The organism is Pseudocitrobacter sp. CD920760 (assembly GCF_057782505.1).
Genome location: NZ_CM173490.1, coordinates 1,268,774 through 1,383,717 on the forward strand (window position 1 = coordinate 1,268,774; position 114,944 = coordinate 1,383,717).

The 114,944-nt window shown below is 54.5% G+C and carries 105 protein-coding genes, 1 other RNA gene, 1 pseudogene and 1 other annotated feature (2 of these 108 running past the window's edge); of the genes and pseudogenes, 54 read left to right on the forward strand and 53 right to left on the reverse strand.

Going from position 1 to position 114,944, the window contains the following annotated elements; translation table 11 throughout:
* Positions 1-54: the beginning of a muropeptide MFS transporter AmpG gene (gene ampG, locus AC1MKH_RS05655; RefSeq protein ID WP_276222294.1), read on the reverse strand. The gene continues 1,422 nt to the left of window position 1, outside the view; only the first 54 of its 1,476 coding nucleotides appear in the window; the start codon lies at positions 52-54; the stop codon falls past the left edge of the window.
* 47 nt (positions 55-101) lie between these two features.
* Positions 102-680 carry a lipoprotein gene (locus AC1MKH_RS05660; protein WP_276222296.1) on the reverse strand — a complete coding sequence of 193 codons (579 nt, stop codon included), beginning with the start codon at positions 678-680 and terminating at the stop codon, positions 102-104.
* 298 nt (positions 681-978) lie between these two features.
* Between AC1MKH_RS05660 and bolA the strand changes: the two genes are divergently transcribed.
* From bolA to AC1MKH_RS05705, 9 genes are all read left to right on the forward strand, one after another.
* Positions 979-1,296, forward strand: coding sequence for a transcriptional regulator BolA (gene bolA, locus AC1MKH_RS05665; protein ID WP_041686300.1), 318 nt, complete (start codon positions 979-981; stop codon positions 1,294-1,296).
* A gap of 337 nt (positions 1,297-1,633) precedes the next feature.
* Positions 1,634-2,932, forward strand: a complete 1,299-nt coding sequence (tig, locus tag AC1MKH_RS05670; RefSeq protein WP_015965570.1) for a trigger factor — start codon at positions 1,634-1,636, stop codon at positions 2,930-2,932.
* 271 nt (positions 2,933-3,203) lie between these two features.
* Positions 3,204-3,827 (forward strand): ATP-dependent Clp endopeptidase proteolytic subunit ClpP, encoded by a 624-nt coding sequence (gene clpP, locus AC1MKH_RS05675; RefSeq protein WP_003021624.1) that lies wholly within the window; start codon positions 3,204-3,206, stop codon positions 3,825-3,827.
* 128 nt (positions 3,828-3,955) lie between these two features.
* Complete coding sequence (gene clpX / locus AC1MKH_RS05680; protein ID WP_015965568.1) at positions 3,956-5,230, forward strand: ATP-dependent protease ATP-binding subunit ClpX; 1,275 nt, start codon at positions 3,956-3,958, stop codon at positions 5,228-5,230.
* Between the two features lie 184 nt (positions 5,231-5,414).
* On the forward strand, positions 5,415-7,769 hold the full coding sequence (gene lon / locus AC1MKH_RS05685) for an endopeptidase La (protein WP_276222301.1): 2,355 nt from the start codon (positions 5,415-5,417) through the stop codon (positions 7,767-7,769).
* A 208-nt stretch (positions 7,770-7,977) separates the two neighbouring features.
* A complete protein-coding gene (gene hupB, locus AC1MKH_RS05690) occupies positions 7,978-8,250 on the forward strand; it encodes a nucleoid-associated protein HU-beta (protein WP_015965566.1) in 273 nt (90 codons plus the stop codon).
* A 262-nt stretch (positions 8,251-8,512) separates the two neighbouring features.
* Positions 8,513-10,387, forward strand: a complete 1,875-nt coding sequence (gene ppiD, locus AC1MKH_RS05695; protein ID WP_276222303.1) for a peptidylprolyl isomerase — start codon at positions 8,513-8,515, stop codon at positions 10,385-10,387.
* Between the two features lie 148 nt (positions 10,388-10,535).
* On the forward strand, positions 10,536-10,907 hold the full coding sequence (locus AC1MKH_RS05700; protein WP_276222305.1) for a helix-hairpin-helix domain-containing protein: 372 nt from the start codon (positions 10,536-10,538) through the stop codon (positions 10,905-10,907).
* Positions 10,908-11,011: 104 nt separating this feature from the next.
* Positions 11,012-11,410, forward strand: a complete 399-nt coding sequence (locus AC1MKH_RS05705) for a YbgC/FadM family acyl-CoA thioesterase (RefSeq protein WP_015965563.1) — start codon at positions 11,012-11,014, stop codon at positions 11,408-11,410.
* A gap of 110 nt (positions 11,411-11,520) precedes the next feature.
* Here the strand turns inward: AC1MKH_RS05705 and queC are convergent, their stop codons facing one another.
* Entirely contained in the window at positions 11,521-12,216 is a 696-nt protein-coding gene (queC, locus tag AC1MKH_RS05710) for a 7-cyano-7-deazaguanine synthase QueC (RefSeq protein WP_276222309.1), read from the reverse strand.
* A 66-nt stretch (positions 12,217-12,282) separates the two neighbouring features.
* Positions 12,283-13,980 carry an SgrR family transcriptional regulator gene (locus AC1MKH_RS05715; protein ID WP_276222310.1) on the reverse strand — a complete coding sequence of 566 codons (1,698 nt, stop codon included), beginning with the start codon at positions 13,978-13,980 and terminating at the stop codon, positions 12,283-12,285.
* A 98-nt stretch (positions 13,981-14,078) separates the two neighbouring features.
* On the opposite strand from AC1MKH_RS05715, the gene cof reads away from it, so the two are divergent.
* Positions 14,079-14,897 (forward strand): HMP-PP phosphatase, encoded by an 819-nt coding sequence (cof, locus tag AC1MKH_RS05720; RefSeq protein WP_276222312.1) that lies wholly within the window; start codon positions 14,079-14,081, stop codon positions 14,895-14,897.
* Between the two features lie 46 nt (positions 14,898-14,943).
* Here cof and AC1MKH_RS05725 read toward each other — a convergent pair whose 3' ends face one another.
* Positions 14,944-15,993, reverse strand: coding sequence for a PLP-dependent cysteine synthase family protein (locus tag AC1MKH_RS05725; RefSeq protein ID WP_276222315.1), 1,050 nt, complete (start codon positions 15,991-15,993; stop codon positions 14,944-14,946).
* 115 nt (positions 15,994-16,108) lie between these two features.
* On the opposite strand from AC1MKH_RS05725, the gene AC1MKH_RS05730 reads away from it, so the two are divergent.
* From AC1MKH_RS05730 to amtB, 5 genes are all read left to right on the forward strand, one after another.
* The gene (locus AC1MKH_RS05730) at positions 16,109-16,567 is read left to right on the forward strand and encodes an Lrp/AsnC family transcriptional regulator (RefSeq protein WP_015965558.1); all 459 of its coding nucleotides are present in this window, start codon (positions 16,109-16,111) and stop codon (positions 16,565-16,567) included.
* A 23-nt stretch (positions 16,568-16,590) separates the two neighbouring features.
* Positions 16,591-18,354 (forward strand): SmdA family multidrug ABC transporter permease/ATP-binding protein, encoded by a 1,764-nt coding sequence (locus tag AC1MKH_RS05735; RefSeq protein WP_276222318.1) that lies wholly within the window; start codon positions 16,591-16,593, stop codon positions 18,352-18,354.
* A complete protein-coding gene (locus AC1MKH_RS05740; protein ID WP_276222319.1) occupies positions 18,347-20,125 on the forward strand; it encodes a SmdB family multidrug efflux ABC transporter permease/ATP-binding protein in 1,779 nt (592 codons plus the stop codon). Before AC1MKH_RS05735 ends, AC1MKH_RS05740 begins: the two co-directional genes overlap by 8 nt.
* A 721-nt stretch (positions 20,126-20,846) precedes the next feature.
* Entirely contained in the window at positions 20,847-21,185 is a 339-nt protein-coding gene (gene glnK / locus AC1MKH_RS05745) for a P-II family nitrogen regulator (RefSeq protein WP_015965555.1), read from the forward strand.
* 31 nt (positions 21,186-21,216) lie between these two features.
* Positions 21,217-22,503 (forward strand): ammonium transporter AmtB, encoded by a 1,287-nt coding sequence (gene amtB, locus AC1MKH_RS05750; RefSeq protein WP_276222320.1) that lies wholly within the window; start codon positions 21,217-21,219, stop codon positions 22,501-22,503.
* Positions 22,504-22,561: 58 nt separating this feature from the next.
* Here amtB and tesB read toward each other — a convergent pair whose 3' ends face one another.
* Complete coding sequence (tesB, locus tag AC1MKH_RS05755; protein WP_015965553.1) at positions 22,562-23,422, reverse strand: acyl-CoA thioesterase II; 861 nt, start codon at positions 23,420-23,422, stop codon at positions 22,562-22,564.
* A gap of 217 nt (positions 23,423-23,639) precedes the next feature.
* Here tesB and AC1MKH_RS05760 point away from each other — a divergent pair, with 217 nt between their 5' ends.
* Complete coding sequence (locus AC1MKH_RS05760; protein WP_276222321.1) at positions 23,640-24,209, forward strand: YbaY family lipoprotein; 570 nt, start codon at positions 23,640-23,642, stop codon at positions 24,207-24,209.
* A 33-nt stretch (positions 24,210-24,242) separates the two neighbouring features.
* Here the strand turns inward: AC1MKH_RS05760 and AC1MKH_RS05765 are convergent, their stop codons facing one another.
* On the reverse strand, positions 24,243-24,554 hold the full coding sequence (locus AC1MKH_RS05765) for an MGMT family protein (protein WP_149462111.1): 312 nt from the start codon (positions 24,552-24,554) through the stop codon (positions 24,243-24,245).
* Between the two features lie 166 nt (positions 24,555-24,720).
* Between AC1MKH_RS05765 and ffs the strand changes: the two genes are divergently transcribed.
* The 3 genes from ffs (at position 24,721) to AC1MKH_RS05780 (ending at position 25,508) form a co-directional block, all read left to right on the forward strand.
* Positions 24,721-24,817: signal recognition particle sRNA small type (gene ffs / locus AC1MKH_RS05770), an RNA gene on the forward strand.
* Positions 24,818-25,050: 233 nt separating this feature from the next.
* Positions 25,051-25,296 carry a hypothetical protein gene (locus AC1MKH_RS05775; RefSeq protein WP_276222322.1) on the forward strand — a complete coding sequence of 82 codons (246 nt, stop codon included), beginning with the start codon at positions 25,051-25,053 and terminating at the stop codon, positions 25,294-25,296.
* Entirely contained in the window at positions 25,293-25,508 is a 216-nt protein-coding gene (locus tag AC1MKH_RS05780) for a hypothetical protein (RefSeq protein WP_015965549.1), read from the forward strand. Before AC1MKH_RS05775 ends, AC1MKH_RS05780 begins: the two co-directional genes overlap by 4 nt.
* 24 nt (positions 25,509-25,532) lie before the next feature.
* Here AC1MKH_RS05780 and yczR read toward each other — a convergent pair whose 3' ends face one another.
* Entirely contained in the window at positions 25,533-26,960 is a 1,428-nt protein-coding gene (gene yczR, locus AC1MKH_RS05785; protein WP_327621888.1) for a MocR-like transcription factor YczR, read from the reverse strand.
* Between the two features lie 88 nt (positions 26,961-27,048).
* Between yczR and yczE the strand changes: the two genes are divergently transcribed.
* The 3 genes from yczE (at position 27,049) to AC1MKH_RS05800 (ending at position 31,303) form a co-directional block, all read left to right on the forward strand.
* Positions 27,049-27,651 (forward strand): membrane protein YczE, encoded by a 603-nt coding sequence (yczE, locus tag AC1MKH_RS05790; protein WP_015965547.1) that lies wholly within the window; start codon positions 27,049-27,051, stop codon positions 27,649-27,651.
* A gap of 161 nt (positions 27,652-27,812) precedes the next feature.
* On the forward strand, positions 27,813-30,890 hold the full coding sequence (locus AC1MKH_RS05795) for a beta-galactosidase (RefSeq protein ID WP_276222325.1): 3,078 nt from the start codon (positions 27,813-27,815) through the stop codon (positions 30,888-30,890).
* A 59-nt stretch (positions 30,891-30,949) separates the two neighbouring features.
* Positions 30,950-31,303, forward strand: a complete 354-nt coding sequence (locus AC1MKH_RS05800; RefSeq protein ID WP_113858798.1) for a DUF1428 domain-containing protein — start codon at positions 30,950-30,952, stop codon at positions 31,301-31,303.
* 39 nt (positions 31,304-31,342) lie between these two features.
* Here the strand turns inward: AC1MKH_RS05800 and AC1MKH_RS05805 are convergent, their stop codons facing one another.
* From AC1MKH_RS05805 to AC1MKH_RS05830, 6 genes and pseudogenes are all read right to left on the reverse strand, one after another.
* Positions 31,343-31,888: a flavin reductase family protein gene (locus tag AC1MKH_RS05805; protein WP_276222326.1), complete on the reverse strand. Its 546-nt coding sequence runs from the start codon at positions 31,886-31,888 to the stop codon at positions 31,343-31,345.
* A 40-nt stretch (positions 31,889-31,928) separates the two neighbouring features.
* Positions 31,929-33,439, reverse strand: a pseudogene (locus tag AC1MKH_RS05810) (EAL domain-containing protein).
* A gap of 96 nt (positions 33,440-33,535) precedes the next feature.
* Positions 33,536-34,195 carry a methionine ABC transporter permease gene (locus AC1MKH_RS05815; protein ID WP_231828370.1) on the reverse strand — a complete coding sequence of 220 codons (660 nt, stop codon included), beginning with the start codon at positions 34,193-34,195 and terminating at the stop codon, positions 33,536-33,538.
* Positions 34,192-34,983 (reverse strand): methionine ABC transporter ATP-binding protein, encoded by a 792-nt coding sequence (locus tag AC1MKH_RS05820; RefSeq protein WP_276222328.1) that lies wholly within the window; start codon positions 34,981-34,983, stop codon positions 34,192-34,194. Before AC1MKH_RS05820 ends, AC1MKH_RS05815 begins: the two co-directional genes overlap by 4 nt.
* Entirely contained in the window at positions 34,980-35,786 is an 807-nt protein-coding gene (locus AC1MKH_RS05825) for a MetQ/NlpA family ABC transporter substrate-binding protein (RefSeq protein WP_276222329.1), read from the reverse strand. Before AC1MKH_RS05825 ends, AC1MKH_RS05820 begins: the two co-directional genes overlap by 4 nt.
* A gap of 24 nt (positions 35,787-35,810) precedes the next feature.
* Positions 35,811-36,842: an isopenicillin N synthase family dioxygenase gene (locus AC1MKH_RS05830; protein WP_276222330.1), complete on the reverse strand. Its 1,032-nt coding sequence runs from the start codon at positions 36,840-36,842 to the stop codon at positions 35,811-35,813.
* Positions 36,843-37,119: 277 nt separating this feature from the next.
* On the opposite strand from AC1MKH_RS05830, the gene AC1MKH_RS05835 reads away from it, so the two are divergent.
* Both AC1MKH_RS05835 and ykgO read left to right on the forward strand, forming a co-directional pair.
* A complete protein-coding gene (locus tag AC1MKH_RS05835) occupies positions 37,120-37,380 on the forward strand; it encodes a type B 50S ribosomal protein L31 (RefSeq protein WP_015965539.1) in 261 nt (86 codons plus the stop codon).
* Positions 37,380-37,520, forward strand: a complete 141-nt coding sequence (ykgO, locus tag AC1MKH_RS05840) for a type B 50S ribosomal protein L36 (RefSeq protein ID WP_005125190.1) — start codon at positions 37,380-37,382, stop codon at positions 37,518-37,520. Before AC1MKH_RS05835 ends, ykgO begins: the two co-directional genes overlap by 1 nt.
* On the opposite strand, the gene AC1MKH_RS05845 is transcribed toward ykgO, so the two are convergent.
* Positions 37,517-38,230 (reverse strand): GNAT family N-acetyltransferase, encoded by a 714-nt coding sequence (locus AC1MKH_RS05845; RefSeq protein WP_276222331.1) that lies wholly within the window; start codon positions 38,228-38,230, stop codon positions 37,517-37,519. The two genes, ykgO and AC1MKH_RS05845, sit on opposite strands and share 4 nt — an antisense overlap.
* A gap of 101 nt (positions 38,231-38,331) precedes the next feature.
* Here AC1MKH_RS05845 and pdxR point away from each other — a divergent pair, with 101 nt between their 5' ends.
* Positions 38,332-39,789 (forward strand): MocR-like pyridoxine biosynthesis transcription factor PdxR, encoded by a 1,458-nt coding sequence (pdxR, locus tag AC1MKH_RS05850; RefSeq protein WP_276222332.1) that lies wholly within the window; start codon positions 38,332-38,334, stop codon positions 39,787-39,789.
* Here the strand turns inward: pdxR and AC1MKH_RS05855 are convergent.
* From AC1MKH_RS05855 to acrA, 6 genes are all read right to left on the reverse strand, one after another.
* Positions 39,758-40,228, reverse strand: coding sequence for a YlaC family protein (locus AC1MKH_RS05855; protein WP_149462176.1), 471 nt, complete (start codon positions 40,226-40,228; stop codon positions 39,758-39,760). The two genes, pdxR and AC1MKH_RS05855, sit on opposite strands and share 32 nt — an antisense overlap.
* A 98-nt stretch (positions 40,229-40,326) precedes the next feature.
* Entirely contained in the window at positions 40,327-40,881 is a 555-nt protein-coding gene (maa, locus tag AC1MKH_RS05860) for a maltose O-acetyltransferase (RefSeq protein WP_253898061.1), read from the reverse strand.
* Positions 40,882-41,050: 169 nt separating this feature from the next.
* Positions 41,051-41,269, reverse strand: a complete 219-nt coding sequence (locus tag AC1MKH_RS05865; RefSeq protein ID WP_015965534.1) for an HHA domain-containing protein — start codon at positions 41,267-41,269, stop codon at positions 41,051-41,053.
* Between the two features lie 26 nt (positions 41,270-41,295).
* Complete coding sequence (tomB, locus tag AC1MKH_RS05870; protein WP_015965533.1) at positions 41,296-41,670, reverse strand: Hha toxicity modulator TomB; 375 nt, start codon at positions 41,668-41,670, stop codon at positions 41,296-41,298.
* 549 nt (positions 41,671-42,219) lie between these two features.
* Positions 42,220-45,369, reverse strand: a complete 3,150-nt coding sequence (acrB, locus tag AC1MKH_RS05875; RefSeq protein WP_276222335.1) for a multidrug efflux RND transporter permease subunit AcrB — start codon at positions 45,367-45,369, stop codon at positions 42,220-42,222.
* A 22-nt stretch (positions 45,370-45,391) separates the two neighbouring features.
* Complete coding sequence (acrA, locus tag AC1MKH_RS05880; RefSeq protein WP_149462103.1) at positions 45,392-46,585, reverse strand: multidrug efflux RND transporter periplasmic adaptor subunit AcrA; 1,194 nt, start codon at positions 46,583-46,585, stop codon at positions 45,392-45,394.
* Between the two features lie 141 nt (positions 46,586-46,726).
* On the opposite strand from acrA, the gene acrR reads away from it, so the two are divergent.
* Both acrR and mscK read left to right on the forward strand, forming a co-directional pair.
* Positions 46,727-47,368, forward strand: a complete 642-nt coding sequence (acrR, locus tag AC1MKH_RS05885) for a multidrug efflux transporter transcriptional repressor AcrR (protein WP_276222338.1) — start codon at positions 46,727-46,729, stop codon at positions 47,366-47,368.
* A 130-nt stretch (positions 47,369-47,498) separates the two neighbouring features.
* On the forward strand, positions 47,499-50,852 hold the full coding sequence (gene mscK / locus AC1MKH_RS05890; RefSeq protein WP_276222340.1) for a mechanosensitive channel MscK: 3,354 nt from the start codon (positions 47,499-47,501) through the stop codon (positions 50,850-50,852).
* Positions 50,853-50,989: 137 nt separating this feature from the next.
* On the opposite strand, the gene rsmS is transcribed toward mscK, so the two are convergent.
* On the reverse strand, positions 50,990-51,154 hold the full coding sequence (rsmS, locus tag AC1MKH_RS05895; RefSeq protein ID WP_276222342.1) for a pleiotropic regulatory protein RsmS: 165 nt from the start codon (positions 51,152-51,154) through the stop codon (positions 50,990-50,992).
* A 10-nt stretch (positions 51,155-51,164) separates the two neighbouring features.
* Positions 51,165-51,692: a primosomal replication protein N'' gene (gene priC, locus AC1MKH_RS05900; protein WP_276222344.1), complete on the reverse strand. Its 528-nt coding sequence runs from the start codon at positions 51,690-51,692 to the stop codon at positions 51,165-51,167.
* Positions 51,693-51,760: 68 nt separating this feature from the next.
* Here priC and AC1MKH_RS05905 point away from each other — a divergent pair, with 68 nt between their 5' ends.
* From AC1MKH_RS05905 to hemH, 8 genes are all read left to right on the forward strand, one after another.
* Positions 51,761-52,138 carry a DUF454 family protein gene (locus AC1MKH_RS05905; RefSeq protein ID WP_276222347.1) on the forward strand — a complete coding sequence of 126 codons (378 nt, stop codon included), beginning with the start codon at positions 51,761-51,763 and terminating at the stop codon, positions 52,136-52,138.
* Between the two features lie 147 nt (positions 52,139-52,285).
* Complete coding sequence (apt, locus tag AC1MKH_RS05910; RefSeq protein WP_015965525.1) at positions 52,286-52,837, forward strand: adenine phosphoribosyltransferase; 552 nt, start codon at positions 52,286-52,288, stop codon at positions 52,835-52,837.
* 93 nt (positions 52,838-52,930) lie between these two features.
* Entirely contained in the window at positions 52,931-54,862 is a 1,932-nt protein-coding gene (dnaX, locus tag AC1MKH_RS05915) for a DNA polymerase III subunit gamma/tau (protein WP_276222349.1), read from the forward strand.
* Positions 54,196-54,259, forward strand: a sequence feature (DnaX frameshifting element). Its footprint overlaps the gene before it by 64 nt.
* A 49-nt stretch (positions 54,863-54,911) precedes the next feature.
* Positions 54,912-55,241, forward strand: a complete 330-nt coding sequence (locus AC1MKH_RS05920; RefSeq protein ID WP_015965523.1) for a YbaB/EbfC family nucleoid-associated protein — start codon at positions 54,912-54,914, stop codon at positions 55,239-55,241.
* The gene (recR, locus tag AC1MKH_RS05925; protein ID WP_276222352.1) at positions 55,241-55,846 is read left to right on the forward strand and encodes a recombination mediator RecR; all 606 of its coding nucleotides are present in this window, start codon (positions 55,241-55,243) and stop codon (positions 55,844-55,846) included. The genes AC1MKH_RS05920 and recR overlap by 1 nt, the downstream gene beginning before the upstream one ends.
* 108 nt (positions 55,847-55,954) lie before the next feature.
* Positions 55,955-57,829, forward strand: coding sequence for a molecular chaperone HtpG (gene htpG / locus AC1MKH_RS05930; protein WP_276222354.1), 1,875 nt, complete (start codon positions 55,955-55,957; stop codon positions 57,827-57,829).
* Between the two features lie 241 nt (positions 57,830-58,070).
* On the forward strand, positions 58,071-58,715 hold the full coding sequence (gene adk / locus AC1MKH_RS05935) for an adenylate kinase (RefSeq protein ID WP_149462095.1): 645 nt from the start codon (positions 58,071-58,073) through the stop codon (positions 58,713-58,715).
* A gap of 171 nt (positions 58,716-58,886) precedes the next feature.
* Complete coding sequence (hemH, locus tag AC1MKH_RS05940) at positions 58,887-59,849, forward strand: ferrochelatase (RefSeq protein ID WP_276222356.1); 963 nt, start codon at positions 58,887-58,889, stop codon at positions 59,847-59,849.
* Here hemH and aes read toward each other — a convergent pair.
* On the reverse strand, positions 59,846-60,814 hold the full coding sequence (gene aes, locus AC1MKH_RS05945; protein ID WP_276222358.1) for an acetyl esterase: 969 nt from the start codon (positions 60,812-60,814) through the stop codon (positions 59,846-59,848). The genes hemH and aes overlap by 4 nt on opposite strands.
* 161 nt (positions 60,815-60,975) lie before the next feature.
* Between aes and AC1MKH_RS05950 the strand changes: the two genes are divergently transcribed.
* Both AC1MKH_RS05950 and AC1MKH_RS05955 read left to right on the forward strand, forming a co-directional pair.
* Entirely contained in the window at positions 60,976-62,280 is a 1,305-nt protein-coding gene (locus AC1MKH_RS05950; RefSeq protein WP_276222360.1) for an inosine/guanosine kinase, read from the forward strand.
* A gap of 49 nt (positions 62,281-62,329) precedes the next feature.
* On the forward strand, positions 62,330-62,629 hold the full coding sequence (locus AC1MKH_RS05955) for a hypothetical protein (protein ID WP_276222362.1): 300 nt from the start codon (positions 62,330-62,332) through the stop codon (positions 62,627-62,629).
* A gap of 230 nt (positions 62,630-62,859) precedes the next feature.
* Here the strand turns inward: AC1MKH_RS05955 and ybaL are convergent, their stop codons facing one another.
* Together ybaL and AC1MKH_RS05965 are read right to left on the reverse strand one after the other, a co-directional pair.
* Positions 62,860-64,536 carry a YbaL family putative K(+) efflux transporter gene (ybaL, locus tag AC1MKH_RS05960; protein WP_276222364.1) on the reverse strand — a complete coding sequence of 559 codons (1,677 nt, stop codon included), beginning with the start codon at positions 64,534-64,536 and terminating at the stop codon, positions 62,860-62,862.
* A 255-nt stretch (positions 64,537-64,791) separates the two neighbouring features.
* A complete protein-coding gene (locus tag AC1MKH_RS05965; protein ID WP_015965515.1) occupies positions 64,792-66,012 on the reverse strand; it encodes an MFS transporter in 1,221 nt (406 codons plus the stop codon).
* Between the two features lie 174 nt (positions 66,013-66,186).
* On the opposite strand from AC1MKH_RS05965, the gene ushA reads away from it, so the two are divergent.
* The gene (ushA, locus tag AC1MKH_RS05970; protein WP_276222367.1) at positions 66,187-67,839 is read left to right on the forward strand and encodes a bifunctional UDP-sugar hydrolase/5'-nucleotidase UshA; all 1,653 of its coding nucleotides are present in this window, start codon (positions 66,187-66,189) and stop codon (positions 67,837-67,839) included.
* Between the two features lie 118 nt (positions 67,840-67,957).
* On the opposite strand, the gene ybaK is transcribed toward ushA, so the two are convergent.
* From ybaK to hutW, 8 genes are all read right to left on the reverse strand, one after another.
* Positions 67,958-68,437 (reverse strand): Cys-tRNA(Pro)/Cys-tRNA(Cys) deacylase YbaK, encoded by a 480-nt coding sequence (gene ybaK / locus AC1MKH_RS05975; RefSeq protein ID WP_015965513.1) that lies wholly within the window; start codon positions 68,435-68,437, stop codon positions 67,958-67,960.
* Between the two features lie 201 nt (positions 68,438-68,638).
* Positions 68,639-69,433: a TraB/GumN family protein gene (locus AC1MKH_RS05980; RefSeq protein WP_276222370.1), complete on the reverse strand. Its 795-nt coding sequence runs from the start codon at positions 69,431-69,433 to the stop codon at positions 68,639-68,641.
* 76 nt (positions 69,434-69,509) lie between these two features.
* Positions 69,510-70,343 (reverse strand): lysozyme inhibitor LprI family protein, encoded by an 834-nt coding sequence (locus tag AC1MKH_RS05985; RefSeq protein WP_276222371.1) that lies wholly within the window; start codon positions 70,341-70,343, stop codon positions 69,510-69,512.
* A 509-nt stretch (positions 70,344-70,852) separates the two neighbouring features.
* Complete coding sequence (locus AC1MKH_RS05990; protein ID WP_276222372.1) at positions 70,853-71,680, reverse strand: lysozyme inhibitor LprI family protein; 828 nt, start codon at positions 71,678-71,680, stop codon at positions 70,853-70,855.
* A gap of 172 nt (positions 71,681-71,852) precedes the next feature.
* Entirely contained in the window at positions 71,853-74,354 is a 2,502-nt protein-coding gene (gene copA, locus AC1MKH_RS05995; protein ID WP_327621887.1) for a copper-exporting P-type ATPase CopA, read from the reverse strand.
* A 118-nt stretch (positions 74,355-74,472) separates the two neighbouring features.
* On the reverse strand, positions 74,473-75,102 hold the full coding sequence (locus tag AC1MKH_RS06000) for an NAD(P)H-binding protein (RefSeq protein WP_276222376.1): 630 nt from the start codon (positions 75,100-75,102) through the stop codon (positions 74,473-74,475).
* Positions 75,099-75,596: a heme utilization cystosolic carrier protein HutX gene (gene hutX / locus AC1MKH_RS06005; RefSeq protein WP_276222378.1), complete on the reverse strand. Its 498-nt coding sequence runs from the start codon at positions 75,594-75,596 to the stop codon at positions 75,099-75,101. The genes AC1MKH_RS06000 and hutX overlap by 4 nt, the downstream gene beginning before the upstream one ends.
* Positions 75,593-76,951, reverse strand: coding sequence for a heme anaerobic degradation radical SAM methyltransferase ChuW/HutW (gene hutW, locus AC1MKH_RS06010; protein ID WP_276222380.1), 1,359 nt, complete (start codon positions 76,949-76,951; stop codon positions 75,593-75,595). Before hutW ends, hutX begins: the two co-directional genes overlap by 4 nt.
* A gap of 195 nt (positions 76,952-77,146) precedes the next feature.
* Between hutW and cueR the strand changes: the two genes are divergently transcribed.
* Positions 77,147-77,557: a Cu(I)-responsive transcriptional regulator gene (gene cueR, locus AC1MKH_RS06015; protein ID WP_015965507.1), complete on the forward strand. Its 411-nt coding sequence runs from the start codon at positions 77,147-77,149 to the stop codon at positions 77,555-77,557.
* Here cueR and AC1MKH_RS06020 read toward each other — a convergent pair.
* The 5 genes from AC1MKH_RS06020 to AC1MKH_RS06040 all read right to left on the reverse strand — a co-directional run bounded on the left by AC1MKH_RS06020 (position 77,554) and on the right by AC1MKH_RS06040 (position 81,321).
* A complete protein-coding gene (locus tag AC1MKH_RS06020) occupies positions 77,554-78,021 on the reverse strand; it encodes an NfeD family protein (protein WP_276222383.1) in 468 nt (155 codons plus the stop codon). The genes cueR and AC1MKH_RS06020 overlap by 4 nt on opposite strands.
* Complete coding sequence (locus AC1MKH_RS06025) at positions 78,021-78,935, reverse strand: SPFH domain-containing protein (protein ID WP_015965505.1); 915 nt, start codon at positions 78,933-78,935, stop codon at positions 78,021-78,023. The genes AC1MKH_RS06020 and AC1MKH_RS06025 overlap by 1 nt, the downstream gene beginning before the upstream one ends.
* Positions 78,936-79,158: 223 nt before the next feature.
* Positions 79,159-79,362: a hypothetical protein gene (locus tag AC1MKH_RS06030; RefSeq protein WP_276222386.1), complete on the reverse strand. Its 204-nt coding sequence runs from the start codon at positions 79,360-79,362 to the stop codon at positions 79,159-79,161.
* Entirely contained in the window at positions 79,359-79,829 is a 471-nt protein-coding gene (locus AC1MKH_RS06035) for a hypothetical protein (protein WP_276222388.1), read from the reverse strand. Before AC1MKH_RS06035 ends, AC1MKH_RS06030 begins: the two co-directional genes overlap by 4 nt.
* A gap of 70 nt (positions 79,830-79,899) precedes the next feature.
* Positions 79,900-81,321 carry a YadA-like family protein gene (locus AC1MKH_RS06040; RefSeq protein WP_276222390.1) on the reverse strand — a complete coding sequence of 474 codons (1,422 nt, stop codon included), beginning with the start codon at positions 81,319-81,321 and terminating at the stop codon, positions 79,900-79,902.
* A gap of 370 nt (positions 81,322-81,691) precedes the next feature.
* Between AC1MKH_RS06040 and AC1MKH_RS06045 the strand changes: the two genes are divergently transcribed.
* The 3 genes from AC1MKH_RS06045 to fetB all read left to right on the forward strand — a co-directional run bounded on the left by AC1MKH_RS06045 (position 81,692) and on the right by fetB (position 83,626).
* Positions 81,692-82,027 (forward strand): hypothetical protein, encoded by a 336-nt coding sequence (locus AC1MKH_RS06045; protein WP_015965501.1) that lies wholly within the window; start codon positions 81,692-81,694, stop codon positions 82,025-82,027.
* A gap of 155 nt (positions 82,028-82,182) precedes the next feature.
* The gene (gene fetA / locus AC1MKH_RS06050; protein WP_276222393.1) at positions 82,183-82,854 is read left to right on the forward strand and encodes an iron efflux ABC transporter ATP-binding subunit FetA; all 672 of its coding nucleotides are present in this window, start codon (positions 82,183-82,185) and stop codon (positions 82,852-82,854) included.
* Positions 82,847-83,626: an iron efflux ABC transporter permease subunit FetB gene (gene fetB, locus AC1MKH_RS06055; RefSeq protein ID WP_276222395.1), complete on the forward strand. Its 780-nt coding sequence runs from the start codon at positions 82,847-82,849 to the stop codon at positions 83,624-83,626. Before fetA ends, fetB begins: the two co-directional genes overlap by 8 nt.
* Positions 83,627-83,715: 89 nt before the next feature.
* Here fetB and AC1MKH_RS06060 read toward each other — a convergent pair whose 3' ends face one another.
* From AC1MKH_RS06060 to tesA, 3 genes are read right to left on the reverse strand one after another with little or no spacing between them, the layout of a single operon-like run.
* Positions 83,716-84,570 (reverse strand): co-chaperone YbbN, encoded by an 855-nt coding sequence (locus AC1MKH_RS06060; protein ID WP_276222397.1) that lies wholly within the window; start codon positions 84,568-84,570, stop codon positions 83,716-83,718.
* Between the two features lie 58 nt (positions 84,571-84,628).
* Positions 84,629-85,399: an SDR family oxidoreductase gene (locus AC1MKH_RS06065; RefSeq protein WP_276222399.1), complete on the reverse strand. Its 771-nt coding sequence runs from the start codon at positions 85,397-85,399 to the stop codon at positions 84,629-84,631.
* Positions 85,400-85,427: 28 nt separating this feature from the next.
* Entirely contained in the window at positions 85,428-86,054 is a 627-nt protein-coding gene (gene tesA, locus AC1MKH_RS06070; RefSeq protein WP_276222401.1) for a multifunctional acyl-CoA thioesterase I/protease I/lysophospholipase L1, read from the reverse strand.
* Between tesA and ybbA the strand changes: the two genes are divergently transcribed.
* The 6 genes from ybbA to AC1MKH_RS06100 all read left to right on the forward strand — a co-directional run bounded on the left by ybbA (position 86,022) and on the right by AC1MKH_RS06100 (position 93,386).
* Complete coding sequence (ybbA, locus tag AC1MKH_RS06075) at positions 86,022-86,708, forward strand: putative ABC transporter ATP-binding protein YbbA (RefSeq protein ID WP_015965495.1); 687 nt, start codon at positions 86,022-86,024, stop codon at positions 86,706-86,708. The two genes, tesA and ybbA, sit on opposite strands and share 33 nt — an antisense overlap.
* The gene (gene ybbP / locus AC1MKH_RS06080; RefSeq protein ID WP_276222404.1) at positions 86,705-89,119 is read left to right on the forward strand and encodes a putative ABC transporter permease subunit YbbP; all 2,415 of its coding nucleotides are present in this window, start codon (positions 86,705-86,707) and stop codon (positions 89,117-89,119) included. The genes ybbA and ybbP overlap by 4 nt, the downstream gene beginning before the upstream one ends.
* A gap of 312 nt (positions 89,120-89,431) precedes the next feature.
* Entirely contained in the window at positions 89,432-90,580 is a 1,149-nt protein-coding gene (locus AC1MKH_RS06085) for a porin (RefSeq protein WP_276222406.1), read from the forward strand.
* A 246-nt stretch (positions 90,581-90,826) separates the two neighbouring features.
* The gene (locus AC1MKH_RS06090) at positions 90,827-91,657 is read left to right on the forward strand and encodes a MetQ/NlpA family ABC transporter substrate-binding protein (protein WP_015965492.1); all 831 of its coding nucleotides are present in this window, start codon (positions 90,827-90,829) and stop codon (positions 91,655-91,657) included.
* A 60-nt stretch (positions 91,658-91,717) separates the two neighbouring features.
* Positions 91,718-92,734 carry a virulence-associated ABC transporter ATP-binding protein SfbB gene (gene sfbB, locus AC1MKH_RS06095; protein WP_276222408.1) on the forward strand — a complete coding sequence of 339 codons (1,017 nt, stop codon included), beginning with the start codon at positions 91,718-91,720 and terminating at the stop codon, positions 92,732-92,734.
* On the forward strand, positions 92,727-93,386 hold the full coding sequence (locus AC1MKH_RS06100; RefSeq protein ID WP_015965490.1) for a methionine ABC transporter permease: 660 nt from the start codon (positions 92,727-92,729) through the stop codon (positions 93,384-93,386). The genes sfbB and AC1MKH_RS06100 overlap by 8 nt, the downstream gene beginning before the upstream one ends.
* 111 nt (positions 93,387-93,497) lie before the next feature.
* Here AC1MKH_RS06100 and mnmH read toward each other — a convergent pair whose 3' ends face one another.
* The 6 genes from mnmH to ppiB all read right to left on the reverse strand — a co-directional run bounded on the left by mnmH (position 93,498) and on the right by ppiB (position 98,700).
* Complete coding sequence (gene mnmH / locus AC1MKH_RS06105) at positions 93,498-94,583, reverse strand: tRNA 2-selenouridine(34) synthase MnmH (protein WP_276222410.1); 1,086 nt, start codon at positions 94,581-94,583, stop codon at positions 93,498-93,500.
* Positions 94,584-94,684: 101 nt separating this feature from the next.
* Positions 94,685-95,752: a 5-(carboxyamino)imidazole ribonucleotide synthase gene (purK, locus tag AC1MKH_RS06110; protein ID WP_276222413.1), complete on the reverse strand. Its 1,068-nt coding sequence runs from the start codon at positions 95,750-95,752 to the stop codon at positions 94,685-94,687.
* Positions 95,749-96,258, reverse strand: a complete 510-nt coding sequence (gene purE / locus AC1MKH_RS06115; RefSeq protein ID WP_015965487.1) for a 5-(carboxyamino)imidazole ribonucleotide mutase — start codon at positions 96,256-96,258, stop codon at positions 95,749-95,751. The genes purK and purE overlap by 4 nt, the downstream gene beginning before the upstream one ends.
* Before the next feature lie 159 nt (positions 96,259-96,417).
* Positions 96,418-97,206, reverse strand: a complete 789-nt coding sequence (locus AC1MKH_RS06120; RefSeq protein ID WP_276222416.1) for a DUF4019 domain-containing protein — start codon at positions 97,204-97,206, stop codon at positions 96,418-96,420.
* Between the two features lie 274 nt (positions 97,207-97,480).
* Complete coding sequence (lpxH, locus tag AC1MKH_RS06125) at positions 97,481-98,203, reverse strand: UDP-2,3-diacylglucosamine diphosphatase (protein ID WP_276222418.1); 723 nt, start codon at positions 98,201-98,203, stop codon at positions 97,481-97,483.
* A 2-nt stretch (positions 98,204-98,205) separates the two neighbouring features.
* On the reverse strand, positions 98,206-98,700 hold the full coding sequence (gene ppiB, locus AC1MKH_RS06130) for a peptidylprolyl isomerase B (RefSeq protein ID WP_015965485.1): 495 nt from the start codon (positions 98,698-98,700) through the stop codon (positions 98,206-98,208).
* Positions 98,701-98,884: 184 nt separating this feature from the next.
* On the opposite strand from ppiB, the gene cysS reads away from it, so the two are divergent.
* Positions 98,885-100,276, forward strand: coding sequence for a cysteine--tRNA ligase (gene cysS, locus AC1MKH_RS06135; protein ID WP_276222422.1), 1,392 nt, complete (start codon positions 98,885-98,887; stop codon positions 100,274-100,276).
* A 121-nt stretch (positions 100,277-100,397) separates the two neighbouring features.
* Here the strand turns inward: cysS and AC1MKH_RS06140 are convergent, their stop codons facing one another.
* From AC1MKH_RS06140 to AC1MKH_RS06150, 3 genes are all read right to left on the reverse strand, one after another.
* Complete coding sequence (locus AC1MKH_RS06140; protein ID WP_276222424.1) at positions 100,398-100,919, reverse strand: metal-dependent hydrolase; 522 nt, start codon at positions 100,917-100,919, stop codon at positions 100,398-100,400.
* A gap of 75 nt (positions 100,920-100,994) precedes the next feature.
* Positions 100,995-102,011, reverse strand: a complete 1,017-nt coding sequence (locus AC1MKH_RS06145; RefSeq protein WP_276222426.1) for a substrate-binding domain-containing protein — start codon at positions 102,009-102,011, stop codon at positions 100,995-100,997.
* A 77-nt stretch (positions 102,012-102,088) separates the two neighbouring features.
* On the reverse strand, positions 102,089-103,588 hold the full coding sequence (locus AC1MKH_RS06150) for a PTS transporter subunit EIIC (RefSeq protein WP_276222428.1): 1,500 nt from the start codon (positions 103,586-103,588) through the stop codon (positions 102,089-102,091).
* Between the two features lie 661 nt (positions 103,589-104,249).
* Between AC1MKH_RS06150 and AC1MKH_RS06155 the strand changes: the two genes are divergently transcribed.
* Complete coding sequence (locus tag AC1MKH_RS06155) at positions 104,250-109,331, forward strand: autotransporter outer membrane beta-barrel domain-containing protein (protein ID WP_488451841.1); 5,082 nt, start codon at positions 104,250-104,252, stop codon at positions 109,329-109,331.
* A 105-nt stretch (positions 109,332-109,436) separates the two neighbouring features.
* Here the strand turns inward: AC1MKH_RS06155 and ybcJ are convergent, their stop codons facing one another.
* Both ybcJ and folD read right to left on the reverse strand, forming a co-directional pair.
* A complete protein-coding gene (gene ybcJ, locus AC1MKH_RS06160) occupies positions 109,437-109,649 on the reverse strand; it encodes a ribosome-associated protein YbcJ (protein ID WP_276224780.1) in 213 nt (70 codons plus the stop codon).
* Positions 109,649-110,515, reverse strand: coding sequence for a bifunctional methylenetetrahydrofolate dehydrogenase/methenyltetrahydrofolate cyclohydrolase FolD (gene folD, locus AC1MKH_RS06165; protein WP_276224781.1), 867 nt, complete (start codon positions 110,513-110,515; stop codon positions 109,649-109,651). The genes ybcJ and folD overlap by 1 nt, the downstream gene beginning before the upstream one ends.
* A 407-nt stretch (positions 110,516-110,922) precedes the next feature.
* Here folD and fimA point away from each other — a divergent pair, with 407 nt between their 5' ends.
* The 4 genes from fimA to AC1MKH_RS06185 form a co-directional block, all read left to right on the forward strand.
* Positions 110,923-111,474, forward strand: coding sequence for a type 1 fimbrial major subunit FimA (gene fimA / locus AC1MKH_RS06170; protein ID WP_113858833.1), 552 nt, complete (start codon positions 110,923-110,925; stop codon positions 111,472-111,474).
* A gap of 64 nt (positions 111,475-111,538) precedes the next feature.
* Entirely contained in the window at positions 111,539-112,081 is a 543-nt protein-coding gene (gene fimI, locus AC1MKH_RS06175) for a type 1 fimbrial protein subunit FimI (RefSeq protein ID WP_113858834.1), read from the forward strand.
* Between the two features lie 54 nt (positions 112,082-112,135).
* Positions 112,136-112,804 (forward strand): type 1 fimbria chaperone FimC, encoded by a 669-nt coding sequence (gene fimC / locus AC1MKH_RS06180; protein WP_167405930.1) that lies wholly within the window; start codon positions 112,136-112,138, stop codon positions 112,802-112,804.
* Positions 112,805-112,827: 23 nt separating this feature from the next.
* A protein-coding gene (locus AC1MKH_RS06185; RefSeq protein WP_276218593.1) for a fimbrial biogenesis usher protein crosses the window boundary here: on the forward strand, positions 112,828-114,944 show its 5' portion. Its footprint extends 451 nt past the window's final position; only the first 2,117 of its 2,568 coding nucleotides appear in the window; the start codon lies at positions 112,828-112,830; its stop codon lies beyond the right edge, outside the window.

The window sequence follows — 114,944 nt, forward strand, 5'->3', positions numbered from 1 at the left end:
CAGCAGAATGGCCGATTTAGGTTGTTGGAAAATACGTAAATAATGGCTGGACATGTTCTTATAGCACTGACCCGACGTGGTGTCGGGTCAGTTTAGTGGGATTAACGCGCGTTTTGCTTGATAAAGTCGTGGACGCTGGTGTCCTGAGACATATCGGCAATGGTATCGGTCAGAACGCTGTTTACAGCGTTAGCGATATTTTTGTTCGATGCCTGGAACGCCCCTTCAACGGAGTAGCTGGCGCGATAGTTTTTAGTCATCTTGTTGCCGTTCTTCGCGGTAGCGATGATGGCGATATCGGCTTTGGTCGCGATGTTGTAACGCACGTTGCCCTGAGAGACATCCGCGTACAGGTTGCTGACGATGATCTGCAGGTCGACCGCGCCGTTAGGTCCAATCATATAACCGCGCGCGGTCATCTGTTTTTCCAGCACTTCTTGTAACAGGAAGCGCAGGTCGCGAGAGGCAGTCAGAGTAACCTGCTGGTTGTCGCGGGTGACTTTGGCCAGTGCCTGATCCTGACGCTGGTCAGCGCCGTTGATGCTGACGGTTACGCCCATCAGGCTGGGATCCTGCTGCGGCAGAGTCATTTTAGGAGACACATCAATGGTGGTCGGCGGCGTGGCGCATCCTGCCAACATAAACAGTGCTACTAAGGGAAAGAGGATTTTTTTTAACATGTTCAGGCTCTCAAACGCATTGTTTACTGAAAATTCCCGCCATCATAACATCGCCAACGGCAAGGGGAAGTAGGCAATGCATGTAAATTCATCGTGTTGTGCGTTTTATAACCTTGCGCCGCAACAATGACCTCGGCGTGAGGCGTAAAAGGCGTGAGAAGGCAGTTAACGCCATTGGTTTGCCGGTTCACATCAGACAAACGCTAATTTTTTGTTGTCTTTGTGTAATGGAAACGGTAAAAGCGGCTAACATTTAAAGGGATAGACGGCATCTCAACGTTGTCGGAGGAGTAACTTCATGATGATACGTGAACATATAGAAGAAAAATTAAGGGCAGCGTTTGAACCTGTGTTCCTCGAAGTGACGGATGAGAGCTATCGTCACAACGTACCGGCGGGTTCTGAAAGCCACTTCAAAGTGGTGCTGGTCAGCGATCGTTTCACCGGTGAACGTTTTCTCAATCGCCATCGCATGATCTATGGCACGTTAACGGAGGAACTGGCTTCCACGGTGCACGCTCTGGCGTTGCACACCTACACGCGTAAAGAGTGGGAGGGGTTACAGGATACAGTCGTCGCATCACCACCTTGTCGTGGCGCGGGCAGTCTCGCGTAGAAAAGGCATTTGCAACTAACGGAACTTTTCCAGTATGTTGCGTACAGATTTATGAGAAAACGGCCTGCGGGCCGTTTTGTTTTGTCTGAAAAATGGACCTGTTTGACCTTTTTCAGACAAAAATTCGCCGGGAATTGTGAAAAAAGCCGCATCCAGGCATAACAACCGTTCTCGACTCATATCAGTGATGCCGCTATAATGCGCGTCTTATTTTTCGGAATGTCTTCGGGATGATTCTGGCGACACGGAATGTGAATCTGATTTAAAGAGAACATCCCGGTATTGCGAGGCAAAACTCAGAGTTGACCGAGCACTGTGATTTTTTTGAGGTAACAAGATGCAAGTTTCAGTTGAAACCACTCAGGGCCTTGGCCGCCGCGTAACGATTACTATCCCTGCTGACAGCATCGAAACTGCTGTAAAAAGCGAGCTGGTCAACGTAGCGAAAAAAGTACGCATTGACGGCTTCCGTAAGGGCAAAGTACCAATGAATGTTGTTGCTCAGCGTTATGGCGCATCTGTTCGCCAGGACGTGCTGGGCGACCTGATGAGCCGCAACTTCGTTGATGCGATCATCAAAGAAAAAATCAACCCGGCTGGCGCACCGAACTACGTTCCGGGCGAATACAAACTGGGCGAAGACTTCACCTACGCGGTTGAATTCGAAGTGTATCCGGAAGTTGAGCTGAAAGGCCTGGACGCAATCGAAGTTGAAAAACCGGTTGTTGAAGTGACCGAAGCCGACGTTGACGGCATGCTGGACACCCTGCGTAAACAGCAGGCGAACTGGAAAGACAAAGACGGCGCAGTTGACGCTGAAGACCGTGTTACCGTTGACTTCACCGGTTCTGTAGACGGCGAAGAATTCGAAGGCGGCAAAGCGACTGATTTCGTACTGGCAATGGGTCAGGGTCGTATGATCCCGGGCTTCGAAGACGGTATCAAAGGTCACAAAGCGGGTGAAGAATTCACCATCGACGTTACCTTCCCGGAAGAATACCACGCTGAAAACCTGAAAGGGAAAGCAGCGAAATTCGTTATCAACCTGAAAAAAGTTGAAGAACGTGAACTGCCGGAACTGACTGCTGAATTCATCAAACGTTTCGGCGTTGAAGATGGTTCCGTTGAAGGTCTGCGTGCAGAAGTGCGTAAAAACATGGAACGTGAGCTGAAAGGCGCAGTGCGTAACCGTGTTAAAACTCAGGCGATCGAAGGTCTGGTAAAAGCGAACGAAATCGACGTTCCGGCTGCCCTGATTGACAGCGAAATCGACGTTCTGCGTCGCCAGGCTGCTCAGCGTTTCGGTGGCAACCAGCAACAAGCTATGGAACTGCCGCGTGAACTGTTCGAAGAACAGGCTAAACGTCGCGTAGTGGTTGGTCTGCTGCTGGGCGAAGTGATTCGCACCCACGAACTGAAAGCTGACGAAGCTCGCGTTGCGACTCTGATCGAAGAAATGGCTTCTGCCTACGAAGATCCGAAAGAAGTGATCGAGTTCTACAGCAAAAACAAAGAACTGATGGAAAACATGCGCAGCGTCGCTCTGGAAGAACAGGCTGTTGAAGCGGTTCTGGAAAAAGCGAAAGTGTCTGAAAAAGCAACTTCCTTCAACGAACTGATGAACCAGCAGGCGTAATTTCGCTTCCTGCGTTTAAAGTTTGAGCAAAAACCCGTTGCCTTCCGGCAGCGGGTTTTTTTTATCGCACTGATAGACAGCGTAAGCGTGATAAAACACAGTTTCGGTGTTAGCGTAACGGCAAAATATTGTTATGCTTGAAATAGGGTGGATTCGTCCCCATAAAAGGGGAAGTATTAGCTGCGATGGCTGGTAAACCGTCCACAAGGTACTATGAGTACAGCAGAGCAGGCAGTACAGCAGGTTTCATTTTTTTATCCAGGAGACGGAAATGTCATACAGTGGCGAACGAGATAACTTTGCACCCCATATGGCCCTGGTGCCGATGGTCATCGAACAGACCTCACGCGGTGAACGTTCTTTTGATATCTACTCCCGTCTTCTTAAGGAGCGCGTTATCTTTCTGACCGGCCAGGTGGAAGACCACATGGCGAACCTGATCGTAGCGCAGATGCTGTTTCTGGAAGCGGAAAACCCGGAAAAAGATATTTACCTGTACATTAACTCCCCAGGCGGCGTCATCACCGCCGGGATGTCGATTTATGACACCATGCAGTTCATCAAGCCGGACGTGAGCACCATTTGTATGGGCCAGGCGGCGTCCATGGGCGCATTCCTGCTGACCGCAGGGGCGAAAGGCAAGCGTTTCTGCCTGCCGAACTCGCGCGTCATGATTCACCAGCCGCTGGGCGGCTATCAGGGTCAGGCGACGGATATCGAAATCCACGCTCGTGAAATCCTGAAAGTGAAAGGGCGCATGAATGAACTTATGGCTCACCACACGGGTCAATCTCTTGAGCAGATCGAACGCGACACCGAACGCGATCGCTTCTTGTCTGCTTCAGAGGCGGTAGAGTACGGTTTGGTCGACTCCATCCTGACCCATCGTAATTGATGCCCAGAGCGTGAGTGTGCCGCTATACTATGTATGGGCGGCACAACGCTTGCGAAGCGGCTTGCGCTTGAGAATGGCATTTGCGTCGTCATATGCGGCACAAAGAACTTAAAAAGAGGTTTTGACTCATGACAGATAAACGCAAAGATGGTTCGGGCAAACTGTTGTATTGCTCTTTTTGCGGCAAAAGCCAGCACGAAGTGCGTAAGCTGATCGCCGGGCCGTCAGTGTATATCTGCGACGAATGTGTTGATCTGTGTAATGACATCATTCGCGAAGAGATTAAAGAAGTGGCGCCGCATCGTGAACGTAGTGCATTGCCGACGCCACATGAAATTCGCCATCACCTGGATGACTACGTCATCGGTCAGGAACAGGCGAAAAAGGTCCTGGCTGTAGCGGTGTATAACCACTACAAACGTCTGCGCAACGGTGATACCAGCAACGGCGTTGAACTGGGCAAAAGTAACATTCTGCTGATTGGCCCGACCGGTTCCGGTAAAACGCTGCTGGCTGAAACGCTGGCACGCCTGCTGGACGTACCGTTCACCATGGCTGACGCCACCACCCTGACCGAAGCCGGTTATGTGGGTGAAGACGTTGAAAACATCATTCAGAAACTGCTGCAGAAATGCGATTACGATGTACAGAAAGCCCAGCGCGGCATTGTCTACATTGATGAAATCGATAAGATTTCTCGTAAATCTGATAACCCGTCTATCACCCGTGATGTCTCGGGCGAAGGCGTACAGCAGGCGTTGCTGAAACTGATTGAAGGCACCGTCGCTGCCGTTCCACCTCAGGGTGGGCGTAAACATCCGCAGCAGGAATTCTTGCAGGTTGATACCTCCAAGATTCTGTTTATCTGCGGCGGCGCATTTGCGGGCCTCGATAAAGTTATCGCTAACCGTGTAGAAACAGGTTCCGGTATCGGCTTCGGCGCGACCGTGAAATCGAAAACCGATAAAGCCAGCGAAGGCGAACTGCTGACGCAGGTTGAGCCGGAAGATTTGATCAAATTTGGTCTGATCCCGGAATTTATTGGTCGTCTGCCGGTGGTTGCAACGCTCAATGAGCTGAGCGAAGAGGCGCTGATTCAGATCCTGAAAGAGCCGAAAAATGCCCTGACCAAACAGTATCAGGCGTTGTTCAATCTGGAAGGCGTGGATCTCGAATTCCGCGATGAAGCGCTGGACGCCATTGCTAAGAAAGCGATGATCCGTAAAACCGGCGCGCGTGGTCTGCGCTCTATCGTCGAAGCCGCACTGCTCGATACCATGTACGATCTGCCTTCCATGGAAGACGTCGAAAAAGTGGTTATCGATGAGTCGGTGATTGGCGGCCAGAGCAAGCCGCTGCTGATTTACGGTAAGCCGGAAGCGCAGCAAGCCTCTGGTGAATAATTCGCCAATTCATACAATCAGTTAATCAAAAAGGGGGGATTTTATCTCCCCTTTTATTTTTCCGTAATCATGGCGTTGAATGTGTGGAATACATCCCCATATACTGACATACATGTTAATGATGGCATGACGCACACTTGTGTCATCTGATTACCTGGCGGACATTAAACTAAGAGAGAGCTCTATGAATCCTGAGCGTTCTGAACGCATTGAAATCCCCGTATTGCCGTTGCGCGATGTGGTGGTTTATCCGCACATGGTCATACCCTTGTTTGTAGGGCGGGAAAAATCTATCCGTTGCCTTGAAGCCGCCATGGATCATGATAAAAAAATCATGTTGGTTGCGCAGAAAGAAGCATCAACGGATGAGCCGGGTGTAAACGATCTTTTCACCGTCGGGACCGTGGCCTCTATTTTGCAAATGCTGAAGCTGCCGGATGGCACTGTCAAAGTGCTGGTTGAAGGCTTGCAGCGTGCGCGTATCACCACGTTGTCGGATAACGGGGAACACTTTTCGGCAAAAGCGGAATATCTGGAATCACCGGATATCGAAGAACGCGAGCAGGAAGTGCTGGTTCGTACCGCGATTAGCCAGTTTGAAGGCTACATCAAGCTAAACAAAAAAATCCCACCAGAAGTGCTGACGTCGCTGAACAGCATCGACGACCCTGCACGTCTGGCTGACACCATCGCTGCGCACATGCCGCTGAAACTGGCGGACAAACAGTCTGTGCTCGAAATGTCTGACATCAACGAACGCCTTGAATATCTGATGGCGATGATGGAGTCGGAAATCGATCTGTTGCAGGTTGAGAAGCGCATTCGCAACCGCGTCAAAAAGCAGATGGAAAAATCTCAGCGTGAGTACTATCTGAACGAGCAAATGAAAGCGATTCAGAAAGAGCTCGGCGAGATGGACGACGCGCCGGACGAAAACGAAGCGCTGAAGCGTAAGATCGACGCGGCGAAAATGCCGAAAGAGGCGAAAGAGAAAACCGAAGCCGAATTGCAGAAGCTGAAAATGATGTCACCGATGTCAGCAGAAGCGACCGTGGTTCGCGGGTATATCGACTGGATGGTGCAGGTGCCGTGGAATGCGCGCAGCAAGGTCAAAAAAGACCTTCGCCAGGCGCAGGAAATCCTCGATACCGACCATTACGGCCTTGAGCGTGTGAAAGACCGTATCCTTGAGTATCTTGCGGTTCAAAGCCGTGTGAACAAAATTAAAGGCCCGATTCTGTGCCTGGTTGGGCCGCCGGGGGTAGGTAAAACCTCGCTGGGTCAATCTATCGCCAAAGCGACTGGACGTAAGTACATTCGTATGGCGCTGGGCGGCGTGCGTGATGAAGCGGAAATTCGCGGTCACCGTCGTACCTACATCGGCTCTATGCCGGGTAAATTGATTCAGAAAATGGCGAAAGTGGGCGTTAAAAACCCGCTGTTCCTGCTCGATGAAATCGACAAAATGTCGTCCGATATGCGCGGCGATCCGGCTTCTGCGTTGTTAGAAGTGCTGGATCCAGAGCAGAACGTGGCGTTCAGCGATCACTATCTGGAAGTGGATTACGATCTCAGCGACGTAATGTTCGTTGCGACCTCGAACTCCATGAACATTCCGGCACCGCTGCTGGACCGTATGGAAGTGATTCGTCTCTCCGGTTATACCGAAGACGAGAAACTGAACATTGCCAAACAGCACCTGCTGCCGAAGCAAATCGAACGTAACGCCCTGAAAAAAGGCGAACTGACGGTGGATGACAGCGCGATTGTCGGCATCATTCGTTACTACACCCGTGAAGCGGGCGTGCGTAGCCTTGAGCGTGAAATTTCGAAACTGTGCCGTAAGGCGGTTAAACAGCTACTGCTGGATAAATCCCTGAAGCACATCGAAATTAACGGCGACAATCTGCACGATTACCTCGGCGTTCAACGCTTCGACTACGGCCGTGCGGATGACGAAAACCGCGTCGGTCAGGTGACTGGCCTGGCATGGACGGAAGTGGGCGGCGATCTGCTGACCATCGAAACCGCCTGTGTACCGGGTAAAGGCAAACTGACCTATACCGGTTCGCTGGGCGAAGTCATGCAGGAATCCATTCAGGCCGCGCTGACCGTGGTACGCGCGCGTGCAGAAAAACTGGGTATCAACCCAGATTTCTACGAAAAACGCGATATCCACGTTCACGTGCCGGAAGGGGCAACGCCGAAAGATGGCCCAAGCGCCGGTATCGCCATGTGCACCGCGCTGGTTTCTTGTCTGACCGGTAACCCGGTTCGCGCCGATGTGGCAATGACAGGGGAAATTACCCTGCGTGGCCTGGTGCTGCCGATTGGCGGTCTGAAGGAAAAACTGCTGGCGGCACACCGTGGCGGTATTAAGACTGTTCTGATTCCTGATGAGAATAAGCGCGATCTGGAAGAGATTCCGGACAACGTTCTGGCCGATCTTGATATTCACCCGGTGAAACGTATCGAGGAAGTTCTGGCCCTTGCGCTGCAAAATGAGCCCACTGGGATGCAGGTTGTAACCGCAAAATAGTGACCTCGCGCAAATAGCGTCAATAAAAACAGGGCTGGCAGGTGAAAACACACTTGCCAGCCTTTTTTTGTCTCGCTAATTTAGGACCCTGACAGGGCTGTTATCGACAACTATTGTTGTAAGGGCATGACAGTCCTGATATAACTGCTGCGCGTTGCACCGTGAAGGATTCAGGTGCGATATAAATAATAAAGAGAGGAAGAGAACAGTGAATAAATCTCAACTGATTGACAAAATTGCTGCTGGCGCGGATATCTCCAAAGCTGCAGCCGGACGTGCGTTAGACGCTTTAATTGCTTCTGTTACTGAATCTCTGCAATCCGGGGATGATGTTGCGCTGGTAGGTTTTGGTACTTTTGCCGTTAAAGAGCGTGCTGCCCGTACTGGCCGCAACCCGCAAACTGGTAAAGAGATCACCATCGCTGCTGCGAAAGTACCGGCGTTCCGTGCAGGTAAAGCACTGAAAGACGCGGTAAACTGATCGTTTTCCCGTTTGGGAATGTGACACAGTACAAGGGCGCATCGAACGATGTGCCTTTTTTTATGTCCAAAATGCCACTTTCTGCGAGTTTCTACGCGTTTCGGGCTGACAACGGCCCCGTTTTCTTGTCAAAATACGGCCTCACGCGCAGCGGTCGAGACGTGCTATGCTGCACGAGGTATTTGCTCTGAATTTGCCGGGTTGTCAGCAACCTGCGGCAGGACGGGTATAAAAGTCACCTACAGCGGAGTGTTGTTACACCATGATGGACAATTTACGCACGGCAGCCAATAGCGTCGTGCTCAAGGTAATTTTCGGTATCATTATTGTGTCGTTCATTTTGACCGGCGTAAGTGGCTATCTGATCGGCGGCGGCAACAACTATGCCGCGAAGGTGAATGGCCAGGAAATCAGCCGCGGTCAGTTTGAAAACGCTGTTGCCAGCGAACGTAACCGTATGCAGCAGCAGATGGGCGATCAATTCTCCGAACTGGCGGCGAACGAAAATTACATCAAAACGATGCGTCAGCAGGTGCTGAGCCGCCTGGTGGACGAAGCGCTGCTCGATCAATACGCCAAAGAGCTGGGCCTCGGCATCAGCGATGAGCAGGTGCGCAAAGCGATTTGGGCGACCCCGGCCTTCCAGAACGAAGGTAAATTCGATAACACCCGCTACAACGCGCTGGTGAATCAAATGGGCATGACCGCCGATCAATACGCACAGGCACTGCGTAACCAGCTGACCACTAACCAGCTGATTAGCGCCGTTGCGGGTACCGATTTTATGCTGCCGGGTGAAACCGACCAGCTGGCCGCGCTGGTTTCCCAGCAGCGTCTGGTGCGTGAAGCCACCATCGACGTCAACGCGCTGGCCGCGAAGCAGCAGGTAAGCGATCAGGAAATTGCCAGCTACTACGAACAGAACAAAGGTCAGTTTGTTGCGCCGGAGCAGTTCCGCGTCACCTATATCAAGCTGGATGCGGCGAGCATGCCGTCTTCCGCGTCTGAAGAGGACGTCCAGGCCTACTACGACCAGCACAAGGATGAGTTCACTCAGCCTGAGCGTAAACGTTACAGCATCATCCAGACCAAAACCGAAGCCGATGCGAAAGCCATCCTTGATGAGCTGAACAACGGCGGCGATTTTGCCGCGATTGCGAAAGAGAAATCCACCGATGTTATCTCTAAACGTAACGGCGGCGACATGGGCTGGATGGACGATTCTGCGACCGTACCGGAACTGAAAGACGCGGGTCTGAAAGAGAAAGGCCAGCTGTCTGGCGTCATCAAATCTTCCGTGGGCTTCCTGATTGCGCGCCTGGACGATATCCAGCCGGAACAGGTGAAACCGCTGGCAGATGTTCACGCGCAAATCGCTGACAAAGTGAAGCAGGAAAAAGCGCTGGATGCTTATTATGCGCTGCAACAGAAAGTGAGCGATGCCGCAAGCAGCGACAATGACTCTCTGGCGAGTGCAGAGCAGGTTGCGGGTGTGAAAGCGGCGGTGACCGGCTGGTTTGGTCACGATAACGTTCCGGCTGAACTGAACTTCAAACCGGTTACTGACGCTATCTTCAATGGTGGCCTGGTGGGCGAAAACGGCGCGCCGGGTAACAACTCCGACATCATCACCGTCGATGGCGATCGTGCTTTTGTTCTGCGTGTGGCTGAGCACAAAGCAGAAAGCGTGAAACCGCTGGATGAAGTGAAAGCGCAGGTGACCGATATCGTTAAGCACAACAAAGCAGAGCAGCAGGCGAAACTCGATGCTGAAAAACTGCTGGCTGCGCTGAAAGACGGTAAAGGTGACGAGGCGATGAAAGTTGCAGGTCTGCGCTTTGGCGAAACCAAAACCCTGAGCCGTACGGGTCAGGATCCGCTGAGCCAGGCAACCTTCGAACTGCCGTTACCGCAGCCTGGTAAACCAAGCTTCGGTATGGGCAACGACATGCAGGGCAACGTGGTTCTGCTGGCGCTGGACGAAGTGAAAGCGGGCGAAATGCCGGAAGCGCAGAAGAAAGCGATGGTTCAGGGTATCACCCAGAACAACGCACAAATTGCGTTCGAAGCATTGATGAGCAACCTGCGTAAAGCGGCGAAGATTAAGATGGGCGACATCGTCGATCAGCAACAATAATCGGAACCCTCCTCGCATTAATTTGTAATGCGATGCACACCTCAAAGGCCGCTTTCGCGGCCTTTTCCACATTTGAAATCTGCCTTTTGAATTGTTTTTCACACCTCGCTATGGTGGCTTCGCTATCAATCAACAAGGAGAAATCAGTATGAAACGTGGAATCAAAATGCTGGCAATTGCCGCAGTCATGTCTTGCATGGGGATGAGTTTAAGCGCACAGGCAGCTTCCACTGCCGGGGCAAAACCGACAGCGACGCAAAGCGCGAAGGCGAGTTCCGAGCAGATGAAAGCGGAGCCTGCCGCGAAAACCGATGATGAAGGTGGCAGTAAAGTCAGCATCAACTCGGCCTCGGCAGAAGAACTGGCGCAGGCAATGAACGGGGTGGGGCTGAAGAAAGCGCAGGCGATTGTCAGCTATCGCGAGGAGTACGGCCCGTTCAAAACGGTGGATGACCTGAAGCAGGTGCCGGGAATGGGCAACTCGCTGGTGGAACGTAATTTGAGCCATCTCACGCTTTAATTGCTTCTCACGGCTTGCGCTGGCGTCAAAGTTTGCCAGACTAAAGAGGTCATACCAGTGGTGTGACCTCTGACTCTTCTAATAACATGTAAGGCTATTGCGCTATGCAGACAAAAATTAAAGTTCGCGGGTATCACCTGGACGTGTATCAGCACGTCAATAACGCCCGGTATCTGGAGTTTCTGGAAGAAGCCCGCTGGGATGGGCTGGAAAACAGCGCCAGTTTCCAGTGGATGACCGCGCACCATATCGCCTTTGTGGTGGTGAATATCAACATTAACTACCGCCGCCCGGCGGTGCTGAGCGATGTACTCACGGTAACCAGTAAAGTGGAGCAGTTAAACGGGAAAAGCGGTGTATTAAGCCAGGTGGTCACGCTGGACCCTGAAGGGCAGGTAGTGGCGGATGCATTGATTACGTTTGTCTGCATTGACCTGAAAACGCAGAAGGCGTTGCCTCTGGAAGGGGAATTACGCGAACACCTGGAGCAGATGGTCGCGTAAGTGCATATTGCCCGGTGGCGCTGCGCTTACCGGGCCTACAAAGATTCCATCAATACCTGGCTCTGGTCTGTAGGCCGGGCAAGCGCAGCGCCCCCGGCAACCCACCGCGTTTACTTCAACCCGGTTTTCTGCTTCATCGCTGCCGCCACGCCGACTTTATCCGCCAGATAGTGGTTCAGCCCGTTAGCCCGCAGATGACAGGACGCGCAATGCCCGCAGCCATCGCCTTTAATGCCGTTATAGCAGGTCAGCGTTTCATTGCGCACCAGGTCGAGCTTGCCCCAGTAGTCCGCCAGCGCCCAGGTTTCGGCTTTATCAAGCCACATCAGCGGCGTTTCGAAACGAATATCTTTTGCCATGCCAAGACTAACCGCGTGATTCAACGCTTTCACGAATTCGTCGCGGCAATCCGGGTAGCCGGAAAAATCGGTTTCACAAACGCCCGTGATGATTGCTTCTGCCTTTACCTGATAGGCGTAAATCGCCGTCAGAGTCAGGAACAGAATGTTACGCCCAGGCACAAAGGTATTCGGAATACCGTCGGCGTCCGGTTCATAGTCTGGCACCGGAATGCTGTCGCGGGTCAGGCTGCTGACCGCCAGTTCATTAAGCAGGGTGACGTCGAGCACTTTATGAGCACGCGCGCCCAGTTTTAATGCCAGTTCACGGGCGACGTCGATCTCTGCGTGATGACGCTGACCATAATCAAAAGTGACGCAGTGGACCTCATCATATTGATGGAGCGCCTGCACCAGGCATGTAGTGGAATCTTGTCCGCCGCTAAAGACGACAACCGCGCGTTTCATAGCATTTCCTGTTGATGACGATAAAGACGCTATGGTAACGCGCGGGCAGCGTGGCGACCAGCTTCTTCACCGCGTTGATGGCGGTAGCCAGGCCTGGGTGAAATCAAACCAGCCACGTGCGTTAAGGTGAATGCCGTTTACACCCGGTGGCGCGCTGATTTGGTATTGATAGTTAAACAGCGGCGTGAGCATGCCTTCTTCCATTAACAGGGTGAAGATGGTTTTCAGCGCCGCGATGCGCTGTGTCTCGTCCTCCTGTGCCTGCGCGGCATCCAGCGCGGTAATCAGCGTTGCGTAACGTGACTCGCTCAGTATGGCGGGCCATAACGGATCGCAGCGCAGCCACTGCTCAAGCGTGTATTCCGGCATTTCGCCAATTAACCGATCGCCCATCAGCAGATCGGCCTGGTCCAGATCCGGATAATCGTCCCAGCTTTTCGCATCGTGGAAGCAGAGCGTCAGTTCACAACCCTGCTGTGCCAGCGCCCGTTTAAGCTCCCCGGCCATGGTGTGCAATTCAACAGGCAGATGATAATGCAGCGTCAGACGCGGCGGCAGGGGCGTGTCGTCTTCCGGCGCAGGCGGAATTGCCCAGCCGGGAAGCAGCGCCTGGCTGGGGGTAATCAGGTTTTCATCCACCGGCAATGATTGCAGCAGACCGCTGTGATGAATCAGTGAAATCACCCGCTGCGCCTGCGCTTTTGAAAGCCGTGAACTCTGACGAAACGTCAGGTAGCAGAAGCCGAGACTGATGCTGTTGCTCACCAGCCGCAACTGGCTGAGCTCTTCCGCTTCGCCGACGGCGATTTGCACCGGATGACGGCAACTGGTGCCGAGATCCTGTTCGAACAGCTGTGGGGTGATCCAGAACTCGATCGCCTGCAACAGCGGATGCCCCAGATGATAACGATGGTGGCTTTCCAGACGAACCAGCTCAGGCTCAAAGATCTTTAGCTGGAACGGGCCGCTGCCGAGCGTGGGATCGTCCGGATGCGCCAGCACGCTGCAATAGCTTGCCAGCCGATGCGGCAGCCAGTAATCCGGGCGAGCAAGCGTAAAGCTCAGGCACTGGGCGTGGGGTTGGGCGATTTGTTCCACGCTGGCAAACAGTCTGCGTAAACCGGGTAGCGTCAGCAGCATTTCCAGCCGTTGCCTGAGTTGTCGCGTTTCAATGGGGTCGCCATTGTGCCAGTGCAGGGTGGAGCGAATATAGAACTGCCAGCGCAGTCCATCTGCCGATACCTCCCAGTGATGCGCAAGATCGCCTTCCGGGCGGGCGGTATCGCGGCCAAAGCGGGTCAGTCCGGAATGGATCTGCCCGGCTAAATGCTGTTCGGCGCGACCCACTAAAAACCCAGGATGCAATGGCTCCAGCGGACGATAGTAAGGGATACGCAGCGTCGGCGTATTGTTCTGCCACTGACCGCCCAAAAAAGGGTGCAGCAGCGCGCGCAGTTCCACCGGCGCCAGCTGTGCCAGCTCCAGCGCATTGTGTTGCTGACCGCTGTTTAATGCCAGCTCCATCATCTCATTACGCAGTGCGTCCGGCGTCGTGTGGAAGGTTAGCGTACCGCGCTTCCCGCGCCCGGACTGCGCCTGCCAACTGAGCCAGCCCGCCTCGTTTGCCTGACGCAGCAGGGTGCGGACGTGTCGCTCACTACAAAAACAGCGCGCCGCGAGATCGGCAATGGTGACCTGCTGCGGTGCGCCGGAAGAGGGCAGCCACAGGCGCTGAAACTGGTTTAATCGGTTAAGCAGTCGCATAAAAACCCGGAACAATAAATATGAACAATTCAGTATTACTTCCGTATATCTCAGGCAATACTGGTACGCAAGAGAGCGGGATCACAGGCGGAGATAAAATGGCAAAACTGGCGGCATTTGATATGGATGGCACTCTGCTGATGCCCGATCATCGGCTGGGTAATGAGACGATCGCCACGCTCAAGCGCCTGCGTGAACGCGACATTACGCTGACCTTCGCCACGGGGCGGCATGTGCTTGAAATGCGCCCGCTGATTGATCAACTGGCGCTCGACGCTTTCCTGATTACCGGCAACGGAACCCGCGTTCACTCCCTGCACGGCGATGTCATGCATCGCAGCGATCTCTCTCCGGACGTGGCCGATGAAGTGTTGCATGCCCGCTGGGAAACCCACGCCAGCATGCATGTTTTCAACGATAACGGCTGGTTCACCGGCAAAGCGATCCCCGAAATGTTGCAGGCGCATATGTACAGCGGCTTTCACTATCAGCTGCGCGATCTGCGTCAGATCCCGGCCCACGAGGTGACCAAGATCTGTTTCTGCGGCGATCACGATGATCTTGCGCGTCTGAGCATTCAGCTACAAGAGGCATTGGGCGAACGTGCGCATCTCTGTTTTTCGGCAGTTGATTGTCTGGAAGTGTTGCCTGTTGGCTGCAACAAGGGCGCGGCGCTGACGGTGCTTAGCGCGCATCTTGGCCTGACGATGCAGGAATGTATGGCGTTTGGCGATGCCATGAACGATCGCGAAATGCTGAGCCTGGTCGGGCGTGGCCTGGTGATGGGCAACGCGATGGGGCAGCTGAAAGCGGCATTGCCGCACCTACCGGTTATAGGACACTGCCAGAATCAGGCGGTCTCCCACTATTTGACTCATTGGCTGGACAAACCCAACCTTCCTTATTCCCCCGAATAATGAGACCTTTCCAGCAAGCCGGGCATATTAGCCCGGCTTTTTTTGTTTATCTCGCCAGCAGGCACTCAATTTCCGCCTGCCACGGCGCGAGATCGCCGATATTTTCTTTTACCCATTCTGCATTGTAATAGGTTTCCAGATACCGCTCGCCGCTGTCGCACAGCAGCGTCACGATTGACCCGCTGCGCCCCTCTTTACGCATCCGCGCTGCCAGCTGCAACGCGCCCCACATATTCGTGCCAGTGGACGCGCCAACCTTACGGCCTAACTGGCTTTCCAGCCATTGTGCGGTGGCGACGCTTGCCGCATCCGGCACCCGCAGCATGTCATCGACAACATCAGGAATGAAGGAGGGCTCGACGCGCGGGCGGCCAATCCCTTCAATTTTACTGCCAACGCTGCTGCGCAGGCTGCCGTCGCGGCTTTGCCAGTAGTCCATAAACACCGAGTTTTGCGGATCGACCACCATTAACTGCGTGTTATGCCCCTGGCAGCGAATGTAGCGGCCGATGGTCGCCGACGTACCGCCGGTGCCCGCGCTCATCACAATCCAGTCAGGGATTGGATTAGGTTCATGGCTCATCTGGCGGAAGATACTGTCGGCGATGTTGTTGTTTCCGCGCCAGTCGGTCGCGCGTTCGGCGAAAGTAAACTGGTCCATATAGTGGCCGTTAAGTTCACGCGCCAGCGTCTCGGAGGCGGCATAAATTTCACAAGCGCTCTGCACGAAATGGCAGCGTCCGCCGTAAAACTCAATCTGTTCGATTTTGCGTTTTGCCGTGCACGACGGCATGACGGCGATAAACGGCAGCCCCAGCAGGCGAGCAAAATAGGCTTCCGACACGGCGGTGGAACCGGAAGACGCTTCAATAATGGGCGTGCCTTCTTTGATCCAGCCGTTGCACAGGCCATACAGGAACAGCGACCTCGCCAGACGATGTTTCAGGCTGCCGGTTGGGTGAGTGCTTTCATCTTTTAAGTAGAGCTGAATGCCGGGAAACGCCGGCAGCGACAGACGAATCAGGTGCGTGTCGGCGCTACGTTGATAATCGGCGTTAATTTCGCTAATGGCGTTTTTGACCCAGGTGCTGTTCATGGTGATTTTCCATTTGTCATTTTGTGCCTAGCTTAGCGAAAGATGCGGAAAAAATTGTTGCTATCTCCACTTTAAAATAGACTTACAGGAGAAAAATTTTCTCCTGAGGTGGGCGATGTTAGATAAAATTGACCGCAAGCTGCTTTCGCTGCTGCAAACGGACTGCACCCTCTCTTTGCAGGCACTGGCCGATGCCGTTAATCTGACCACCACACCCTGCTGGAAGCGGCTCAAGCGCCTGGAAGATGATGGCATTTTGCTTGGGCGCGTGGCGTTGCTGGATGCGGAGAAACTGGGGCTCGGCCTCACCGCGTTTGTGCTGATAAAAACGCAACATCACAGCAGTGAATGGTATAGTCGTTTCGTGAATGAAGTCAGCCAGATGCCCGAGGTGCTCGGCTTCTGGCGCATGGCGGGCGAATATGACTACCTGATGCGGGTACAGGTCGCCGACATGAAACGCTACGATGATTTTTATAAAAGCCTGGTGAATCGCGTCCCCGGACTGTCGGACGTCACCTCAAGTTTTGCGATGGAACAGATTAAATACACCACTGCGCTTCCCATCGAATAACACTATCTCTGGAATTTTACTGCGTGCGATTATTTGCTCAATTAAGCTGGTATTTCCGCCGGGAGTGGCGTCGCTATCTTGGCGCCGTCGCGCTGCTGGTGGTTATCGCCATTCTTCAACTGATCCCCCCGAAGGTGGTGGGCTACGTCGTTGACGGCGTCACCCAACAACACTACACCGCGACGACCATCTGGATGTGGATTGGCCTTATGGTGGCGATTGCTATCGTGGTCTATCTGCTGCGCTACGTCTGGCGCGTGCTGCTGTTCGGGGCGTCCTACCAACTCGCGGTCGAACTGCGGGAAGACTTTTATCGCCAGTTAAGCCGCCAGCACCCGGAATTTTATCTGCGTCACCGCACCGGTGATTTAATGGCGCGCGCCACCAACGATGTTGACCGCGTCGTCTTTGCCGCCGGGGAAGGCGTGCTGACGCTGGTCGATTCGCTGGTGATGGGCTGCGCGGTGTTGATTGTGATGTCCACGCAAATTAGCTGGCAACTCACGCTGCTGGCGCTGTTACCGATGCCGATTATGGCGCTGGCGATTAAGCGCTATGGCGACATGCTGCACAACCGCTTCAAGCTGGCGCAGGCGGCATTCTCCAGCCTGAACGACCGCACACAAGAGAGCCTGACCAGTATTCGCATGATTAAAGCCTTTGGCCTGGAAGATCGCCAGTCGGCGCTGTTCGCCGCCGATGCGGCGGATACCGGGGCGAAGAATATGCGCGTGGCGCGTATTGACGCCCGTTTTGACCCGACGATTTATATCGCCATCGGTATGGCAAATCTGCTGGCAATTGGCGGCGGAAGCTGGATGGTGATGCAGGGAACATTGACGCTCGGTCAATTGACCAGCTTTGTGATGTATCTTGGCTTAATGATCTGGCCGATGCTGGCGCTGGCGTGGATGTTTAATATCGTCGAGCGCGGCAGCGCCGCCTACAGCCGTATTCGCGCCATGCTGATGGAAGCGCCGGTGGTCAATGACGGCACCGAATCGGTGCCGGACGGGCGCGGCGTGCTGAAGGTCGCCATTGACCAGTTCCATTATCCGCAAACGGAAAAAGCGACGCTGACGAAAGTCCACTTCACGCTGCAACCGGGGCAGATGCTGGGCATTTGCGGCCCAACGGGCTCCGGCAAATCCACTATTCTGTCGCTGATTCAGCGCCACTTCGACGTGGAAAAAGGCGAAATCGATTTTCACGATATCGCCCTGCCAAAACTCAAACTGGATGCCTGGCGCAGCCGCCTGGCGGTAGTCAGTCAGACACCGTTCCTTTTTTCCGATACCGTAGGAAATAATATTGCCCTTGGTCGCCCCGGCGCGACACAAGAAGAGATTGAACACGTCGCCCGACTTGCCAGCGTCCATGAGGATATTCTGCGTCTGCCGCAGGGTTACGACACGGAAGTGGGCGAGCGTGGGGTGATGCTCTCCGGTGGGCAGAAGCAGCGCATTTCGATTGCGCGCGCGCTCTTGCTCAACGCCGAAATCCTGATCCTCGACGATGCGCTCTCGGCGGTGGACGGTCGTACCGAACACCAAATTTTGCATAACCTGCGCCAGTGGGGCGAAGGCCGCACGGTGATTATCAGCGCGCATCGTCTGTCGGCGCTGACGGAAGCCAGTGAAATCATCGTGATGCAGCACGGGCATCTGTGCCAGCGCGGGCAGCATGAACAGCTGGTGACGCAGCCGGGTTGGTATCGTGATATGTATCGCTATCAGCAACTGGAAGCGGCGCTGGATGAAGAACCGTCGGAGGTGACCGATGCGTAATTTTGGTCAACTGTGGCCGACATTAAAAAGATTGCTGGCCTACGGCTCACCGTGGCGCAAACCGCTCTCTATTGCCGTGGTGATGTTGTGGGTAGCGGCAGCGGCGGAAGTCTCCGGGCCGGTGCTGATAAGCTACTTCATCGATAACATGGTGGCGAAACACACGTTGCCGCTGGGCACCGTTGCGGGGCTGGCGGCGGCGTATATCGGCCTGCAACTGCTGGCGGCGACGTTGCACTATAACCAATCGCTGCTGTTTAATCGCGCGGCGGTGGGGGTGGTACAACAGTTGCGAAGTGACGTGATGGACGCCGCGCTGCGTCAGCCGCTGAGTGAATTTGATACTCAACCTGTCGGGCAACTGATTTCCCGCGTGACTAACGACACGGAGGTGATCCGCGATCTCTACGTCACCGTCGTGGCGACGGTGCTGCGCAGCGCCGCGCTGATTGGCGCGATGCTGGTGGCGATGTTCAGCCTCGACTGGCGCATGGCGCTGGTGGCGGTTTGCATCTTCCCGGCAGTACTGACGGTGATGGTGATTTACCAACGCTACAGCACGCCTATCGTGCGCCGGGTGCGGACGTATCTGGCGGATATCAATGACGGTTTTAACGAAGTGATCAACGGCATGAGCGTGATCCAGCAGTTCCGTCAGCAGGCACGCTTTGGCGAACGCATCGGTGAGCATAGCCGTCAGCACTATCTTGCGCGTATGCAAACGCTGCGTCTGGATGGCTTCCTGCTGCGTCCGCTGCTCAGCCTCTTCTCTACGTTGATACTGTGCGGTCTGCTGATGCTGTTTGGCTTTACGTCGGTGGGCACGATTGAGGTGGGTGTGCTGTATGCGTTTATCAGCTACCTGGGCCGTCTCAATGAACCGCTGATTGAACTCACCACCCAGCAGTCAATGCTGCAACAGGCGGTGGTCGCCGGGGAGCGCGTATTTGAGCTGATGGACAGGCCGCGCCAGACCTACGGCGATGATGCCCGTCCGCTGGAAAGCGGCGACATTGAAATTGATAACGTCTCCTTTGCTTACCGCGATGACCGGATGGTGTTGCAGGATATCTCGCTGTCGATTCCCTCGCGCAGTTTTGTGGCGCTGGTGGGGCATACGGGCAGCGGGAAAAGCACGCTTGCCAGTCTGCTGATGGGCTATTACCCGCCGAATTCAGGTGAAATTCGCCTGGGCGGTCGTCCGCTTGGCAGTTTGAGTCATCAGGTGCTGCGCCAGGGCGTCGCCATGGTGCAGCAGGACCCGGTTGTCCTGGCGGACTCTTTCTTCGCGAACGTCACGCTTGGCCGTGATATCAGCGAAGCGCAGGTATGGCAGGCGCTGGAAACGGTGCAACTGGCGGAACTGGCGCGTGGGCTGAGCGATGGTATCTATACGCCGCTGGGCGAGCAGGGGAACAATCTCTCTGTCGGGCAAAAACAGTTGCTGGCGCTGGCGCGCGTGCTGGTTGATACCCCGCAGGTGCTGATTCTGGATGAAGCCACCGCCAATATCGATTCCGGTACCGAGCAGGCCATTCAACAGGCGCTGGCTGCCGTGCGTGAACACACCACACTCGTGGTGATCGCGCACCGCCTTTCCACCATCGTCGATGCTGACACCATCATGGTGCTGCATCGCGGGCAGGCGGTGGAGCAGGGCTCGCATCAGCAACTGCTGGAAGCCAAAGGCCGATACTGGCAGATGTATCAGCTTCAACTGGCCGGGGAAGAGCTTGCCGCCAGTGCACAGGATGAAACGCTGACTGCTTGATGTGATGCTGGTCAGTTAAGGGCCGATTCACTTTTCAGAGCATCTCCCCGTTGCGCTCCTGTCTGGCTCCATGCCATATAAATCGTGCAGGCGCAGGGAGCACGCAGGGGGCGGCCAATCGCCGCCGCCCCCTGCACCCCCAGGCTCCGGCGGAAAAATCGCCGCTTCGCGGTTCCCTCAGCTTATCCCTTACGGCTTTCGGGTCGGGCGCGAGGTAACATCCCTGTAAAGCCGCGCCCTCAGCCCACATCCATGTGGGCTGCCCCGGTCTCCAGGGAACGCTTCGGCGATTTTGACGCCACCAACAGCGGTGCGGCCTTTACGTTAACAGCAAAAACCGGTGTATCTGAAACCGATGAGTCCCCGCTGGAATTGCGAAGGGGGGCGCGGTTGCCCCCCTTTGCCCGTTCACTGACTCAGATGTTACATATTGCGCAAAACATAAAGTGAACGGAACTTTGCGCTTAGCTGACCATCATTAACGGACTGATGCACTTTTTTTAAGCAATTTACTAACAGACGCACCAGCGCGTGCAATTTTAAAACGCACCCTGCACTCGCATGGTGCGTTTTTGTTTCATTTCTTACTAAAACGCGTGCATGACCTTTCGCCTCATGCCGTTACCCGCCCATTTTTCTCAATTTTCATTTCTGGCACGCCCCTTGCTTTATCTATCTCGTGTAGCAGCAGCCATTACCGAATTCTGACTGGAGGGGATCTATGAAGCTGGTTACCGTGGTAATCAAACCATTCAAACTCGAAGACGTCCGCGAAGCGCTGTCTTCAATTGGTATTCAGGGACTGACCGTGACGGAAGTGAAGGGCTTCGGTCGTCAGAAGGGGCATGCCGAGCTGTATCGCGGCGCGGAGTACAGCGTGAACTTCCTGCCGAAAGTGAAGATTGACGTCGCGATTGCCGACGACCAGCTTGATGAAGTCGTGGATGTGGTGAGCAAGGCGGCGTACACCGGAAAAATTGGCGACGGTAAGATTTTCGTCGCCGAGCTGCAACGTGTGATTCGTATTCGTACCGGCGAAGCCGACGAAGCGGCACTGTAATTCCTGGCGCACAGTGATAGGGATCGAGAAAATGAAAATAGCAAAATTGAAAACCGGTTTGGCGGCTCTGGCGCTGTTGCCGGGCCTGGCGATGGCGGCTCCGGCGACGATCGATAAAGCCGATAACGCCTTTATGATGATTTGTACCGCGCTGGTGCTGTTTATGACCATTCCGGGAATTGCCCTGTTTTACGGTGGCCTGATTCGTGGGAAAAACGTTCTCTCTATGCTGACACAGGTGGCAGTGACGTTCGCGCTGGTCTGCGTGTTGTGGGTGGTTTACGGCTACACGCTGGCCTTCGGTACCGGCGGCAGCTTCTTCGGTAACTTTGACTGGGTGATGCTGAAAGGTATTGCGATAACCGCGCCGATGGGCACGTTTTATCAGTATATTCACGTTGCTTTCCAGGGCTCGTTCGCCTGCATCACCGTAGGGCTGATTGTCGGCGCGCTGGCGGAACGTATTCGCTTCTCAGCGGTGCTGATTTTCGTGGTTATCTGGCTGACGCTCTCCTATATTCCGATTGCGCACATGGTGTGGGGCGGCGGTCTGTTGGGCTCGCACGGCGCGCTGGACTTCGCGGGTGGTACGGTTGTACACATTAACGCGGCGGTTGCGGGTCTCGTCGGGGCGTATCTGATTGGCAAACGTGTCGGCTTTGGCAAAGAAGCGTTCAAACCGCACAACCTGCCGATGGTGTTTATCGGGACTGCCATCCTTTACTTCGGCTGGTTTGGCTTCAACGCCGGTTCAGCGAGTGCGGCGAATGAAATTGCCGGTCTGGCTTTCGTGAACACCGTAGTGGCAACCGCGGCTGCGATTCTGGGCTGGGTATTCGGTGAGTGGGCGCTGCGCGGTAAACCGTCGCTGCTGGGCGCGTGTTCCGGGGCGATTGCAGGCCTGGTGGGCATTACACCTGCGTGTGGATTTATCGGTGTCGGCGGCGCGTTGATCCTCGGTATCGTTGCGGGTCTGGCCGGGCTGTGGGGCGTCACCATCCTGAAACGCTGGTTGCGTGTGGATGATCCTTGCGATGTCTTCGGCGTTCACGGCGTGTGTGGCATCGTGGGTTGTATCCTGACCGGTATCTTTGCCTCTACCTCCTTCGGCGGCGTGGGTTATGCGGAAGGCGTCACCATGGGCCATCAGGTGCTGGTACAGCTGGAAAGCATCGCCATCACCATTGTCTGGTCGGGCATTGTGGCATTCGTTGGCTACAAAGTGGCAGACCTCACTGTGGGCCTGCGCGTTCCGGAAGAGCAGGAGCGCGAAGGGCTGGACGTCAACAGCCACGGCGAAAATGCGTACAACGCCTAATCAGTGCTAACAAAAAAAGCCTCCGCTTGCGGAGGCTTTTTTGCTTTCAAACGTAATCTTATCCGCGATTACGCATCACGCCTTCCTGTACCGTCGATGCCACAAGTACGCCATCCTGAGAATAGAACTCGCCGCGCACAAAGCCACGTGCGCTGGAGGCGGACGTACTTTCCACGCTGTACAGCAGCCACTCATTCAGATTAAACGGACGGTGGAACCACATGGAATGGTCAATTGTCGCGACCTGCATCCCTTTTTCCAGGAAACCAATGCCGTGTGGCTGAAGCGCGACCGGCAGGAAGTTGAGATCGGACGCATAGCCCAGCAGATTCTGATGTACGCGTAAATCATCCGGCACCGTCCCGTTAGCACGCAGCCAGACCTGACGTTTTGGCTCCGCGACGTGGCCCTTCAGCGGGTTGTGGAACTCAACCGGGCGAATCTCCAGCGGGCGCTCGCAGAGGAATTTATCTTTTAGCACCTGCGGCAACAGATGTTCCAGTGAACGGGCGATATCGGTTTCTGACGGCAGGCTCTCCGGCGCGGGGGCATCGGGCATGGTTTTCTGATGCTCGTAGCCCGGTTCTGGCGCCTGGAATGACGCGGTCATATAGAAAATGGGTTTACCGTTCTGAATCGCCGACACGCGGCGAGCGCTGAAGCTGTTACCGTCGCGCAGCACTTCGACGTCATAGACAATCGGCTTCAGGCTGTCGCCAGGGCGCAGGAAGTAACTGTGGAATGAGTGAATCAGGCGCTCAACGGGAACCGTTTCTTTTGCGGCATAAAGAGCCTGACCCACAACCTGGCCGCCAAATACCTGACGCAGCCCCAAATCTTCGCTCTGCCCGCGGAATAATCCTTCTTCGATTTTTTCCAGATTCAACAATGCCAGTAAGTTAGATAGCGCCTGACTCATAAATTTCCTCAATAATTTTTATCATCGCCGCGGCGAGGGATTAGCACAGTATAACGCAGTTTTGCAGCTGGTCCGATGGGTGCAAAAGTCTGAATAAAGGGCAGTTTGCAGGAAAAAAAAGGAGATCTGTGCCACACTTAACCCGTTATGACTGTTTATGAATGGTCGCTCTGGCAGGAAAAAATCCTGCGGATGCATGAGCGAAAAGGAGAACGCAATGAAAATCGTGCCAATGTTAAGTGGAATAGCCATCGCCGTCGCCCTGTCTGCCTGTGCAGATAAGAGTGCTGACATCCAGACCCCGGCGCCGAATCCGAGTGCTGCGGGTGCGACGCAAGCGGCGATTCAGCAGCCGAGTGTCACGGGTACTGTATGGATCCGTCAGAAAGTAGCTCTGCCACCGGATGCGGTGCTGACCGTTACCGTTTCTGATGCGTCGCTCGCGGATGCGCCGTCCAAAGTTATCGCCCAGAAAGTGACGCGCACCGAAGGGAAACAGGCACCGTTTAGCTTTGTGCTGCCGTTCAACCCGGCGGACATTCAGCCTAATGCCCGTATTCTGTTGAGCGCAGCCATTACGCTGAATGATAAGCTGATCTTTATTACTGATACCGTGCAGCCGATTATCAACCAGGGCGGCACCAAAGCTGACCTGACGCTGGTTCCGGTACAGCAGACGGCCGTGCCGATGCAGCAGAGCGGTGGAGCGGCAACGACCGTGCCATCAACGTCGCCGACCCAGGTTAATCCGTCTTCTTCGGACCCGGCGCCGACGCAAATCCCATAAGTCTTTCAATGCCCTCCTCGTGAGGGCATTTTTTTAGTAGATCCAGCGATACTTCTGCAAATCAATCTTCCCGCCGCCTGATACCTGCACGCCCTCGGCGAGCAGCGCCTGACGCTGACGCTGTAAATCAGGGCCGGTAAGGGAAATCGTGCCATGACGATTCACCACCCGATGCCAGGGGAGAGTAGAACCTTCCGGCAGACGCTTTAATACGCCGCCAACCTGCCGTGCTGCGCGCGGCGAACCCGCCAGACGTGCCACATCACCGTAGGTGGTGACAAAGCCCTCGGGAATCGAGGCGACAATTTGCCAGACTCGCTGGGGAAAGGAATCGAATGCGTCCATAGTCTGTTCCTGATAAACCAGCGTCCAGCATAATCAGCAACCTGCGTGCTGTGAAGGGGCGATTGCGCAAGAATCCAGCAGGTAACCGCAGATGGCTTGCAATTGCATGGCGCAGCAGGGATAATGCGCCAGCGCGTTAGGTAACTAACGCTCTCAATGGGGGCTCTGTTGGTTCTCCCGCAACGCTACTCTGTTCACCAGGTCAGGTCCGGAAGGAAGCAGCCAGGGCAGATGACGCGTGTGCCGGGATGTAGCTGGCAGGGCCCCCACCCATTTCTGCTCCCCAATCTCAACGTCTCTTATTTCCCTTTTTATTTTAAGGGTTATTTCCTTTGTTTTCATAATATCGTCATATGCTTGTCATTCTTCTGTCATAAAACCTCATTACTTTATTATTGGGGTATATTTTCACATTTGCACTCATAAATATATTTGTGGATCGGTTATTTAATTTCCTGTATTAGTGATAATAACTTTTACAGGGGAAATGTTAAAAATGACCAGCGCCGTTTTGAATGTAAAAATCGACGAGACGTTAAAAGAAAAGCTTCGCCACTATGCGCAGGATAACGACCTTAATTTAAGTGTGGCAACGCAGCGACTCATCGCACAGGCGTTTGCCACCGAAGAGGCTGGTGTAACCGGACATGACGTGGACAGTCAACATACGGAAGAGGACACTTCCGCTTTTACGCCGAAAGAAATCAAAGCATTACGTAAACTTCTGAAGAAGAAAAAATGAAACAACAACCTTCTGTCGCCTGTAACTACACCGAAGCCTGCGAGCTGCTACGCTCGGGGTATGCTAAACATGTCCGTCTGAACTGGAATGTCGGCAGTGATGAATTCTTTCGTATTGCCTCGGACTGGTGCGATACCGGGGCAAAAATAAAAAAAGAGGGCGATAATTTTATTATTTCCCTTAAGGGCTTCCCGATCCCGCCACAGCATTAATATCGACAGGATCGTAAAAGCTGGTTATATAATTTTGCGTAAGCGATTGGTATTCTGCTGCCCGGCAAGTGTTTGCCAGAGTGGCTGTAATAATTCAAAGGCATTACGCAATGTTTCATCCGGCAGCGTAAAAGGCAGGCGCAGGTTGCGTTCAAACGCGCCCGCCAGCCCGAAGCGCGTGCCTGTGCCCAGATGTATTCCCACGCTTTCCGCCCGGGCAGCAAACTGCGTGGCCAGCATCTCGGGCAGCTCAACCCAGAAAGAGAGGCCGCCTTCAGGCTGGGTAAAGCGCCACGCCGGAAAATAATCCTGCATCAGTGCGGCACACATGTCGCGACGTTGCGCCAGCATTGCTCTTCTGGCAGGCAATAAATGATCGCTATTTTCCAGTAACCACAGCGCCGCTAACTGTTCCAGCAGCGGTGAGCCGAGATCGAGCGTATCGCGCGCCTGAATCAGCGACGCGAGCGTGCGTGTTGAGGCCCGAACCCACCCTAAACGTAACCCACCCCAGAAACTTTTCCCGGCAGAGCCGATGGTAATCACCGGTGCATCGGCATTGAATGCCGCCAGCGGCGGGGGAGGCGGGGCGTTGTACCATAAATCGACCATCGTTTCGTCTACCACCAGCGTGGTGCGCGTGCGAGCACTAAGATCGGCGACAATCTGTCGTGTGTCGTGGTCCATGCAGCGACCGGTGGGATTGTGAAAATCGGGCATCAGCCACGCCAGACGCGGCGCGGTTTGCGCGATTATGGCCGCCAGACCGTCGGTATCCCAGCCCTGCGTGGGTAAAGATAAACCTACGGGGCGGCAGGATGCGCCCTGAATCGCGGCAATCGCTAATGGGTAAGTGGGATTCTCAACCACCACGCGATCGCCCAGCCCGGTCATTGCGCGCAATACCAGCGCCAGCCCGCTGAGCGCGCCGTTTACCAGCATTATCTCTTCCGCTTTTGTCGGCAGGCCGCGTGCGCAGTAGCGACGCGCAATGGCTTCCCGTAGCACCATCAGACCATGCTGGTCATAACCCGTGTGGTGCAGATAGCCCGGCAACATGGTTAATGCATGGCTGTAGGCCTGATGAATTTCAGCGCCTGCGCTCAGCGCGGCGGTAGAAAGATCCAGCGCTTGCGGCGCTGACATGCGGGTCGGAATTTCGCGGCGGCCTTCCGGTAACATTACCCACGAGCCGCTACCGTGGCGACTTTGCAGATAACCTTCCTCACGCAGCTGCGCCAGTGCGCTGGCAATAGTGGTACGGCTGACGCCCAATACCGTGGCAAACTCACGTTCGCCGGGTAAACGACTCTCCAGCGGTAATCGCCCATCGAGGATCAGCAAACGTAGCGCCTGCGCCAGCTGTCGCCACAGCGGGGTGCGTGAGTTGGTCTCCTGCCAGTGGCCAAGCAGGCGAACCAATGAGTGTGTGGCCGAGCGTCGCGGTGTCATATGCAGTCCACTTTTTTAAAACTGGTCATTAATCATAATGCCATTTTCACCGATGATGAAGTTCTGAACGCTTATTCTGAGGTGCATCATGCTCCGTCGTCTTATCCAGCTTTATATCGGTTTGGCTCTTTACGGTGTCTCCACGGCGATGTTTGTTCGTGCGGATCTGGGCGCCGATCCGTGGAACGTGTTTCATCTCGGCGTTGCCAGCCTGCTGTCGATGAATATCGGCCTGGTGATTATCGCCACCGGCGTGCTGGTGCTGCTGTTCTGGATCCCTCTGCGCCAGCGTCCGGGGCTGGGCACAGTCAGTAACGTGATTGTGCTGGGGCTGACCGCCGATGCGACGCTGGCTATTCTGCCGCCGCTGGAATCTCTGGTGGCGCGTAGCGCGCTGCTGGCTGCGGCAATCGTGGTGAACGCGCTGGCCACGGGGATGTATATCGGCGCCGGTTTTGGCGCGGGGCCGCGCGATGGCCTGATGACCGGGCTGCACGCGCGTACCGGCTGGTCGGTGCGGGTGATTCGTACCACGATTGAACTGTCAGTACTGGTGATTGGCGTACTGCTGGGCGGAACATTTGGCGTTGGCACCGTGCTGTATGCTCTGGCGATCGGCCCATTAATTCAGCTTTGCCTGCCGTGGTTTCGTCAACCCAGCGGAACGCGCAGCGCGGCGGTAATTTCCTGAGAGTATTGCCGCGCTCACACTTGCTTTTTCGCCTTCAGGGTACACTCAGCCGCATGATTGAGTGACCCGAATGCTATGAAAACCCTGAAGTTTAAGCGGATTTTGATAGAGGTGGTTTCGGCACTCTGCGTAACATTTTGTTTATTCGCAAAGAGGTTGAAATGACGCATCTCTCTTCATTATCGCTGCAACAATGCCTGGCGCGTCGCGACTGGGAAAATCCGCAGCTTACCCACTGGCATCGGCTGGCGGCGCATCCACCATTTAATAGCTGGCGTTGCAGCATCGACGCGCAGCATGACAGCGCATCGGCGGCTCGCCTGGTGCTGAACGGTGAGTGGCAATTTTGCTTTTTCGATTCTCCCGAAGCCGTGCCCGATTGCTGGATTAACGAAGAGTTACCGCAGGCCGTCGCCATGCCGGTGCCCTCGAACTGGCAAATGCAGGGTTTTGATACGCCCATCTATACCAACGTCACTTATCCGATTCCGGTTACGCCGCCAACGGTGCCTGCACATAACCCGACCGGCTGTTACTCACGTACTTTTCAGGTTGATGCGCAGTGGCTGGCGCAGGGGCAGACGCGCATTATTTTCGACGGCGTCAATTCGGCGTTTTATCTTTGGTGCAACGGTCAGTGGGTGGGCTATTCCCAGGATAGCCGATTGCCCGCGGAGTTCGATCTCAGCGCGTATCTTCATGCGGGCGAGAACCGTCTGGCGGTGATGGTGTTGCGCTGGTGCGACGGCAGCTATCTGGAAGATCAGGACATGTGGCGGATGAGCGGTATCTTCCGCGACGTCACGCTGCTGCATAAGCCTGAGACGCGTATCGCGGATTATCAGGTGACGACTGCGCTGAATGGCGAATTGACCCACGCGATGCTGAATGTGGCGGTGACGCTGGAGGGGGCGTTTGCGGCAACGCAGGTGACCGCTACGCTGTGGGAAGGCGAGCGGCAGATCGCCCAATGCAGCCAGTCGCCCAGCAGCGCAGTGGTGGATGAGCGCGGAGGCTGGGCCGAGCGTCTGACGCTGGCGATGCCGGTTGATGAGCCCAGGCTGTGGAGCGCTGAGACGCCAAACCTGTATCGGCTGGTGGTGGCGCTGCATCGCGCGGACGGTAAATTGATTGAAGCCGAAGCCTGCGATGTGGGTTTCCGTCGTGTCGAAATCAGCAACGGCTTGCTGAAGGTGAACGGGAAACCGCTACTCATTCGCGGCGTAAATCGGCACGAACATCACCCGGAAACGGGTCAGGCGGTGGATGAAGCCACAATGCGCCGCGACATCGAACTGATGAAGCTGCATAACTTTAATGCGGTGCGTTGCTCTCACTACCCTAATCATCCGCTGTGGTACCGGCTTTGTGACCAGTACGGCCTGTACGTTGTCGATGAAGCCAATATCGAAACCCACGGGATGGTGCCGATGAGCCGTCTGGCGGACGATCCGCTTTGGTTGCCCGCCATGAGCGAGCGCGTAACCCGGATGGTGGCCCGCGATCGCAACCATCCGTCGATCATTATCTGGTCGCTGGGCAATGAATCCGGGCATGGCGCGAATCATGATGCGCTTTACCGCTGGCTGAAGAGTGTCGATCCTTCTCGCCCGGTACAGTACGAAGGCGGCGGGGCGAATAGTGCGGCGACCGATATCGTGTGCCCAATGTACGCGCGCGTCGATCAGGATCAACCCTTCCCGGCGGTGCCGAAGTGGTCGATTAAAAAGTGGATCGGCCTGCCGGATGAGACGCGTCCGCTGATCCTGTGCGAATACGCCCACGCGATGGGCAACAGCTTTGGCGGCTTCGCCAAATACTGGCAGGCGTTTCGTATGCATCCGCGTTTGCAGGGGGGTTTTGTCTGGGATTGGGTCGATCAGGCGCTGACCAAAACCGATGAAAATGGCCAGCCATTCTGGGCTTACGGCGGCGATTTTGGCGATACGCCAAACGATCGCCAGTTCTGTATGAACGGGCTGGTTTTTCCGGATCGCACACCGCATCCGGCGCTGTATGAAGCCCAGCGCGCGCAGCAATTTTTCCAGTTCCGCCAGGTGAGTACCGCGCCGTGCGTGATTGAGGTGACCAGTGAGTATCTTTTCCGCCAGACGGATAACGAGCAGCTGCGCTGGTCGCTCACGTGCGAGGGTGAGGTGATTGCACAAGGGGAAGAGACGCTGGATATCCCGCCGCAGGGCACCCAGCGGATCACGCTTTCCATTCCGACGTTACCGAGCGGCGAAAGCTGGCTCAACGTGGCGGTGCATCAGCAGGATGCCACCGCCTGGTCGCCAGCTGAACACTTATGCGCGTGGGATCAGTGGCGACAGCCGTCACCGCTTGCGCTGCCAGAAGTACCCCCGGCGGGCTTTGCACCCCAGCTGGCAACTAGCGAAACCGCGTTTGACGTCATTCACGGCCAACAGCGCTGGACGTTCGATCGGGCCAGCGGGTGTCTGAGCCAGTGGTGGCGCGATGGAGAAGAAAGTTTGCTGACCCCGGTCAGCGATAATTTCACCCGCGCGCCGCTCGATAACGATATCGGCGTCAGCGAAGTGACGCGCATCGACCCGAATGCGTGGGTAGAGCGCTGGAAAGCGGCTGGGATGTACGCGATGACGTCGCGCTGCGTGCTGTGTCGGGCGGAACAACAGGCTCAGGCGGTAAGCGTTGAAACGCAGCATGTGTGGGAATATCAGGGCAACGTACTGTTTATCAGCCACAAACGCTGGCAGATAGATGCGCAGGGCGTACTGCACGGTGATGTTGAGGTTGAGGTTGCCCGCGATATTCCCGAACCGGCGCGTATTGGCCTCAGTTGTCAGCTTACCGCTGTTGAAGCGCAGGTAAGCTGGCTGGGCCTGGGGCCGCATGAAAACTATCCCGATCGCCAGCTTGCCGCCCGTCAGGGCCGCTGGACGCTACCGTTTTCTCAGCTGCACACGCCCTATATATTCCCGAGCGAGAATGGGCTGCGCTGCGATACCCGGCAACTGGATTACGGTCGCCATCGCTGGCAGGGCCATTTCCACTTTGGCCTGAGCCGCTACAGCCAGCAGCAGCTGCATGAAACCAGCCATCATCACCAGCTACGCGAAGAGCCCGGCTGCTGGCTGAATCTCGATGCTTTCCATATGGGCGTCGGCGGTGATGATTCATGGAGCCCCAGCGTATCGCCGGAGTTTTTGCTCCAGGCGCGGCGGGTGCGCTACGCGTTTAGCTGGCAGCAGAACTAAACTTATCACCAGACGCAGCCAGGTTTTCTGGCTGCGCTGTCACTTCGGAGGTTTACCTGATGAAGTATGTTGATGGTTTTGTTGTTGCTGTTCCCGCGGAAAATAAGGAGGCATACCGCGAGATGGCCGCAAAAGCCGCGCCGCTGTTTAAAGAGTTCGGCGCAACCCGCATTGTCGAATGCTGGGCGGATGATGTGCCTAACGGCAATCTGACCGATTTTCGCATGGCGGTGCAGGCCGAAGAGCACGAAGAGGTGGTCTTCAGCTGGATTGAATACCCTTCCAAAGATGTTCGCGATGCGGCAAATGAGAAAATGATGAACGACCCGCGCATGAAGGCGCTGGGGGAATCGATGCCGTTTGACGGACGACGCATGATCTACGGTGGTTTCCTGCCCATCGTCGACGAGTAGCCAGGCTGGCTGTGCGGCGTGCCGCCAGCCAGACGCATGTCAGGAGACTTTGGTAAACAAGCGGTGGCGGTCAATTACCTCGCCGTCACCGCGAAAAATCCCGCCGCCGGTATAATGCAGCGTTTGCGGCCATTCTGGCTCGGGCTTCACGCGCGCGGCGACCACTTCAAAAATAAAGAAGTTGTAGCGTTCGACCAGTGCATCATCATACAAACGACACTCAAAGCTGGCGTGGCATTCCGCAATGCCCGGCGCAGCGACCTGCACGCTTTTTTCTGCCGTAAGATCAAAATGGGCGAATTTATCGGTGCTGTCGCCGCGACAGTTGCCGATGCCGGAGACGATATCGGCCATGCTGGCGTCGGGCAGATTAATCACACATTCGCCGCTCTGGCGGATTAAGGAATAGCTGACGTTGCCGGCAGAAATCATCAACCCCACCAGCGAGGGCGAAAACTCAAGAATGGTGTGCCAGCCCAGCGTCATAATGTTGTTTTTGCCCTGCCAGTGGCTGCTGACCAGCACCACCGGACCGGGCTCCAGCCAGTGACGCACGTCTTCCAGAGGCCAGTTTTGCTTGTTCATCGCGCTCTCCTTCTCGTTGGCTTTACCTTAAGCATAGCCCTTAGTGCGAGCGCAAATTCTCCTCGGCCCAGATAATAAAATCGGTTTTTGGCAGCGCTTTGCTGTACAGCCAACCCTGGCCGTAATGCACGCCGTGCTGGTACAGCCACTCCTGTTGGCAGGCATTTTCGATCCCTTCGGCCACCACATCCAGCTTCAGGCTTTTCGCCATTTCGATGATATGCGGCGTGACCTGCTGGTATTCCAGGGCATCCACAAACGATTTATCGATTTTCAGGGTATCGACTTCCAGGTCCTGCAGATAACGCAGGCTGGAATATCCGGTACCAAAATCATCGATATAAATCGCGTGCCCTGCTTTGCGATAGCTCGCGATGGCAGGCAGCGTGGTGGTTGGGTCGGCAAAACCGCGCTCGGTTAATTCCAGGGCAATTTGCGAGGGCCTCACCTGGCTGTGGTTGAGCTGCTGTCTTAATAGCTCAGGGAGCGTTGCAGAACGGAGATCCTCAACCGAGAGATTAATGGAGATATGGAGTTCCGGATGAACATGGAGCCATTTCCCCAAATCGTGGAATACGTTTTTTACCACCGTTTCCGTGAGTCGGGTGATAAGCCCGGTTTGTTCGGCGAGTGGAATAAAGATCTCCGGCGATAAATAGCTGCCATCAGTTTGCTGCCAGCGCGCCAGTGCTTCAGCCCCAACGATTCGCCCGCTTTTTAGCGAAACAATCGGCTGATAGTGAACGGTAATGGCCGATTCATTTAAGGCGTCCAGCATGCGGTGATGGGGAGATTGCAGGCGTCGTAACAGGCGCATAATAAACCAGGCGGCCAGTAAACTGATTAAGATGCCAATCGGTAACCAGATAAGCAGTTGATGATGCCAACTGGCGACTTTCGGTTGGACCGGCGACCAGGTGACCACGGCCAGATCAAGCTCGGGATAATGCCGAACGGTGTAAATCGTGTTATTGACCGTCAGGGTCTCCAGCCCCTCTTTTTGCATACGTTTGAACACCGCAATATCAATAGGCTGGCTGCTTGCCAGCACGCGGTCTCTTACCGTGCCCAAAAGCGCTGACTGAATATTGCTGAGTTCAGAGGGAATAACGTCGATAAAGGAGAGGGGGTCAATAATCACCATATGCTGCTTACTGGCAATAGCAATCATGTGATGGTCAAGGCCAAGATCGTTCTTCGCGGTAAACCAGGTTCGGTAGCCATCGGTTGTCACGCGATCGGGTTCCGGGTAAGTGACGGGGGCGCTTTGCACCTCCAGCGAGGAACATATCGGCGTTGAGCCCTTGAGATAAAGCACTTCCTGAACATAGCGCCAGGAGTAGGAGAGGCGTCAATCTGGACAAGCGCGGCTTTCGCTTGATCCAGCACCTGCAGCGTGCGCGCCATCACGCGAGAAGCATAGAGTTCCTGTTCATCCCTGAACTGGGCGTCCGCTTCTCGATGAGCCAGCCAGATGCTCAGTAAAATCGGCAAAAATATCGCCAAAATGAGCACGCCCGTCACCAGACCCACCAGATGTCGTGTTGTCACAGCGTTGTCCTTAATGTGGCAAAGTACGACAAGTATATCCCATCAAAATAATAAGCTTATTAAACAATAGGGTTATTCTGAGATTGATTGCGCAAATTATCGTCGATGTGCCAGTGCACGCACCAGACGATCGCCGATCATCTGCACGCCCTGCACCATAATGACCAGCGTCACGACCGTCGCGACCATGATTTGATCGTTAAAACGCTGATAGCCGTAACGAATGGCTAAATCGCCCAGACCACCGCCGCCAATCACGCCCGCCATCGATGAAAAACCAATCAGCATCACCACCGTTAAGGTGATCCCCGCCAGCAGGGCCGGCAGCGCTTCCGGTAGCAGCGCTTTGCTGATCACGTGCCAGGTGTTGCCGCCCATTGAGAGCACCGCCTCAATTCGCCCGGAATCGACTTCATCCAGCGCATTTTCAGTGAGCCGTGCAAAGAAGGGAAAGGCGCCAAGGGTGATGGGGACAATCGCTGCCGTGCTGCCGAGCGTTGTGCCAATCAGTAATCGGGTGAATGGGATCAGCGCAATCAGTAGCACAATGAACGGCAGCGAGCGTCCGGTATTGACCAATGCGCCAAGTAGCGCATTTAAACGCGGCATCGGTACCAGCCCGTGGCGGCGGGAAATAAACAGCAGCACGCCTAATGGCAGGCCGATCAGTACCGTAAACAGCGCCGCCAGACCCACCATATACAGCGTCTCCAGCGTGCCGTTGAGGAGAATGGGCCAAAGATCGTCCCAGCTCATGCGACCACGCATAAAGGCCTCCCGTTGATACCGTGACGAGCCAGAAAGCGACGCTCTTCATCGGCATCGCCTAACAGCATTTCGCGCAGGCGCGACCAGGGCGATACCAGCAGGTCAGCAATTTTTCCGCTCTCCTGCAATTCACCGTTTTCCAGCAATGCTGCGTGGTCGCAGAGGTTTTTCACCACTTCCAGTTGATGGGTGATGAGGACAATCGTCAGCCCAAGCTGACGATTGATGGTGTCGAGCAGCGTTAACACCGAGGCAGTGGTTTCGGCGTCCAGCGCGCTGGTGGCTTCATCGCAAAGCAGCACATCCGGCTTCGCCGCCAGCGCGCGGGCAATGCCGACGCGCTGCTTCTGGCCGCCCGAAAGCTGTGAGGGAAATGCCTGCGCTTTATCCGCCAGCCCGACTAAAAACAGCAGTTCTTCAATACGTTGCTGACGTTCTGCTTTCGCCACGCCCGCGATTTCCAGCGGAACGGCGATGTTGTCCGCCACCGTACGCGCATGAAGCAGATTAAAGTGTTGAAAAATCATGCCCGTGCGCAGGCGGTGCGCCCGAAGTTGGGGTTTATTGAACCGCAAGATATCTTCGCCGTTGAACAGAATGCGGCCCGCCGTGGGCCGCTCCAGTAAATTCAGGCAACGAATCAGCGTGCTTTTCCCCGCGCCACTCCGCCCGAGGATACCGTAAATGGCCCCTTTCGGAACGTGAAGCGAGACGTTGTTAAGCGCCGGTCGGCCTGTTCCGGCGTACTGTTTACTCAGCCCGTCGAGCGTAATCATGACTGAGGCGCACTGACCGGGATCACCGAACCGTTGTAGTGCTGGCGGATAAATTCCGCAACCTGCGGTGAGGTCAGATCTTTCGCCAGCTCTTTAATGCGCGGATCGTTGGCGAGCTGCGGGTTAGTCACCAGAATATTGGCGTACGGATTATGGGTCGCGCTTTCCAGCCCCAGCGCATCTTTCGCTGGCGTTAAACCGGCCTCCAGCGCGTAGTTGCCGTTAATCACGGCGAGATCCACGTCGTCCAGCGACCGCGGGATCTGCGGCGATTCGATCTCCAGGATCTTCACATTATGGGGATTCTCGACGATGTCTTTCGGCGTCGCGAGCGTACTCGCCGGATCGCTGAATTTGCTATCGAGTTTAATCAGCCCTTTACTTTGCAGCAGGAACAGCGCGCGGCTTAAGTTGGTGGTGTTATTCGGCACGGCGATGGTCGCGCCTTCCGGCAGCGATTTCAGATCCTTATGCTTGTGAGAATAAATGCCCAGCGGTTCTATATGCACCGTTGCCGCCACGGCGAAGGTTTTTCCTAATGCTTTTTCCTGGTCTTTCAGATAAGGCACGTGCTGGAAGTAGTTCGCATCCACATCGCCGTTTGCCAGCAGCTCGTTGGCGTTGACCCCGCTGGTGAGTTCCACCACCTGCAGGTCGAGTGACGGGTCCTGTTTTTTAATAAAGTTGAGGATTTCCGCGTGCGGAACCGGGTCCGCCGCGATGCGCAGCGGTGCGGCACCTGCACTCCAGGCCAGAGAAAGAGAGAGCGCGATACCTGCCAGTTTGAATGCAGCATTTTTCATGGTGTGATTCCTTTATTATTGTTTTCAGGCGATAAGTTGTTCGCTGCGAGCGCGAAGCACATCGGAATAATGACGTTTCGCGACGTCCGGATGCGAACGCAGGCGGCCTTTTAAGTAGTTCCAGCCCACATCGCGCAGCAGCGGATTGTGCGGGTCGCTTTGCGGCCCATGCGCTTCTCGCGCCAGTGCTTCCGGCAAATCGTAGACGGGGACGACCGCATCCAGTTGGGCACCGAGGAAGAAGGCGATCGACAGGCGGTCTTGATGGGCGGGAGGGGAAACTACGCGGTGCACGGTCGCGCGCAGATACCCATTGGTCGCCAGCTCGAGTAATTCGCCAATGTTGACGACAAAACTGCCCGGTAGCGGTGCGGCGTCGATCCACTCACCTTCACGCACCTCGACCTGCAACCCTTTTTGTTGGTCCTGCAACAGGAAACTGAGGAAGCCGGAATCTTTGTGCGCGCCTACGCCCTGGGTGCTGCTTTGCGTCTCCTGCTGGCCCGGATAGCGAATCAGCTTGATATGTTCGTTAGGCTTGTCGCCATACAACGTATCAAAGGCATGCGCAGGCAGTTGCAGCGCTTGTGCGAATGCGCGCAGCAGCGTCATTGCCATCTCCGTCATCGCACGTTGCCACGCCAGAAGTACCGGTTTCAGCGTGGGCAGCGCCTGCGGCCACAGATTGGGCCCCTGTAAGCGCAGCCAGCGCGGATCGTCCGCATTCAGATGCAACGCCTGACGCTCCGCGCCAATATCAAACTGCTCGCGCCAGTCGGGCTGGCCGCGTGTCAGTTCCGCAGCGCTGCGGTTGTAACCGCGAAAATGCGGGGAGTGGACCATCGCCACCTGCTGTTTTTGTGCGTCTGGCAGGGCAAAGAACCGTCGGGCCTGATGCTGGAGTTGCTGCGAAAGGGTGTCATCGATGCCGTGATGCGTTAGGTAAAAGAACCCTACGTCGCGTGCGGCGTGACGCAATTGTTCAAGAAAAACATCGCGTTCAGCGGCAGAGTGATAGTGCGCCAGATTGAGAACGGGCAGTGTCGTCAGGCTCATTGTTATCTCCAGAGTGCTGGGGGAAAAGGGCATTTTTATGAGTGAAGGGATAACAACAACAACGCATGATGATCGCTCCTGATGAGATGAGATAGCGCCAGCGTGCCTGATTCGATGACGCGTCACCAATAACGATATTTTCTATTTTATGCCGCTGCGGGGTGCTGAGCTTTTGCGAAAAAGAGATAAGGCAATAACCCTGATAAGCGAATGGTTGATCGCTGCGGAATAATGCCTTAGCATATTGTTATGTTATAACATACAAGATGAGGGCGTTATGAAAACCAATATTCATCCGCATTACCGTACCGTGGTCTTCCACGACACCAGCGCCAATGAGTATTTTAAAGTCGGTTCGACCATCAAGACCGATCGCGAAATTGAGCTTGAAGGAGAGACATATCCCTATGTCACTCTTGAGGTTTCTGCAAAGTCGCATCCGTTTTATACCGGGAAACAGAAGTCGTTTTCCAGCGAAGGTAGCGCCGCGAAATTCCGTCAGCGCTTTGGCCGTTTTCTTGATGTGAGAGGCCAGTAATGCAGGTACTGAATTCATTACGCAGTGCAAAACAACGCCACCCGGACTGCCAGATTGTGAAGCGCAAAGGGCGGCTGTATGTCATTTGCAAAACCAATCCGCGTTTTAAAGCGGTGCAGGGTCGTAAAAAAAGACGTTAATTTTTTCCATTATTGCGCCACTGTTCCAGGGTTTTTCGCTGCTTGCCGTCGGCATCGAAGTTGTCGGCGGCAAGCCAGTGACGAAACGCCGTATCAAGCGCAGGCCATTCGCTATCCAGAATCGAAAACCAGTCCGTATCGCGGTTATGCCCCTTAATCACCAGCGCCTGACGAAAGCGCCCTTCAAACTGAAAACCTAAACGCAATGCAGCATTGCGCGACGGTTCATTCAGACTATTACATTTCCATTCGTAGCGACGGTACCCGAGCGTATCAAAGGCGTAGCACATCAGTAGCCACTGGGCTTCCGTTGACATCGGTGTGCGGCTAAGCAGCGGCGAAAAGTGCACGTGCCCAACCTCCACCACGCCATTACTGGCATCAATGCGCATTAGCGACAGTGAGCCTACCGGCTTATCGGTACTTTTATCAATCACCGCAAAATGGATAGGATCGCTGAGATTTTCCACGCTGGCGACCCACTGGCGAAAATCGTCCACACAGCTGTCGGGTTCGCGCAGCAGCCATGTCCAGCTGCGCGTATCGGCGGCAAGCTGGTGGGCGGCAAACAGCGCATCAGCATGATGAACGGCCAGGGGCTCCAGGCGACACCAGGCGCCTTCAAGCACCACACGTGCCGGATGAGAACGCGGTTGCCAGTCGGGTAATGCATCACCAACGGGTTGATTAAACTGATTAAGCTGACTCATAACCTCTCCTTGCTGTAAGTGGACGAGATGAGAGTAGAGACTTACTGGTTCCATAAAAAGTGCCATGGATGTATCTTTTTATGGTGCCACGAGGAGCCCTGATGAATATCCCTGACGATCCCTTTTTTACTTTCCTGCAACGCGCGCTGGCAATGCGCGGCCCGCAGACGCTACAGCGCGCCCTTTACAACGCGCTGAGAGACGCCATTTTGCAGGGGCAACTGCAGGCAAACAGCCGCCTTCCTGGTTCGCGCATCATGGCGCAGCGGCTGGCGATTTCCCGCAATACGGTCAATAGCGCGCTGGAGCAGCTGGCGCTGGAAGGCTATTTACTGCGCGACAGGCAGGGAACGCGCGTGGCGTCACTCCCCAAATCGCAGGCGACAGCTTCACCGCCGACGTTACCCGCCGCCGTGGCCGCGCGGTTTCGCCGGCTCCCGCCCGCGACGCCCCGTGAATCGCCGCCGATGCTCTTTACGCCGGGAACGCCCGCGATTAACTATTTTCCCTTACCGTTGTGGCGGCGGTTGCTCGATCGTACCTTGCGGGAGGAGGGGAGCTTGCTGCTGGGCTACGGTGATTCCGCCGGAGAACCGTCGCTTCGCGAGGCGATTGCCCGTCACCTCGCGCTTTCACGGGGAATCGACTGCGATGCCAGCCAGGTCGTTATCACCGAAGGCGCGCTGGAAGGGGTAAATCTCTGTACCCAACTGTTGAGTGAGCCGGGGCAACTGGCCTGGGTGGAAGAGCCGGGTTACTTTGGCGCAAAAAGCGCCTTTCTGGCGGCGGGGTTATCGCTTGAGGGGATTCCTGTTGATGATGAAGGTATGCAGTTTGCGCAGGTCGCTTCGACGCCGCGTCTCATTTTTACCTCACCGTCGCATCAGTATCCCACGGGCAGCGTGCTGAGTGCGGCGCGGCGTCTGGCGCTGCTGGAGTTTGCGCATCGCGCGGGTGCGTGGATCATTGAAGACGATTATGACAGTGAGTTTCGCTACAGCGGTGAGCCGATCCCGGCGATGCGCGGAATGGTAAGAGACGCGCCGGTAGTCTATTTAGGTACCTTCAGCAAAACGCTGTTTCCGTCGCTGCGGTTGGGTTTTATGGTGTTGCCACCTGCGCTGGTCGCTGCCGCACAACCGGCGATTCGCGCCCTGCTGCGCGGTGGGCATCGCGCCGAGCAACGCACGCTGGCGATGTTTATTGAGGAGGGCCATTACGCGCGGCATCTGGCGGCGATGCGACGGCTTTATCGTAAACGGCAAACACAGTTACGCGAAGCGCTGGCGCAGGAGCTGTTGATTCCGCATCAGGTACTGGCCGGTGAGGGTGGGCTGCACCTGACGGTTCTTATCGACGGGATTGATGATGTGGCGGTGGTAAAACTTGCCCGCCAGCAGCAGATGTCGCCGGCGGCGCTCAGCCAGTTTTATCTGAATGCGCAGCATCAGCGTTCTGGCCTGGTGCTGGGTTATGGCAATACGTCCGCATCGCGCTTTATTCCAGCGATACGGACGCTTCAGCGGATTATTGCGTCGCTTCCGCGCGGGTCAGGGTGAAGACATCGTAGAACGAGAGTTCGCCTTTTCTGGCGACCATTTTTTCAAGCTGCGCCCGGGCCTGCGCGCTGACGCGGGGTGAGTTCTTGATGGATTGAATCAACTCTTCCGGCACGAAGCGCGTGTTGTACCACTCGCCGTTATAGCAGACGCGGAAATCCAGCACGTCAATATCTTCGTAGTGATAACGCGGGTAAACGTCGAAGAAGAAAAACGCATTCAGCAGGGCAAACAGTACCCACAGCAGCCAGACGGAACCTTCGAGCGTTTCAGAGCGCATCATGACAATCAGCGTGGCGAAAAACGCCGCGTACATCGCCAGGAAAAGGCCGGGGTGATTGCGGATAAAACTGATGCTAAAGCGCGGCCTGTTGTCGCGCTTTTCACGGATATTCAGTTCATTGATAGTTTGCGTAAGTAATCGCTGGATTTCTGTCATCATTGGGCTCTGCAACTCAGGGCGGATTCACCTATTCTATGTTGCATTAACCAATACAAAAAGTAACAGATTAGTTTCAAAAAAGCATAACAGTCGTATCAGCTCAGCATTTTAAGAATGCGGGCCGGATTGCCCCCAACGACCGCGTTATCAGGTACATCTTTCACCACCACCGCGCCCGAAGCCACCACTACGTTATCCCCAAGGGTGACGCCAGGGTTTATTACCGCACGTCCGCCAATCCAGACGTTATTACCGATAACCACCGGTTTGCCATATTCATAACCGCTGTTGCGTTCGGTGGCATCCAGAGGATGGGTCGCCGTATAAATATGTACGCCCGGCGCGAGCATGCAATTATCGCCGATGGTAATGGGGCAAACATCCAGCATTACGCAATCAAAATTGGCGTAGAAATTGGTGCCGAGAGTAATGTTATAGCCGTAGTCGCAGCGGAAATTGGGCTCAATATAAGCATCGTGGCTTTTATCGAAGAGTTCAGCCAGCAACTGATGGCGTAATGCTTTTTCGTCGGGCGACGAATGGTTGTAGCGGTGCAACAACTGTTTGGCGCGCAGGCTATCGGCTCTGAGCGTTGCATCAGCCGGGCGATAGAGTTCGCCGGCGATCATTTTACGTTTCTCTTCACTCATTGTGACACTCCTCGTCAGTCGAGAGTGTTCACCATAAGAGGCACAGGAGCAATTGGGAACGTTCCCTGTTAATCAATGTGAAGTTAATCACAAACTTACCTGGGGAAGTGGAACGTTACGATCGTTAGTTGACTTGACTGACGCCTGTAGCAATTGCAGAAAATAGCGATTAACGAATAAATTTCCAGACGGTGGATGGGATCTTGTCGTACAGCTTATTCATCGTCAATTCAGCCAGACGATGATCGGCAGCTGAGTAAAATACCGCCAGTTCATTGTCAGAAAGTTCATATTTATTTTTTTCAATGACGCGTTCCAGCGTATCAATTGACTGGCAACGGCGCAGTCGCATCAAATAATCCGTTTTAGTTAATGGTTTCTCAGACATAATTCACCCATGTGATTGTAATTATCTTAACAAGAGAGACTAACGGGGTTAGCCCGGCTGGCGTTGACGAAACAGCGGAAGAGTTTGTTCCCGGACTTGCGCCATTTTTGCAAGTCTTCACTATTTATGCCGTAGTTACTGAACAACATGAAAGTATCATCCAGATATTCGTCAATTTGTGCAATCAATTTATTATCTTCGTTGTACTTAATTTTATAATTAAGCGCAAAAGTTGCGATATGCTCGATCAACTCATTAAGTTGAAGATTGATAGCCGAGGTGGGGTCATTAACCCAACCATGGTTACTCTCTTCAAGATTGGCGAGGCAGTCATGATAGAGCGTTTCGCAGAGGAATCTGAGTTGCGCGATATCATGCCTTTTTGGCGAGTATTCGTCCATAACACATCCCCTTATTCGTGAGTAAACGACGAGAACAAACAGTGTGTGGGATGGGGTAACTACCGGCTTACCTGGCGCAGACGCACAGTCCTTATGCACTAACTATAATCTACTCTGAAAGAGATTTCACCGAGCTATTACGAAAAATTACAATTAAGTCTGTTTTCCTTAATTCCCCGATAATGAAATGTGGCTCAGATTAAGATTTTTCAATGTATCGCCAGAGAAACATTATTTGAATCATTAGAATTCATTCACTTACCCATTATCCACACGAATGTTGCGGCAGGCAGATGCCTGGATTTTCAGCAGGTCTAAGGCGATTCGCCGCAGAGTATCAGAGAAAACATCTTACACTTCGGAGTTTTCCTAAACATTTAAGCGTGGAAACCCTCCCGGTGATGAATCATCACTATTAAAGATAACCGCTGTTTTTTTAATTATAAAAATTTATTACTGCATTTTAAAAACGTTTATAACAATAAGTGCGATTATAAAAAGGCATAAAAAAAGGGCCGCGTCAGCGGCCCTTTTCAGCATCGGTCAGACTTAGTGACGTTCTGCCGGTTGGCTGTGCTCAGTCTCTTCAACTTTGCGGCCAAAGCGGCGGCGAACCACCACGAAGAACACCGGTACGAAGAAGATAGCCAGAACCGTTGCGGTGACCATCCCGCCCATTACGCCGGTACCTACTGCGTTCTGTGCGCCGGAGCCTGCGCCGGTACTGATAACCAGCGGCATAACCCCGAGGATGAACGCCAGAGACGTCATCAGGATTGGACGCAGACGCATACGTACGGCTTCAAGCGTTGCTTCAATCAGGCCTTTGCCTTCTTTCTCCATCAGATCTTTGGCGAATTCCACGATAAGTATCGCGTTCTTCGCCGACAAGCCAATGGTTGTCAGCAGGCCTACCTGGAAGTAAACGTCATTAGTCAGGCCACGGAAGGTGGCGGCCAGCAGTGCACCGATAACCCCCAGCGGAACCACCAGCATAACGGAGAACGGAATCGACCAGCTCTCATACAACGCCGCCAGACAGAGGAAGACCACAATCAGCGAAATCGCATACAGGGCAGGAGCCTGGTTACCAGAGAGACGTTCCTGGTAAGACATCCCGGTCCAGTCGTAACCGATACCCGACGGCAGTTTACCCGCCAGCTCTTCCATCAGCGTCATCGCTTCACCGGTACTTCTTCCCGGCGCTGCCTGACCGAGGATTTCCATCGACGGCAGACCGTTATAGCGTTCCAGACGCGGTGAACCGTATTCCCAGCGAGACGTTGAGAATGCGGAGAACGGCACCATCTGACCATCAGAACCACGCACGTACCAGTTGCTGATATCTTCCGGCAACATGCGGTACTGCGCTTCGGACATCACGTACACTTTCTTCACGCGACCACGGTCGATGAAGTCGTTGACGTAGCTACTACCCCAGGCTGCGCCCAGCGTGGTATTGATGTCGCTGATAGACACACCCAGCGCCTGCGCTTTTTCCTGATCGATATCGATCTTGAACTGCGGGGTATCTTCCAGGCCGTTAGGACGCACGCCGACTAACAGATCCGGATGTTTCGCCACTTCGCCAAACAGCTGGTTACGTGCCTGAGTCAGTTTCTCGTGGCCGAGGCCGCCCTGGTCAATCAGCTGGAAGTCGAAACCGGTCGCCGTACCCAGTTCAACAATCGCTGGCAGGTTAAAGGCGAACACCATCGCATCTTTAATTTTCGAGAACTCGCCCATCGCACGCTGGGTAATGGCTTCAACTTTATTCTCTTCACCCGGACGATCCGCCCAGTCTTTCAGAGAAACGAAGGCAATACCGGTGTTCTGGCCACGACCCGCAAAACCAAAGCCGTTAACCGCAAACACGGACGCAACGTTGTCTTTCTCTTTGGTGAGATAGTAATCGGTCATCTCATCCAGCACTTTCTGCGTACGTTCCTGTGTCGCACCCGCCGGAAGCTGGGCCATACTCAGGAACACGCCCTGGTCTTCATCTGGCAGGAACGAGCTTGGCAGACGAACAAACAGGAAGGCCATGCCGACCACGATGATGATATACAGCAGCAGATAACGACCGGTGCTGCGCAGGATGTTGCCTACGCTGTCGGTGTAGTGGTGCGTGCTCTTATCAAACATGCGGTTGAACCAGCCGAAGAAGCCTTTTTTGCCTTCGCCGTGATCGCCTTTGGCGACCGGTTTCAGCATCGTGGCACACAGCGCCGGTGTCAGAATCAACGCTACCAGTACGGACAGCGCCATCGCCGAAACGATAGTGATGGAGAACTGACGATAGATTGCCCCGGTAGAACCGCCGAAGAAGGCCATCGGGATAAATACCGCCGACAGCACCATCGCGATACCCACCAGTGCGCCCTGAATCTGGCCCATCGATTTACGCGTCGCCTCTTTCGGTGGTAGCCCTTCGTCGGACATAACACGTTCGACGTTTTCTACCACCACGATGGCGTCATCCACCAATAGCCCTATCGCCAGCACCATCCCGAACATCGTCAGGGTGTTGATGGAGAAGCCAAAGGCGGCAAGGATAGCGAAGGTACCCAGCAATACCACCGGCACCGCGATCGTCGGAATCAACGTCGCGCGGAAGTTCTGCAGGAACATGTACATTACGATGAACACCAGAAGAATGGCTTCGACCAGTGTTTTTACCACTTCGTTAATGGAGATCTGAACGAACGGTGTGGTGTCATACGGGTAAACAATCTGCAAGCCTGACGGGAAGAACGGTTCCATCTTCTTCAGTTCGGCACGGATAGCTTTCGCGGTGTCCAGCGCGTTCGCACCAGTTGCCAGCTTGATACCCAGACCGGAAGCCGGTTTACCGTTGAACTTCGCGATGATGTCGTAGTTCTCACCGCCCAGCTCAATCTTCGCCACGTCGCGCAGGCGAACCTGCGAACCATCCTGATTCACTTTCAGCAGAATTTTGCCGAACTCATCGGTGCTGGTCAGACGCGTTTGCGCGATGATAGAGGCGTTAAGCTGCTGGCCCTTCACCGGCGGCGTACCGCCTAACTGACCGGCTGCAACCTGGGCGTTCTGTGCTTTGATCGCCGCGATAACATCAACCGGAGTCAGCTGGAAGTTGTTCAGTTTGGTCGGGTCCATCCAGATACGCATCGCGTACTGAGAACCAAACAGCTGAACGTCACCGACGCCAGACGTACGGCTGATTGGGTCTTTCATGTTCGCCGCAACGTAGTCGGAAATATCTTCCTGGGTCATGGTGCCGTTGGTGTTGATGACACCAACAACCATCAGGAAGCTACTGGAGGACTTCTCAACGCTGATCCCTTGTTGCTGAACTTCCTGCGGCAGCAACGGTGTTGCCAGCGACAGTTTGTTCTGCACCTGTACCTGCGCGATGTCCGCGTCGGTACCGGATTCAAAGGTCAGGGTGATCTGTACCGTACCAGTAGAGTCACTGTTGGAGGACATGTACATCAGGTTATCGATACCGTTCATATTCTGTTCGATAACCTGTGTCACGGTGTCCTGCACCGTCTGGGCATCAGCACCCGGATAGGTCGCGGAGATCGTCACGGCTGGCGGCGCAATCGTTGGATATTGCGCTACCGGCAGTTTCATGATCGCGAGTCCCCCGGCAAGCATGATGATGATAGCAATCACCCATGCAAATATCGGGCGATCGATAAAGAAATTAGCCATGTCTTAACGGCTCCTGTTTAAGTTAAGACTGAGTTTTTTCTGACGCTGCGCCGGCTGCGGCTTGTTCTTTATTGTCAGAAGTCACTTCCTGCGCTTTCACCTGCGCGCCGGGACGGACTTTTTGCAGGCCGGTGATAATCACACGGTCGCCGTCTTTCAGCCCTTCAGTGACCAGCCATTTATCGCCAATCGCCTGGGTTGCTTTAATATCACGCGTTTCAACTTTATCGCCTTCACCCACAACCAGCGCGGTAGCATCGCCACGCGGCGTACGGGTCACGCCTTGCTGAGGAACCAGCAGCGCATTCGGATTCACACCTTCCTGCAGGCGTGCACGAACGAACATGCCAGGCAGCAGAGTATGGTCCGGATTCGGGAAGATAGCGCGCAGGGTGATAGACCCGGTGGTTTGATCAACCGTCACATCAGAGAACTCTAATGTGCCGCTCTGCGGATATTTGGTACCGTCATTCGTCACCAGGTCGACTTTCGCTTTGCCGTTTTCCTGCTTCAGCGTGCCGTTTGCCAGTTCCTGTTTCAGACGCAGGAAGTCGTTACTGGATTGCGTCACGTCGACATAGATAGGATCCAACTGTTGCACGGTTGCCAGCGCAGTAGACTGCCCGTTCTGCACCAGTGCGCCTTCCGTTACCGCGGATTTACCGATACGGCCGCTGATAGGGGAGGTGACTTTGGTGTAGGCCAGGTTGATACGCGCGGTTTCAACAGCCGCTTTGGCTGCAACCACGGCAGCATTAGCCTGCTGTGCATCCGCCTGCGCGGTGTCGTAGTCCTGTTGACTGATGTACTGCGTACCCAGCAGTTTCTGGTAGCGCTTCACGGTTAGTTGAGCAATGTTGGCAGCAGCCTGTGCCTTCGCCAGGTCACCTTTTGCGCTTTCGTAAGCGGCCTGATAAGTGGCAGGATCGATCTGATACAGAGACACGCCAGCCTCGATATCGCCGCCTTCAGTAAAGTTTCGCTTCAGAATGATACCGCTGACCTGCGGACGAACTTCTGCAATACGATACGCGTTGGTGCGTCCAGGGAGTTCAGTCGTGATTTGAAGAGGTTCAGATTTGAGCGTCACAACGCCAACTTCTGGCATCTGCTGTGCTCCTTGTTGAGCCCCTTTGTCGTCACATCCTGTAAGCGCTAAGCTGCCTGAGAGCATCAGAACGACCGCCAGAGGCGTTAACCCTCTGTTTTTGTTCATATGTAAACCTCGAGTGTCCGATTTCAAATTGATCAATGGTTCAGCGTCCACAAACCCATTGCTGCGTTTATATTATCGTCGTGCTATGGTACATACATTCACAAATGTATGTAAATCTAACCTCTGTAAATTCACCAACCTATGGCACGAAAAACCAAACAAGAAGCCCTTGCGACACGTCAACACATCCTGGATGTCGCCTTACGTCTATTTTCTCAGCAAGGCGTATCGTCAACCTCGCTGGTGGATATTGCCAGGGCGGCAGGCGTAACGCGTGGTGCTATCTACTGGCATTTCAAGGACAAGTCGGATTTATTTGGTGAAATCTGGGAGTTATCAGAATCCAGTATCGGCGATCTTGAGATTGAGTATCGGGCAAAATTCCCCGACGATCCACTCTCAGTTTTAAGGGAAATATTAGTATATATCCTTGAAGCAACGGTTGTAGAAGAGCGTAGACGCTTGATGATGGAGATTATATTCCATAAGTGCGAATTTGTCGGTGAAATGGCTGTTTTACAGCAGGCTCAGCGAAATCTTTGCATGGAAAGTTATGACCGCATAGAGCAAGTGTTAAAAGATTGTATATCCGCACAAATGCTGCCCGCCAAATTGTTAACCCGTCGCGCCGCCATTCTGATGCGCAGTTATGTCTCTGGAATCATGGAAAACTGGCTCTTTGCGCCTGGCTCATTTGATTTGAAAAAAGAGGCGCGTGATTACGTGGCCATTCTGCTGGAGATGTTTCAGTTTTGCCCAACGCTGCATGAGAAATCAGGTTAATCAGAAAATCCGGTATTACCAGGAATAATCCTGGAAAGTGGCGCTATTCCGCCGATTGCAGAAGTGCTATTCTTCGCACGCGTTTATCCCCCGGTTTTCTCCGGCTTTTGCAATCACTCATGTTAAAACTATGCTGCATAACATTCGCTCGCGGAACACATTTTTCGCTTTTATAGTCGTTATTGCATGTCTTTTCTGTGCTGTCACCGCCGCGCAGGCGCGTGCCACAAGCGGCAATGACCTTCCCGATCGTGCCGAAATTCAGGCGCAAATCGATGCTATCAATAAGAAGAAAGATCCCACCCCAGCGGACAAGCTGGAGCTACAGGATCTGACCGAGACCGTCCAGTTCCTGGATAAAATCGATCGCGTCAAAGACGAAACCGTCCAGTTGCAGAAGAAAGTCGATCAGGCCCCGGCGCAGCTGCGCGAAGCCACTGAGAAACTGAATGCGCTGAGCGACGTCGATAATGACGATGAAACGCGTAAAACGCTCTCGACGCTGTCGTTACGCCAGCTGGAAGCGCGCTTAACGCAGATGGTCGATGACCTGCAAAATGCCCAGAACGATCTGGCGACCTACAATACCCAGCTGGTTTCGCTACAAACACAGCCTGAGCGCGTGCAGAACGCCATGAATGCGGCGTCACAGCAGCTTCAACAAATTCGTAATAGCCTGAACGGCACCACGGTAGGGGAAGGCGCGCTGCGTCCTTCTCAGCAAACCATGTTGCAGGTGCAGCAGGCGTTGCTCAACGCGGAACTCGATCAGCAACGTAAAAGCCTGCAGGGCAATACCACTTTGCAGGATACCCTGCAAAAACAGCGTGATTACATTACCGCGTACAGCACCCGCCTTGAGCACCAGCTTCAGCTTTTACAGGAAGCGGTTAACAATAAACGCTTAACGCTGACGGAAAAAACGGCGCAGGAAACCGCCTCGCCGGAAGACACGGCGCGAATTCAGGCAAACCCGCTGGTCAAACAGGAACTGGAAATCAACCACCAGTTAAGCCAGCGCCTGATTAACGTCACCGAAAGCGGTAACCAGCTGGTTCAGCAAAATATTAAAGTGAAGAACTGGCTCGACCGTGCGCTGCAATCCGAGCGTAACGTGAAAGAGCAGATTGCGGTGCTGAAAGGTAGCCTGCTGCTTTCGCGTATTCTTTATCAACAGCAGCAGACTCTGCCTTCCGCAGATGAGCTGGAAGACATGACCAACCGCATTGCGGACCTGCGTCTGGAGCAGTTCGAAATTAACCAGCAGCGTGATGCCATGTTCCAGAGCGAAGATTTTGTCGCCAAACTGGAAGAGGGGCACGCCAGCGACGTCAACCCTGAAGTGCATGACGCCCTGCTACAGCTGGTTGACGCGCGGCGCGAAGCGCTGGACTTAATTAATAAACAGCTGGGTAACCAACTGATGATGGCTATCAACCTGCAAATCAATCAGCAGCAGTTGATGAGCGTATCGAAAAACCTTAAAGAGATCCTTACTCAGCAAATCTTCTGGGTAAACAGCAACAAACCGATGGGCTGGGACTGGATTAAATCCTTCCCCGGCGCGCTGAAAGACCAGTTTAAGGCGATGAAAATCACCGTAAACTGGGAAAAAGCGTGGCCAGCGGTGTTCATCGCCTTCCTGGCGGGCCTGCCGCTGCTGCTGATTGCCGGACTGATTCGCTGGAAACTGAGCTGGCTGCGCGCATATCAGGCGCGTTTAGCGGAGCAGGTAGGGCAATTACGCAACGACAGCCAGTTGCATACGCCCAAAGCGATTCTCATCGATCTGATAAGAGCCTTGCCAGTGGTATTAGTGATTCTGGCCGTTGGCCTGATTCTGCTGACCATGCAGCTCAACATCAGCGACCTGCTGTGGGCGTTCTGTAAAAAACTGGCAACCTTCTGGCTGGTCTTCGGCGTGTGCTGGAAAGTATTGGAAAAAGACGGCGTTGCCGTACGCCACTTCAATATGCCAGAACAGCTCACCAGCCACTGGCGTCGTCAGATTGTGCGCATCAGCCTTGCGTTGCTGCCGCTGCACTTCTGGTCCGTTGTGGCGGAGCTTTCGCCACTGCACCTGATGGACGATGTGCTGGGCCAGTTTGTTATTCTGCTGAACCTGCTGGTGATCGCCATTCTGGTGTGGCCGATGTGCCGCGATAGCTGGCGTGATAAAGAGTCGCACGGGCTGCGTCTGGTTACGATTACCGTATTGTCGCTGGTACCGATTGGATTGATGGTGCTGACGGCGACGGGTTACTTCTATACCACGCTGCGTCTCTCCGGTCGCTGGATTGAAACCGTCTACCTGGTGATTGTCTGGAACCTGCTTTATCAAACCGTTCTGCGTGGGCTGAGCGTCGCGGCGCGGCGTATCGCTTATCGCCGTGCAGTCGCGCGTCGTCAGAATATCGTGAAAGAAGGCGCGGAAGGTGCGGAGCCGCAGGAAGAGCCGACCATCGCTCTGGAGCAGGTCAACCAGCAAACGCTGCGTATCACCATGCTGCTGATGGTGTGTCTGTTCGCGGCGGCGTTCTGGGGCATTTGGTCAGACTTAATCTCCGTCTTTACCTATCTGGACAGCATTACCCTGTGGCATTACAGCGGCACGGAAGCGGGCGCCAGCGTGGTGAAAAACGTCACCATGGGCAGCCTGCTGTTTGCGGTGATTGCGGCCACCATTGCCTGGGCGCTCATTCGCAACTTACCGGGCCTGCTGGAAGTGCTGGTGCTCTCGCGGCTGAACATGCGCCAGGGCGCATCCTACGCCATTACCACGATCCTCAACTACGTGATCATCGCCGTCGGCGCAATGACGGTGTTTGGCTCGCTGGGTGTTTCGTGGGATAAACTGCAATGGTTGGCGGCGGCGTTATCGGTCGGTCTCGGTTTTGGTTTACAGGAGATTTTCGGTAACTTTGTCTCCGGTATCATTATCCTGTTTGAACGCCCGGTACGTATTGGCGATACCGTGACGATCGGCACTTTCTCGGGAACGGTCAGTAAGATCCGTATTCGTGCGACGACCATCACCGACTTTGACCGTAAAGAGGTGATCATCCCAAACAAAGCGTTTGTGACCGAGCGCCTGATCAACTGGTCGCTCAGCGATACGATTACACGTGTGGTGATAAGCCTGGGCGTGGCGTATGGTTCCGATCTCGATAAGGTGAAAGAGATCCTGCTGAAAGCGGCGATGGAGCATCCGAAAGTGATGCACGATCCGGAGCCGATTGTACTATTCACCACCTTTGGTGCCAGCACGCTGGATCACGAGCTGCGTCTGTATGTGCGTGAACTGCGCGATCGCAGCTACACCGTCGATGAGCTGAACCGCACCATCGATCGTCTGTGCCGTGAAAATAACATCAACATTGCGTTTAACCAGCTGGAAGTTCATCTGCACAATGAGAAGGGCGATGAAGTGACGGAAGTGAAGCGTGATAACAACGGCGGTAACAACCTCGCGATAGCGGATTAATACCTCTGTTGTAGGCCCGGTAAGCGTAGCGCCACCGGGCGGTTGCGCGGCGAGTTTGCCGGATGGCGGCTGCGCCTTATCCGGCCTACGGATTGTGTGATTTTGTAGGCCCGGTAAGCGCAAGCGCCACCGGGCATTTATTCGGCGCGATTGTCCAGAGTCGTTGCCAGCTTCTTCGCGAAATCTCGCTTCACTATCTCCAGCGCGCTTAACACCACATCCGGCGCGATATCGTGACTCTCCAGCAGCATTATCAAATCCACCGCCAGCTTAACGTCATCCGGCGCATTTTCCAGCGACATACTTTCCTCTTTAGCGCGTCAGGCGCGCCAGTACGTTTTCAATGTCCTGCAAAGCCTGTCGGCAACGCGCCAGACGGGCATCAAAGGCGGTAATTTCGCGGCCAAGCCGCTGCTGCTCTTCAAAGGTGGTTGCCTGTTGAAGCTGTTGCTCACGCGTCTGTTTCATCACCAGCAATCGGCGTTCAAACTCCTGGGTTTGCAGGCGTTTGCGCTGCCAGCGCGTTTGTGCGGGTGAGGCGCTATCCCAGGCACGCAGTGTCCAGGCCTCACTTTCCCGGCTGATGGCCTCAATTTGTGCAGCCAGTTGTTCGGCAAGCCAGGCCACCTGCGGAAGCTGATGTTGCTCAACGGCGCGCTGTAACTCGCTGAAATTCTTTTGTGCTTCATTCAGGCACGCCTGTAGCGTGGTGCTGCGGGTGTGGAACAGTTGCCGGTCAAAGCGGGGCGTCAGGGTGGCGTGCTGCGCCAGCGGTGCGATGCGCACTTGCAGCCGGGCAAGCTGGGCTTCCAGCGTTTGTAAAAGCTGCGCTATTTTCACGCCAATCTCCGTCGTATTTTTTATCGGCTATGCTACATTAGCAGCTGGTATTGATAACGATTCTCGCTATGCAACGCACTATTTTAATCATTATTGGCTGGCTGGCGGTAGCCCTGGGCACATTAGGCGTGGTTTTGCCGTTGCTGCCTACCACGCCGTTTATCCTGCTCGCCGCCTGGTGCTTCGCGCGCTCGTCGCCGCGTTTTCACCACTGGCTGCTTTATCGCTCCTGGTTTGGTGGCTATTTGCGCCACTGGCAGAAGTATCGTGCCATGCCGCGCGGGGCAAAGCCTCGGGCTATTATCTTAATTCTGCTGACTTTTGCTATCTCCCTGTGGCTGGTGAAGATGATGTGGGTACGCATACTGTTGCTGGTGATTCTGGCCTGTCTGCTGATTTTCATGTGGCGGATCCCGGTGATTGATGCGGAACAACAAAAGCCGTAAAGCGCATCAATGGTGTTGCAATTCTTATCAGCAGTCAGTAAATTCGACCGTTTTCGAGCACAGGCGCGCCGGTCAAAAGTTAATCAAATGTAACTTTGACCCATTTTGCACGCCTCGAGTAACATCGTTTTAAGCAGGCACAAACCTATGACCGCTACTGCACAGCAGCTTGAATTTCTGAAGAACAGCATTAAAAGCATTCACGACTATCCGAAGCCGGGCATTCTTTTCCGTGATGTCACCAGTTTACTGGAAGATCCGAAAGCCTACGCCCTCAGCATTGAACTGCTGGTGAATCGCTATAAAGATGCGGGTATCACTAAAGTCGTTGGTACCGAAGCGCGTGGTTTCCTGTTTGGTGCACCGGTAGCCCTGGCGATGGGCGTAGGTTTTGTTCCGGTACGTAAGCCGGGTAAACTGCCGCGCGAAACTATCGCGGAAAGCTATGAACTGGAATACGGCACCGATCAACTGGAAATCCATGTTGATGCTATCAAACCAGGCGATAAAGTGCTGGTTGTGGACGATCTGCTGGCGACTGGCGGCACTATCGAAGCGACCGTTAAACTGATCCGTCGTCTGGGTGGTGAAGTGACCGATGCGGCATTCATCATCAACCTGTTCGACCTCGGTGGTGAGCAGCGCCTGGAAAAACAAGGTATCACCAGCTACAGCCTGGTTTCCTTCCCGGGCCACTAAGCAAATCCCGATACTGAGCCTCGCCGTATTGGCGGGGCTGTGATAGCATTACCCCCCTCGTGAATCCACCTTCCAACGTCTCAGAGCCAGCCAATGAGTTATCAGGTCTTAGCCCGAAAATGGCGACCACAAACCTTCGCTGACGTCGTCGGCCAGGAACATGTGCTGACTGCACTGGCGAACGGCTTGTCGTTAGGGCGCATTCATCACGCCTATCTCTTTTCCGGCACCCGTGGCGTCGGTAAAACCTCTATCGCCCGTTTGCTGGCGAAGGGGCTGAACTGCGAAACCGGTGTTACCGCCACGCCCTGCGGCGTATGCGATAACTGCCGTGAAATCGAAGAGGGACGTTTTGTCGATTTAATCGAAATCGATGCCGCGTCGCGTACCAAAGTTGAAGACACGCGCGACCTGCTCGACAACGTCCAGTACGCCCCGGCGCGTGGGCGTTTCAAAGTCTATCTGATCGATGAAGTGCACATGCTCTCCCGCCACAGCTTTAACGCGCTGTTAAAAACGCTGGAAGAGCCGCCTGCGCACGTCAAATTCCTGCTGGCAACCACCGACCCGCAAAAGCTGCCGGTCACCATTCTTTCCCGTTGCCTGCAATTCCACCTTAAAGCGCTGGATGTCGAGCAAATTCGTCATCAGCTTGAGCACATTCTCGGCGAAGAGAAAATTGCCTTTGAGCCGCGCGCGCTACAACTGCTCGCCCGTTCAGCAGACGGCAGCCTGCGTGATGCGTTAAGCCTTACCGACCAGGCCATTGCCAGCGGGGAAGGGCAACTGACCACCGCGTCGGTCAGCACCATGCTGGGTACGCTCGATGATGACCAGGCGCTTTCACTGATTGAAGCGCTGGTCGCCGCCGATGGTGAACGCGTCATGGCGCTGGTCAACGAGGCCGCACAACGTGGTATCGAGTGGGAAGCGCTGCTGGTTGAAATGCAAAGTCTGCTGCATCGCATTGCGATGGTGCAGCTGTCGCCGTCCGCGCTGGGCAGCGATATGGCCCCGGTCGAACAACGGATGCGTGATTTAGCGCGAACCGTACCGCCGACCGACGTTCAGCTCTACTACCAAACCCTGCTGATTGGCCGCAAGGAACTGCCTTACGCACCAGACCGCCGGATGGGTATTGAGATGACGCTGCTGCGCGCGCTGGCCTTCCACCCGCGAATGCCACTGCCGGAGCCGGAAGTGCCCCAGCACAACTTCGCGCCGCAGGCCGCGACGGCAATGATGACGCCGCCACCTGTACAGCAACAGGCTGCGCCTGCGCCACGCGGGCCGGATGTGCCGTTACCTGAATCAACCAATCAGGTGCTGGCCGCCCGTCGCCAGCTTCAGCAGGGCAACGCAGGAGCGCCCAAAACAAAAAAGAGTGAACCGGCAGCCGCTTCCCGCGCGCGGCCGGTGAATAACGCTGCGCTGGAAAGACTGGCTTCGGTAACGGAACGCGTTTCTTCGCGTCCTGCGCCGTCGGCACTCGAGAAAGCTCCGGCGAAGAAAGAAGCCTATCGCTGGAAATCCACCCTGCCGACCCAGGAGGTCAAAGTAGAGGTGGCAACGCCAAAAGCGTTGAAGAAAGCGCTGGAGCATGAAAAAACGCCGGAACTGGCCGCGAAACTGGCCGCTGAGGCCATCGAGCGCGACGAATGGGCCGCGCAGGTGAGCCAGCTGGCGCTGCCGAAGCTGGTTGAGCAGGTGGCGCTGAATGCGTGGAAAGAGCAAAGCGGCAATACGATTTGCCTGCATCTGCGTCCCACCCAGCGACATCTGAACTCGCCGGGCGCGCAGCAGAAACTGGCCGAGGCGCTGAGCACTTTAAACGGCGCACCCGTTGAATTGACTATCATTGAAGATGATAATTCAACCCAGCGAACGCCGCTTGAGTGGCGTCAGGCCATTTATGAAGAGAAACTCGCGCAAGCGCGTGAGGCGATAATCGCGGATAACAACATTCAGACTCTGCGTCGATTCTTCGATGCAGACCTGGACGAAGAGAGTATCCGCCCCATTTGATCGTGAGCCTGGCTTATGGTCGTCACCCTTGAATGAAAGAGAGAAGCCTATGTTTGGTAAAGGCGGTCTGGGTAACCTGATGAAACAGGCCCAGCAGATGCAAGAAAAAATGCAGCAGATGCAGGAAGAAATCGCGAAACTGGAAGTGACCGGTGAATCCGGCGCAGGTCTGGTAAAAGTGACCATCAACGGTGCGCACAACTGCCGTCGCGTGGAAATCGACCCAAGCCTGCTGGAAGATGACAAAGACATGCTGGAAGATCTGGTTGCTGCGGCATTCAACGATGCGGCGCGTCGCATTGATGAAACCCAGAAAGAGAAAATGGCCTCCGTGTCCTCCGGTATGCAACTGCCGCCGGGTATGAAGCTGCCGTTCTGATGCAAACCAGCCCGCTGTTAACTCAGCTTATGGAAGCGCTGCGCTGCCTGCCGGGCGTTGGCCCGAAATCGGCGCAGCGTATGGCGTTTACGCTGCTGCAACGTGACCGCAGCGGCGGAATGCGTCTGGCGCAGTCGCTGACCCGCGCCATGTCGGAAATCGGCCACTGTGCCGATTGCCGCACCTTCACCGAGCTGGAAGTGTGCAACATCTGTTCGAACCCGCGTCGCCAGGAAAACGGCCAAATCTGCGTGGTGGAGAGTCCTGCGGACATCTACGCTATTGAGCAGACCGGGCAGTTTTCTGGCCGCTACTTCGTGCTGATGGGCCACCTGTCGCCGCTCGACGGCATTGGGCCCGATGACATCGGTCTCGACCGCCTGGAGCAGCGTCTGGAAACGGAATCGCTCACTGAAGTTATCCTCGCCACCAACCCGACGGTGGAAGGGGAGGCGACCGCCAACTACATTGCTGAGATTTGTGCTCAGCACGGTGTGGAAGCCAGCCGCATCGCTCACGGCGTGCCTGTGGGTGGTGAGCTGGAGATGGTCGATGGCACCACGCTGTCGCACTCGCTCGCGGGCCGCCATAAGATTCGTTTTTAATCAAACGAGAGCAGGATTTTCTGCTCTCGCTTGAAATTTTCCCCCGCTATCCCCATTTCCCTTTCAACGCATTTTTTACCTTGTAATTGGCATTGAGGTATTTTCGACATGAAAGGACAAGAAACTCGTGGTTTTCAGTCTGAAGTGAAACAACTTCTGCATCTGATGATCCATTCCCTGTATTCCAATAAAGAAATTTTCCTGCGTGAGCTTATCTCTAACGCCTCGGATGCGGCAGACAAGCTGCGTTTCCGTGCGCTCTCCAACCCGGACCTTTACGAAGGTGACGGCGAGCTGCGCGTGCGTGTTTCCTTCGATAAAGATAAGCGTACGTTGACCATTGCCGATAACGGCATTGGTATGAACCGTGATGACGTTATTGACCATCTGGGGACTATCGCTAAATCCGGTACCAAAGCGTTCCTCGAATCGATGGGCTCTGACCAGGCGAAAGACAGCCAGCTGATTGGTCAGTTTGGTGTCGGCTTCTACTCGGCGTTTATCGTGGCCGATAAAGTGACTGTACGCACTCGCGCGGCGGGCGACGCGGCAGAAAACGGCGTCTTCTGGGAATCAGAAGGTGAAGGCGATTACACCGTTGCCGATATCACCAAAGCCGATCGCGGCACCGAAATCACCCTGCATCTGCGCGAAGGCGAAGATGAATTCCTTGATGACTGGCGCGTGCGCTCCGTTATCAGCAAATACTCCGACCATATCGCGCTGCCGGTTGAGATTGAAAAACGGGAAGAAAAAGACGGTGAAACCGTTATTTCCTGGGAGAAAATCAACAAAGCACAGGCGCTGTGGACGCGTAACAAGTCTGAAATCAAAGACGAAGAATATACCGAGTTCTACAAACACATCGCCCATGACTTTACTGACCCGCTGACCTGGAGCCACAACCGTGTCGAAGGGAAGCAGGAGTACACCAGCCTGCTGTACATCCCGTCGCAGGCGCCGTGGGATATGTGGAACCGCGACCATAAACATGGCCTGAAACTGTACGTGCAGCGCGTGTTTATCATGGACGATGCCGAGCAGTTCATGCCGAACTACCTGCGCTTTGTTCGTGGCCTGATAGATTCTAACGATCTGCCGCTGAACGTGTCCCGTGAAATCCTTCAGGACAGCGCGGTCACTCGCAGCCTGCGCGGCGCGCTGACTAAACGCGTCCTGCAAATGCTGGAGAAACTGGCAAAAGACGACGCGGAAAAATACCAGACTTTCTGGAAACAGTTTGGTCTGGTGCTGAAAGAGGGCCCGGCGGAAGACAGCCCGCATCAGGATGCGATCGCTAAGCTGCTGCGCTTCGCGTCTACGCACACGGACTCTTCCGAGCAGACCGTTTCGCTGGCAGACTACGTTTCCCGCATGAAAGAAGGCCAGGAAAAAATTTACTACATCACCGCAGATAGCTATGCGGCGGCGAAAAGCAGCCCGCACCTGGAATTGCTGCGTAAGAAAGGCATCGAAGTTCTGCTGCTTTCTGACCGCATCGACGAGTGGATGATGAACTACCTGACCGAGTTCGACGGTAAACCGTTCCAGTCCGTGGCCAAAGCCGATGAATCCATCGACAAGCTGGCGGACGAAGTGGACGAAAGCGCCAAAGAAGCGGAAAAAGCGCTGACGCCGTTCGTTGAACGCGTGAAAACCCTGCTGGGCGATCGCGTGAAAGAGGTGCGTCTGACGCACCGTCTGACCGATACCCCGGCAATCGTCACCACCGACGCGGACGAAATGAGCACCCAGATGGCGAAACTGTTTGCCGCTGCGGGCCAGGCCGTGCCGGACGTGAAGTACATCTTTGAACTGAACCCGGACCACGTGCTGGTGAAACGCACTGCGGACACCCAGGATGAAGCCCAGTTTAAAGAGTGGGTTGAGCTCCTGCTCGATCAGGCGTTGTTCGCTGAGCGCGGTACGCTGGAAGATCCGAACCAGTTTATCCGCCGTATGAACCAGTTGCTGGTGTCGTAAACCCTTAACCCCTCACCCTAACCCTCTCCCGCAGGGAGAGGGGACCGATTGTGCCCATGGTTCATTTGGTGCCGGTCTTCTCCCTCTCCCTGTGGGAGAGGGCCGGGGTGAGGGCATCAAACCGCACTTTTCCCCCCATTAACCGTTTCAGCGCCGCCCCGCTTCCTTGAGCCAATGGCGCGTTGGTGGTATCGTTTAGCGCTTTTGAAAAATTTAGACAACCTTTGAGGGGATTTTCGCAATGCGTATCATTCTGCTTGGCGCTCCGGGCGCGGGTAAAGGAACTCAGGCTCAGTTCATCATGGAGAAGTACGGTATTCCGCAAATCTCCACCGGCGATATGCTGCGTGCAGCCGTGAAATCCGGTTCTGAACTGGGTAAACAAGCCAAAGACATCATGGATGCTGGCAAGCTGGTTACCGACGAACTGGTTATCGCGCTGGTTAAAGAACGCATCTCCCAGGAAGATTGCCGTAACGGTTTCCTGCTGGACGGCTTCCCGCGTACTATTCCGCAGGCAGACGCTATGAAAGAAGCGGGCATCAACGTTGATTACGTTCTGGAATTCGATGTTCCGGACGAGCTGATCGTTGACCGTATCGTTGGCCGTCGCGTTCACGCGGCATCTGGCCGTGTTTATCACATCAAATTCAATCCGCCGAAAGTGGAAGGTAAAGATGATGTGACCGGCGAAGAGCTGACCACTCGTAAAGACGATCAGGAAGAAACCGTGCGTAAACGTCTGGTGGAATATCATCAGATGACTGCGCCGCTGATCGGCTACTACTCTAAAGAAGCGCAGGCGGGTAACACCAAATACGCGAAAGTTGACGGCACCCAGGCCGTTGCTGCCGTTCGCGCAGAACTGGAAAAAATCCTCGGCTAAGGCCGTTTTGCCGGATGGCGGTGCGCGCACCTTATCCGGCCTGCATTTTTTGTAGGCCTGATAAGCGCAGCGCCATCAGGCAACTATCCGCACCACCTCTTACAGCAATTAGTTTTTCTTCCCCGCTTTTCCGCTACAATTATCAACGATTTGAATCAATGAGAGGCGGTAATGCGTTATAAAAAGACAGGAATTCTGCTGGTAAACCTCGGTACACCCGATGCGCCAACCGCCGACGCGGTTAAACGCTATCTTCGGCAATTCCTCAGCGACCGACGCGTTGTCGATACCTCCCGCCTGTTATGGTGGCCGCTGTTACGCGGTGTGATCCTGCCTATTCGCTCGCCGCGCGTGGCAAAACTCTATCAATCCGTGTGGATGGAAGAGGGCTCGCCGCTGATGGTATACAGCCGCAGACAGCAAAAAGCGCTGGCGGAACGTCTGCCAGACATGCCCGTTGCGCTGGGGATGAGCTATGGCACGCCGTCGCTGGAAAGCGCCGTTAATGATTTGCTGGCGCAGGATGTTGACCATATCGTGGTACTGCCGCTGTATCCGCAATACTCCTGCTCGACGGTTGCCGCCGTGTGGGATGAACTGGCGCGCATCCTGGGTAAAACCCGCGCCATTCCGGGCATCACGTTCATTCGCGATTACGCGACCGATCATGACTATATCAACGCGCTGGCGGGGACGGTGAAGGCCTCTTTTGCGCGCCACGGCGAACCGGATTTGCTGATGCTGTCTTATCACGGCATTCCGCAGCGTTATGCCAATGAAGGCGATGATTATCCGCAGCGCTGCCGCGATACCACGCGCGCGCTGGTTTCCGCGCTGGAAATTGACCCGGATAAAGTAATGATGACCTTCCAGTCGCGCTTTGGCCGCGAACCGTGGCTGACGCCGTATACGGATGAAACGCTGAAGATGCTGGGTGAGAAGGGCGTGAAACACATTCAGGTGATGTGCCCGGGCTTCTCCGCCGATTGCCTGGAGACGCTGGAAGAAATCGCGGTACAAAACCGGGAAGTGTTCCTCGAAGCTGGTGGGGTGAAATATGAATATATTCCGGCGCTAAATGACACACCGGAACATATCGATATGATGCAGGCGCTGGTGACGCCGCATTGCTAGCGAGTATGCAGTTGCTCGACAAAGAAAGCCGCGCCGTCCCGCAGCGCCTGGTCGGCGGTTTTCATCATCCGTGAATAGTGTAAGAACGCGTGCAGCACGCCGGGATACATCACATAACGGCTGGTTTGCTGATGCGCCTGTAGCGTTTGATGCAGCAGGCGGCTGTCGTCAATCAGCGGATCGTATTCCGCGCCGGCGATAAAACAGGGAGGCACGTCACGGGTGAGATCGTTATTGAACAAGCAGTACCACGGCGATTCTTTGTCCTGCGCATCCCGTAAATAGGCGCGTTCGTAGCTTTCCAGATCCTCACGCGTTAACCCGTCCCAGCTTCCGCCCATCAACCGACGGCTGACGGAATCCTGCAAACCATATAGCCCATACCACAGCAGCGTCCCCGCAACATGCCCGCAGTTTATCTGACGATCGCGTAGCCACAGCGCGCTGGCCAGCGCCAGCATCGCGCCCGCAGAATCCCCCGCAAAGCCAATTTGCGTCATATTGATGTGGTGGGCGGTATCGCGGCGCTGAAAGAACTGACAAACGGCGACGATTTCTTCAATCGCCTGCGGATAGCGGGCCTCCGGCGAGAGGGTGTAATCAATGCCAATCACCGTGCAGCCGCTGTATTTTGCCAACAGCCGCATAATACGGTCGTGCGTGTTCAGATTGCCGAGAATAAAGCCGCCGCCGTGCAGATAAAACAGCGTCGCCGGGCTTTCCGGCTGCGGTGAGTAAATCCGTGTTGCCACGGTGCCGTATGGCGTGGGAACCACACACTCGACGGTGGCCATCTCGGGCGCGCCCTCGTTCCAGAATTGTCGTTCGCGCGTGTAGTAATCGCGCTGAATTTCAAGCGTTGCATCGGCGGGCCAGGGCGGCAAGTCGGGCCGCTCAAATTGCATGACCTGCTGCATTTCTGCCGAGATTTTCTCCAGTACGGGGATCTTATTTTCCGCTTTCATCACGCGCTCCTTAGTATCCTCGCGATATTGTAGAGTTCCCAGCGCGGGAAACTGCGATCCCGCTGACCGATATTGAACGCTGACCTGCACGACGTTCGTCGCATGCGGCTGGTGGAATGTGCTACCATTTCCCGCTCGGCTATCCACCAGTAAACAGAATCATGAAATTTCCCGGTAAACGTAAATCAAAACACTATTTTCCCGTTAACGCCCGCGATCCGCTGTTAAAACAAATTCAGCCTGAAAGCGAAAATGGTGTCTCCTGGGTGGTTGGCATTGACCAAACCCTGGTGGATATCGAAGCCAAAGTCGATGACGCGTTTATCCAGCGCTACGGCCTGAGCGCCGGGCATTCGCTGGTGATTGAAGATGATGTGGCGGAAGCGCTGTATCTGGAGCTGGTGCAGAATAACCTCATCACCCATCAGTTTGCCGGGGGAACCATCGGCAACACCATGCACAACTATTCGGTGCTGGCGGACGACCGCTCGGTACTGCTCGGCGTGATGTGCCGCAACGTAGAAATTGGCGGCTACGCGTACCGTTATTTGTGCAATACCTCCAGCCGTACCGACCTCAACTATTTGCAGGGTGTTGATGGCCCGATTGGCCGCTGCTTTACGCTGATTAGCGAATCCGGCGAACGCACCTTCGCGATTAGCCCTGGCCATATGAACCAGCTGCGCCCGGAAAGCATTCCGGAAGCCGTGATCGCGGGCGCCTCTGCGCTGGTGCTGACCTCTTACCTGGTGCGCTGCAAGCCCGGTGAGCCGATGAAAGACGCCACCATGCAGGCGATTGCCTACGCGAAGAAATATAACGTTCCGGTCGTCCTGACGCTTGGCACCAAGTATGTGATTGCCGATAACCCGCAGTGGTGGCAGGCATTTCTCAAAGAGCATGTCTCGATTCTGGCAATGAATGAAGAAGAGGGGCTGGCGCTAACCGGGCTGGATGACCCGCTGTTGGCCTCCGATAAAGCGCTGGACTGGGTGGATCTGGTGTTGTGCACCGCCGGGCCGGTAGGGCTTTACATGGCAGGCTTTACCGAAAACGAGGCAAAACGTAAAACCCAGCATCCGCTATTGCCGGGGGCTATTGCCGAATTCAACCAGTATGAATTCAGCCGTGCGGTGCGTTTTAAAGATTGCCAGGACCCGCTGCGAGTGTATTCGCACATTGCGCCATATATGGGCGGCCCGGAAAAAATCATGAATACCAACGGTGCGGGAGATGGCGCGCTGGCGGCGCTGCTGCACGATATCACCGCTAATAACTACCATCGCAATAACGTGCCGAATTCCAGTAAGCACCAGCATCACTGGCTGACCTATTCGTCGCTGGCACAGGTGTGTAAATATGCCAACCGGGTGAGTTATCAGGTGCTTAACCAGCATTCACCGCGCCTGACGCGCGGCCTGCCGGAAAGGGAAGATAGCCTCGAAGAGGCGTACTGGGAGCGGTAAAAAGAGGTGCCTTATGAAATGCATTTCTGTTCCGTTAAATCAGGAGGCGATGGAACGCCTTGATTATGACTACTGCGTGCCTGGCGATCTTTGGGAATACATTCTAACGGATATGGATGAGCAGGCACTTAGAGAAACAGATATCATCTATTCACTTAATGCATCGCTACATATACTGATCGACGATTATGAAGATGAGTGTGTTATCGGATCGAAAAATCTTCAGTGCATGGCAGCGCTGATCAAACAAAAAATGTTATCCCATCCAGGTAATGCATTTCTTACTCTTTTATTGTCACAAACACGTCGCGCGATAACTGCCAATACTGGCGTGTTTTTCTATTTTTGATTATTTAGGACGTGAGATAAGGCTATGGATAAGGTCTGGATTTCTGGCACAAGTATTTCCGCTCAACCAGGAGCGATGATTTATTCCTGACTTAATCCGTGGTAAATCAGGGATGAAGCCTCTGGCATCTCATTTTGAGCCAGCCCGGTGGCACTTCGCTTACCGGGCCTGGAACGCTTTTGTGAATGAGTAGGCCGGACAAGGCGTAGCCGCCATCCGGCACTCCGGTTTTAGCCTGTCACCGCCTCTTCAAGCGGCGGTTTTTCTAACAACCCCAGCATGGTTTTCGCAATCTCACGTTCGCCCATCACCACCTGATTGGCGCCGCGTTCACTGATATACGCCACCTCATCGTCATAATGTGCGCGGGCGATAATCTCAATGCCCGGGCATTTTTCGCGCGCGGTGGCGACAATCTCACCGGCTTCGTAGCCGTTCGGAATGGTCAGCAGCAGCCAGCGGGCGCAATCCAGATGCGCCAGATTGAGGATCTCTTCATTAGCCGCATTGCCCAATACCGCGCGAATACCGCGCTCGCGCAGTTCATCGACGCGCGTGCGGGAGGTTTCAATCACCACCAGCGGAATACCCTGCGCCATCAGCTTCTCGCCGAGCAGGCTGCCGACGCGACCGTAGCCAACCAGCAGCGCATGATTACAGATGTCCACCGGGATCTGCTTCTCGTCCTCAATCGCTTCTTCAAGCGTTTGCTCTTCCAGCGTCTCGGTTTTCTCGAGATATTTCTCCAGCAGGGTAAACAGAATCGGGTTGAGCATAATCGACAGGATCGCCCCTGCCAGCACCAGGTTCTGCCCGGCCTGCGGCAGCAGATCCAGCGCCATGCCGAGCCCTGCCAGAATAAAGGCGAATTCACCAATCTGCGCCAGGCTGGTGGCGATAGTCAGCGCGGTACGCTGCGAGTGACCGAACAGGCGTACGAGGAAGAACGCCGCTAATGACTTACCGAAGACGATGATTGCCAGCGTGCCGAGCACCGCCAGCGGCTGCTCGATCAGAATCATTGGGTCAAACAGCATGCCGACGGAAACGAAGAACAGCACGGCGAACGCGTCGCGCAGAGGCAGCGTATCGTGGGCCGCGCGGTGGCTCAGTTCAGACTCATTCAGCACCATCCCGGCGAAGAATGCGCCCAATGCAAAGGAGACATCAAACAGCTCAACCGCACCGAAGGCGATGCCGAGCGCTAATGCCAGCACCGAGAGGGTAAACAGCTCACGTGAGCCGGTGGCGGCGCTACGAGAGAGTATCCACGGCACCAGACGACGGCCTACCAGCATCATAATGGCGATAAAGGCGACGACTTTGCCGATGGTAATCGACATGTCCAGCGCCAGCGAAGCCAGCCCAACGTCGCCTTTTTCCATCATACCTGCGACGGCAGGCAGCAGAACCAGCGTTAACACCATCACCAGGTCTTCAACAATCAACCAGCCGATGGCGATTTGCCCACGCTGGCTATCAATGAGTTGCCGTTCTTCCAGCGCGCGCAGCAGCACCACGGTACTGGCGGTGGAAAGACACAGGCCGAACACGATACCGGTCATCAACGACCAGCCGAGCAACGACGAAAGCGCCATACCCAGCAGCGTTGCCACCGCTATCTGTAAAATTGCACCGGGAATGGCGATGGCCTTTACCGCCATCAAATCTTTCAGTGAAAAGTGCAGCCCGACGCCAAACATCAGCAGAATCACGCCCAGTTCCGCCAGTTCAGGTGCCAGTTGCGTATCGGCGACAAAACCCGGCGTGAATGGCCCGGCCAGAACGCCTGCTAATAAATAACCGACTAAAGGAGATATGCGTAATCTGTTGGCAATCATGCCAAGGAAAAATGCGAGAACAAGACCACCAACAATGGTGGTGATAAGCGGTGTGGCGTGATGCATTCCGTCTCCTTTCGTGGTGGTGCGTTGTTCCATTTTTGGCTCAGATGCGTGACATCATCCGGAAAACCAAAAAACCTTGTAATAGTTTATGACAAAATGGGTCATCATGTTTATGAATAAATGTTGAATTTTAATAAAAAAAGGAATTAATGATCGGAATAACCCCAAAAGTGGGATTGGCTGAGGAATAGCAGGGGAAATGCCGCAGTGGCTGGGGAACTACGCAGCCAAAGTTTGACTTTGGCTGCGTGAAAATTACTGTTTTTGTCGGTTATCAGGCAGGAATATGGTCAACATCCCCAGAAGTGGCAGGAAAGCACAGATTTTATAGACCAGTTCGATGCTGGTATGGTCAGCAACCAGCCCCAGTACCGCAGCACCTAAGCCGCCCATGCCGAAGGCGAAACCGAAGAATAAACCGGAAACCATGCCAATTCGGCCAGGTAAGAGCTCCTGAGCGTATACCAGAATCGCCGAAAATGCGGAAGCGAGGATAAATCCAATGATCACCGTTAAAATACCGGTCCATTCCAGCGATGCGTAGGGTAAAACAAGCGTAAACGGTGCAACGCCGAGGATAGAGCCCCAAATAACATATTTACGCCCAATTTTATCGCCAACAGGCCCGCCAATCACGGTTCCCGCCGCGACCGCAAACAGGAAGGCAAAGAGGTGTATCTGCGCATTTTGGATGGATAAGCCAAACTTATGCATCAAATAAAAGGTGTAATAGCTGCTGATGCTCGCCATATAGAAGTATTTTGAAAAAATAAGCATCAGAAGTACGCAAACGGCCAGAATCACCTTATTGCGCGGCAGCGGATTAATAATCGCGGCTTTAGGTTTACCTTTATTAATGCGGTGCTGTGCGGCATACCAGCGGCTGATTTGCGCCAGTACAACAATCGCCAGCAGCGCTGCCAGCACGAACCAGGCGACGTTGCCTTTACCGTACGGGGCAATAATAACCGCCGCCAGCAGCGGCCCTAACGAACTGCCAAAGTTACCGCCAACCTGGAAGATTGACTGCGCCAGGCCATGACGTCCACCGGACGCCATACGCGCCACGCGCGAGGATTCCGGGTGGAAAACTGACGACCCGGTACCGACCAGCGCAGCGGCCAGCAGAACGGTATAGAAACTGCCCGCCAGCGCCAGCAGAATCAGGCCGCTTAGGGTAAAGCACATGCCGATAGGCAGCGACCACGGCATCGGGCGCTTATCGGTCACGTAGCCGACCACCGGCTGAAGCAGCGAGGAGGCGAGCTGGAAGGTGAGGGTAATCATCCCGATCTGCACGAAACTGAGCGAGAATTCAGCCTGTAGCAGCGGGTAGATAGCCAGAATTAACGACTGAATCATGTCGTTAAGCAGGTGAGAGAGGCTGATGGCCCCGAGAATTTTAAACGACGTGCGTGCCTGTTGCTGGGGCGCAGAGGAGCCGGACAGCCCAGGGCTGGTTTCACTGATTGCCATAGATTCCACTTATATTTGATGGTGCGATGTTGGAGATAATCGATGTTGTAATAGTTATCAGCCTAAGATACCTGTCTGCGGCGTATGAAGGAAGTCTCATTTCTAAAATGAAATTCGACTATTCTTTCAGAGCGTTGTAATTTCGGCACTTGTCATTCAATCAGGGAGTGGATCATGAAATTTGTTCGACGGGGCATAGCGCTGGCGATGCTGGCCGCGCTGTCTTTGGCAAGCACAGGCGTTCAGGCCTGGGAAAAAGATAAAACCTATAAAATCAAAATATTACATACTAACGATCATCACGGTCACTTCTGGCGCAGCGAATATGGCGAGTACGGTTTAGCGGCGCAAAAAACGCTGGTGGATGGCATTCGCAAAGAGGTGGCAGCGGAAGGCGGGAGCGTGCTGCTGCTCTCTGGCGGCGATATTAATACCGGCGTGCCGGAGTCGGATTTACAGGATGCAGAGCCCGATTTTCGTGGCATGAATCTGGTGGGTTATGACGCGATGGCGGTCGGTAACCATGAATTTGATAACCCGATGAGCGTGCTGCGCCAGCAGGAAAAGTGGGCGAAGTTCCCGTTCCTGTCGGCCAACATTTATCAGAAAAGCACCGGCGAGCGCCTGTTTAAACCGTGGGCGATCTTTAAGCGCCAGGATCTCAAAATTGCCGTGCTTGGCCTGACGACCGACGATACCGCCCGTATAGGTAACCCGGAAAACTTTACGGATATTGAGTTTCGTAAGCCTGCCGAAGAAGCGAAGTTGGTCATTCAGGAACTTCAGATGAATGAAAAACCTGATTTTATCATCGCCGCTACGCACATGGGCCACTATGACAACGGTAACCACGGCTCTAACGCGCCGGGCGATGTCGAGATGGCGCGCAGCCTGCCTGCCGGGGCGCTGGCGATGATTGTGGGTGGTCACTCACAGGATCCGGTTTGCATGGCGTCGGAGAATAAAAAGCAGGTCGATTATGTGCCAGGCACGCCGTGTGCGCCGGATAAACAGAACGGCATCTGGATTGTTCAGGCCCATGAGTGGGGGAAATACGTTGGGCGCGCCGATTTTGAGTTCCGCAACGGTGAACTCAAGCTGGTGCATTATCAGCTGATCCCGGTGAACCTGAAGAAGAAAGTGACTTACGATAACGGGCAAAGTGAGCGCGTACTTTACACGCCGCAAATCCCGGAAAGCGCGCAAATGCTCTCGCTGCTGAGCCCGTTCCAGAATAAAGGCAAAGCGCAGCTCGGTGTCAAAATTGGTACGGTGAATGGTCATCTGGAAGGCGACCGTAGCAAGGTCCGTTTTGTACAGACCAACCTGGCACGCGTGCTCCTTGCGGCACAAATGGCGCGTACCGGCGCTGATTTCGCGGTAATGAGCGGTGGCGGCATTCGTGATTCTATCGAAGCAGGGGATATCACCTATAAAAGCGTGCTGAAAGTTCAACCGTTTGGCAACGTGGTGGTCTATGCCGATATGACCGGCAAAGAGGTGACGGATTACCTCACCGCCGTGGCGCAGAAAAAACCGGACTCCGGTGCCTACCCGCAGTTTGCCAACGTCAGTTTTGTGGCAAAAGACGGCAAGCTGACGGACCTTAAAATCAAAGGCGAACCGATTGATCCGGCGAAAAACTATCGCCTGGCGACCCTTAGCTTTAACGCCAGCGGCGGCGATGGTTATCCGCAAATTGATAAATTACCGGGCTATGTGAACACCGGGTTTATCGATGCGGAAGTGCTGAAGCAGTTTATCGAACAGAACTCGCCGATAGATGTGAATGCTTACGAACCGAAAGGGGAAGTGAGCTGGGAATAGGGGCCCTCACCCTAACCCTCTCCCGCAGGGAGAGGGGACGGATTGTGCTCAATGCAAATACGAACTCGGTTTTCTCCCTCTCCCTGCGGGAGAGGGCCGGGGTGAGGGGGCCTGGCACTCAATCCCTGCGCGCAATATCCGCGAATTTTGCATCAAGGATCTTCGCCAGATCGCTTGCCGCGAGTTCAATATCCAGCCCGCGCTTGCCACCTGAAACATAGATGGTGGCAAAATCCTGCGCGGGCGCATCAATCACCGTCGGCAGGCGTTTTTTCTGCCCCAGCGGGCTGATACCGCCGACCAGATACCCGGTCGTACGCTGCGCTACCATCGGGTCTGCCATATCGACTTTCTTCGCGCCCAGCGCCTTTGCCACTTTTTTCAAATCAAGCTGCCCGGCCACCGGTGTGACCGCCACGGCCAGATGTTTCATATCGCCATTGATGGCGACCAGCAGCGTTTTGTAGACCTGGTCCGCATTCAGACCCAGTTTGCGCACCACTTCGTCACCAAAGTTGGTTTCGCTCGGATCGTGATCGTAGGCGTGGGTCTGGAAAGAAATTTTGTTTTTTTCGAGTAACTTAACGGCGGGAGTCATAATCATCCTTTCTTACTACTGAACAGATATGCCTTAAGCATACGCCTCTGAGCTGGCTAAAAAATAGTATTATCTTGCGCAATAGTAATGGAAGTGATGATGACTTTGAGCGACAATCAAAGGATCCGGAGTGCGAACTTCGGGATAATAATAATGATGAAATTCCTCTTTGACGGGCCAATAGAGATATTGGCCATTTTTTTATTTCAGCATCTGCGGCAGGTTGCCTTCGCCATACAGATGCAGCGCGCCAACTGCCACCACATAGCGCCCCGGCGGCAGCGCCAGCAGCGTATCGCGCCACGCCTGATTACGCTGCACCATCAACACATCATACAGCGACTGGCTAAAGGTATTCGGCAGCGGTGAGTTTCTGTCGGTCGGCGGCTGTTCCAGCCACCAGCCAATCATCACCTGCAACAACCGTGCGTTGGTGTGCCAGTGGGTGAGGGTGTCCTCCAGCAGCGCCAGCCCGTTATCAGGCAACTGAAGTAACAGCGCAATCTGACTTGATGCGCCTTCCAGCTCCTGAATGGGTAGGGATGCCTGCCGCGCCGCCTGCAAGAGCTGATAATCAATCCCGAAATCCGGGCGCAGGCCCAGCTTTTGCGCCTGCGTTGCCTGCATCACCATCGCGATTTGCCACAGTGGCTGGGTATCGAAACGCGCAAGAGGTATGCCTTGCTCATCGGCCAGTCTTTCCAGCTCGGCAAGCTGTGTTGCCGTCAGGCGTTCGGCAAGGGGAGCACAAAGAGGAAGGTTGTCAAAAGGCGCTTCATTGCCGGAAATATCCGCTTCTACAATCAGCGCGTCGGCCTGCTGAAGCTTTTTTATCAGCTTCGGTGGCAGCGGCGACATATCGCGGGTGCCCATATGAATGCTGCCGACCAGGTGAAGTTCACGCCCGCCAGGTAGGGAAATATCAACGGCGGGCCAGCTATAGGGGGCGCCTCGCAGCGCATGCCACAAGCGTTTTAGTTGATCTAACAGACTCATACGCGCTCCCTTTGAGAAAGGTTCATGCTAGCGCGTTGGGAAGAAGGGCGCAATGCGCCCCTGGTCAGCTTCCGAATTAGTCGCCTTCTGGGTCTTCGCCACCGAGATACGCGATACGTTCACCCGTTAATCGCTGCTGACATTGATAAATGTTGATGCGTTGAGCAGCAGGGACGGCCTCAGATTTAGCATCACTGATTTTGCCGCACTTCTGTGCCTTCTGCGTCACCCAAACCTGTTGCTCTTTTTTCAACGCGGCGCGAGATGAGTCAGGAAGCGATTGCCAGATGATGTTAAGTTCGCGATCGTCACGATTGAAGCGTTGTTCCGCCATAGAGATATCAGCATCATTTTTTTGCCTGATGAGAGCATCTTTGGCAACGGCTAATGTTGCGATATTATAAATTGATGTGGTCAGCGGTTTGATGTCCTGTGTAGCATTGACAATGATATCTTTGCCATTATCGGCGACCTGAATTTCGTATTTAACTTCTTTCCAGACCACATCGTTATTGAGTACTTGCCCATTACCCTGCGTAATATCGTTCAGGCTTTCTGGGAGTATTTTTAGGAGGTCAAGTGTCGCCTGAGGAATGCCGGCCGAGATTTTCGCCGTGCAGTTACGCTGTGTCATCCCCGTGCGCAAGCTCAGTGTTGTCACATCACCGAACTGAATGGGGATGGCACGGAGCTGCTGTTCGTATGTGTTCTGTGGAATACCGTGGAACAGTTCCGGGGTTTGAATATAACTATTTTGCAACTGACTTAATGATTCGTCATAGAACCAGGCCTTTGCCGCCGCAATGACATTGTCGTTACCGCATTTAAGTTCGGGTTCAGACTCAAATAACCCTGCGTGGCTGAGGGTCGGAGATAGGACTAAAAGTAAAAATATTGTTTTCCTTAACATAGTAGCAATAGTTCCTTATTTAATTGGTTTGTTATTGTAGAATAACATTGCTGAATTTACTATCTGGTTGAAATATCTAAACAACAGATAAATATTGAATTTAATTCATGGGGTGAATGTTATTTATGTAATATGATACCTTTTACTGAGAAATAAAATACTGATATAGCTTATGCTGTAGGCTAAAAAAATCAGCGTAACTCTCAATGGATTGAGAGCGAACCAGGAATAGCATAGATAAAACAGTGCCATTAATGAAAGTATAAAAGAGTGCTTTTTAGACAGGAATGATGTTGTTATGAGTAATGGGAATGATATAAACAAAATGTAATGCTTGACGAAGCCAAGGCCGATGCCATGGCTTTGCGGTAAGAAAAATGCATGATAGAGAATACTACCTTCATCGTGAATGATGTACATCACGATACAACCCGTAAATGCGATAATCATTCTGGTAATAAGTTGCTTCATTGCTTTTTCTCAGAATGGTCAAAATATTAGTAAATCGTTTAGTCGTATGTATCATCACCGCCAAGGTATTCAATTCTTTTATCGGTCAAACGACTCTGGCACTGGTAAATACTTATACGCTGCGCGGCCGGTAGTGTCTCAGATTGGGCATCACTAAGCTTCCCGCATTTCTGCGATTTTTGATTCACCCAAGTTTGCTGCTCTTTTTTTAACGCTGCGCGAGCAGAGTCTGGCAGCATTTTCCAGACTTCGTTAAGTTCACGGTCAACGCCTGAATATGCTTCCGCCGCCGCATACACTTCTGAGTCATTTTTTTTCTTAATTATGCTATCTTTGGAAACCGCCATTGTCGCCATATAGTAGATCGATGATGTGGTGGTATAAGCGCTCTGTGATGGGGTAACGATAATGTCTTTATTATTATCTGCGAGCTGAATATCGTAGGTAAAGTCTTTCCAGACAACCTGGTTATTGAGCACTTGCCCATATCCTTGCGTAATTTCTTTCAGTGTATCTGGGAGTACTTTCAAAAAATCCAGCGTGGCCTGGGGGATCGCGGCCGAGACTTTTGCAGAACAGTTACTTCTTACCTCTGAACTAGAGCTTTGCGTAACGATATCACTGAGTTGAACAGGAATGGCGCGTAGTTGTTGTTCATAATCACTTTGTGGCAGACCAAAGAAAAGACTGGAGTCCGAGAGGTAATCGTGTTGCAAATGGCCCAGTGCATCGTTATAAATCCAATCTTTAGCTGCGACGACAGCATCGACATCGCCACATTTTAATTCAGGTGCTGAATTAAATAACCCTGCATAAGTGACCAGCGGCGTAGCCATTAAAATGAGGGGGATAATCTTTCTGAGCATCGTTCTAATGTCCTTATCATTTGAAGTGGACATTATAAAACTGAGAGGAATATCTTTCCATCGGAGATATTTTATTTATCAATAGAGTGAAGCTATAAATAAACATAATTAATTTATTATGGTGATGCATGGAAAAAGGCAAACGGCGTTTTGACGTCTGCCTTTTTCCGCTTTATGCCTTCGGTTTAAACCGCAGCAATCTATTCGCGTTGCTCACAACCGTAATGGAAGAGAGCGCCATTGCCGCGCCAGCGACTACCGGGTTGAGCAGCGTACCCGTTATCGGCCAGAGAATACCGGCGGCGATGGGGATACCCAGCGAGTTGTAAATAAACGCGCCCAGCAGGTTCTGCTTCATATTACGCAGCGTGGCGCGGGAGATTGCCAGCGCATCCGCGACGCCCATCAGGCTGTGACGCATCAGGGTGATGGCAGCCGTTTCAATGGCCACATCGCTGCCGCTGCCCATGGCGATACCCACTTCTGCCTGCGCCAGCGCCGGCGCATCGTTGATGCCGTCGCCGACCATCGCCACTTTCTGCCCCTGACGTTGCAGATTTTTAATGGCTTCGGCTTTACCGTCCGGCAGCACGCCTGCGATCACTTCATCAATACCCGCTTCTTTGGCGATGGCATTGGCGGTAGTTGGGTTGTCGCCGGTCAGCATCACCAGGCGATAACCTTCGCGGTGCAGACGCTCAAGCGCCGCAACGCTATCGGCACGCAGCGGGTCGCGGATGGCGAACAGCGCAGCGGCTTTGCCGTCAACTGCCAGCAGCACCGGGGTGGCGCCCTGTGAAGCCTGCGCGTTGATGTCACTTTCCAGCTCAGCGGTTGAGATATTCTGTTCGTTGAGCAGCGCCTGGTTACCCAGCAGCAGCGTTTGACCCTCCGCTTCGCCGCTGACGCCCAGCCCGCGCAGGGTGCGGAAGGCGTTAACCTGCGGCAACGTTGTATCCCCCGCTTTTTCCAGAATTGCTCGCGCTAACGGGTGGCTTGAACCTTGCTCCAGCGCGGCGGCAAGACGCAGCGCCTGCGCTTCTTCTACACCTGAGAAGGTTTTCACTGCCACAACCTGCGGCTTGCCTTCCGTCAGCGTGCCGGTTTTATCAAACACCAGCGTGGTCAGTTCGCTTGCCCGTTGTAGCGCGTCGGCATCACGAACCAGCACGCCGTACTCAGCCGCACGACCCACGCCAGAAATAATCGACATTGGCGTTGCAAGGCCGAGGGCACACGGGCAGGCGATAATCAGTACGGTGGTGGCGATCACCAGAGTGTAGACAATCTGTGGCGCCGGGCCAAAGAAGTACCAGATGGCGGCGCTGAACAGCGCGATGGCGACCACGGCAGGCACGAACACCGCCGAGATTTTATCCGCCAGTTGGCCGATTTCGGGTTTACTGCTTTGCGCCTGGCGCACCATTTTAATAATGCGCGACAGCGTGGTATGGCTGCCCACCGCGCTGGCGCGGAACAGAACGGAACCGTCCTGTACCACCGTCCCGGCGTGAATAGCATCGCCATTGCTTTTTTCCTGCGGCACCGGTTCACCGGTGAGCATCGCTTCGTCAAACCAGGCTTCGCCCTGGGTGATTTCGCCATCGACCGGCACGCGGTCGCCGGTAGTCAGACGCAGCGTCATACCCGGCAGAACCTCGGCCAGCGGCACGGTTTTTTCGCCGTTTTCCGTCACCACGCGGGCAGACGGCGGCGTCAGGTCGAGCAGTTTCTCCAGCGCTTTTGATGAACGCTGACGGGCGCGCGCTTCCAGCATATGGCCGAGGTTAATCAGACCGATGATCATCGCGCTGGCTTCATAATAGAGATGACGTGCTTCCATCGGGAACCACTGCGGCCACAGGTTGACGCTCATCGAATAGAGCCACGCAACGCCAGTACCCAGCGCCACCAGCGTATCCATCGTCGCGGTGCCGTTTTTCAGGCTTTTCCATGCGCTGCTGTAGAAGTGGCCGCCGGCGAAGACCGTCACGGCCAGCGTCACCAACCCGATGACAAGCCACAGCGAGCGGTTGGCGTCGGTCACCATCATGTTGTCGCCGATCATTCCCCAGATCATAACCGGGATACCGACCAGCAGCGCGACAATCGCCTGCCAGCGGAAGCGCTTCATGGTGGCGAGCGCGGTTTCCTGCTGGCGCTCACGACGTTTCAGATCATCTTCAATCGCTTCCGCGCCGTAGCCTGCTTTCTCTACGGCGTGGACTAAATCAGCGGCGGAGGCGCTGCCCATCACCAGCGCAGTGCGCTCCGCAAGGTTTACCCGTGCCTGTGCGACGCCCGGTACCGCCTGAAGGGCTTTTTGCACGCGAGAGACGCAGCTGGCGCAGCTCATTCCGTTGATCAGCAACTGCTGGCTGTCATCCAGATCCTGGGCTGCCGGAAGCTCAGGGGTGACCGCTGTCAGTGCTTCCGACGGGGTTACTGCTTCCGCCAGCGGTTTAGCCTTTGGGTGGCTTAACTCTGCGCCGTAACCCGCTTCAATAATGGTTTCGATCAGCGCTTCCGCGCTGGCGCTACCGGTAACGTGGGCTTCGGTAATGGTGACATCAGCCTGCTCCACATCAGGACGTTTTTCCAGGCTCTCTTTAACACGTTTAACGCAGTGGCCGCAGGAGAGGCCATCAAGCGTCAGGTCGATAGTATTGGACATAACAAACTCCTTATCTTCTGAGTGTGAATAAGCTTAAACCTTCCCGCAAGGGGAAGGTCAAGGCGGTTTTTACAATGATGATGAAGAGACGTAAAAGAGCGCTCGGTTGGGGCGGCAATCAGGCGCGGGCGGGTTTCAGTTCGGGGTCAACCAGACTGTAAATCTGCTGGTGGAGTTGAGGCGCGCCTGCCAGTTCTGCCGCGTGCGCGGCGACATCTGCGCGCATCACGAAACCGTGCACCTCTCTGTTCTGGAAACGCTGTGCGTTACCTGTCGCGTCGCCCGTCAACAGGCCGCCGGGGCGAAGGATGGCGTAATCGAGCGTGCTGGTTTGCAGCCAGCTTTCGGCCAGGGATTTTTCGCGTATCGATTGACCAAATGCCGCGCGTGCGCGGGGAGAGAGCCAGCGCCAGCCTTCGCCGCAGCCCAACGACGTCACCAGGATCATGCGCGAGAGTCCCGCTTTTTCTGCGGCATCAATCACTGTGCGGTGCGCGAGATACTCCTGTGCGCCGCCCATGGATGACAACATAGTGGCGTTTGCCCCCGCCGCCTCACAGGCGAGGGTAACCAGCTCGGTGTTACAGGCATCGCCGGTGAACACGGTGACTCCCTGTTGTGTAAGGCGCTCGGCGACATCCGGCTTGCGTACCACGGCATATACCGGGCGCCCTTCAGCCAGCGCGTGAGTCAGCATTAGCGCGCCAACGCCGCTACCGCCCGCGCCGAATATTAACCACGGTCTCATCCGGCATCTCCTTTCAACGTGGCAGCAAGCATACGGAATGCCGTAACCTGATCGGCCAGCAGTTGACGATGATCGTCACGGCCCAGGAATATCTTGAGCATCGCGCTTTCCGCCGCGTTGAAGAACAAAATTGATGCCGTATCCATGCCCATGAACTTGCGCTCAATGAGCGCGATATGCGTGCAGTTTTCCGCTTTAATATGGCCGCTCATGCCGTGTTTCCCGCGCAGGTTAAAGTAGCCGTGGCGATGGAAGCCGGAAGGCAGGTCGCCGCTAAATTCGAGGATCACGTCTGAAGTATGGACCAGCGTCGTGACTTTGCCCCAATCAACAACGCTCTGCCAAACGGTGTCAAACTTATCGCCGGAGACCAGCGTTGCGTTCGGCAGATTCTGGACGACATCCAGCAGCGTGGTTTTATATTGTGTCGCAATGGCCTCCAGCGTGCCGTCTGGTTCCGTTTTCAAAAGATCCTGTAAAGAAACATGGCTCATAGGTTACTCCCTGATTGGTTTTCAACCACAATGCGCGGCGAATTAAGTTGCTGAATTAACTCATCAAGAGACTGCAAAATATTGCTGGCCCAGAATCGACCCTCATGGGTCAGGCGCAGGCAGGTGGAAGCGTCGAGCGTCAGCCCGGCGTTGTGCCACTGTGCCAGCAGCGGTGCCAGTTTTTCGGCATGAGGGGTCAGTTCATCGAGTGGTACCCTGGCGGTTTCTACACCAGCCTGTAATGTATGTCGCCACTGGAAGGCACGCTCGGCGGTGCGCATCATCATCATTAGCGGTTTTTGCCCGGCCTTGATGGCAGCGTGCCAGGCGTCGAGATTGCGTTCGATCATCCAGGAATAACCGTTTATGGAACCGCCGGCACCAGAACCGAGAGCAAGGCAATCGGCCCCTTGTTTAATTAACAGGTTGTAAAGATTGCGTTCGCGGGTCGTCCGTGCCCAGTGGCTGTTGCTGATACAGCGCCAGCCCGCACTCGCCATAAAATCATGCCCCTGCAGATAGAGATCGCAACGCTCACCCGGTGATGGAAGCGTGGTTCGCCCGTTTTCCACTGCTTTACCGAGTGTGGTATTCGGCAGCAGATTAAGCGCATAAAGGTCAACGCCATCAAGACCGATATCACGCGCGATAGCGAGATCCTGGCCCCACAGCGCGGTGTCCTGATCCGGAAGACCAAACAGCAGATCGCATACGACTGCTGCACGATCGCGCCGCACCAGCTTTTCCATAAACGCGATCGCGGTAGGGCCGTCAGAAGTACGTGCCATTTTCTTGCGAATTTTGCTATTAAATGACTGAATGCCAATAGAAAATCTGTTTGCTCCTGCATCCAGACAGGCATCTATGCGGTCATCATCAAAATTCAGGACCCGCCCTTCGATGGTGATTTCACAATCTGGCGCCAGCGGCAGGCGCTTACGCAGCGTGGTGATAATGCGGGCCAGATCGGGCGCCGAGAGTGCCGATGGCGTACCGCCGCCGAAATAGACCGCATGAATTGGTGCGGATTGATGCAGTACGCTGTCAGCCTCTTGCTCAATTTCGCGCAGCAGCGCATCCGTGTAACGGGTGCAGCTTTCCTCCTGATAGCGATTCTGATAAAAACCGCAGAAGGTGCAATGGGTGGCGCAAAAGGGAATATGGAGATACAGCAGGCGCTTGCGTGGCGGCGCCACCTCGCTGATGATCTGTTGCCAGGTTTGTGCCATCTGTTCTTTCGCGATGGGGACCGCGCCGCGCCAGGGCATCGTTGCCCGTCGATCTTTAAAGGGCTGATTGCCCTCCAGCGCGAAGTGGGGGGTGAGATCCAGCTCACCGACGGTATTCAATGTCATTGATATTCAACATCCGATTATTGAATGATAATTAAAATCATTTGCATTTATATTTTATTACCCCGGATGTCGTCTACGATGAAAGTGTAAAACGGTGGGCTCTTTTGATTTGTATCAACTGTTACCGCCATTGCGGCATGATGAGTGGAGTGGGTTATACTAGGCCGATCGGTATCACTGCATTCGGAGACGAGGATGAACATCAGCGATGTTGCCAAAAAAACCGGCTTAACCAGTAAAGCCATTCGCTTTTATGAAGAGAAGGGGCTGGTGACGCCGCCGCTGCGCAGCGAGAACGGTTACCGTAGCTACACGCAAAAACATATTGATGAATTTACGCTGTTACGTCAGGCACGGCAGGTAGGATTTAATCTGGAAGAGTGTGGCGAATTGGTGACGCTTTTCAATGATCCGAAACGGCACAGCGCGGATGTGAAGGCGCATACCCTGCAAAAAGTCGCTGAAATTGAAAAACATATCAGCGACTTGCAAGCGATGCGCGATCAGCTTCTGGCGCTGGCGGCGTCCTGCCCCGGTGATGACGGCGTGGATTGCCCGATAATCGACCATCTTTCGGGCTGCTGCCAGCATAAAAAGCAGGCTTAACGTTTTGCCTGATCAGAGAGACGAACGCGCAGCGTAATGCCCTCTACCGCAATGACTTCAACTTTTGACCCCGCAGGAAAATCGTCATCAGCAATAACGGGCCAGGCGCTATCGCCAACCCGAACCTGCCCACGCCCGTTAACCAAAGCGTTATCGAGGGTAAAACGCTGCCCCACAAGCTGTTGCCCGCGTTGATTAAGCTGACTGTCTGCGGGTTTCTGCTCCTTGACCTGGCGCGCCAGCCATTTTGACCACAGCCACGCCGCCAGCAGTGTCAGGATACAGAATATTACCGCCTGCCACTCCCAACTGACGGGCAGAACCCAGGTCAGCAGGCCGGTGATCACCCCGGCAACGCCGCTCCACAGCAGATAACCGTTGCCGCCCAGCATCTCGGCGGCCAGCAACAGGCCGCCCAGGCTTAACCAGAAAATATGCGGATGAGCCAGAATCATCTCGACCATTATCTTTTCCGTTCGTTGGCGCTGTCTTTGATCAGTTCGGCCACGCCTGCAATAGAGCCCATCAGGCTGCTGGCTTCCAGAGGCATCATGACCACTTTGCTGTTACTGGATGTCCCGATCTGTTGCAGCGCTTCGGTATATTTCTGTGCGACGAAGTAGTTCACCGCCTGAATATCCCCGGCGGCAATGGCTTCTGACACCATTTTGGTTGCACGCGCTTCTGCCTCTGCGGAACGTTCACGGGCTTCCGCTTCGAGGAAGGCCGACTGACGTTCACCTTCCGCTTTGAGGATCTTCGACTGTTTTTCCCCTTCGGCTTTAACGATTTCCGCCTGACGAATACCTTCAGCTTCCAGAATATAGGCGCGTTTTGTACGTTCAGCTTTCATCTGGGCGTTCATCGACGCAATCAGTTCTGCGGGTGGGCGAACATCGCGGATTTCGATACGGGTGACTTTAATGCCCCATGGATTGGTGGCCTCATCAACGATATGCAGCAGACGCGTGTTGATGCTGTCGCGCTGGGAGAGCATTTCATCAAGCTCCATAGAACCCAGCACGGTACGAATATTGGTCATCGTCAGGTTAATGATCGCCAGTTCAAGGTTACTCACCTCATAGGCAGCCTTTGGCGCATCAATGACCTGAATAAAACAGACTGCATCGATGGTGACGTTGGCGTTATCTTTGGAGATAACTTCCTGAGACGGAATATCTAAAACCTGCTCCATCATGTTGATCTTACGGCCAATCCTGTCCATGAAGGGCACGACAAGGCTAAGCCCAGGCTGAAGCGTATTGGTGTAGCGACCAAAACGTTCGACCGTCCATTGATAGCCCTGAGGAACGATTTTGACGCCAGCGGCAACGACCACCAGTACGACAAAAATCATGATAGGGATAAATATCAGCATGAAACCTCCTGTTATACCGTCCGTTTATCTCAGCGGTATGATGCCGCTGCTGACGTTAAGTATATCGGCTACTGCGACGAAATTCGCCTGCCAGATTTCGATATTACGTCACTTTATACCTTAAGTCCGGAACAGGACGTTTTAAAAGAACAGCTAAGCCTGATTAAAAAGCCCCTCTTAAAACCGGTAGTAAAAAGAGGGGAACATTATGCAGACAGTATAATTATTTTTTTAACATTTCGGGAAGTGCGAGCAGCTGTTGTACTTCTCCAATCAGCTGTTTATTCGACTGATAAACAGCTTCATGGACTTCATTGTTAACATTAATCGCATGGATGAGCAGTGTTAACAGTACCAGTTGCAGGAGGGCGAATATAAACGCAGCGATAACAACGGCATGTATGACCCCCTCCTGGCGAGACATCATTTTAAATATCCCTGGAATTGCCCCTGTTTCATCAACGCCACTTTACCGGTGCGGTGATAGACAATGACATTATAAAGGCCGCTCTGATAGGTTGTGGCGTCGGTATTGTCTTCATCAATAGCGCACAACGAATCATTCAGGTAAGCAAAATTTTTGCTGCTCATTCGGAACGCCACGCCATATCCCTTATAAATGTGGTTTTTATGCGCAGCCTGGCCATATTGTCTGGCGTGATGATGATGTTTATTCCCTGAATCGTCATTAGCCTCGCTGGCGTTTTTATAAGCTTGTGCTTGCGAGGCACCCAGGATAGCCGCTTGTCTGTTTTGCTCGGCAAGATAACAGGTATTGCGGGAAATTCCCTGTGCCTGACATTCCGCCATTCGGGAAGCAGATGATGAGCAACCGGCAAGCAGCACGAAGGCCAGCAGTGTTAATTTCTTCATTTCTTTCATTATGTTCATCATAAAAATCTGTTGACCAATATGTTTGAGGCAAAAAAAGAGCGCTCAGCAGAGCGCCCAATGGTGTGAAGCATTACCAGCCTACAGAGACGCCCGCGCCATACCCGACGTTCTGCTGAGAATCATCGCTGACGGTTGCTTTGACGGTGACGCTGTCTGCGGCACGGAAGGACACCCCAACGGCGATAGCGGATTCGCCATCATAGCCACCAACACCAGCACCGACGGCAACTGTCTGACCATTCAGTACTTGAGGAATGTTCGCCTGCGCCATTGCGGAGGAGGAGCCGGCCGCAGCTTCATGTTTATTTTCGTCAACGGTATGCTTCAGGCTGCTGAAATTACTGTTCAGTTTGCTCAGCTGTGCGGCATTGGAGTCCACGCGTTGCTGTGTGCTGATGATCTGCTGGCGATCGCTGTTGATCGCTGCACTGGCTTCATCGGCCAGGTTCTGAATCTGCCCTTCGTAATAATCTGACTCGGCTTTCTGCTGCTTCTTCAGATCGGTTAATGTACGATTGGTTGTATTGATAGATTCCCGGTTGGCAGCGATTTCCTTGCTGTGATCAACGGTAGCCGCAGGGATAGTTTCCGCCAGTGCGGTAATTTGCTGCTGGATGGCTTCCTGTTCAGCGTTATGTTTCGCAATCATCATGCCCTGAACGCGTGAACCATTTTGGATAGTTTCCTGTTTCTGGATGCCTTCTACGGTATTTTTTGTCTGAATGATTTGAGCGTGGTTGCCTTTCGCATATTCCGCAACGGACTGGATATCACTGCCATTTTGGTCAATAGCGGCCGTGTTATCAGTGGTGGTGTCACGGATATTTTGCATCTCTTTACCTACGGCGACTAAAACGCGGTGGTGCTGCTCAAGCGTGTTAGCATGCTCGGCAATCTCTGCTGAATTCTTCGCAACGTGGTCTTCCGTTGTGGTCAGCGTTACTGCTGTTGCCTGTCGATATTGCTCGGTGCTGATGACTGGTTTCGCTTTTGATTTATCCAGTGAGAGCGCGGCAGGTTTAGTCTGTGTGTATTGCCCCTTGACGGTTTCTGTCGCCGGTGCTTTAAGGGGAATCACCTCACCAGTTCCTCTGCGATAAGCATCGCGCAGCGCCTCATCTTTCATTGCGCTTTCATGTGCCCGTACACCTGGAAGATGAGGGCGTATTGCCGCAGACGAACCATTCAAATCATATCCAATCATTGCCTGTAAATTTTCTACGGTGCCCGCCATTGAGTTAATGTTAGTGATAGCCGATTCGAAATCACCCGCCTTTACCCCCAGTCTTGCCAGACCGGTAACCGCTTTATCATGTGCAGCATTGACTTCATCTTCTGGGGCATCCAGAGGAAGGGAATTGTAAAGGCTTGCGCCTTCATGGAACATGGAAAACGCGGCGTCGCGCTGGCCTTGAGTAAGGGCTGCATGCGCAGTGCCAGAACAAACCACACCGATAACTATAGCCAGGAATGTTTTGCTGATTGCCTTCATTTGTTAATTTCTCTTTAAAAATAATTGCTGTTTAAGTTTCTTTATGAACTTATTTTTGATTCCAATAGAATCAAATGTCGTTTCGAGAATCAGGAATCTACGCCGCATTAAATGTTAAGTAAAGCACGATAAAATGAGGGTGATTCTCTAAAAGTTTCCATTGGGTGGTTATTTAGGTTTTCATTGGAAACATATTTGGTTTTTGTTATGTGATAGTTGTTTTGTAAAGAAAAGTAAGCTTTTGATTAATCACACAAATGAATCTGTGTTTCTGAACGCCTAATGTTTGTGATGCCAAAATGTGGTAAAATACGTTTCTTTGATTAATCTCAATTTTGAGGTGTCTTGAAACCGGTAGGGATTCATGTAAATGAATGATTTTGCTAAGATATTTGAAGAGATGGGGCTAGATAAAGCTATCTTGCCGATACTGTTCAGGGCCAACCGTTCAACCATACATAAATATTTAGATGGTTCGGTTAATGTTCCTGCCTCTGCTATGTCATTGATAATGTTGCTACAACTGGTACAGAAACGAAACCCAGAGCTGTTTGCTGAGTGGATGGTGTTAAGTGACTTCACCATTCCGCCCGAAGTCTACCTCGAGCAGCCGGAGTACTGGAAAGGCTATAAATTCACAGAACACAAGGTCAATAAAAACGTTCTGGAATACTTAAAAGAGAACTTTCCTGACGGTAGTGAATAAGCGTTACACAGGGTACTAGAAAGGGCGTTTACCGATTTTGCCGGTGAGCGCCTTTTTTATTGTGCTGTGAAAAATAAATTATTTTCGATTAACTCCACCTGCAAAAATATCGTTACACTGTGTCCATTAGTCCGGAACAGGAGCTTCAAATAATCATGATGGAAAGCAACGCGATTCTGCAATTAACAGGCGTGGGTTATCGCATTGGTGAGCGGCAGGTGCTAAACGATATCAATTTCAGTATTGCGCCGGGTGAGTTTAAGCTGATAACCGGCCCCTCGGGCTGTGGTAAAAGTACATTATTAAAAATCATCGCCTCACTATTAAGCCCGAGTGAAGGGACGATTCAGTTTAAAGGCCAGGATTACACCAGCCTGTCGCCTGAGCAGTATCGTCAGCAGGTTTCCTACTGCGCGCAAACGCCTGCCTTGTTTGGCGAAACGGTCTATGACAACCTGATTTTCCCCTGGCAGATTCGTGATAAACGTACAGAGCCGGACACTTTTCTGGGTTTCCTGACGCGGTTTGGCTTACCGGAAGAAACATTGTCGAAATCAATCAACGATCTTTCTGGTGGCGAAAAGCAGCGTATTTCTCTGATCCGCAACCTACAGTTTTTGCCGGACGTTTTATTACTGGATGAAATTACCAGCGCGCTTGATGAAGAAAATAAGCATAACGTGAACGATATTATTCATCGCTATGTTCGGGAGAAAAATATCGCCGTGCTGTGGGTCACCCACGATAAAGATGAAATAGAACATGCGGATGATGTCATTACATTACCGCTCTCGGGAAAGGATATGCTGGAGGCCGCCGATGAATGAACACGCCATAACCAATGAGTCACTGGCACTCTCAATGGTATTAGTGCTGGTGGCCATTGTGGTGAGCTACCGGGAAAAACTGGCGCTGGAAAAAGATATTATCTGGAGTATTTGCCGGGCGGTTGTACAGCTTATTATTGTCGGCTATGTGCTGAAATATATATTCAATGTTAATCACGCGATTCTGACGCTGCTGATGGTGCTGTTCATCTGCTTTAACGCTGCTTACAACGCGCAAAAACGCAGTAAATACATCAGCAAAGCGTTTGTTTCGTCGTTTATCGCCATCACCACCGGAGCCGGGTTAACGCTGGTCGTACTGGTTTTTTCAGGCTCGATTGAATTTACGCCGATGCAGGTGATCCCTATTTCCGGGATGATTGCCGGCAATGCGATGGTGGCGGTGGGGTTGTGTTACAACAATCTTGGGCAGCGTTTTAGCGCGGAACAGCAGCAGATTCAGGAGAAACTCAGCCTGGGCGCGACGCCTAAAATGGCCTCAGCGCGATTAATTCGCGAAAGCATTCGCGCGTCGCTGATCCCCACGGTGGATTCGGCGAAAACCGTCGGACTGGTGAGTTTACCGGGGATGATGTCAGGGCTGATTTTTGCGGGGATTGACCCGGTAAAAGCGATTAAATACCAAATAATGGTGACGTTTATGCTTCTGTCTACTGCCAGCCTGTCGACGATTATTGCCTGCTATCTCACGTACCGGAAATTCTACAATTCACGCCATCAACTGGTGGTGTCGCAGTTGAAGAAGATGTGAGAAAAAGCCGGATGGCGCTGACGCTTATCCGGCCTACACGTTCACATGTCTGTAGGCCAAATAAGGCGCAGCCGCCATCCGGCAATCAATCAGTACAGCAGCGAATACAACTTACGACGATACTTCGACGCCAGCGCATCACCGGTACCTAACGCCGCCAGGATCTCCTGCAGCATTTTACGCGCTTGTCCGTCAGCCGCACCGAGGTCTTTTTGCAGATGGCTGAACAACAGCTCCAGCGCTTCTTCGTTACGACCTACCTGATGTAGTTGTAGCGCCAGCTGCGAGGCCAGCGCGGCATCGTCCGGGTTCTGCGCAACTTGCTGTTGTAACTGCTGAATTTCCGGCGTATCAGCGGCCTGTTTCAGCAGTTCAATTTTCGCCAGCAGACCCTGATAGCGGGTGTCCTGATCCTGTAATGGCACGGTTTTCAGTACGGCTTCCGCGTCTTCAGAACGGTTCAGCGCGATCTGCGTTTCTGCCAGCAGCAGGCCAATCTGGCTATCCTGATTCGACATGGACCACGCATCTTTCAGCAGCGGCAGCGCGTCAGCATAGTTGCCTTCCTGAATCAGTTCCATTGCCTGCTGGGCTTTCAGCTCTTCTTCACGCGGCAGAACTTTATCGAGCAGGGCGCGAATGGCTTCTTCCGGCTGCGGGCCCTGGAAACCGTCCACCGGTTGACCATTCTGGAACAGGTAAACCGTTGGGATAGCGCGCAGGCCGAACTGCGAGGCCACCATCTGCTCAGCGTCGCAGTCTACTTTTGCCAGAATAAACTGACCGTTGTACTGCGTGGCCAGGTTTTCCAGAACCGGTGTCAGCTCCAGACAATGTTGGCTGCGTTCAGACCAGAAATAGAACAGCACCGGCGTGGTGGCAGATTGTTCCAGCGTCTGGTGCAGGTTAGCTTCGGTAATATTGACGATATTCTGTACGGACATGAGCCACTCTCTTTTGTCGATTTGACTATTACATGGGGGCGCGAAGCTCGGCTTCAACTTAGCCGCGTAAAATTTTGTCCATCGCGCAGGCCGGGAGCAGGCGCTTCAACCAGCCAACGGCGTGGGTAACCAGCGTCACCGGGTAACGCAGTTTGGGTTTGTCGCTGATAAAGGCGTGACGCACTTTTTCCACGACCGCATCCGGGCCCAGGGTAAACCGCGCGGCAATGCCGGGGTTCTCAACCGGTTTATCCTGCTCGATTTGATTCACGTTGTCGGTGAAGCGTGTACGAATCGGGCCAGGCTCAATCAGGCTCACTTTTATGCCCGTGGTGTGCAGTTCCATGCGCAGCGCGTCGGACCACGCTTCGAGCGCATATTTGCTGGCGGCATAGGCGCCGCGACCGGGCGTAGAAATAAGCCCCATTACCGACGACGTCATCACGATGCGGCCTTCGCCATGCGGGATCATTGCCGGAAGAAGACGCTGAGTCAGCTGATGCGCGCCGAAAAAGTTGGCGGAAAATTGCTGTTCGAGCTGTGTCCGGGTAAGGGTGCTGAGCGGGCCGTAGACGCCAAAACCGGCGTTATTGAACAGGCCGAACAGGCGATTGCCGGTCAGGGCGATAACCTCATCGGCGGCACGGTCTACGCTTGCAGGGTCATCGAGGTCCAGCTCAATACCAATAAGCCCCATCCCGTTCATCCGCGCGACGTCGGCAGGGTTGCGGCAGGCCGCCAGCACGCGAAATCCCTGGCGCTTCAGCTCAAGGGCGCTTTCCAGACCAATACCGCTTGAACATCCTGTAATTAAAACCGTTTTTTGCATAACTTTACCTGAGAACGCCCCTTTACATTCAGGAGTCGTGATTAACTAGTGGTGCCAGGCGTGTCGCCATCCAGTCGGCGATAAACGGTTGGGCGTCACGATTGGGGTGAATACCATCATCCTGCATCCACTGCGGTTTGAGATAAACCTCTTCCATAAAGAAGGGCAGCAGTGGGATAGTGAATTCCTGGGCAAGCTGCGGATAAATCGCGCTAAAGGCCTCATTATAACGGCGTCCGTAGTTTGCGGGCAGGCGAATTTGCATTAACAACGGCTCGGCGTTGGCCGCTTTAATTTGCTGCAAAATGGTGCGCAGCGTTTGCTCGGTTTGCTGAGGCTGGAAGCCGCGCAGGCCATCATTGCCGCCCAGCTCAACCAGTACCCAGCGCGGCTTATGCTGTTTCAACAACGCAGGCAGGCGCGCCAGCCCCTGTGCTGAGGTGTCGCCGCTGATGCTGGCGTTAATCACCTCTGTTTTAGGCTGCCATTTGCTGTTGAGCAGGGCAGGCCAGGCCGTATTGGCGGCCATACGATATCCCGCGCTCAGGCTATCGCCGAGAATCAACAACGTGTCTGCGGCGGCGGCGCGGAAGCTTAACAGAATCAAAAACAGGACGGGCAAATGCCAGCGGAAAACGTGCTTGAAGTTCATCATCTTAAGAAATCCGTCGGTCAGGGAGAGCATGAGCTTTCCATCCTTACCGGAGTTAACCTGATTGTCAAACCGGCGCAGACCATTGCCCTGATTGGTGAGTCGGGGTCAGGGAAATCAACGCTGCTGGCGATTCTGGCCGGGCTGGATGACGGCAGCGGTGGCGATGTGAAACTGCTTGGGCAATCGCTGACGGCGTTGGATGAAGAAGCGCGGGCACGTTTACGCGCGCAGCATGTGGGTTTTGTTTTTCAGTCTTTTATGTTGATCCCGACACTCAACGCCCTGGAAAACGTTGAACTTCCGGCGCTGCTGCGTGGCGAAAGCGACAGTCAGAGCCGGGGCGGCGCGAAAGCGTTGCTCGAACAGCTTGGCCTTGGCAAGCGTCTGCATCATCTTCCGGCACAGCTTTCGGGCGGTGAACAGCAGCGCGTGGCGCTGGCGCGCGCGTTTAATGGTCGCCCGGATCTCCTCTTCGCCGATGAACCCACCGGAAACCTCGACAGGCAGACGGGCGATAAAATTGCCGATCTGCTTTTCTCTCTCAATCGTGAACATGGCACGACGCTCATTCTTGTGACCCACGATCCACAGCTGGCGGCGCGCTGCGACCGACGTTTGCGCCTCGTGGACGGTGAATTGCGGGAGGAAGCATGATTGCACGCTGGTTCTGGCGGGAGTGGCGCTCGCCGTCGCTGCTGATTGTCTGGCTGGCGTTAAGCCTGGCGGTGGCCTGCGTGCTGGCGCTCGGCAGTATCAGCGACCGCATGGAAAAGGGCTTAAGTCAGCAAAGCCGTGAATATATGGCGGGCGATCGCGCGCTGCGCAGTTCGCGTGAAGTGCCCGCCGCCTGGCTGGATAAAGCGCGGGAAGAGGGCCTGAAGGTTGGCGAGCAGGTCAGTTTTTCAACCATGACCTGGGCGGGGAATACTCCGCAGCTCGCTGACGTCAAAGCCGTAGACCGTGTTTATCCGATGTACGGCACGCTGCAAACCAGACCGGAGGGTGTGAAGCCGCAGCCTGGCACTGTGCTGCTGGCGCCGCGTTTGCTGGCGTTGTTAAACCTGAAGACCGGCGATGAAATTGACGTCGGGGATGCCACGCTGCGCATCGCCGGGGAAATAGTCCAGGAGCCGGATGCGGGCTTCAACCCTTTCCAGATGGCGCCGCGCCTGATGATGAACATGGCTGACGTCGAAAAAACCGGGGCAGTGCAGCCCGGCAGCCGCGTGAGCTGGCGCTACAAATTTGGCGGCACGCCAGAACAGCTGGCGAGCTATGAAAAATGGCTGCTACCGCAACTGAAGCCTGAGCATCGTTGGTATGGCCTGGAGCAGGACGAAGGCGCGTTAGGGAAATCGCTCGAACGCTCGCAGCAGTTCCTGTTGCTTTCTGCGCTGTTAACGTTGCTACTGGCGGTGGCGGCAGTCGCGGTGGCTATGGGGCACTACTGCCGCAGCCGTTATGACCTGGTGGCAATCCTCAAAACCCTTGGCGCCGGGCGGGCGCAGTTACGCAAGCTGATTATCGGTCAGTGGCTGTTGCTGCTCACGCTGGCGGTCATCACCGGCGGCGCGATGGGGCTGCTGTTCGAACATATATTGTTGATTCTGCTCAAACCGGTTTTACCGGCAGCACTGCCTTCCGCCAGCGCCTGGCCGTGGTTGTGGGCAATCGGCACGATGGTAGTGATTTCGCTGCTGGTAGGGCTGCGTCCGTATCGCCTGCTGTTGGCCACGCAACCGCTGCGCGTGCTGCGGCGCGATGTGGTCGCCAGCGTCTGGCCGCTGAAGTTTTATATTCCGGTGATTTGCCTGGTGGTTATCGGCCTGCTTGCCTGGTTGATGGGCGGTAGCCCACTGCTGTGGTCAGTGTTGGCGGGCGCTGTGGTGCTGGCGTTGTTGTGCGGCGTGCTGGGCTGGATGCTGCTTAACGTGCTCAGGCGCTTAACGCTGAAAGCACTGCCGCTGCGTCTGGCGGTCAATCGTCTGCTGCGCCAGCCGTGGTCGACGCTGAGTCAGCTGGCGGCATTTTCACTCTCCTTTATGTTACTGGCGCTTTTACTGGTGCTTCGCGGCGACCTGCTTGACCGCTGGCAACAGCAGTTGCCGCCGGAAAGCCCTAACTACTTCCTGATTAACATCGCGCCGGAACAGGTGCAGCCGGTGAAAACGTTCCTTGCGGAACATCAGGTGATCCCTGAAGCATTTTATCCCATCGTTCGCGCGCGTTTGACGCAGATAAACGGTCAGACCACGGAAGGGAATAAAGATGAATCGCTCAACCGTGAGCTGAACCTCACCTGGCAGGAGACGCAACCGGACCATAATCCTATCGTCGCCGGAAGCTGGCCGCCGAAAGCAGGGGAAGTGTCGATTGAAGAGGGGCTGTCGAAGCGTCTGAATATCAAACTGGGCGATAAAGTGACGTTCACTGGCGACACCCAGGATTTCAGCGCCACGGTCACCAGTTTGCGTAAGGTTGACTGGGAGAGCCTGCGGCCTAATTTCTTCTTTATTTTCCCGAGTGGGGCGCTGGATGGGCAGCCGCAGAGTTGGCTCACCAGCTTCCGCTGGGATCGCGATACTACGCTGTTAACGCAGCTGAACCGCGAATTCCCGACCATCAGCCTGCTGGATATCGGCGCGATACTGAAACAGGTGGGGCAGGTGCTGGAGCAGGTAAGCCGGGCGCTTGAAGTGATGGTGGTGCTGGTGACCGCCTGCGGCGTGCTGCTGCTGCTGGCACAGGTGCAGGTCGGCATGCGTCAGCGGCATCAGGAACTGGTGGTTTATCGCACGCTGGGCGCCAGCAAGCCACTGCTGCGCACCACGCTGTGGGCGGAGTTCGCCCTGCTGGGGCTGGTCTCCGGGCTGGTGGCGGCCATTGGCGCAGAAACGGCGCTGGCGATGTTGCAAACGCGCGTGTTTGATTTCCCCTGGGAGCCCGACTGGCGCTTGTGGCTGGCGCTGCCGCTTTGTGGCGCAGTGCTGCTTTCACTGTGTGGCGGCTGGCTGGGGATTCGCCTGTTAAAAGGCAAAGCGTTGTTCCGCCAGTTTAGTAGCTAAGAGATTGCCGGATGGCGGCTACGCCTTATCCGGCATTGCCGGATGCGCTGACGCTTATCCGGCCTACATGAGGGCCCGGTGAGCGCTAGCGCCACCGGGCAACTGCCTCCCGGCGGAAAAATCCGCGCGCCAAATCGCACTTTTCATCCTTACCCCCAAAAGTTCCATGGAATTGTTCAATAAAGGCACAGATTGTATAGAAGGGTCAGTTTAACCGCACAAATCATTAAAAAACGGTAAAGATAAGTTCATTTAGACAAGATAATATTCAGTGGCTAAATAAATGGCAGTTAACCTATCCAAGGAACAACCATGTCCATAAAAATAAAAGCGCTGGCATTATCGATCGGCGCAGCAGTGGCACTGACGACTTTCGCTTCTCAAGCGGAAATCACCGTTTTAAAAGCTGACCCGCAGGCTGGCGACCCGCTGAGCCGTCTTAACTTTACCGTTGGCGGGAGTATCCGTCCTCAGTTCAACATGATGACGGGCGATGGCGACAAAGGCTCCTACAAACGCAATGGCTTCGATGGCGGCACCCGTTTCCGTTTCGCAGCTGATTACTACCTGTTCGATGACATTAGCTGGATCAGCTACTACGAACTGGGTGTGAATATTCCGGCAGTCTTCAACTGGGATAATCACTATGATGACAACGCAAACAACGGCAACGACACCACCCGTCGTATGCTCTACACCGGTCTGAAAAGCGATACCTGGGGTACGCTGACCTTCGGCCAACAGAACAGCATCTACTATGATGTGGTTGGTGCGAAAACCGATATCTGGGACTACGACATGATTGGTCAGGCTCCGGGTAACGGTATCAACGGTGACTACGATGGTTCTTATCGTACCCGTAAATCTCTGAAATATAAGAAAACTGTAGGCGACGTTGATCTCTACGCTTCTTACCTGTTCAGCGATGATCTTAACCCGAACAACGGCCTGAAATACAAACGTCGTGGCGGCGGTTCTCTGGGTGTGGATTACCACATCACCAAAGACCTGACCTGGGGTACGTCCTGGAACTACACTCGTGCGGAAATGCGCGACCAGGATCAGAACAGCAAAACCTACGATCAGAACATCGTGGGTACCGCGTTTAGCTGGAAACCAGACAACTGGACCTTCGCTCTGGGCGGCGGCTGGTACCAGAACTTCATGACCACCAAGAAAATCGACGCGAAAGATTACTTCGCGGGCGACGCATGGGGTCTGGAATACTTCGCGGGTTACACCTTCCCGATTGGTCAATACGCAGTTAAATCCATCCAGCCGTACTTCATGGGTGACCGTATTGAATACGTGAATGGTCGTAACTACCTGCGTACCGACAACGGTGTAGGTATCAGCTTCCAGCTGGATTACGGTTTCCGTGTTGACTACGAACACGTGTTTACCTCCAGCACCGACAACCTGGGTGATATGAACCTGGTTCGTCTGCGTTACGACTTCTAAGTCGTTTCGAACATCTGAAGCCGGGCACTGCCCGGCTTTTTGCTATTTACAACTAAGCATTGTTATTAAACGCATATCCCCTCCCGACGCCTCTCAAAGACATACTTCGAAATATCATGAAATAATTTCAAGGACAGCAGGTTGTGAACTGTGTCATGTTAAGGATTGCCCCTTTTGTGGACATAACAACAGCGCCGCATCGCACGGCGATATGCACGACATCACAACGTTTAAAATGGAGAAGTTATGGGATTGCGTCAGAGTTTACGCGTCGCGACCGGAGCCTTGCTGCTGGCCTGTGGATTACAGTTTGCCCACGCCAACAGTGACCCGCACACCATTGTTTTCGGCGTTGCGCCGGGGCCGTATGGCGACATGGTGAAGCAGGCGATTGCGCCGTCGCTGAAAGAGAAAGGGTATAAAGTCGTGGTCCGCGAATTTAGCGACTACGTACAGCCAAATATGGCGTTATCTAACGGCAGCATCGACGCCAACCTGTTCCAGCATTCACTCTATTTCGATAAATTCACCGCTGACAAAGGTCTCAAGCTGACGAAGCTGATTGTGGTGCCGACAGCGGGTATGGGCTTCTATTCCCGCCAGGTGAAGAGTCTTGATGAGTTGAAGAAGGGCGATATCATCACGCTCTCGAATGACCCGACCAACCTTGCGCGCGGCCTGCGTTTCCTGCAGTCGCTCGATCTCATCACCATCAAACCGAATATCGACCCAACCAAAGCGTCTGAGCGCGATATCGCCAGCAACCCGAAAGGGCTAGTGTTCAAACCGCTGGAAGCCGCGCAATTGCCGCGTACGCTCGATGGCGTCACCGGTGCGCTGGTAAACGGTAACTTTGCCGTGGCGGCGGGGCTCGATCTCTCCAGTGCGCTCAAGCAGGAGCATCTGGACGAGAATCTGAAGAATATCATTGCGGTGCGTAGTGAAGATGCGGATAAACCGTTTGCCAAAGATATCGTCGAGGCGGTGAAATCCCCGGCCTACCGTGCAGTAATAGATGATCCGAAAAATATATACAGCGCCTTCCAGAAACCAGAATGGATGTCTGACGCGAAGTAATCGCAGGACGCAACCTGACAGGGCAGACCCGTCTGCCCTTTTCGCATTTCTGAGGTGAGTATGATTGAGATAGAAAAGGTCTGCGTGGATTTCTCCACCGGCCACGGGCCGTCCACGCGGGCGGTGAATAACGTCAGCCTGCATATCGGTGCGGGCGAAATCTTCGGTATTGTTGGTACCAGCGGGGCGGGGAAAAGTACGCTGCTACGCACGCTCAACGCCTTAACGCGCCCGAGCGAAGGCCGCGTTAAGGTTAACGGCGTGGAGATTTCCGCGCTTGAAGGCGCAAATCTGCGCAAAGCACGCCAGCGTATCGGTATGATCTTCCAGCATTTTAATCTGATGCACACCCGCACCGTTGCCCAGAACGTCGCCTTCAGCCTGAAAGCGGCTGGCTGGGATCGCGATAAAATTGCGCCGCGTGTAGCCGAGATTTTGGCGCTGGTGGGGCTTGCCGATAAAGCAAACCGCTACCCGGTGCAGCTCAGCGGCGGGCAGAAACAGCGCGTGGGGATTGCCCGCGCCATCGCGAATCATCCTGACGTATTGTTGTGTGATGAACCTACTTCGGCGCTGGATCTGGAAACATCGGCCACCATTCTGGCGCTGCTGAAAGAGATCAACGCAAAGCTTGGGATCACGATCGTGCTGATCACCCATGAAATGAACGTGATCAAAACGATTTGCGATCGCGTGGCGGTGATGTCCGGCGGGGAAGTGGTGGAGTCAGGCGAGGTGTTTGATGTCTTCGCCCATCCACAGCATGCGTTCACCCAGCAACTGGTGTCGCATACTCTGAACCTGACGCTGCCCGAGCGCCTGCGCGAACATCTGCCGGGCCAGTTGCTGAAGATCCTGTTCATTGGCGATTCCGCCGAGCAGCCGGTGCTGTCCGAAGTGGCGGTGAAATTTGGCGTGGCGGTGAATATTCTGCACGGCAAAATTGAGTATATCGCCGAGCGGGCGCTGGGGATTTTAGTGGTGCAACTGACCGCCCCGCATAACCCAACGTCCGTAGACGCTGCGGTGGCCTACATTCGGGAAAATACGGCACAGGTGGAGGTGATCCGTGGATGATTTACTGCCGGACTTAACGCTGGCCTTTAACGAAACCTTCCAGATGTTGAGCATTTCGACGGTGCTGGCGATTGTCGGCGGCCTGCCGCTCGGTTTTCTGATTTTTGTCACCGACCGCCATCTGTTCTGGCAAAACCGCTTTGTGTACCTGGTGTCGTCGGTGCTGGTGAACATTATTCGCTCGGTACCGTTTGTGATCCTGCTGGTCCTGCTGTTGCCGCTCACACAGTTTCTGCTCGGCAACACCATCGGGCCGATTGCGGCGTCGGTACCGCTCTCCGTTGCGGCGATTGCGTTCTACGCGCGACTGGTCGATAGCGCGTTGCGCGAAGTGGATAAAGGCATTATCGAAGCTGCTGAAGCGTTTGGCGCCAGCCCGATGCGGATTATCTGCACCGTGCTGCTGCCGGAAGCCAGCGCCGGGCTGCTGCGCGGCCTGACCATTACGCTGGTGAGCTTAATCGGCTACTCGGCGATGGCCGGGATTGTCGGCGGCGGCGGGGTGGGCGACCTGGCGATTCGCTACGGTTATTACCGTTACGAAACCCAGGTGATGGTCGTGACCGTTATCGCGCTGATTGTGCTGGTACAGGTGGTGCAGATGCTTGGCGACTGGCTGGCGAAACGAGCGGATAAACGCGAACGGCGTTGAGAATTGTGCTTTTTTGCCGGATGGCGCTGGCGCTTATCCGGCCTACATTTCGCATCACCACCGGTCGTGTCGATTTGTAGGTCGGGTAAGCGCAGCGCCACCCGACACCCACTAATGCCCCAACAACCAATGCTCCACCGCCTCCGAGGTGCCGCGAAAGACTATCTTGCTGGCCTTTTTCTCCAGCTGATAGCGGTACATCGGGTCGTAGTATTCATTAAGCAGCGGCACCAGCCAGGCAAAGTGCGGTTCGGTTGAACCGCTCTGCTGTTGCTCAACAAGCGCCTGGTCGAGCTTTTGCGTCAGCTCGGCGAAGCGTTGCAGACCAAGGCGACGACGAATGGCGAACAGGCCGTGATGCAGATATTCGCTGTACTCCGCCCAGCCTTTCTCTTCGCCGTACGCGTCAATAAATGCCTGATGCATATGCGTAAAATACTCTTCACGCAGGCGTTCAAGGCGCAGCTCAAACGGATCGTCCACCACCGCAATCGGTGATTGCGCCATGCGTTCGCGCAGGCACTCCGGCAGATGATTTGCGCCAATCATATGCCCCTCATCTTCCAGCACCCAGCGCACGTTTTCCTGCTCGTGACTGCGCTGAAGCAGCGCGCTGGCCAGATGGTTTTCAAACGTTGCTTGCGGATATTGCGCATCCAGCGTACGGCCAAAGGATGAACCGCGATGATGCGCCAGCCCTTCCAGGTCGATACCAAAAGGCTGATGGCGTACCAGCGGTGTTTTACCGTTTCCGGTACAGCCGCCAATCAAAATAATGGGATGCTGAACCAGCGCTTCGGTTGCCTGAATCGCCGCCTGGCGCAGCATCTTGTAGCCACCGACAACCAGCGGATAATCGACGCCGCTCTCTTTTAACCACGCCTGCACGATGTGCGAACGCTGGCCGCCACGGGCGCAGCAAAGATAGCCGTGTGGAAAACGGGCACAGGCTGCCCGCCACGCATCAATGCGCTGTTGACGCGTCTCGCCGGATACGAGTTGATGGCCCAGCGCTAAAGCCGCGTCAGCACCCTGGCGTTTGTAACAGGTACCGACCGCAGCACGCTCGTCATCGTTCATCAACGGCAGGTTGATTGCCGCAGGCAAAGAGCCTTGCTGAAACTCGACGGGAGCGCGAACGTCAATGATGGGGGTACCGGCTGTCAAAATGGCCCGGTAATCCGTCCCATTATTCATGGGCAAATCCTTCTGTAAAAATCGGGAGGGAAACTCGGACGGGATTCTACGCTTGTGACGAGAGCCGGGGAAGGGGAGGATCGTTCCCCGGCACGTTAGGCTTAAGCCAGTTTTGACTGCGCCCAGCTAATTCCGCTGGCGTACTCCGGCGGCAACAGCGGGGTAAGCGCTTCAAGCGTTGCGCTTAAACGCCCGGTATCGCTGTCGTTCAGGTTGAGATGACCCACTTTACGGCCTGGGCGAACCTCTTTATCGTACCAGTGCAGATGCACCAGCGGCAGCTTCAGCCAGTCGTAGTTCAGATCGCTGCCAATCAGATTGACCATCACTGATGGGCTGTTGACCACCGGCGGCGGCAGCGGCAAATCGGTTATAGCGCGCAGATGCAATTCGAACTGGCTGATAGACGCCCCGTTTTGCGTCCAGTGACCGCTGTTATGTACGCGCGGAGCCAGCTCGTTAATCAGCAATCCGGCAGGCGTAATGAAGCACTCCATCGCCATCACGCCCACGTAGTTCAGCTCCTGCATAATCGCTGACAGCATGCTTTCGGCCTGATCCAGCTGCTGCGCGTTCGCCTGAGGGAACGCCACACTCATGCGCAGAATGCCATCCTGATGCAGGTTGTGGGTCAGCGGATAGAACACGGTGCTGCCATCGTGGGCTCGCGCGCCAACCAGTGAGACTTCACCGGAGAAATTGATACCCTGCTCAACGATACATTCGCCGTAACACTCTTGCGGCAATTGTGCGGTTTCATCTGCGCGCAAACGCCACTGACCGCGACCATCGTAACCGCCGGTGCGGCGCTTCACGATCGCAAGCTCCCCCAGACGGTCAAAGACGGCGGGCCACTGGCTTGGTTCTGCCAGCAGTTGCCACGGCGCGGTCGGCAGGTTGAGTTTGTCGAACAGCTGCTTTTGCGTCAGACGATCGGCAATAATCGGGAATACGTCGCGGTTAACGAATGCCGGATGCAGCGCCAGCTCGCGGGTTAACGCGGTTTCCGGCCAGCGTTCGATTTCAGCGGTGATCACGCTCTGGTGGAACGGCACGGCTTCCGGTGAGGCTTCCAGCCCAACGGGCCACACGGCGATACCCAGCGGCTCGCCAGCCTGACGCAGCATGCGCCCCAATTGGCCGTTACCCAATACGCAAACCTGCTTCATGCGTCACCCCGCGGGTCCGGGTTTTCCAGCACTTCATCGGTTTGCGCGCGGCGCCATTCCGCCAGGCGTTGATGCAGTTCGGCATCGTGCTGGGCAAGAATTTGCGCGGCCAGCAGGGCGGCGTTAGCGGCACCGGCTTTACCAATCGCCAGCGTTCCGACCGGTATACCGCGCGGCATTTGTACGATGGAATAGAGACTATCGACGCCGCTCAGGGCAGCGCTTTGTACCGGCACACCCAGCACCGGCACTAAGGTTTTAGCCGCAATCATGCCCGGCAGATGTGCCGCACCGCCAGCGCCTGCAATGATCACCTGATAACCGTTCTCTTCGGCGCTTTCGGCGAAGCTGAACAGTTTATCGGGCGTGCGGTGGGCGGAGACCACTTCGACATGATGAGGAACATTCAGGATATCAAGAACTTCGGTAGCAAACTGCATGGTAGCCCAGTCGCTTTTGGACCCCATCACGATAGCGATACGTGCCGGATTATTGCGGGAAGACATACGTCTTAAAACTCCTGTGGGTGTGCTGCACACGACGTTGTAGGCCACAGAGAATAGCATGGAAAAGAGGGGAGGAAAACGATTGCGTTGAGTGGCTCAACACTCACTCTTTAAGCCGGGTATAAGCTCAATACCCGGCTGGTTAAAGGATTTAGCCTGTCATTGGGGGGAGGCCGTATAGCTATAGCCCGCGAGTTTTACACCGTTCTCAGTTTCTTCAAAATTGAACTCTTCTTCAACTGCAGGATATTGACTAAATGAAGAGTGGTACTTTAGTGAGTCCAGTGATGGTTTACCTGATTTAGTAGAAAATAATACACTTCTTTTATAAAGTTTTGCGCTTCCACTATTGTAAGTGCCTAAGTCAGATTTGGATTTTTCCAGCACTTTCGTTAAATCTTCTTCTGATATCTTATCTTTAAATGCAGACGAAGTGGCAGTATATATTTCATGATACTGCGAAGCAGCTAACTGTGTTCTGAACTGTGCGATTACAGCTTTTTCTTCTGCTAATTCCAATGGTTTTTCAGGAGATGCTTCATAGTGGTATCCTGCTAATTTTATAACGTCATCTGTTTCTTCAAAACTGAATACTTCCTCTACTGACGTATATTTACCGAATGAAGAATGGTAATACAGGCGAGTAATCGATGAACCATCTGTATTCACCGTCGTACTTTTTTTATAAAACTCCCCACTTTCGTTGTTGTAACTGCCTAAGTGGGATTTAGCCTTTTCCATGAATGTCGTTAAATCTTTTTCTGATGTTGTATTTTTAAAGGCTGAAGAGGCGTCAGCGTATATATCATGATATTGGGCGGCAGCTAGTTGTGTGTGGAATTGTGCTATTGCTGCTTTTTCTTCAGATGATTCTGAAGGTTCGCATCCTGTAAGCGTGAAGAGTAGGCCGATAATGATTATCGATTGTCTAAGATATCTTTTATTCATGATGATCTCTTGTGGTATTGTTTTTTTCTATGAGTTAAATATAAAAGCTAAATTGTACCACCACCCAATGATAAATCTACAGCATCGCTCTTTCCAATAGCACAAATGGTCACGATATTATTCAGGATGTATTTTCTTAATTAATGTTTACGATATTATCAATGCACGAGGTGAATAATGATGATGTGGGAATGAAATGTTGATGGGGATTTATTATTGCCAGCATCTGGCGAGATCTAACACAAGATAAACAAGCGGAATACTTTTACGCCGTTCAAAAAGGAAAACGCAGCAATTCAACATCTTCAGCCGTCACTTTCACCATCGACCCTTCCGTATGCCACGCACCCAGTACCACGCGATACGCAGGTTCGCCGTTAGCGCTCAACGTATGCACATCCGGGCGATGCGTGTGCCCGTGAATCAGCCACTGCACGTGGTGCTTTTCCATCACATCCACAACGGCCTGCGGGTTCACATCCATAATTTCCATCGATTTATGGCGGTTGGCGGCTTTGCTGTCGGCGCGCATGCGGGCGGCAATTTTCTGGCGGATAAACAGCGGCAGTGCCAGAAAGACTTTCTGGATCCACGGCGTATGCACTTTGGCGCGAAACGCCTGATAGCCTGCGTCATCAATGCAAAGCGTGTCGCCATGCAGAATCAACAGCGGGCGACCGTACAGCTCAAGGCGTTGTTCTTCTGGCAGCAGCGTCATGCCGCTTTCCCGGGCAAAGCGTTTGCCGAGCAGGAAATCACGATTACCGTGAATGAAATAACAGGGAACGCCGGAATCGACCAGCGCTTTTATGGCGCGGGCAATTTGCTGGTGCAGGGGATTCGGGTCGTCGTCACCAATCCAGGCTTCGAAGAGATCGCCGAGAATATAGAGCGCATCGGCGCGGCGCGCTTCACCGGCTAAAAAACGCAGAAAACCGGCGGTGATCGCCGGTTCTTCTGTTTGCAGGTGCAAATCTGCAATAAAGAGTGTCGCCACGATTACTCGCTGACGGTCACGCTTTCGATAACAACGTCTTCTTTCGGAACGTCCTGGTGCATGCCGCTGCGGCCCGTGGCGACAGCTTTGATTTTATCAACCACGTCCATACCTTCGACGACTTCTGCGAATACGCAGTAGCCCCAACCCTGCAGGCTTTCGCCGGAGAAGTTCAGGAAGTCGTTGTCAGCCACGTTGATGAAGAACTGCGCGGTTGCGGAGTGCGGAGCCTGAGTACGCGCCATTGCCAGCGTGCCACGGGTGTTTTTCAGACCATTGTTGGCTTCGTTTTTGATAGCCTCTTTGGTCGCTTTCTGATTCATGCCCGGCTCAAAGCCGCCGCCCTGAATCATAAAGCCGTTGATTACACGGTGGAAAATCGTGTTGTTGTAGAAACCTTCGCGGCAGTAGTCCAGGAAGTTTTTAACTGTTTCCGGCGCTTTGTCATCAAAAGTTTTGATTACGATATCGCCGTGATTAGTGTGGAAAGTAACCATTTCTGCATCCTGTTCCGTTATAGTGGTGCGTTAACTCGCGTGCGAGTCGTATATAGGCGCCTGTTATAGCATAACCGCGAGGTTCGATCACCTTGCAATGTGTGCTGCTTCAGAGTTGAATTAAAGGTAGAATACGCCGTTTCAGGCGCAAGCCCAGATCACACACGTCAACATGGAATTATCGATGCTAAAAATCTTCAATACAATGACCCGCCAAAAAGAGGAATTTAAGCCTATTCACGCCGGTGAAGTCGGCATGTACGTGTGTGGAATTACCGTTTACGATCTCTGTCATATCGGTCATGGACGTACCTTTGTTTCCTTTGACGTGGTAGCCCGTTACCTGCGTTTTCTTGGCTACAAGCTGAAATACGTGCGCAACATCACTGATATCGACGACAAAATCATCAAACGCGCCAATGAAAACGGCGAAAGCTTTGTGCAACTGGTTGATCGCATGATTGTCGAAATGCATAAAGATTTCGATGCGCTGAACATTCTGCGCCCGGATGCCGAACCGCGCGCGACGCACCATATTCATGAAATCATCGAGATTACTGAACGTCTGATTGAACGCGGTCACGCGTATGTCGCCGACAGCGGCGACGTGATGTTCTCCGTGCCGACCGATCCGAACTACGGCAAACTGTCGCGTCAGGATCTGGAGCAGTTGCAGGCCGGTGCGCGCGTCGAAGTCGCGGAAGTGAAACGCAACCCGATGGATTTCGTGCTGTGGAAAATGTCGAAAGCGGGCGAGCCGAGCTGGCCGTCGCCGTGGGGTGAAGGCCGTCCGGGCTGGCACATCGAATGTTCCGCGATGAACTGCAAACAACTGGGGCATCATTTTGATATCCACGGCGGCGGTTCTGACCTGATGTTCCCGCACCACGAAAATGAAATCGCGCAGTCTACCTGTGCGCACGACGGCGAATACGTCAACTACTGGATGCACTCCGGGATGGTGATGGTTGACCGCGAGAAGATGTCAAAATCGCTGGGCAACTTCTTTACCGTGCGTGACGTGCTGAAGTATTACGACGCGGAAACCGTGCGTTATTTCCTGATGTCCGGCCACTATCGCAGCCAGTTGAACTACAGCGAAGACAACCTGAAGCAGGCGCGCTCCGCGCTGGAGCGTCTTTACACGGCGTTGCGCGGCACCTTGGCCACGGATGTTGAATTCGTTCGCAGCGCGCAGTATGTCGATCGCTTTAAAGAGGCGATGGACGACGATTTCAACACTCCGGTGGCTTACGCCGTGCTGTTTGATTTGGCGAAAGAAGTGAACAACGCTAAACAGGCTGGCAACAGTGAAGAAGCGAATGCGGCAGCAACCTGTTTGCGTAAACTTGCCGCCGTGCTGGGCCTGCTGGAGCAGGAGCCTGAAGCGTTCCTGCAAAGCGGCGCGCAGGCGGACGACGGTGAAGTAGCGGAAATCGAAGCCCTGATTCAGCAGCGTCTCGACGCGCGTAAAGCGAAAGACTGGGCTGCGGCGGATGCGGCGCGTGACCGTCTGAATGAGATGGGTATCGTGCTGGAAGATGGCCCGCAGGGGACGACGTGGCGTCGTAAGTAACCCCTCACCCTAACCCTCTCCCATCGGGAGAGGGGACCGATTGTGTCAATGTTTAAGTGAGTGCGGTTTTCTCCCTCTCCCTGTGGGTGAGGGCCGGGGTGAGGGCATCAGCGCGCACTCATCAACGCCTTTGCCACCACAATATTCCCATCAACACCACGCCCGGCAGCCACACCCACAACAACTCCGAAAAAATCACCTGATGCCCGTACGGCGTGGTGTAACTCGACAGCGCAAAAGGCGCGACTTTTATTACCTGCCATGGCGCAAAGAAGCGTTCGTCCGACCACGGCCACAGCCAGCCAACACCTTTACCGCCCGTTGTCACTGAATCCAGCAGACTGTGCGATAGCAGCGATACGGTCAGAAAGAGCCAGCAGCGAATCAACCCGGCCCGGAACCACCTTCGGCCAATCAGTACGCAAAGTAGCGGAACCACGAAAGCGAAAAGCAGGGAATGGGTAAACCCGCGATGACCAAAAGCATTGCCGTAAGCCACGCCAAACTTAAATGCCAGCACGTCAGCGTCGGGGAGCATGGCGAGCACAACGCCGGTAAACAGTAATCGAGGCGGGATGACTCTGCTGCCAAGGCCTAAGCCCAGGCACAGCGGAACGGCGGCGTGTGTGATAACGGTTGGCATGGCGAAACATTCCCGGAGTAATCAGGAGAATATAGCAGCAAACGGGCGCAGTAAGGCCCGCGCACAATTCTGAAATTATGCCGATTCGCGGGTAATCAATTGACCGGAAAGCGTAATTTTCTGCGTTTGCAGTTCTGGTTCTTTGAGCTTACGCAGCATTAAGCCCGCTGCCTGCCGCCCGGTCTCTTCGCTTGACGACGAGACATAGGTAAAAGAGGGAGAGGTGAGATTCACATTGAGCATATCTTCAAAGCCAATCAGCGCGACCTGCTGAGTCAAAAATACATCTTTCCCGACCGTGCGCCCAATCTGGTGAATGCCGTTTATGCTGCCAATCATCGCCGCAGGCGAGTGGCACAGCAGGGCGGTGATGGTGTTGTTTTTCTCCAGCAACTGACGTGTGACGAGGCTGGCTGCGTGGGTATCTTCGCTACAGCATGGCGTCGTCTCTTCGCGATTCACCAGCCCATATTGCGTTAACACGCTGCGAAAACCTGCCAGCCGTTGCTGGCGAATTAAATCGTCTTCGCGCCCGCCAATGTAGGCAATGCTGCGATGCCCGCGCTCAATCAGATAACGTGCGGCAAGAACGGCGGCCTGACGGTTATCACGCATCACCAGGTTGCACTGCTCATCAAGCGGCGACTGGGAAACCACCACAAAGGGCAGCGGGCAGTGGCGAATTTTATCCGGAATATGCGGGCTGAAGGCGTCAGATGCGAGGTAGATAACGCCCGCTACGCCCTGCTGTTTAAACGACAGCAGGCTGCGTTCTAAATGATCATGGCTGTTGAGCGGTTGGCCGAGAAAAACCATAAACCCCTGTTTTTCCAGCTCCTGCACGATACTTGCCATCACTTTAATGGAAAAACTGTCGCTAAAATCAGGCAGGATCAGGCCAATAAGATTGGAGGTATTCGCGCGAAGGTTGGCGGCAGCGACGTTGTGAACGTAACCGAGCGCATCAATGGCGGCCTGGACTTTGCCGATCGTCGCGTCAGAAATTTTCCCTTTCTGACGCAGCACCAGCGACACGGTCGACACCGATACGCCCGCCTGCTTTGCGACATCAATAATGCTGACTTTCTTCAATTCCGCTCCCTGAAAATGATCGATTCATGCACGACGCCCCCTCAAGCGTAACGGAGGCGTCGTCGATCGGCATAGTATTATTTGCCAATCATCGTGGACATGGTTTGCGCGATAAATTGTGCTCTGGCACCGAAAATAACCTGAATGCCTTTATCCCCGACAAATACCACGCCGCGTGCACCGACGCCGTTCAGGCCATCCTTATCAACCTTGTCGCCCTGCGTGACTTCCAGACGTAAACGGGTGATACAGGAACCGACCGAATCGATATTCTGCGCACCGCCCAGCAAGGCAATAATTTCCGTCGCCAGCTCGGTATCGGTTTTATCTTTCGCATCCGCGACAACGTCTGCGCGGCCCGGCGTTTTGATATCAAAGCGGCGGATCACGAAACGGAAGGTGAAGTAATAGATAATCGCCATCGGAATACCGACGATCGCCGCGCTGAGGAAGTTGGTCTGATAACCGTTAAACGACGGCAGTATGCCGAACGAAATATAGTCAATCATCCCCGCAGAGAAGGATTTAGCGATGTGTGCATGCAACAGGAACATACACATATACGCCAGCCCGGCCATGATGGCGTTAAAGACGTAAAGGATTGGTGCAACGAAAATAAAGGTGAACTCGACCGGCTCGGTGATCCCGGTCAGGAAGCAGGTGAGGGCGGCGGAGAACAGAATACCGAAAGCGATTTTCTTGTTTTTGCTGTTCGCTTCGTGATACATCGCCAGACAGGCGGCAGGCAGCGCAAACAGCATCAGCGGGAATTCGCCCTGCATGAATTTACCGGCATTCTGGTAGGTATCGCTGCTGAAGGATTTCACCCCTTCTTCCAGCATTTTGAACCAGATAGTCTGGTCGCCGTGGATGACCTGGCCTGCCTGCGTGGTGTAGTCGCCAAAGGAGTACCAGAAAGACGGATACCAGATGTGATGCAGACCGAGCGGAATTAACGCGCGTTCGACCAGACCAAAAATAAACGTCGATGCCGCCTGATTATCACCGTTCACCACCGTGGAGAGCGAATCAATACCCGCCTGGATATGCTGCCAGACGTAAGGTAGCAGCAGGCCGAGCAGGAATGACAGCACTGCCGTGGCAATCGCGACAAAACGTTTGCCGGAGAAGAACCCCAGAAATTCCGGCAGCTGCATGGCATGGAAGCGGTTATAACACCAGGCCGCGAGAATGCCGCAAATCAGGCCGCCAAAGACGCCCATTTGCAGCGTCGGAATACCGACCACCATCGCATATTTCCCGCCCTGAGAGGCCATTTCCGGCGTAATCCCCAGCACGGTACCGATAGTGATATTGGTGACAAACACGGAAACGGCGGCAGAGAGTGCTGCGATACCCGATTCCGATGCCAGCCCTACCGCAGAACCAATCGCGAACAACATCGGCAGGTTATCGAAAATAACCCCCCCTGCGTTCATCATTAGCGGCAAATGGAATTTATCACCGAACGCCAGCAGCAAACCCGCCGCAGGCAGGAGTGAGATTGGCAGCATTAATGCGCGACCAATCATCGATAGTTTTGACAATGATTTAACAATACCGGACAGCAAACCCATACCCGTTCCCCCGACTGGAGATAATGAATTGCGCGTAAATCGCGCTGTTATTGTAAGTAGAACGTTCTAGTAGAACGTTCTACTTATGGTCGGAGAAACGTAAAGTTTCCGCAACAAAATTTTCATGAGTATGCCAGAGGAGATCGCGATTTTTTGAAGTTGATCGATAATCAACCGCTATGATGGCAGGGGTAATGCCTGTGGTTGGTTTGACTAATCGTGCTATTTCACTCTTCATGTGTGCCGCAGGAAAATGAGTAAAAGTCTTATGCAAAGATGTAAAAATCTAATTGCTATTTGTCCGGAATAAAGGGGTGAGACATTTTTTCAGACGTGCTGAGGATGAGTCTGTAAGAATTTTTCATAATATATAACTTCGGTGATTAATTAATTTCGTCATCCAGAAACTGGCGTCGTATTGACAGTTTTATTTCGCGGTGTGAGACTCGAATTGTAACCGGGAGTAAATTTGTTACCTGAAATATATTTTATTTCTTTGGCGTTTTTTATTAAATGCTATGGGTGTTCTGTACGTGCAATAAAGTATTAAGGATTAAATAAAAATATACCGCGCGGTGCGGATTTACTCATGGCTCTGTGTTTAGCCTGACGAACCGCATCCCCGCAGTAAGTCGTGGCGCAGTAGCATGGAGACACTGCAATGAATAAGATTTACCGCGTAATATGGAATAGTACATTAAACGTATTTCAGGTCTGTTCTGAATTAGCAAGTGGCAAACGTAAATCATCGTCCGTTGATCAACGTCAGCAACCGAAATATTCTGGTAACCTCAATCCTGTTGGGCGTTTTACGCTATCACCGAAGGCGTGTCTTTCCTTTTTTGTCATGATGGCTATTTCTGGGTCTGCCTTTTCCCAAATGAATATTGTGGATGGGCAAACGGTGAATATCAACGACAGGGAAACAGACACTTATTTAACAGTCGGTGGCAGCAATCGTACTGGTAACAGTGCAATACTCAATATTCTTCCTGGCGGTACCCTCACCCTAACAGGGGACACTGATTCTCGCATTGGTGTGTACACGGGAGCGCCTGATGCGGTGAATGTGCGTGGTTCCGGTGTATTAACTCTCACGAATGCCAAACTCCGTATAGGGATCAGCAGCGAAGGGAGTCTTAATGTTCTTAATGGAGGGACGGTGAATGCGAAGGACGTATATGTCGGTTCTTCAACCGGAACGGCTGGAACGATAACGGTAAGTGGCAATAATTCTACGCTTGCAACCCAGATATTCAATGTTGGCTATTCCGGGCAGGGCACCATGAAGGTGACTGATTACGGTAAAGTGACTACGAATGCAAGTGCAACAATCGCTAGCCTGAACGGCGGGAATAGCCTGGTTGAGGTCTCGTCGGGAGGGCGCTGGGATATCCTGAATTCAAGCTCGTTAACAGTGGGCAGCCAGGGCAATGCCGCATTGATGATTTCATCAGGTGGCCAGGTTTCGGCGGGAAGGACCACGCTCGGAAATTACGAAGGCTCGGCTGCGGTGGTGAAAGTTGATGGTAATAACTCCCGCTTAGACGCCACCAGTTTGATGGTTGGCGACGGCGGAAACAGTTCGCTTGATATTACCAATGGGGCGGTGGTTTCCAGCATCGGGCAAGTTTCCGTTGCGCGCCTGGAAGAGACTGAGGGGACGATTAACGTCAACAGCGGCGGGCAGCTTAATATCGTCAACGGCGAGGATATCGGGCAATGGCTTCGGGTTGGGCAGACCGGCTCTGGAATGCTCAATATTGCCAGCGGCGGCAAGGTGAAGGCCGGTGATGTAGATATTGGAAGCTCCACCACGTCGGTGGGAAAAACCGATGTAACAGGCAGTGGCTCAACGCTCAGCACCTCTGCGCTTAATGTTGGCTATCAGGGAAATGGCACGCTCACTATTAATTCTGCTGGGAGAGTGACAGCAGGCGCTATCATTCTGGGTTCCAGGGCGACAGCAGATGGACAGATTGTGGTGGATGGCGGGGGCTCTCTGCTTCAAGGCAATAACATGGTGATTGGCGATCTCGGATCCGGTGCTGTGACGCTGAGTAATGCGGGGACGCTGGCGTTGGATACCGCTGGCCTGGTGATTGCTGGCCGTGAAGGGGGAAGTGGCACCCTCAACATTGGTGCAGCACACGGTGCAAGTGCCGCAGTGGCCGGAAAAATCACCGGCACTGGCACCGGCAGCGTGACGTTCGGTGCGGGCAACGGTTCGCTGGTCTTCAATCATACCGATGATTCTGCAACGGGCTATGGCTTTAATCAGCTGATCTCAGGGGAAAACGGCGCGGTGATGCAGGACGCGGGTCACACTGTCTTTACCGCCGAAAACAGCTACGGCGGGCGCACGGAAGTGAACGGTGGCACGCTTACCGTGGCATCGCTCTCCAGTACAGGTAACTCCGGACTGGGCAGCAGCGCGGTGAATATTGCCGAAGCGGGCACGCTCTCGATTACCGGCTCCAGCCAGGCCAGTGGCGACTATGCTCTGAACAACGCGCTGACGGGTGACGGCCTGTTGCAGGTTGACCTCGCCAGCGCGGATAACGCCTTCAGCTTTACCGACGCTACCGGAACAGCTTTTACCGGTACGGCGGAGCTCAAAAACAGCATCTTCGATCTTTCCGGCGACAATACTCTGACGCTGGCCCAGGCAACGCTGAAGCTGGATGCAGGCAACACCACCACCGTTGGCGACGGCGTGCAGCAGATTGGCAGTTTGAATATAAACGGCGGTACGCTGGCGTTTGATGTTTCGATGCCTGCCGATACGCAGGCCGATGGCGTGGTTCAGACGCCGACGCTGGTCGCCAACAGCGGCAATGTGCAGGTCACGGTGGCCAGTCCGTGGAACGATCCTGGTGCGATGAACCCGGACACCACGCTGAACTTGCTGGAGCAGGATGACACGGACGTGAGTATGCAACTGGTGCAGGCGCAGGACGTGATCGGCTCGGGCGGCGCGCTGACCCTGACCGACCAGAACGGTAATCCGGTGGCAGAAAATGAACGCGTCGCCATTGCGCAGAATGGCACGGTAGTGGCGGACGGGGATTACGGTTTCCGCCTGACTACCGCGCCGGGCGATGGCCTGTATGTCAACTACGGCCTGAAGGCGCTGGATATCCACGCCGGGCAGACGCTGGTGCTGGCAGAGCACGCCGGGGCGCAGGGGGCGGCGGCAGATATGTCGGCCGCTATCTCAGGTGAGGGGAATCTTGGCATTAATACCGCCGGGCTGGTGTCGCTGTCGAACGCGAGTAACCGCTACAGCGGCGAAACGCAGGTGCAGGCGGGCACGCTGCGCACCGATGCGGACGGCGCGCTGGGCAACACATCGGCGCTGGTTATCAGTGACGGTGCTATTGCCGACCTGAACGGCACCACGCAGACGGCGGGCAGGCTGAGCGGAGAGGCGGGCTCCACGCTGGCGCTCAACGGCGGCAGCCTGACGCTGCAGAACGGCGGCACTAGCCAGGGCAGCCTGACGGGGGCGGGCAATCTCGGCGTGGCGGGCGGCGTACTGACGATTGACGGGGCGAACGCGGGTCTGAGTGCCACCACCACCATCGAAAGTGCAGCGGAAGTGGTGCTGAACGATGCGCAGGGCGCGGGCAGCGGCAACGTGATTGATGACGGCACCCTGACGCTGAACGGCGTCACCGGGGAGCTGCTCAACAGCCTGAGCGGTGCGGGCATTGTTGACGTGGCGCAGGCATCGGCTGTGGCGGTGTCCGGTGAAAACCAGAGTTTCAGCGGGCAGTTCCGTATCGATGCGGACAGCGCCATGACGGTCACGGACGCGGCGAACCTCGGTACGGCTGGCGTGACGGACAACGGCCTGCTGACGGTGGCTACCGACAGCGACTGGACGCTGAGCCATGCGGTCTCCGGCAGCGGCAACCTGAACAAACAGGGCAGCGGCACGCTGACGTTAACGGCGGCTTCGGTGGCGTATTCCGGCACCACGGACATCACCGGCGGCGAGCTGGCGCTCGGCGCGGATGCAGATGGCGCAGTGGCGATGGCGAGTCAGCAGGTGAATATCCACGACGGGGCGATGCTCTCGGGCTTTGGCAGCACGGCAGGGGATATGGATATCCGTCAGGGCGGTACGCTGGCGGTGGCGAATACCACGGTGGGCGGCAATCTGCATAACAGCGGCACGGTGCTGATGAACCAGCCGGGCGCACAGCCGGGCAACCAGCTGGTGGTGAACGGCAACTACACGGGCAATAACGGCCTGATGGCCTTCAATACCGAGCTGGGCGATGACCAGTCGGCCACCGATAAGCTGACGGTGAAGGGCGATACGGCGGGGAATACCCGCGTGCAGGTGAACAACGTCGGCGGTTCCGGGGCTGAATCCAATTATGGCATTGAACTGGTCAATGTCGGAGGCAACTCGGCGGGTAACTTCGCCCTGACCACCGGCACGGTGGAAGCGGGCGCGTGGGTGTACACGCTGGCGAAAGGGCAGGGCGAGAATGCCGCCAACTGGTATCTGACCAGTAAGTGGACGGGCACACCGCCTGTTGACCCGGTAGATCCCATCGACCCTGTTGATCCTGTAGACCCAGTCGATCCAGTCGACCCGGTTGACCCAGTGGATCCTGTAACGCCGGTAGATCCGGTTGACCCGGTGGAACCTGTGACTCCGGTAGAGCCTGTGGACCCTGTGGAGCCGATAGATCCTGTCGCCCCGGCACAGCCGCCGATTGTCGACCCGACCGGGCCATCAGTACTGCGACCGGAAGCGGGGAGCTACATCAGCAACCTGGCGACGGCCAACAGCTTCTTCACGCACCGTCTGCACGACCGTCTGGGCGAGCCGCAGTACACGGAAGGGCTGCAGGACGAGGACAGCTTCGCGGGCAGCCTGTGGATGCGTCACGTCGGCGGGCATGAGCGTTCGCAGGCGGGCGATGGCCAGCTGAAAACGCAGAGCAACCGCTACGTGTTACAGGTGGGCGGCGAAGTGGCGCAGTGGAGTACCAGCGGGCAGGACCGCTTCCACCTGGGCGTGATGGGCGGCTACGCCAACGCGCACAGTAACACCCGCAGCGACCGGGCGGGCTATGACTCTGACGGACGCGTCAGCGGCTACAGCGCCGGGGTGTACGGCACGTGGTACCAGAACGAAGCCGACCGCAGCGGGGCGTACGTGGACAGCTGGCTGCTGTACAGCTGGTTCGACAACAGCGTGGAAGCGGATGACCGCGAGCGCGACGACTACCGGTCGAAGGGGCTGACGGCCTCGCTGGAAGCGGGCTATACGCTGAAGGCGGGCGAGTTCAGCGGCAGCGCGGGCACGCTGAACAGCTGGTTCGTACAGCCGCAGGCGCAGGTGACCTGGATGGGCGTGAAGGATGATGCGCACACCCGTCATGACGGCACGCGCATCCGCAGCGAAGGCGACGGCAACGTGCAGACGCGTCTGGGCGTGAAGACCTTCCTCAACAGCCATCACAAGCTGGATGAAGGGAAGGGTCGCGAGTTCCAGCCGTACGTGGAAGCGAACTGGATTTACAACAGTGAAACCTACGGCGTGCGGATGGACGGGGAACGCGTCAGCCGCGACGGCTCGCGCAACCTGGGCGAAGTGCGCACGGGTGTGGAAGGCAAGCTGAGTCAAAACCTGAGCGTGTGGGGCAACGTGGGCGTGCAGATGGGCGACAAGGGGTACAGCGACACCCAGGGGATGCTGGGGGTGAAATACGGCTGGTAAGGCCGGAAGTACAGAAGGGAGCCATTCGGCTCCCTTCTCATTTTTGCCTGATGGCGCTTCGCTTATCAGGCCTACGTTTCATAGTAAGCCAGAGAATGAAAGGGCTTACGCCGTAACGGTAATGCTCTGCCCCGCAAAGCTCACCGTTTGTCCGGCGACGATTTTGCAGCGCTTGCGCGTTTCAACCGCGCCGTCAACTTTCACCTGGCCGTCGGCGATGACGATTTTCGCCTGCGCGCCGCTTTCGGTCCAGCCTTCCAGTTTCAGCAGATCGCACAGTTCAACGTGCGGGTGTTTTCCTAAAGAGAATGTGGCCATTATGCTTCCTCGACGTCGTGATACTCTTCACAGGCCTGAAGCGTATTCTGAATAAGTGTTGCAACGGTCATCGGGCCGACGCCGCCCGGAACCGGCGTAATGTAAGACGCGCGTTTTGCCGCATCTTCAAAGACCACATCGCCCACCACTTTGCCATTTTCCAGTCGGTTAATGCCGACATCCATGACGATCGCGCCTTCTTTGATCCAGTCGCCTGGAATAAAGCCGGGTTTCCCGACGGCAACAATCAGCAGGTCGGCATTTTCGACATGGTGACGCAGGTTTTTAGTGAAGCGGTGAGTCACGGTGGTGGTACAACCGGCCAGCAGCAGCTCCATGCTCATCGGGCGACCTACGATGTTAGATGCGCCGATAACGACGGCATTCAGCCCATAAGTGTCGATGTTGTAGCGCTCAAGCAGCGTCACGATACCACGCGGCGTACAAGGACGCAGACGCGGCGCGCGCTGGCACAGGCGGCCCACATTATACGGGTGGAAACCGTCAACGTCTTTGTCCGGTGCGATACGTTCCAGTACTTTTACATTATCGATGCCCGCCGGAAGCGGCAACTGCACTAAGATGCCATCAATGGTTTTGTCGGCATTCAGGGTATCGATAAGCGTCAGCAGCTCGGCTTCACTGGTGGTTTCCGGCAGGTCATAAGAGCGGGAGACGAACCCCACTTCGTCGCAGGCTTTGCGTTTGCTTGCGACATAAATTTGTGAGGCCGGGTTGCTGCCAACCAGCACAACGGCAAGCCCGGGTGCACGTTTTCCTGCTGCAACGCGCACCTGCACTTTTTCCGCAACCTCAGAGCGCACCTGCTGCGCAATCGTTTTACCGTCAATAATCTTAGCTGCCATCAGAGAGAAGATTCCATCTGTCACTTTCGAAAGGGGGATGGCCATATTTTGTCAGATGCGGGGCTTTCTGTCAGTCATCCTTTACGAGTTTTCGCGCGAAAGCCCTTCCCGCTGACGATAGTCTTACGGATTGCAGGGTTTTGTCCTGGTAAAAATTAGGACGTGGCTTAGCCTGAGCTCAGTGTTTATACGTATTTTCTCTTATTTAATTTCTGTACCTTACCGTCGAAATAAAGTTCTTCCGGTGTTCTCGCCGGAATATCTCGCTGTCCATTATTTGGCAGTGTTTTTAACTCTCTTAGGGACGCTGAGGTTATGCGGTCTGGCAATTATTTGCCGTGCTATGTCATGCGAGTCGTACAGGATATTCGGTTCGTCACAATGTTTTAATTCATCAAGGAATACCTATGAAACTGAGTACTATTGCCTCTACTGTGATGGCGTCTTTCGTATTAATGGCGGGTGCCGCACAGGCTGCGCCGGTTTCCGTTAATGGCGGCAGCGTTCACTTTAAAGGTGAATTAGTCAACGCAGCGTGTGCGGTAAATACTGAGTCTTCAGATCAAATTGTTGAACTGGGCCAGTATCGCACGGCGAAATTTACCGCAGTCGGCGATACCACCACCAATATGCCGTTCACCATCGTTCTGAACGATTGCGATCCAAGCGTATCAGCTACCGCTGCTGTTGCATTTAGCGGCCAGGCTGACGCCACCGACGCAACCCTGCTGGCAGTGAACTCTTCCAACAACAATACCGCGGCGAAAGGCGTGGGTATCGAGATCCTCGACAGCAAATCGAAAACCCTGAGCCCGGATGGCGCAACCTTCTCTTCTGCGCAGACTCTGCTGCAGGGCACCAACACCCTGAACTTCACCGCGCGCTACAAAGCAACGGCGGATACCGCTGAGCCGGGTCAGGCGAATGCGGACGCGACCTTTGTGATGAAGTACGAGTAATCGCTAATACAGGGAGTGACTTTGCCTCAGGGATGAGGCTCGAATCACCTGAAGAGAGCCACGAATGAGAGGGATTGTGTTCCTGCTGGCCACGCTGATGCTTTCTCTGCCCGCGCTGGCGCACAGAGTCGTCATCGAAGGTGGAAAGGTACAAATGCGCGGTGAGTTGGTTAACAGCGCCTGTGCTGTCGCCACTGAAAGCCAGAATATGCGCATCGAGATGGGGCAGTACCGGACCAACGCGTTTACCGGGCCGGGAAGCTTTGCCACCACCCAGGTGCCGTTTACGCTACGCCTGGTCGACTGCCGAAAAGATGTCTCGCAGACCGTGGGGATTGCCTTCCAGGGGCTGACGCCAACGGAAGATCCGCTGGTGTTTATGACCACGTCGCGCGTCGATGGCCGTCAACCAAACAGCGGGGTAGGGCTGGCATTATTTGATAATAGTCAGCGGCACATTATTCCGAACGCCCAGCCGGTTTCCTATTTTCCTATTAATGATGATGAGCTGATATTTCATTTCAGCGCGCGCTATCGGGCTATTTCCGGCCAGGTTATGCCAGGCGCTATTCAGTCTGATGTCTGGTTTACGTTGCTTTATCCCTGAAGCGTCAAAAAGAGAAAAGGTATTGTTGTGATTAACGCAATTATTAAATCAAGCATGGCCCTGTCATTTTTACTGCTGTGTGTCTCGCTGCCTGCGCAGGCATCCGGGGGAGTGGCATTGGGCGCTACGCGCGTTATTTATCCGGCAGACGCCAAACAGACGTCGCTGGCCATCACTAACAGCAATGATAAAGAACGTTATTTAATTAACGCATGGATTGAAAACGACCTTGGGAAAAAAGAATCCACATTTGTCGTGACGCCTCCACTGTTCGTCAGTGAGCCAAAAAGTGAAAACACTCTGCGGATTATTTATGCCGGGCAGCCTTTGCCGTCCGATCGCGAGTCGCTGTTCTGGATGAACGTGAAGGCGATTCCGTCCGTCAATAAAGCGAATATCGAAGGGAAGAACGTTCTGCAACTGGCGATTTTGTCGCGCATCAAACTTTTCGTTCGCCCAAAAAATCTGGCGATGCCGCCGGAAGAGGCCCTGTCGCACCTGCGTTTTGAGCGCAGCGGCACGCATCTGAAGGTGACCAATGCGTCGCCTTATTACGTTACGCTTGTCAATTTGCAGCTTGGCGGTCAGCGCATCAATAACCTGATGATTGCGCCGAAAAACAGCGCCCAGCAGGCGATTCCCGCCTCGGCGAGCGGTACGCTTTCGTGGCAGAGCGTGAATGATTACGGGGCTATCACGCCCGTTCACCGCGTAAACCTTTGATGAAGCCAGGGCAGGCCGACACCATGAAAAACCTTCACCCGCTCAGTATGCTGACGCTGGCTGTGATGGCGGCGCTCTGGTCACCCAACGGGCGCGGCGAGAGCTACTTTAACCCCGCGTTTTTGTCGGAAGATACGGCCACCGTGGCCGATCTTTCGCGTTTTGAGCAGGGGCATCAGCAAGCGCCGGGCGTGTATCGCGTCGATATCTGGCGTAACGATGAATTTATCGGCACCCAGGATCTTACCTTTGTCGCCGCCGAAGGGGCGGCCCCTCCCGCTGCGGGCCTCGCGCCCTGTATTCAGCGTGATTTCTTACAGCGTTTGGGCGTCAACATGACGGCCTTCCCGGCGCTGGCGAGTGAACCGAAAGAAAGCTGCGTGGCGCTGGAAAACCTGCTGCCAGGTAGCGTCGTGGCCTTTGATTTCGCCTCGCTACGCCTGCGACTGAGCCTGCCACAGGCGGCGATGAGCAACAGCGCGCGCGGTTATATTCCACCGGACGAGTGGGATGAAGGCATTCCAGCGCTGCTGTTGAACTATAGCCTGACCGGTAACAAAGGCAGCGATGACGACAGTCACTATCTCAATTTGCAAAGCGGCCTGAACTACGGCCCGTGGCGGCTGCGTAATAACGGCGCGTGGCGCTATACCCGCAATAACGGGCAGCGCCACAGCGAATGGGAGAATATCGGTACCTGGCTGCAGCGCTCGATTATCCCGCTGAAAAGCGAAATGGTGTTGGGCGACAGTAATACCGGCAACGATGTGTTCGACAGTATCGGCTTTCGCGGTGGCCGGCTTTACTCCTCAGACAGTATGTATCCGGACAGCTTGCAGGGCTATGCGCCGACCGTCCGCGGGATTGCGCGTACGCCAGCAAAGGTGGTGATTCGCCAGAACGGCTATGTGATTTATCAAAGCTACGTCCAGCCGGGCGCCTTTGCGATTAGCGACCTGAACCCAACCTCTTCGAGCGGTGACCTGGAGGTGACCGTAGAGGAGAAAGACGGTAGCCAGCAGCGCTACACCGTACCCTATTCCACGGTGCCGTTGCTGCAACGCGAAGGGCGACTGAAGTATGACCTGGTCGCCGGGGAGTACCGCAGCGGGAATAGTCAGAAAGATACCCCGTTCTTTGGTCAGGGCACGATGATTGTCGGCCTGCCGGGCGGTTATACGGTTTACGGCGGTACGCAGATGGCATCGCGCTACGTGGCAGCAGCCATTGGCGCGGGGAAAAATCTCGGCGACTGGGGCGCGATTTCTCTCGATGTGACCCATGCGCGCAGCCAGTTAGCAGACGACAGCTGGCATGAAGGGCAGTCGCTGCGTTTCCTGTACGCGAAATCCCTGAACGGCTATGGCACCAACTTCCAGCTTCTTGGCTATCGCTACTCAACGCGCGGTTTCTACACCCTTGATGACGTGGCGTGGAAACGGATGTCCGGGTATGAGTATTCCGAAACGGAAAATGATAAGAACGGCGTGCCGGATGTCGTGAGTTATCACAACCTCACCTGGAGTAAAAAAGGGCGTTTCCAGGTCAATATTTCGCAATCGCTGGGGGATTACGGTTCGGTGTATCTCTCCGGTAGCGAGCAAACCTACTGGGGAACCAGCGATTCCAATATCTGGTATCAGCTTGGCTATGCCGGCGGCTGGAAAGGCATCAGCTACTCGCTGAGCTGGTCCTGGAACCGCGCAGTGGGTATCGACAGTACCGACCGTATTGTTTCTGCGAACGTCTCTATTCCGTTCAGCCTGTTTACGCCGAACGGCTATCGTCGCGATAGCGTCCTGGACCGCGCTTATGCCACCGCTTCCGCCAGCCGTAATAAAGACGGTGATAGCAGCTGGCAAACCGGGGTGAGTGGCACGCTGCTGGAAGGACGCAACCTGAACTACAGCGTGACGCAGGGCCATACCAGCAACAACGGTTCCAGCGGCAGTGCTTCCGCTAACTGGCAGGCGACGTACGGTACGGTTGGCGCAGGCTACAACTACTCCCGTGACCAGCATGATTTCAACTGGCAACTGGCCGGTGGCGTGGTCGGTCATGCCGATGGCGTGACGTTCAGTCAGCCTCTGGGCGATACCAACGTGCTTATCAAAGCGCCGGGCGCCAGCGGAGTGAAAAT

What these genes read in the sequence shown, in the direction of transcription:
- AC1MKH_RS06040 (WP_276222390.1), bottom strand. Translation starts at nt 81,321, where the DNA reads ATGAAGGCAATCAGCAAAACATTCCTGGCTATAGTTATCGGTGTGGTT.
- AC1MKH_RS05820 (WP_276222328.1), bottom strand. Translation starts at nt 34,983, where the DNA reads ATGATTACGCTCGACGGGCTGAGTAAACAGTACGCCGGAACAGGCCGA.
- mscK (WP_276222340.1), top strand. Translation starts at nt 47,499, where the DNA reads ATGCTGCATAACATTCGCTCGCGGAACACATTTTTCGCTTTTATAGTC.
- ppiB (WP_015965485.1), bottom strand. Translation starts at nt 98,700, where the DNA reads ATGGTTACTTTCCACACTAATCACGGCGATATCGTAATCAAAACTTTT.
- hutW (WP_276222380.1), bottom strand. Translation starts at nt 76,951, where the DNA reads ATGACATTGAATACCGTCGGTGAGCTGGATCTCACCCCCCACTTCGCG.
- hutX (WP_276222378.1), bottom strand. Translation starts at nt 75,596, where the DNA reads ATGAGCCATGTTTCTTTACAGGATCTTTTGAAAACGGAACCAGACGGC.
- maa (WP_253898061.1), bottom strand. Translation starts at nt 40,881, where the DNA reads ATGAGTGAAGAGAAACGTAAAATGATCGCCGGCGAACTCTATCGCCCG.
- AC1MKH_RS06120 (WP_276222416.1), bottom strand. Translation starts at nt 97,206, where the DNA reads ATGAATAAAAGATATCTTAGACAATCGATAATCATTATCGGCCTACTC.
- AC1MKH_RS05980 (WP_276222370.1), bottom strand. Translation starts at nt 69,433, where the DNA reads ATGAGTCTGTTAGATCAACTAAAACGCTTGTGGCATGCGCTGCGAGGC.
- ybaL (WP_276222364.1), bottom strand. Translation starts at nt 64,536, where the DNA reads ATGCATCACGCCACACCGCTTATCACCACCATTGTTGGTGGTCTTGTT.
- fimA (WP_113858833.1), top strand. Translation starts at nt 110,923, where the DNA reads ATGAAACTGAGTACTATTGCCTCTACTGTGATGGCGTCTTTCGTATTA.
- AC1MKH_RS05730 (WP_015965558.1), top strand. Translation starts at nt 16,109, where the DNA reads ATGTTAGATAAAATTGACCGCAAGCTGCTTTCGCTGCTGCAAACGGAC.
- purE (WP_015965487.1), bottom strand. Translation starts at nt 96,258, where the DNA reads ATGTCTTCCCGCAATAATCCGGCACGTATCGCTATCGTGATGGGGTCC.
- AC1MKH_RS06090 (WP_015965492.1), top strand. Translation starts at nt 90,827, where the DNA reads ATGGGATTGCGTCAGAGTTTACGCGTCGCGACCGGAGCCTTGCTGCTG.
- AC1MKH_RS06030 (WP_276222386.1), bottom strand. Translation starts at nt 79,362, where the DNA reads ATGATGTCTCGCCAGGAGGGGGTCATACATGCCGTTGTTATCGCTGCG.
- mnmH (WP_276222410.1), bottom strand. Translation starts at nt 94,583, where the DNA reads ATGAATAATGGGACGGATTACCGGGCCATTTTGACAGCCGGTACCCCC.
- sfbB (WP_276222408.1), top strand. Translation starts at nt 91,718, where the DNA reads ATGATTGAGATAGAAAAGGTCTGCGTGGATTTCTCCACCGGCCACGGG.
- queC (WP_276222309.1), bottom strand. Translation starts at nt 12,216, where the DNA reads ATGAAACGCGCGGTTGTCGTCTTTAGCGGCGGACAAGATTCCACTACA.
- AC1MKH_RS05725 (WP_276222315.1), bottom strand. Translation starts at nt 15,993, where the DNA reads ATGAACAGCACCTGGGTCAAAAACGCCATTAGCGAAATTAACGCCGAT.
- AC1MKH_RS05660 (WP_276222296.1), bottom strand. Translation starts at nt 680, where the DNA reads ATGTTAAAAAAAATCCTCTTTCCCTTAGTAGCACTGTTTATGTTGGCA.
- AC1MKH_RS05825 (WP_276222329.1), bottom strand. Translation starts at nt 35,786, where the DNA reads ATGAAAAATGCTGCATTCAAACTGGCAGGTATCGCGCTCTCTCTTTCT.
- acrA (WP_149462103.1), bottom strand. Translation starts at nt 46,585, where the DNA reads ATGAACAAAAACAGAGGGTTAACGCCTCTGGCGGTCGTTCTGATGCTC.
- AC1MKH_RS05715 (WP_276222310.1), bottom strand. Translation starts at nt 13,980, where the DNA reads ATGCGACTGCTTAACCGATTAAACCAGTTTCAGCGCCTGTGGCTGCCC.
- AC1MKH_RS05775 (WP_276222322.1), top strand. Translation starts at nt 25,051, where the DNA reads ATGACCAGCGCCGTTTTGAATGTAAAAATCGACGAGACGTTAAAAGAA.
- AC1MKH_RS05780 (WP_015965549.1), top strand. Translation starts at nt 25,293, where the DNA reads ATGAAACAACAACCTTCTGTCGCCTGTAACTACACCGAAGCCTGCGAG.
- ppiD (WP_276222303.1), top strand. Translation starts at nt 8,513, where the DNA reads ATGATGGACAATTTACGCACGGCAGCCAATAGCGTCGTGCTCAAGGTA.
- AC1MKH_RS05830 (WP_276222330.1), bottom strand. Translation starts at nt 36,842, where the DNA reads ATGAGCCTGACGACACTGCCCGTTCTCAATCTGGCGCACTATCACTCT.
- fimC (WP_167405930.1), top strand. Translation starts at nt 112,136, where the DNA reads ATGGCCCTGTCATTTTTACTGCTGTGTGTCTCGCTGCCTGCGCAGGCA.
- AC1MKH_RS05845 (WP_276222331.1), bottom strand. Translation starts at nt 38,230, where the DNA reads ATGAGTCAGCTTAATCAGTTTAATCAACCCGTTGGTGATGCATTACCC.
- AC1MKH_RS05800 (WP_113858798.1), top strand. Translation starts at nt 30,950, where the DNA reads ATGAAGTATGTTGATGGTTTTGTTGTTGCTGTTCCCGCGGAAAATAAG.
- htpG (WP_276222354.1), top strand. Translation starts at nt 55,955, where the DNA reads ATGAAAGGACAAGAAACTCGTGGTTTTCAGTCTGAAGTGAAACAACTT.
- ykgO (WP_005125190.1), top strand. Translation starts at nt 37,380, where the DNA reads ATGCAGGTACTGAATTCATTACGCAGTGCAAAACAACGCCACCCGGAC.
- ybbP (WP_276222404.1), top strand. Translation starts at nt 86,705, where the DNA reads ATGATTGCACGCTGGTTCTGGCGGGAGTGGCGCTCGCCGTCGCTGCTG.
- AC1MKH_RS06025 (WP_015965505.1), bottom strand. Translation starts at nt 78,935, where the DNA reads ATGCTGATATTTATCCCTATCATGATTTTTGTCGTACTGGTGGTCGTT.
- AC1MKH_RS05985 (WP_276222371.1), bottom strand. Translation starts at nt 70,343, where the DNA reads ATGTTAAGGAAAACAATATTTTTACTTTTAGTCCTATCTCCGACCCTC.
- AC1MKH_RS05760 (WP_276222321.1), top strand. Translation starts at nt 23,640, where the DNA reads ATGAAAATCGTGCCAATGTTAAGTGGAATAGCCATCGCCGTCGCCCTG.
- copA (WP_327621887.1), bottom strand. Translation starts at nt 74,354, where the DNA reads ATGTCCAATACTATCGACCTGACGCTTGATGGCCTCTCCTGCGGCCAC.
- cueR (WP_015965507.1), top strand. Translation starts at nt 77,147, where the DNA reads ATGAACATCAGCGATGTTGCCAAAAAAACCGGCTTAACCAGTAAAGCC.
- AC1MKH_RS06065 (WP_276222399.1), bottom strand. Translation starts at nt 85,399, where the DNA reads ATGCAAAAAACGGTTTTAATTACAGGATGTTCAAGCGGTATTGGTCTG.
- aes (WP_276222358.1), bottom strand. Translation starts at nt 60,814, where the DNA reads ATGAAAGCGGAAAATAAGATCCCCGTACTGGAGAAAATCTCGGCAGAA.
- AC1MKH_RS06045 (WP_015965501.1), top strand. Translation starts at nt 81,692, where the DNA reads ATGAATGATTTTGCTAAGATATTTGAAGAGATGGGGCTAGATAAAGCT.
- dnaX (WP_276222349.1), top strand. Translation starts at nt 52,931, where the DNA reads ATGAGTTATCAGGTCTTAGCCCGAAAATGGCGACCACAAACCTTCGCT.
- pdxR (WP_276222332.1), top strand. Translation starts at nt 38,332, where the DNA reads ATGAATATCCCTGACGATCCCTTTTTTACTTTCCTGCAACGCGCGCTG.
- AC1MKH_RS05765 (WP_149462111.1), bottom strand. Translation starts at nt 24,554, where the DNA reads ATGGACGCATTCGATTCCTTTCCCCAGCGAGTCTGGCAAATTGTCGCC.
- AC1MKH_RS05700 (WP_276222305.1), top strand. Translation starts at nt 10,536, where the DNA reads ATGAAACGTGGAATCAAAATGCTGGCAATTGCCGCAGTCATGTCTTGC.
- apt (WP_015965525.1), top strand. Translation starts at nt 52,286, where the DNA reads ATGACCGCTACTGCACAGCAGCTTGAATTTCTGAAGAACAGCATTAAA.
- AC1MKH_RS06035 (WP_276222388.1), bottom strand. Translation starts at nt 79,829, where the DNA reads ATGATGAACATAATGAAAGAAATGAAGAAATTAACACTGCTGGCCTTC.
- cysS (WP_276222422.1), top strand. Translation starts at nt 98,885, where the DNA reads ATGCTAAAAATCTTCAATACAATGACCCGCCAAAAAGAGGAATTTAAG.
- AC1MKH_RS05815 (WP_231828370.1), bottom strand. Translation starts at nt 34,195, where the DNA reads ATGAGCTGGGACGATCTTTGGCCCATTCTCCTCAACGGCACGCTGGAG.
- bolA (WP_041686300.1), top strand. Translation starts at nt 979, where the DNA reads ATGATGATACGTGAACATATAGAAGAAAAATTAAGGGCAGCGTTTGAA.
- AC1MKH_RS05855 (WP_149462176.1), bottom strand. Translation starts at nt 40,228, where the DNA reads ATGACAGAAATCCAGCGATTACTTACGCAAACTATCAATGAACTGAAT.
- AC1MKH_RS05965 (WP_015965515.1), bottom strand. Translation starts at nt 66,012, where the DNA reads ATGGCAATCAGTGAAACCAGCCCTGGGCTGTCCGGCTCCTCTGCGCCC.
- glnK (WP_015965555.1), top strand. Translation starts at nt 20,847, where the DNA reads ATGAAGCTGGTTACCGTGGTAATCAAACCATTCAAACTCGAAGACGTC.
- AC1MKH_RS05705 (WP_015965563.1), top strand. Translation starts at nt 11,012, where the DNA reads ATGCAGACAAAAATTAAAGTTCGCGGGTATCACCTGGACGTGTATCAG.
- ybbA (WP_015965495.1), top strand. Translation starts at nt 86,022, where the DNA reads ATGCCAGCGGAAAACGTGCTTGAAGTTCATCATCTTAAGAAATCCGTC.
- AC1MKH_RS05740 (WP_276222319.1), top strand. Translation starts at nt 18,347, where the DNA reads ATGCGTAATTTTGGTCAACTGTGGCCGACATTAAAAAGATTGCTGGCC.
- AC1MKH_RS06140 (WP_276222424.1), bottom strand. Translation starts at nt 100,919, where the DNA reads ATGCCAACCGTTATCACACACGCCGCCGTTCCGCTGTGCCTGGGCTTA.
- lon (WP_276222301.1), top strand. Translation starts at nt 5,415, where the DNA reads ATGAATCCTGAGCGTTCTGAACGCATTGAAATCCCCGTATTGCCGTTG.
- AC1MKH_RS06000 (WP_276222376.1), bottom strand. Translation starts at nt 75,102, where the DNA reads ATGAGACCGTGGTTAATATTCGGCGCGGGCGGTAGCGGCGTTGGCGCG.
- clpX (WP_015965568.1), top strand. Translation starts at nt 3,956, where the DNA reads ATGACAGATAAACGCAAAGATGGTTCGGGCAAACTGTTGTATTGCTCT.
- clpP (WP_003021624.1), top strand. Translation starts at nt 3,204, where the DNA reads ATGTCATACAGTGGCGAACGAGATAACTTTGCACCCCATATGGCCCTG.
- recR (WP_276222352.1), top strand. Translation starts at nt 55,241, where the DNA reads ATGCAAACCAGCCCGCTGTTAACTCAGCTTATGGAAGCGCTGCGCTGC.
- AC1MKH_RS05795 (WP_276222325.1), top strand. Translation starts at nt 27,813, where the DNA reads ATGACGCATCTCTCTTCATTATCGCTGCAACAATGCCTGGCGCGTCGC.
- fetB (WP_276222395.1), top strand. Translation starts at nt 82,847, where the DNA reads ATGAATGAACACGCCATAACCAATGAGTCACTGGCACTCTCAATGGTA.
- yczR (WP_327621888.1), bottom strand. Translation starts at nt 26,960, where the DNA reads ATGACACCGCGACGCTCGGCCACACACTCATTGGTTCGCCTGCTTGGC.
- acrB (WP_276222335.1), bottom strand. Translation starts at nt 45,369, where the DNA reads ATGGCTAATTTCTTTATCGATCGCCCGATATTTGCATGGGTGATTGCT.
- hemH (WP_276222356.1), top strand. Translation starts at nt 58,887, where the DNA reads ATGCGTTATAAAAAGACAGGAATTCTGCTGGTAAACCTCGGTACACCC.
- yczE (WP_015965547.1), top strand. Translation starts at nt 27,049, where the DNA reads ATGCTCCGTCGTCTTATCCAGCTTTATATCGGTTTGGCTCTTTACGGT.
- AC1MKH_RS06060 (WP_276222397.1), bottom strand. Translation starts at nt 84,570, where the DNA reads ATGTCCGTACAGAATATCGTCAATATTACCGAAGCTAACCTGCACCAG.
- AC1MKH_RS06020 (WP_276222383.1), bottom strand. Translation starts at nt 78,021, where the DNA reads ATGGTCGAGATGATTCTGGCTCATCCGCATATTTTCTGGTTAAGCCTG.
- AC1MKH_RS05835 (WP_015965539.1), top strand. Translation starts at nt 37,120, where the DNA reads ATGAAAACCAATATTCATCCGCATTACCGTACCGTGGTCTTCCACGAC.
- acrR (WP_276222338.1), top strand. Translation starts at nt 46,727, where the DNA reads ATGGCACGAAAAACCAAACAAGAAGCCCTTGCGACACGTCAACACATC.
- purK (WP_276222413.1), bottom strand. Translation starts at nt 95,752, where the DNA reads ATGAAGCAGGTTTGCGTATTGGGTAACGGCCAATTGGGGCGCATGCTG.
- AC1MKH_RS05990 (WP_276222372.1), bottom strand. Translation starts at nt 71,680, where the DNA reads ATGCTCAGAAAGATTATCCCCCTCATTTTAATGGCTACGCCGCTGGTC.
- rsmS (WP_276222342.1), bottom strand. Translation starts at nt 51,154, where the DNA reads ATGTCGCTGGAAAATGCGCCGGATGACGTTAAGCTGGCGGTGGATTTG.
- adk (WP_149462095.1), top strand. Translation starts at nt 58,071, where the DNA reads ATGCGTATCATTCTGCTTGGCGCTCCGGGCGCGGGTAAAGGAACTCAG.
- amtB (WP_276222320.1), top strand. Translation starts at nt 21,217, where the DNA reads ATGAAAATAGCAAAATTGAAAACCGGTTTGGCGGCTCTGGCGCTGTTG.
- AC1MKH_RS05950 (WP_276222360.1), top strand. Translation starts at nt 60,976, where the DNA reads ATGAAATTTCCCGGTAAACGTAAATCAAAACACTATTTTCCCGTTAAC.
- cof (WP_276222312.1), top strand. Translation starts at nt 14,079, where the DNA reads ATGGCAAAACTGGCGGCATTTGATATGGATGGCACTCTGCTGATGCCC.
- folD (WP_276224781.1), bottom strand. Translation starts at nt 110,515, where the DNA reads ATGGCAGCTAAGATTATTGACGGTAAAACGATTGCGCAGCAGGTGCGC.
- AC1MKH_RS05905 (WP_276222347.1), top strand. Translation starts at nt 51,761, where the DNA reads ATGCAACGCACTATTTTAATCATTATTGGCTGGCTGGCGGTAGCCCTG.
- ushA (WP_276222367.1), top strand. Translation starts at nt 66,187, where the DNA reads ATGAAATTTGTTCGACGGGGCATAGCGCTGGCGATGCTGGCCGCGCTG.
- AC1MKH_RS06150 (WP_276222428.1), bottom strand. Translation starts at nt 103,588, where the DNA reads ATGGGTTTGCTGTCCGGTATTGTTAAATCATTGTCAAAACTATCGATG.
- fetA (WP_276222393.1), top strand. Translation starts at nt 82,183, where the DNA reads ATGATGGAAAGCAACGCGATTCTGCAATTAACAGGCGTGGGTTATCGC.
- AC1MKH_RS06155 (WP_488451841.1), top strand. Translation starts at nt 104,250, where the DNA reads ATGAATAAGATTTACCGCGTAATATGGAATAGTACATTAAACGTATTT.
- ybaK (WP_015965513.1), bottom strand. Translation starts at nt 68,437, where the DNA reads ATGACTCCCGCCGTTAAGTTACTCGAAAAAAACAAAATTTCTTTCCAG.
- fimI (WP_113858834.1), top strand. Translation starts at nt 111,539, where the DNA reads ATGAGAGGGATTGTGTTCCTGCTGGCCACGCTGATGCTTTCTCTGCCC.
- ybcJ (WP_276224780.1), bottom strand. Translation starts at nt 109,649, where the DNA reads ATGGCCACATTCTCTTTAGGAAAACACCCGCACGTTGAACTGTGCGAT.
- tesA (WP_276222401.1), bottom strand. Translation starts at nt 86,054, where the DNA reads ATGATGAACTTCAAGCACGTTTTCCGCTGGCATTTGCCCGTCCTGTTT.
- tig (WP_015965570.1), top strand. Translation starts at nt 1,634, where the DNA reads ATGCAAGTTTCAGTTGAAACCACTCAGGGCCTTGGCCGCCGCGTAACG.
- AC1MKH_RS05805 (WP_276222326.1), bottom strand. Translation starts at nt 31,888, where the DNA reads ATGAACAAGCAAAACTGGCCTCTGGAAGACGTGCGTCACTGGCTGGAG.
- AC1MKH_RS05920 (WP_015965523.1), top strand. Translation starts at nt 54,912, where the DNA reads ATGTTTGGTAAAGGCGGTCTGGGTAACCTGATGAAACAGGCCCAGCAG.
- AC1MKH_RS05865 (WP_015965534.1), bottom strand. Translation starts at nt 41,269, where the DNA reads ATGTCTGAGAAACCATTAACTAAAACGGATTATTTGATGCGACTGCGC.
- AC1MKH_RS05955 (WP_276222362.1), top strand. Translation starts at nt 62,330, where the DNA reads ATGGAACGCCTTGATTATGACTACTGCGTGCCTGGCGATCTTTGGGAA.
- tomB (WP_015965533.1), bottom strand. Translation starts at nt 41,670, where the DNA reads ATGGACGAATACTCGCCAAAAAGGCATGATATCGCGCAACTCAGATTC.
- tesB (WP_015965553.1), bottom strand. Translation starts at nt 23,422, where the DNA reads ATGAGTCAGGCGCTATCTAACTTACTGGCATTGTTGAATCTGGAAAAA.
- AC1MKH_RS06085 (WP_276222406.1), top strand. Translation starts at nt 89,432, where the DNA reads ATGTCCATAAAAATAAAAGCGCTGGCATTATCGATCGGCGCAGCAGTG.